At 56.4% G+C, this 115343-nt stretch carries 105 protein-coding genes and 1 tRNA gene (1 of these 106 running past the window's edge); 35 read left to right on the top strand and 71 right to left on the bottom strand.

Features of this window, described 5'->3' with window-relative positions; genetic code table 11:
- Together rcsD and rcsB are read left to right on the top strand one after the other, a co-directional pair.
- Nucleotides 1-99, top strand: the end of a protein-coding gene (gene rcsD, locus JO226_RS10135) for a phosphotransferase RcsD (protein ID WP_293554112.1). It extends 2577 nt beyond the left edge of the window; only the last 99 of its 2676 coding nucleotides appear in the window; its start codon lies beyond the left edge, outside the window; the stop codon is at nt 97-99.
- Nucleotides 100-115: 16 nt separating this feature from the next.
- On the top strand, nt 116-766 hold the full coding sequence (gene rcsB / locus JO226_RS10130) for a response regulator transcription factor RcsB (RefSeq protein ID WP_013365505.1): 651 nt from the start codon (nt 116-118) through the stop codon (nt 764-766).
- Between the two features lie 51 nt (nt 767-817).
- Here the strand turns inward: rcsB and rcsC are convergent, their stop codons facing one another.
- Complete coding sequence (gene rcsC, locus JO226_RS10125; protein ID WP_293554107.1) at nt 818-3667, bottom strand: two-component system sensor histidine kinase RcsC; 2850 nt, start codon at nt 3665-3667, stop codon at nt 818-820.
- 160 nt (nt 3668-3827) lie between these two features.
- The gene (gene gyrA / locus JO226_RS10120; protein ID WP_293554105.1) at nt 3828-6464 is read right to left on the bottom strand and encodes a DNA topoisomerase (ATP-hydrolyzing) subunit A; all 2637 of its coding nucleotides are present in this window, start codon (nt 6462-6464) and stop codon (nt 3828-3830) included.
- A gap of 147 nt (nt 6465-6611) precedes the next feature.
- Here gyrA and ubiG point away from each other — a divergent pair, with 147 nt between their 5' ends.
- From ubiG to yfaE, 4 genes are all read left to right on the top strand, one after another.
- Complete coding sequence (ubiG, locus tag JO226_RS10115) at nt 6612-7337, top strand: bifunctional 2-polyprenyl-6-hydroxyphenol methylase/3-demethylubiquinol 3-O-methyltransferase UbiG (RefSeq protein ID WP_293554103.1); 726 nt, start codon at nt 6612-6614, stop codon at nt 7335-7337.
- Between the two features lie 345 nt (nt 7338-7682).
- On the top strand, nt 7683-9968 hold the full coding sequence (gene nrdA, locus JO226_RS10110; RefSeq protein ID WP_293554101.1) for a class 1a ribonucleoside-diphosphate reductase subunit alpha: 2286 nt from the start codon (nt 7683-7685) through the stop codon (nt 9966-9968).
- A 102-nt stretch (nt 9969-10070) separates the two neighbouring features.
- Entirely contained in the window at nt 10071-11201 is a 1131-nt protein-coding gene (gene nrdB, locus JO226_RS10105) for a class Ia ribonucleoside-diphosphate reductase subunit beta (protein WP_293554099.1), read from the top strand.
- Nucleotides 11201-11455 (top strand): class I ribonucleotide reductase maintenance protein YfaE, encoded by a 255-nt coding sequence (gene yfaE / locus JO226_RS10100; RefSeq protein WP_293554097.1) that lies wholly within the window; start codon nt 11201-11203, stop codon nt 11453-11455. The genes nrdB and yfaE overlap by 1 nt, the downstream gene beginning before the upstream one ends.
- Nucleotides 11456-11458: 3 nt before the next feature.
- Here yfaE and JO226_RS10095 read toward each other — a convergent pair whose 3' ends face one another.
- Entirely contained in the window at nt 11459-12649 is a 1191-nt protein-coding gene (locus tag JO226_RS10095; protein WP_293554096.1) for an MFS transporter, read from the bottom strand.
- 168 nt (nt 12650-12817) lie between these two features.
- On the opposite strand from JO226_RS10095, the gene JO226_RS10090 reads away from it, so the two are divergent.
- Nucleotides 12818-13696, top strand: a complete 879-nt coding sequence (locus JO226_RS10090; RefSeq protein WP_293554094.1) for a LysR family transcriptional regulator — start codon at nt 12818-12820, stop codon at nt 13694-13696.
- A 12-nt stretch (nt 13697-13708) separates the two neighbouring features.
- Here the strand turns inward: JO226_RS10090 and glpQ are convergent, their stop codons facing one another.
- Nucleotides 13709-14785: a glycerophosphodiester phosphodiesterase gene (gene glpQ, locus JO226_RS10085; RefSeq protein ID WP_293554092.1), complete on the bottom strand. Its 1077-nt coding sequence runs from the start codon at nt 14783-14785 to the stop codon at nt 13709-13711.
- Nucleotides 14782-16149: a glycerol-3-phosphate transporter gene (gene glpT / locus JO226_RS10080; protein WP_293554091.1), complete on the bottom strand. Its 1368-nt coding sequence runs from the start codon at nt 16147-16149 to the stop codon at nt 14782-14784. The genes glpQ and glpT overlap by 4 nt, the downstream gene beginning before the upstream one ends.
- A gap of 272 nt (nt 16150-16421) precedes the next feature.
- Between glpT and glpA the strand changes: the two genes are divergently transcribed.
- From glpA to glpC, 3 genes are read left to right on the top strand one after another with little or no spacing between them, the layout of a single operon-like run.
- Complete coding sequence (gene glpA / locus JO226_RS10075) at nt 16422-18050, top strand: anaerobic glycerol-3-phosphate dehydrogenase subunit A (RefSeq protein ID WP_293554089.1); 1629 nt, start codon at nt 16422-16424, stop codon at nt 18048-18050.
- Nucleotides 18040-19296 carry a glycerol-3-phosphate dehydrogenase subunit GlpB gene (glpB, locus tag JO226_RS10070; protein ID WP_293554087.1) on the top strand — a complete coding sequence of 419 codons (1257 nt, stop codon included), beginning with the start codon at nt 18040-18042 and terminating at the stop codon, nt 19294-19296. The genes glpA and glpB overlap by 11 nt, the downstream gene beginning before the upstream one ends.
- Nucleotides 19296-20492, top strand: a complete 1197-nt coding sequence (glpC, locus tag JO226_RS10065) for an anaerobic glycerol-3-phosphate dehydrogenase subunit GlpC (protein ID WP_293554086.1) — start codon at nt 19296-19298, stop codon at nt 20490-20492. The genes glpB and glpC overlap by 1 nt, the downstream gene beginning before the upstream one ends.
- Here glpC and JO226_RS10060 read toward each other — a convergent pair.
- The 4 genes from JO226_RS10060 to tctD form a co-directional block, all read right to left on the bottom strand.
- Nucleotides 20478-21677, bottom strand: coding sequence for a nicotinamide mononucleotide deamidase-related protein YfaY (locus JO226_RS10060; RefSeq protein ID WP_293554084.1), 1200 nt, complete (start codon nt 21675-21677; stop codon nt 20478-20480). The two genes, glpC and JO226_RS10060, sit on opposite strands and share 15 nt — an antisense overlap.
- 89 nt (nt 21678-21766) lie before the next feature.
- A complete protein-coding gene (locus tag JO226_RS10055; RefSeq protein ID WP_293554082.1) occupies nt 21767-22309 on the bottom strand; it encodes a YfaZ family outer membrane protein in 543 nt (180 codons plus the stop codon).
- Between the two features lie 223 nt (nt 22310-22532).
- Nucleotides 22533-23939, bottom strand: coding sequence for a sensor histidine kinase (locus JO226_RS10050; protein ID WP_293554080.1), 1407 nt, complete (start codon nt 23937-23939; stop codon nt 22533-22535).
- Nucleotides 23926-24600, bottom strand: a complete 675-nt coding sequence (tctD, locus tag JO226_RS10045) for a transcriptional regulator TctD (RefSeq protein ID WP_293554078.1) — start codon at nt 24598-24600, stop codon at nt 23926-23928. The genes JO226_RS10050 and tctD overlap by 14 nt, the downstream gene beginning before the upstream one ends.
- 153 nt (nt 24601-24753) lie before the next feature.
- Between tctD and JO226_RS10040 the strand changes: the two genes are divergently transcribed.
- Genes JO226_RS10040 through JO226_RS10030 form a run of 3 tightly spaced genes read left to right on the top strand, consistent with a single transcriptional unit; the run spans nt 24754 to nt 27706 of the window.
- Nucleotides 24754-25734 (top strand): tripartite tricarboxylate transporter substrate binding protein, encoded by a 981-nt coding sequence (locus JO226_RS10040; RefSeq protein ID WP_293554076.1) that lies wholly within the window; start codon nt 24754-24756, stop codon nt 25732-25734.
- 14 nt (nt 25735-25748) lie between these two features.
- The gene (locus JO226_RS10035) at nt 25749-26180 is read left to right on the top strand and encodes a tripartite tricarboxylate transporter TctB family protein (RefSeq protein ID WP_293554074.1); all 432 of its coding nucleotides are present in this window, start codon (nt 25749-25751) and stop codon (nt 26178-26180) included.
- An 11-nt stretch (nt 26181-26191) separates the two neighbouring features.
- Nucleotides 26192-27706: a tripartite tricarboxylate transporter permease gene (locus JO226_RS10030; protein WP_293554072.1), complete on the top strand. Its 1515-nt coding sequence runs from the start codon at nt 26192-26194 to the stop codon at nt 27704-27706.
- Here JO226_RS10030 and menE read toward each other — a convergent pair.
- From menE to JO226_RS09990, 8 genes are all read right to left on the bottom strand, one after another.
- Complete coding sequence (gene menE, locus JO226_RS10025) at nt 27703-29070, bottom strand: o-succinylbenzoate--CoA ligase (protein ID WP_293554070.1); 1368 nt, start codon at nt 29068-29070, stop codon at nt 27703-27705. The genes JO226_RS10030 and menE overlap by 4 nt on opposite strands.
- Nucleotides 29067-30044, bottom strand: a complete 978-nt coding sequence (gene menC / locus JO226_RS10020) for an o-succinylbenzoate synthase (RefSeq protein ID WP_293554068.1) — start codon at nt 30042-30044, stop codon at nt 29067-29069. Before menC ends, menE begins: the two co-directional genes overlap by 4 nt.
- Nucleotides 30044-30901, bottom strand: coding sequence for a 1,4-dihydroxy-2-naphthoyl-CoA synthase (gene menB, locus JO226_RS10015; RefSeq protein WP_293554066.1), 858 nt, complete (start codon nt 30899-30901; stop codon nt 30044-30046). The genes menC and menB overlap by 1 nt, the downstream gene beginning before the upstream one ends.
- 14 nt (nt 30902-30915) lie before the next feature.
- The gene (menH, locus tag JO226_RS10010; RefSeq protein WP_293554064.1) at nt 30916-31677 is read right to left on the bottom strand and encodes a 2-succinyl-6-hydroxy-2,4-cyclohexadiene-1-carboxylate synthase; all 762 of its coding nucleotides are present in this window, start codon (nt 31675-31677) and stop codon (nt 30916-30918) included.
- Nucleotides 31674-33344: a 2-succinyl-5-enolpyruvyl-6-hydroxy-3-cyclohexene-1-carboxylic-acid synthase gene (gene menD / locus JO226_RS10005; protein WP_293554062.1), complete on the bottom strand. Its 1671-nt coding sequence runs from the start codon at nt 33342-33344 to the stop codon at nt 31674-31676. Before menD ends, menH begins: the two co-directional genes overlap by 4 nt.
- Before the next feature lie 78 nt (nt 33345-33422).
- Nucleotides 33423-34715, bottom strand: a complete 1293-nt coding sequence (gene menF, locus JO226_RS10000; RefSeq protein WP_293554060.1) for an isochorismate synthase MenF — start codon at nt 34713-34715, stop codon at nt 33423-33425.
- 85 nt (nt 34716-34800) lie between these two features.
- The gene (elaB, locus tag JO226_RS09995) at nt 34801-35106 is read right to left on the bottom strand and encodes a stress response protein ElaB (protein ID WP_293554058.1); all 306 of its coding nucleotides are present in this window, start codon (nt 35104-35106) and stop codon (nt 34801-34803) included.
- Between the two features lie 48 nt (nt 35107-35154).
- Nucleotides 35155-35607, bottom strand: a complete 453-nt coding sequence (locus tag JO226_RS09990; protein WP_293554056.1) for a GNAT family N-acetyltransferase — start codon at nt 35605-35607, stop codon at nt 35155-35157.
- A 51-nt stretch (nt 35608-35658) separates the two neighbouring features.
- Here JO226_RS09990 and rnz point away from each other — a divergent pair, with 51 nt between their 5' ends.
- Nucleotides 35659-36579 (top strand): ribonuclease Z, encoded by a 921-nt coding sequence (rnz, locus tag JO226_RS09985; protein ID WP_293554054.1) that lies wholly within the window; start codon nt 35659-35661, stop codon nt 36577-36579.
- Between the two features lie 65 nt (nt 36580-36644).
- Nucleotides 36645-37652 carry a chemotaxis protein gene (locus JO226_RS09980; protein WP_293554052.1) on the top strand — a complete coding sequence of 336 codons (1008 nt, stop codon included), beginning with the start codon at nt 36645-36647 and terminating at the stop codon, nt 37650-37652.
- Nucleotides 37653-37699: 47 nt separating this feature from the next.
- On the opposite strand, the gene nuoN is transcribed toward JO226_RS09980, so the two are convergent.
- The 14 genes from nuoN to lrhA all read right to left on the bottom strand — a co-directional run bounded on the left by nuoN (nt 37700) and on the right by lrhA (nt 54232).
- Nucleotides 37700-39157: an NADH-quinone oxidoreductase subunit NuoN gene (gene nuoN / locus JO226_RS09975; protein ID WP_293554050.1), complete on the bottom strand. Its 1458-nt coding sequence runs from the start codon at nt 39155-39157 to the stop codon at nt 37700-37702.
- Between the two features lie 6 nt (nt 39158-39163).
- A complete protein-coding gene (gene nuoM / locus JO226_RS09970) occupies nt 39164-40693 on the bottom strand; it encodes an NADH-quinone oxidoreductase subunit M (RefSeq protein ID WP_293554048.1) in 1530 nt (509 codons plus the stop codon).
- Between the two features lie 105 nt (nt 40694-40798).
- Nucleotides 40799-42640 (bottom strand): NADH-quinone oxidoreductase subunit L, encoded by a 1842-nt coding sequence (nuoL, locus tag JO226_RS09965; RefSeq protein WP_293554046.1) that lies wholly within the window; start codon nt 42638-42640, stop codon nt 40799-40801.
- Nucleotides 42637-42939, bottom strand: a complete 303-nt coding sequence (gene nuoK, locus JO226_RS09960) for an NADH-quinone oxidoreductase subunit NuoK (RefSeq protein ID WP_006820943.1) — start codon at nt 42937-42939, stop codon at nt 42637-42639. The genes nuoL and nuoK overlap by 4 nt, the downstream gene beginning before the upstream one ends.
- Nucleotides 42936-43490 carry an NADH-quinone oxidoreductase subunit J gene (nuoJ, locus tag JO226_RS09955; protein WP_293554038.1) on the bottom strand — a complete coding sequence of 185 codons (555 nt, stop codon included), beginning with the start codon at nt 43488-43490 and terminating at the stop codon, nt 42936-42938. Before nuoJ ends, nuoK begins: the two co-directional genes overlap by 4 nt.
- Nucleotides 43491-43501: 11 nt before the next feature.
- Entirely contained in the window at nt 43502-44044 is a 543-nt protein-coding gene (gene nuoI, locus JO226_RS09950) for an NADH-quinone oxidoreductase subunit NuoI (protein WP_293554036.1), read from the bottom strand.
- 14 nt (nt 44045-44058) lie between these two features.
- Nucleotides 44059-45036: an NADH-quinone oxidoreductase subunit NuoH gene (nuoH, locus tag JO226_RS09945; RefSeq protein WP_293554034.1), complete on the bottom strand. Its 978-nt coding sequence runs from the start codon at nt 45034-45036 to the stop codon at nt 44059-44061.
- A complete protein-coding gene (gene nuoG / locus JO226_RS09940; protein WP_293554032.1) occupies nt 45033-47759 on the bottom strand; it encodes an NADH-quinone oxidoreductase subunit NuoG in 2727 nt (908 codons plus the stop codon). The genes nuoH and nuoG overlap by 4 nt, the downstream gene beginning before the upstream one ends.
- Before the next feature lie 30 nt (nt 47760-47789).
- Nucleotides 47790-49127, bottom strand: a complete 1338-nt coding sequence (gene nuoF / locus JO226_RS09935; RefSeq protein WP_293554030.1) for an NADH-quinone oxidoreductase subunit NuoF — start codon at nt 49125-49127, stop codon at nt 47790-47792.
- The gene (nuoE, locus tag JO226_RS09930) at nt 49124-49624 is read right to left on the bottom strand and encodes an NADH-quinone oxidoreductase subunit NuoE (protein WP_293554028.1); all 501 of its coding nucleotides are present in this window, start codon (nt 49622-49624) and stop codon (nt 49124-49126) included. The genes nuoF and nuoE overlap by 4 nt, the downstream gene beginning before the upstream one ends.
- A gap of 2 nt (nt 49625-49626) precedes the next feature.
- On the bottom strand, nt 49627-51435 hold the full coding sequence (gene nuoC / locus JO226_RS09925) for an NADH-quinone oxidoreductase subunit C/D (protein ID WP_293554026.1): 1809 nt from the start codon (nt 51433-51435) through the stop codon (nt 49627-49629).
- Nucleotides 51436-51523: 88 nt separating this feature from the next.
- The gene (nuoB, locus tag JO226_RS09920; protein WP_002913178.1) at nt 51524-52198 is read right to left on the bottom strand and encodes an NADH-quinone oxidoreductase subunit NuoB; all 675 of its coding nucleotides are present in this window, start codon (nt 52196-52198) and stop codon (nt 51524-51526) included.
- Between the two features lie 15 nt (nt 52199-52213).
- Nucleotides 52214-52660 (bottom strand): NADH-quinone oxidoreductase subunit NuoA, encoded by a 447-nt coding sequence (nuoA, locus tag JO226_RS09915; RefSeq protein ID WP_293561388.1) that lies wholly within the window; start codon nt 52658-52660, stop codon nt 52214-52216.
- A gap of 630 nt (nt 52661-53290) precedes the next feature.
- Nucleotides 53291-54232, bottom strand: a complete 942-nt coding sequence (gene lrhA / locus JO226_RS09910) for a transcriptional regulator LrhA (RefSeq protein WP_293548295.1) — start codon at nt 54230-54232, stop codon at nt 53291-53293.
- 940 nt (nt 54233-55172) lie between these two features.
- On the opposite strand from lrhA, the gene alaA reads away from it, so the two are divergent.
- Together alaA and yfbR are read left to right on the top strand one after the other, a co-directional pair.
- Nucleotides 55173-56387, top strand: coding sequence for an alanine transaminase AlaA (alaA, locus tag JO226_RS09905; RefSeq protein WP_293548293.1), 1215 nt, complete (start codon nt 55173-55175; stop codon nt 56385-56387).
- Nucleotides 56388-56481: 94 nt separating this feature from the next.
- Nucleotides 56482-57081: a 5'-deoxynucleotidase gene (yfbR, locus tag JO226_RS09900; RefSeq protein WP_293548291.1), complete on the top strand. Its 600-nt coding sequence runs from the start codon at nt 56482-56484 to the stop codon at nt 57079-57081.
- Nucleotides 57082-57123: 42 nt separating this feature from the next.
- Here the strand turns inward: yfbR and JO226_RS09895 are convergent, their stop codons facing one another.
- The 4 genes from JO226_RS09895 to yfbV all read right to left on the bottom strand — a co-directional run bounded on the left by JO226_RS09895 (nt 57124) and on the right by yfbV (nt 60730).
- Nucleotides 57124-58950: an SLC13 family permease gene (locus JO226_RS09895; protein ID WP_293548289.1), complete on the bottom strand. Its 1827-nt coding sequence runs from the start codon at nt 58948-58950 to the stop codon at nt 57124-57126.
- Between the two features lie 75 nt (nt 58951-59025).
- Complete coding sequence (locus tag JO226_RS09890; RefSeq protein ID WP_293548287.1) at nt 59026-59685, bottom strand: sugar phosphatase; 660 nt, start codon at nt 59683-59685, stop codon at nt 59026-59028.
- A 13-nt stretch (nt 59686-59698) separates the two neighbouring features.
- Entirely contained in the window at nt 59699-60193 is a 495-nt protein-coding gene (locus JO226_RS09885) for a YfbU family protein (RefSeq protein WP_293548285.1), read from the bottom strand.
- Between the two features lie 81 nt (nt 60194-60274).
- On the bottom strand, nt 60275-60730 hold the full coding sequence (gene yfbV, locus JO226_RS09880; RefSeq protein WP_293548283.1) for a terminus macrodomain insulation protein YfbV: 456 nt from the start codon (nt 60728-60730) through the stop codon (nt 60275-60277).
- Nucleotides 60731-61069: 339 nt separating this feature from the next.
- Here yfbV and ackA point away from each other — a divergent pair, with 339 nt between their 5' ends.
- Nucleotides 61070-62272, top strand: a complete 1203-nt coding sequence (gene ackA / locus JO226_RS09875; RefSeq protein ID WP_293548281.1) for an acetate kinase — start codon at nt 61070-61072, stop codon at nt 62270-62272.
- A 77-nt stretch (nt 62273-62349) separates the two neighbouring features.
- Nucleotides 62350-64491 (top strand): phosphate acetyltransferase, encoded by a 2142-nt coding sequence (gene pta, locus JO226_RS09870; protein ID WP_293548280.1) that lies wholly within the window; start codon nt 62350-62352, stop codon nt 64489-64491.
- A gap of 97 nt (nt 64492-64588) precedes the next feature.
- On the opposite strand, the gene yfcD is transcribed toward pta, so the two are convergent.
- From yfcD to yfcF, 3 genes are read right to left on the bottom strand one after another with little or no spacing between them, the layout of a single operon-like run.
- Entirely contained in the window at nt 64589-65134 is a 546-nt protein-coding gene (gene yfcD / locus JO226_RS09865; RefSeq protein WP_293548279.1) for an NUDIX hydrolase YfcD, read from the bottom strand.
- A 56-nt stretch (nt 65135-65190) separates the two neighbouring features.
- Nucleotides 65191-65742: a phosphodiesterase gene (gene yfcE / locus JO226_RS09860; RefSeq protein ID WP_293548277.1), complete on the bottom strand. Its 552-nt coding sequence runs from the start codon at nt 65740-65742 to the stop codon at nt 65191-65193.
- A 53-nt stretch (nt 65743-65795) separates the two neighbouring features.
- Nucleotides 65796-66440 carry a glutathione transferase gene (gene yfcF, locus JO226_RS09855; RefSeq protein ID WP_293548275.1) on the bottom strand — a complete coding sequence of 215 codons (645 nt, stop codon included), beginning with the start codon at nt 66438-66440 and terminating at the stop codon, nt 65796-65798.
- 147 nt (nt 66441-66587) lie between these two features.
- Here yfcF and yfcG point away from each other — a divergent pair, with 147 nt between their 5' ends.
- From yfcG to JO226_RS09840, 3 genes are read left to right on the top strand one after another with little or no spacing between them, the layout of a single operon-like run.
- A complete protein-coding gene (gene yfcG, locus JO226_RS09850; protein ID WP_293548273.1) occupies nt 66588-67214 on the top strand; it encodes a GSH-dependent disulfide bond oxidoreductase in 627 nt (208 codons plus the stop codon).
- A gap of 59 nt (nt 67215-67273) precedes the next feature.
- Nucleotides 67274-67636 (top strand): dihydroneopterin triphosphate 2'-epimerase, encoded by a 363-nt coding sequence (gene folX, locus JO226_RS09845; RefSeq protein WP_293561385.1) that lies wholly within the window; start codon nt 67274-67276, stop codon nt 67634-67636.
- A gap of 20 nt (nt 67637-67656) precedes the next feature.
- Complete coding sequence (locus JO226_RS09840; RefSeq protein WP_293548271.1) at nt 67657-68550, top strand: TIGR01777 family oxidoreductase; 894 nt, start codon at nt 67657-67659, stop codon at nt 68548-68550.
- Between the two features lie 56 nt (nt 68551-68606).
- Here JO226_RS09840 and hisP read toward each other — a convergent pair whose 3' ends face one another.
- The 15 genes from hisP to pdxB form a co-directional block, all read right to left on the bottom strand.
- Nucleotides 68607-69380 (bottom strand): histidine ABC transporter ATP-binding protein HisP, encoded by a 774-nt coding sequence (gene hisP / locus JO226_RS09835; RefSeq protein ID WP_293548269.1) that lies wholly within the window; start codon nt 69378-69380, stop codon nt 68607-68609.
- A gap of 7 nt (nt 69381-69387) precedes the next feature.
- Nucleotides 69388-70104: an ABC transporter permease gene (locus tag JO226_RS09830; protein WP_293548268.1), complete on the bottom strand. Its 717-nt coding sequence runs from the start codon at nt 70102-70104 to the stop codon at nt 69388-69390.
- Complete coding sequence (locus JO226_RS09825; RefSeq protein ID WP_293548267.1) at nt 70101-70787, bottom strand: histidine ABC transporter permease HisQ; 687 nt, start codon at nt 70785-70787, stop codon at nt 70101-70103. The genes JO226_RS09830 and JO226_RS09825 overlap by 4 nt, the downstream gene beginning before the upstream one ends.
- 67 nt (nt 70788-70854) lie before the next feature.
- Nucleotides 70855-71637: a histidine ABC transporter substrate-binding protein HisJ gene (gene hisJ / locus JO226_RS09820; RefSeq protein WP_293548265.1), complete on the bottom strand. Its 783-nt coding sequence runs from the start codon at nt 71635-71637 to the stop codon at nt 70855-70857.
- 257 nt (nt 71638-71894) lie between these two features.
- Nucleotides 71895-72677: a lysine/arginine/ornithine ABC transporter substrate-binding protein ArgT gene (gene argT, locus JO226_RS09815; protein WP_293548264.1), complete on the bottom strand. Its 783-nt coding sequence runs from the start codon at nt 72675-72677 to the stop codon at nt 71895-71897.
- Nucleotides 72678-72970: 293 nt separating this feature from the next.
- Nucleotides 72971-73543: a UbiX family flavin prenyltransferase gene (locus tag JO226_RS09810; RefSeq protein WP_293548263.1), complete on the bottom strand. Its 573-nt coding sequence runs from the start codon at nt 73541-73543 to the stop codon at nt 72971-72973.
- A gap of 101 nt (nt 73544-73644) precedes the next feature.
- Entirely contained in the window at nt 73645-75162 is a 1518-nt protein-coding gene (gene purF, locus JO226_RS09805; protein ID WP_293548261.1) for an amidophosphoribosyltransferase, read from the bottom strand.
- Nucleotides 75163-75195: 33 nt separating this feature from the next.
- Nucleotides 75196-75684 (bottom strand): colicin V production protein, encoded by a 489-nt coding sequence (gene cvpA / locus JO226_RS09800; protein ID WP_293548259.1) that lies wholly within the window; start codon nt 75682-75684, stop codon nt 75196-75198.
- A 199-nt stretch (nt 75685-75883) separates the two neighbouring features.
- Nucleotides 75884-76594: a cell division protein DedD gene (dedD, locus tag JO226_RS09795; protein WP_293548257.1), complete on the bottom strand. Its 711-nt coding sequence runs from the start codon at nt 76592-76594 to the stop codon at nt 75884-75886.
- Nucleotides 76584-77852, bottom strand: coding sequence for a bifunctional tetrahydrofolate synthase/dihydrofolate synthase (gene folC, locus JO226_RS09790; protein ID WP_293548255.1), 1269 nt, complete (start codon nt 77850-77852; stop codon nt 76584-76586). Before folC ends, dedD begins: the two co-directional genes overlap by 11 nt.
- 70 nt (nt 77853-77922) lie before the next feature.
- Nucleotides 77923-78837, bottom strand: a complete 915-nt coding sequence (accD, locus tag JO226_RS09785; protein ID WP_293548253.1) for an acetyl-CoA carboxylase, carboxyltransferase subunit beta — start codon at nt 78835-78837, stop codon at nt 77923-77925.
- Nucleotides 78838-79013: 176 nt separating this feature from the next.
- Nucleotides 79014-79682 (bottom strand): DedA family protein, encoded by a 669-nt coding sequence (locus JO226_RS09780; protein ID WP_293548251.1) that lies wholly within the window; start codon nt 79680-79682, stop codon nt 79014-79016.
- Nucleotides 79683-79711: 29 nt separating this feature from the next.
- The gene (gene truA / locus JO226_RS09775; protein WP_293548250.1) at nt 79712-80524 is read right to left on the bottom strand and encodes a tRNA pseudouridine(38-40) synthase TruA; all 813 of its coding nucleotides are present in this window, start codon (nt 80522-80524) and stop codon (nt 79712-79714) included.
- A complete protein-coding gene (locus tag JO226_RS09770) occupies nt 80524-81537 on the bottom strand; it encodes an aspartate-semialdehyde dehydrogenase (protein ID WP_293548248.1) in 1014 nt (337 codons plus the stop codon). The genes truA and JO226_RS09770 overlap by 1 nt, the downstream gene beginning before the upstream one ends.
- A 67-nt stretch (nt 81538-81604) precedes the next feature.
- Nucleotides 81605-82741, bottom strand: a complete 1137-nt coding sequence (pdxB, locus tag JO226_RS09765; RefSeq protein WP_293548246.1) for a 4-phosphoerythronate dehydrogenase PdxB — start codon at nt 82739-82741, stop codon at nt 81605-81607.
- A gap of 108 nt (nt 82742-82849) precedes the next feature.
- On the opposite strand from pdxB, the gene flk reads away from it, so the two are divergent.
- Nucleotides 82850-83854: a flagella biosynthesis regulator Flk gene (gene flk, locus JO226_RS09760; RefSeq protein WP_293548244.1), complete on the top strand. Its 1005-nt coding sequence runs from the start codon at nt 82850-82852 to the stop codon at nt 83852-83854.
- Between the two features lie 103 nt (nt 83855-83957).
- On the opposite strand, the gene fabB is transcribed toward flk, so the two are convergent.
- On the bottom strand, nt 83958-85172 hold the full coding sequence (gene fabB, locus JO226_RS09755) for a beta-ketoacyl-ACP synthase I (RefSeq protein ID WP_293548241.1): 1215 nt from the start codon (nt 85170-85172) through the stop codon (nt 83958-83960).
- Nucleotides 85173-85330: 158 nt separating this feature from the next.
- Here fabB and mnmC point away from each other — a divergent pair, with 158 nt between their 5' ends.
- A complete protein-coding gene (mnmC, locus tag JO226_RS09750) occupies nt 85331-87331 on the top strand; it encodes a bifunctional tRNA (5-methylaminomethyl-2-thiouridine)(34)-methyltransferase MnmD/FAD-dependent 5-carboxymethylaminomethyl-2-thiouridine(34) oxidoreductase MnmC (protein ID WP_293548238.1) in 2001 nt (666 codons plus the stop codon).
- Nucleotides 87332-87392: 61 nt separating this feature from the next.
- Here the strand turns inward: mnmC and JO226_RS09745 are convergent, their stop codons facing one another.
- Genes JO226_RS09745 through prmB form a run of 6 tightly spaced genes read right to left on the bottom strand, consistent with a single transcriptional unit; the run spans nt 87393 to nt 91906 of the window.
- A complete protein-coding gene (locus JO226_RS09745; RefSeq protein ID WP_293548236.1) occupies nt 87393-87671 on the bottom strand; it encodes a YfcL family protein in 279 nt (92 codons plus the stop codon).
- 9 nt (nt 87672-87680) lie between these two features.
- Nucleotides 87681-88229 (bottom strand): elongation factor P hydroxylase, encoded by a 549-nt coding sequence (locus JO226_RS09740; RefSeq protein ID WP_293548234.1) that lies wholly within the window; start codon nt 88227-88229, stop codon nt 87681-87683.
- Nucleotides 88229-89038 (bottom strand): sulfite exporter TauE/SafE family protein, encoded by an 810-nt coding sequence (locus JO226_RS09735; protein WP_293548231.1) that lies wholly within the window; start codon nt 89036-89038, stop codon nt 88229-88231. Before JO226_RS09735 ends, JO226_RS09740 begins: the two co-directional genes overlap by 1 nt.
- The gene (mepA, locus tag JO226_RS09730) at nt 89038-89862 is read right to left on the bottom strand and encodes a penicillin-insensitive murein endopeptidase (protein WP_293548229.1); all 825 of its coding nucleotides are present in this window, start codon (nt 89860-89862) and stop codon (nt 89038-89040) included. Before mepA ends, JO226_RS09735 begins: the two co-directional genes overlap by 1 nt.
- Before the next feature lie 2 nt (nt 89863-89864).
- Nucleotides 89865-90950, bottom strand: a complete 1086-nt coding sequence (aroC, locus tag JO226_RS09725) for a chorismate synthase (RefSeq protein ID WP_293548226.1) — start codon at nt 90948-90950, stop codon at nt 89865-89867.
- A gap of 23 nt (nt 90951-90973) precedes the next feature.
- Complete coding sequence (gene prmB / locus JO226_RS09720) at nt 90974-91906, bottom strand: 50S ribosomal protein L3 N(5)-glutamine methyltransferase (protein ID WP_293548224.1); 933 nt, start codon at nt 91904-91906, stop codon at nt 90974-90976.
- Nucleotides 91907-92071: 165 nt separating this feature from the next.
- Here prmB and smrB point away from each other — a divergent pair, with 165 nt between their 5' ends.
- Nucleotides 92072-92623 carry an endonuclease SmrB gene (gene smrB, locus JO226_RS09715; RefSeq protein ID WP_293548222.1) on the top strand — a complete coding sequence of 184 codons (552 nt, stop codon included), beginning with the start codon at nt 92072-92074 and terminating at the stop codon, nt 92621-92623.
- 32 nt (nt 92624-92655) lie between these two features.
- Here the strand turns inward: smrB and sixA are convergent, their stop codons facing one another.
- The 4 genes from sixA to JO226_RS09695 form a co-directional block, all read right to left on the bottom strand.
- The gene (sixA, locus tag JO226_RS09710; protein WP_293548219.1) at nt 92656-93141 is read right to left on the bottom strand and encodes a phosphohistidine phosphatase SixA; all 486 of its coding nucleotides are present in this window, start codon (nt 93139-93141) and stop codon (nt 92656-92658) included.
- A gap of 205 nt (nt 93142-93346) precedes the next feature.
- Nucleotides 93347-95494, bottom strand: coding sequence for a fatty acid oxidation complex subunit alpha FadJ (fadJ, locus tag JO226_RS09705; protein WP_293548217.1), 2148 nt, complete (start codon nt 95492-95494; stop codon nt 93347-93349).
- Nucleotides 95494-96804, bottom strand: a complete 1311-nt coding sequence (fadI, locus tag JO226_RS09700; protein WP_293548216.1) for an acetyl-CoA C-acyltransferase FadI — start codon at nt 96802-96804, stop codon at nt 95494-95496. The genes fadJ and fadI overlap by 1 nt, the downstream gene beginning before the upstream one ends.
- Nucleotides 96805-96960: 156 nt before the next feature.
- A complete protein-coding gene (locus tag JO226_RS09695) occupies nt 96961-97245 on the bottom strand; it encodes a YfcZ/YiiS family protein (protein WP_293548214.1) in 285 nt (94 codons plus the stop codon).
- Nucleotides 97246-97616: 371 nt separating this feature from the next.
- On the opposite strand from JO226_RS09695, the gene fadL reads away from it, so the two are divergent.
- On the top strand, nt 97617-98936 hold the full coding sequence (fadL, locus tag JO226_RS09690; RefSeq protein WP_293548211.1) for a long-chain fatty acid transporter FadL: 1320 nt from the start codon (nt 97617-97619) through the stop codon (nt 98934-98936).
- 62 nt (nt 98937-98998) lie between these two features.
- Here the strand turns inward: fadL and mlaA are convergent, their stop codons facing one another.
- Nucleotides 98999-99754 carry a phospholipid-binding lipoprotein MlaA gene (gene mlaA / locus JO226_RS09685; protein ID WP_293548208.1) on the bottom strand — a complete coding sequence of 252 codons (756 nt, stop codon included), beginning with the start codon at nt 99752-99754 and terminating at the stop codon, nt 98999-99001.
- Nucleotides 99755-99998: 244 nt separating this feature from the next.
- Here mlaA and JO226_RS09680 point away from each other — a divergent pair.
- Together JO226_RS09680 and JO226_RS09675 are read left to right on the top strand one after the other, a co-directional pair.
- A tRNA-Arg gene (locus JO226_RS09680) sits at nt 99999-100073 on the top strand.
- Nucleotides 100074-100413: 340 nt separating this feature from the next.
- Nucleotides 100414-101115, top strand: coding sequence for a LuxR family transcriptional regulator (locus JO226_RS09675; RefSeq protein ID WP_293548205.1), 702 nt, complete (start codon nt 100414-100416; stop codon nt 101113-101115).
- Between the two features lie 4 nt (nt 101116-101119).
- Here JO226_RS09675 and JO226_RS09670 read toward each other — a convergent pair whose 3' ends face one another.
- Nucleotides 101120-101755 carry an acyl-homoserine-lactone synthase gene (locus JO226_RS09670; RefSeq protein WP_293548202.1) on the bottom strand — a complete coding sequence of 212 codons (636 nt, stop codon included), beginning with the start codon at nt 101753-101755 and terminating at the stop codon, nt 101120-101122.
- A 482-nt stretch (nt 101756-102237) separates the two neighbouring features.
- Between JO226_RS09670 and JO226_RS09665 the strand changes: the two genes are divergently transcribed.
- Complete coding sequence (locus JO226_RS09665) at nt 102238-102714, top strand: WbuC family cupin fold metalloprotein (RefSeq protein ID WP_293548199.1); 477 nt, start codon at nt 102238-102240, stop codon at nt 102712-102714.
- Nucleotides 102715-102778: 64 nt separating this feature from the next.
- On the opposite strand, the gene JO226_RS09660 is transcribed toward JO226_RS09665, so the two are convergent.
- The gene (locus JO226_RS09660; RefSeq protein WP_293548196.1) at nt 102779-103021 is read right to left on the bottom strand and encodes a YfdY family protein; all 243 of its coding nucleotides are present in this window, start codon (nt 103019-103021) and stop codon (nt 102779-102781) included.
- A 503-nt stretch (nt 103022-103524) separates the two neighbouring features.
- On the opposite strand from JO226_RS09660, the gene ypdK reads away from it, so the two are divergent.
- Nucleotides 103525-103596 carry a membrane protein YpdK gene (gene ypdK, locus JO226_RS09655; RefSeq protein WP_010723117.1) on the top strand — a complete coding sequence of 24 codons (72 nt, stop codon included), beginning with the start codon at nt 103525-103527 and terminating at the stop codon, nt 103594-103596.
- Nucleotides 103597-103658: 62 nt separating this feature from the next.
- Here ypdK and alaC read toward each other — a convergent pair whose 3' ends face one another.
- Nucleotides 103659-104897: an alanine transaminase gene (gene alaC / locus JO226_RS09650; RefSeq protein ID WP_293548193.1), complete on the bottom strand. Its 1239-nt coding sequence runs from the start codon at nt 104895-104897 to the stop codon at nt 103659-103661.
- Nucleotides 104898-105287: 390 nt separating this feature from the next.
- On the opposite strand from alaC, the gene JO226_RS09645 reads away from it, so the two are divergent.
- Nucleotides 105288-106985: a sensor histidine kinase gene (locus JO226_RS09645; protein WP_293548191.1), complete on the top strand. Its 1698-nt coding sequence runs from the start codon at nt 105288-105290 to the stop codon at nt 106983-106985.
- A gap of 11 nt (nt 106986-106996) precedes the next feature.
- On the top strand, nt 106997-107728 hold the full coding sequence (locus JO226_RS09640; RefSeq protein WP_293548188.1) for a LytTR family DNA-binding domain-containing protein: 732 nt from the start codon (nt 106997-106999) through the stop codon (nt 107726-107728).
- A gap of 25 nt (nt 107729-107753) precedes the next feature.
- Here JO226_RS09640 and glk read toward each other — a convergent pair whose 3' ends face one another.
- The gene (gene glk, locus JO226_RS09635; RefSeq protein ID WP_293548185.1) at nt 107754-108719 is read right to left on the bottom strand and encodes a glucokinase; all 966 of its coding nucleotides are present in this window, start codon (nt 108717-108719) and stop codon (nt 107754-107756) included.
- Nucleotides 108720-108923: 204 nt separating this feature from the next.
- Here glk and JO226_RS09630 point away from each other — a divergent pair, with 204 nt between their 5' ends.
- Complete coding sequence (locus tag JO226_RS09630; RefSeq protein WP_293548182.1) at nt 108924-110156, top strand: ion channel protein; 1233 nt, start codon at nt 108924-108926, stop codon at nt 110154-110156.
- On the opposite strand, the gene JO226_RS09625 is transcribed toward JO226_RS09630, so the two are convergent.
- Nucleotides 110150-111811, bottom strand: coding sequence for a thiamine pyrophosphate-binding protein (locus JO226_RS09625; protein ID WP_293548179.1), 1662 nt, complete (start codon nt 111809-111811; stop codon nt 110150-110152). The two genes, JO226_RS09630 and JO226_RS09625, sit on opposite strands and share 7 nt — an antisense overlap.
- A gap of 232 nt (nt 111812-112043) precedes the next feature.
- On the opposite strand from JO226_RS09625, the gene ypeC reads away from it, so the two are divergent.
- A complete protein-coding gene (gene ypeC, locus JO226_RS09620; protein WP_293548177.1) occupies nt 112044-112370 on the top strand; it encodes a DUF2502 domain-containing protein YpeC in 327 nt (108 codons plus the stop codon).
- Nucleotides 112371-112428: 58 nt separating this feature from the next.
- Here ypeC and JO226_RS09615 read toward each other — a convergent pair whose 3' ends face one another.
- Nucleotides 112429-113667 (bottom strand): Nramp family divalent metal transporter, encoded by a 1239-nt coding sequence (locus tag JO226_RS09615; RefSeq protein ID WP_293548174.1) that lies wholly within the window; start codon nt 113665-113667, stop codon nt 112429-112431.
- Nucleotides 113668-114019: 352 nt separating this feature from the next.
- On the opposite strand from JO226_RS09615, the gene JO226_RS09610 reads away from it, so the two are divergent.
- Nucleotides 114020-115207 carry a NupC/NupG family nucleoside CNT transporter gene (locus JO226_RS09610; protein WP_293548171.1) on the top strand — a complete coding sequence of 396 codons (1188 nt, stop codon included), beginning with the start codon at nt 114020-114022 and terminating at the stop codon, nt 115205-115207.
- The last annotated feature ends 136 nt before the right edge of the window (nt 115208-115343 follow it).

Genomic DNA, 115343 nt, shown 5'->3' with positions numbered 1-115343 from the left:
TTATGTGAAACGCTGGAGCATCTGATACGCGAGCAAGATGCGCCAGGAATAGAAAAATATATCAGCGACATTGACGACTACGTCAAGAGCTTGCTGTAGCAAGGTAGCCTAATACATGAACAATATGAACGTTATTATTGCCGATGACCATCCGATTGTACTGTTCGGTATTCGCAAATCACTTGAGCAAATCGAGTGGGTGAATGTCGTCGGCGAATTTGAAGACTCCACTGCGCTTATCACTAATTTGCCAAAGCTGGATGCTCACGTCCTGATCACCGACCTCTCCATGCCAGGAGACAAATACGGCGACGGGATCACGCTTATCAAATACATCAAGCGCCATTTCCCGGGGCTTTCAATTATCGTTCTGACGATGAATAACAACCCGGCTATCCTGAGCGCGGTACTGGATCTCGATATTGAAGGGATCGTGCTCAAGCAAGGCGCGCCGACTGACCTGCCGAAAGCGCTCGCCGCGCTGCAAAAAGGCAAGAAATTTACTCCGGAAAGCGTCTCCCGCCTGCTGGAGAAAATCAGCGCCGGCGGCTATGGCGACAAACGCCTGTCACCCAAAGAGAGCGAAGTACTGCGACTGTTCGCCGAAGGTTTCCTGGTCACGGAGATAGCCAAAAAGCTCAACCGCAGCATCAAGACCATCAGCAGCCAGAAAAAATCCGCGATGATGAAGCTTGGCGTGGAAAACGACATCGCACTGCTGAACTACCTCTCCTCAGTCACGCTGTCGCCTTCCGATAAAGAGTAACGCGACGGCGTTATCCACATCAAAACCCCGCGGCTGACGCTGCGGGGTTTTTTATGCCCGCCCCTTACGGACTCTGGCCGCATACACTGTCAGCGTTTGCTTCAGCACATCGAGCGTCACCGGTTTCGACAGACAGCTGTCCATACCCGATTCGAGGCAACGCTGCTTCTCTTCCGCCAGCGCGTTCGCCGTCACGCCAACCACGGGAAGCGTTAAGCCCAGCTGGCGGATCCGCTGCGTCAGTCGGTAACCGTCCATATTGGGCATATTGACGTCGCTCAGCACGATGTCGATCGCGTTTTTACTCAGCACATTCAGCGCATCAACGCCGTCGTTCGCCGTTTTGCACTGATAGCCAAGCGATCCCAACTGATCGGCCAGCAGGCGGCGGTTAATCGGGTGATCGTCAACCACGAGGATCATCATGTCGTCATTCGCCGCTGCCGTGTTCTCCGGCGCTGGCAGCGCCGCGCTGGCGCTGTCGGCGTGCTCAGCCTCGATGCGGTATATCCGCGCCAGTAGCGGCGTGAGTTCATGCGGCGAGGCGACGCTTTGGATCCACTCCCCTGTGGCGCGCTCCAGCGGAATGCCGATATGGCGACGACAGAAAATAATCGCCGCCCGCCCGGCCCACGCCTGCGGCGGCTCATCATCCGTGATAAGAACGTCATCGGCCTGCGGCGTCTGCCCTTCGTACAGGCGCACCTTCACGCCATAGCGCGCCAGCAGCGACTCAATGAACCCGGCCAGTGAGGCATTGCGTACCGCCAACCAGCAGCATTTTCCACGCAGCCCGTCATAGGCTGACGCCACAGCCAGCTTCGCGCCATAGAGCGGAATACGGATTGTAAACTGGCTGCCCATCCCCGGCTCGGAGTCGACGGCAATATCGCCATCCATCATGTTGATAAGTTTCTCGCAAATCGCCAGCCCCAGTCCCGTCCCCTGGAAGTTGCGCTGCACGCCGGTTCCCACCTGGAAGAACGGGTCGAACAGGCGCACCACCTCTTTTGCCGGAATACCGACGCCGGTGTCACGCACGCTGATGCTGAGGTAATCGCTGTCCTGCTGCAGGTGCAGGATAATACAGCCCATGTCAGTAAATTTAATGGCGTTGCTGAGCAGGTTGGAAATCACCTGCTGCAGGCGCATCGGGTCGCCGACCATCAGCGGCGGGACGTCCGGGTCGATAAAGCAGTACAACCCGAGCTGTTTACGTACCACCAGCGGCAGGTAGTTCGCCGTTATATGGTTCATCACCTCGCGCGGAGAAAACTCACGTGGCTCAATTTTCAGCTGTTCGGACTCAATTTTCGAGAAATCGAGAATATCGCTGATGATCTTCAGCAGCAGGCTCGACGAGTTGCTCATGGCGGTTACGAGACGATCGACCCCTTTCGGCAGCTCTTTAGTATGCAGCAGGTCGAGGTTGCCGATGATGCCATACAGCGGCGTACGCAGCTCGTGGCTGACGGTCGCAAGGAACATCGATTTTGACTGGCTGGCCTGCTCTGCCGCCTGCGCCATCTCCTGTAGCGACTCTTCCATCTTCACGCGCGAGCTGACGTCCACCAGCACGCAAATCGCCACGTTTTCATTGCGGTAGCGGGAGTGGACAAAGCTTATCTGCAGGTTGGTATTGTTGCTGGTCAACACATCGACAAAGTTGACCTGCTGGCCGCAGATTATCTGCGTCAGCCGCTGGCGGTCTTCGTGCGTCAGCATGTTGAGGTAGTTGTGCGCCAGTTCGTTGCTCAGGATATTGGTGCCGTCCTGAGTTCGCAGAATACAGATCCCCACTGGCGCGGAAGCCACGATTTTGCGGTTAAACTGTTCATGTTCTTCCAGCCGCTGGGCATCGACCTCTGCGGGAATAAAAATGCGTCGTTCGTACATCCGCGCCATGGTAAACAGCGCAAGCCCGGTCAACACGTTCAGCAGCACCGCGTTGAGAATGAGCATGCGAATACTCTCCAGCACGATATCGACCGGTACCGAGTAGACGATGCTGAGCGATGACGGCGCAAGGTTCTTCTTCATCACCAGCTCGCGATAACCGCCGGTATAACCAAACCACTCGCGCTCCTGCATCCAGCGCGGCTCTATCTTCAGTTTGTTTTCTGGCCCCACCAGCGAAATCAGCGGCTGTCCGTTTTCATCCAGGATGGTCACGCTAACCGGTAAGCTGCCCGGCGTGAAGAAATTTTCCATGCGAATGGTCTGCTCAATCCCCAGCAGCGCCTGCAGACGATTGGCGAGATACACCGGCGTCAGGGCATAAAAATACCCCACACCCGGGCGCGGCCCCTGGCTTATCCAGAACAGATTGTTACCGCGCTCGTCATGCGGCGCATTGCGGTATTTCATGATCCGCTCATGCAGCGTTTTCAGCGCCTGATCCCGCTCCATAGGCATATCACGCAGGCCAAAGTTCGCCATACAGAGATTGTCGCTGCCGATGAAGAACACCCGGTTGAGATCGTAGGCGGCAGAAAAATTGTCACGCCAGTAGCGCATAAACCAGGCCAGCGATTCCAGCGAACTACGCCAGGTGGTGCTCAGGGTTCCACAGTCGGAATCAGGAAATAGCGGTTCAAAATCAGGTACTTCTGCGCTGTCCTTCGCCGTTCTGGAGGAGAGCACGCCGTTATCTGCGGTGAGGCGATTTTCCGCGATGTACTTCAGCTCCTTCATCACATCGGAAGTCCGCTGAATATAGCGCTGCGCCTGGTCGTAACTTAAGTTGAACTCCTGGTGAATCTCCGACTCTTTGCTGTGCAGCGCGTTCACGATGTAAAACACGGTGATAAAGGCGACCAACAGCCACAGTAATAGCGCCAGCGCCCGAAACAGGTAACGAGAGACTTTCAGGGTGGTACGGAAGGAGACAAGGTATTTCAACGTTCGGCCGTCTGCGAGCAAAAAAGATGAGCTTAAGGTAGCGGTAAAATGAAAACCCCGCAACGTTATCCCGGCCTTCCTGTCGTCTGAATTGTTGGGCTCCGATAACAAAAAGGGCCAGTATTCTGGCCCTTTCACATGACTTTCGCTTTACGCCGTATTACTCGTCGGCGTCATCCGCAACATCGTCGTCAGTGTCGGTTTCCGGCGCGATTTCATCGTCGCCTTCCGCCGCGCTGCCGTCGATGGCATCGAGCTCTTCATCATCAACCGGTTCAGCCACGCGCTGCAGACCCACCACGTGCTCATCTTCCGCAGTACGGATGAGGATCACGCCCTGGGTATTACGCCCTACTACGCTGATTTCCGACACGCGGGTACGCACCAGCGTACCGGCATCGGTGATCATCATGATCTGGTCGCAGTCGTCAACCTGCACCGCACCGACCACGGAGCCGTTGCGCTCGGTGACCTTGATGGAGATAACGCCCTGGGTGCCGCGAGACTTGGTCGGGTATTCGCCTTCCGCCGTACGCTTACCGTAACCATTCTGCGTCACGGTGAGGATTGCCCCTTCGCCGCGCGGAATAATCAGGGAAACGACGCTGTCTTCGCCCGCCAGTTTGATGCCGCGTACGCCAGTCGCCGTACGGCCCATGGCGCGCACAGCGTTCTCTTTAAAGCGCACCACTTTACCGGCGGCAGAGAACAGCATGACTTCATCAGTACCGGAGGTCAGATCCACGCCAATCAGCTCGTCGCCCTCGTTGAGGTTAACGGCGATGATACCGGCAGAACGTGGACGGCTGAACTCGGTCAGCGCCGTTTTCTTCACGGTGCCGCTGGCGGTCGCCATAAAGACGTTCACGCCCTCTTCGTACTCGCGTACCGGCAGAATCGCGGTGATACGCTCATCGGCTTCCAGCGGCAGCAGATTGACGATCGGACGTCCGCGCGCGCCACGGCTGGCTTCCGGCAGTTGGTACACCTTCATCCAGTACAGGCGACCGCGGCTGGAGAAGCAGAGGATCGTGTCATGGGTGTTAGCGACCAGCAGGCGGTCGATAAAGTCTTCTTCTTTGATACGTGCCGCCGATTTCCCTTTCCCGCCGCGACGCTGCGCTTCGTAATCGGTTAACGGCTGATACTTCACGTAGCCCTGATGAGACAGGGTCACAACAACGTCTTCCTGATTGATCAGGTCTTCGATGTTAATATCGGCGCTGTTGGCGGTGATTTCGGTACGACGCTCGTCGCCGAACTGCTCACGAATGAGCTCCAGCTCTTCGCGAATAACTTCCATCAGGCGATCGGCGCTGCCGAGAATGTGCAGCAACTCGGCAATCTGCTCCAGCAGCTCTTTGTACTCGTCGAGCAGTTTTTCATGCTCAAGGCCGGTCAGCTTCTGCAAACGCAGATCCAGAATCGCCTGCGCCTGCTGTTCGGTCAGGAAGTACTTGCCGTCGTGGATGCCGAACTGCGGCTCCAGCCACTCCGGACGCGCGGCGTCATCGCCAGCGCGCTCGAGCATTGCGGAGACGTTGCCGAGATCCCAGGGCTGCGCGATCAGCGCCGCTTTCGCTTCCGCCGGGGTCGGCGCGCGGCGAATCAGCTCGATGATAGGATCGATGTTGGCCAGCGCGATGGCCAGCGCTTCAAGGATGTGCGCACGGTCGCGCGCTTTACGCAGTTCGAAAATCGTACGACGCGTCACCACTTCACGGCGGTGGCGGACAAACGCTTCGAGGATCTCTTTGAGGTTCATGATCTTCGGCTGACCATGGTGCAGCGCAACCATGTTGATGCCGAAAGAAACCTGCAGCTGAGTCTGCGAATAGAGGTTATTAAGCACCACTTCGCCGACCGCATCGCGTTTGATTTCAATAACGATGCGCATACCGTCTTTATCAGACTCGTCGCGCAGCGCGCTGATGCCTTCAACGCGTTTGTCTTTCACCAGCTCGGCGATTTTCTCAATCAGGCGCGCTTTGTTCACCTGATACGGAATTTCGTGCACGATGATGGTTTCACGACCGGTTTTGGCGTCCGCTTCCACTTCCGCGCGAGCGCGAATGTACACTTTGCCGCGACCGGTGCGGTAGGCTTCTTCAATGCCGCGACGGCCGTTGATGATAGCCGCCGTCGGGAAGTCTGGCCCCGGGATATGCTCCATCAGCCCTTCAACGGTGATATTTTCATCGTCGATATAGGCCAGACAGCCGTTGATCACTTCCGTCAGGTTGTGCGGTGGAATGTTGGTCGCCATACCTACGGCGATACCGGACGAACCGTTCACTAACAGGTTCGGGATTTTGGTCGGCATAACGTCCGGAATTTTTTCCGTGCCGTCATAGTTATCGACGAAATCCACCGTCTCTTTTTCGAGATCGGCCATCAGCTCATGGGCAATCTTCGCCAGACGGATTTCCGTATAACGCATTGCCGCCGCAGAGTCGCCGTCAATAGAACCGAAGTTACCCTGACCATCGACCAGCATGTAGCGCAGCGAGAACGGCTGCGCCATACGGACGATGGTGTCATACACCGCGGAATCACCGTGGGGATGGTATTTACCGATGACGTCACCCACGACGCGGGCAGATTTTTTATAGGCTTTGTTCCAGTCATTGCCCAGTACGTTCATGGCGTAAAGTACGCGACGGTGTACCGGCTTCAGGCCATCTCGGACATCCGGCAGCGCACGGCCAACAATGACCGACATCGCATAATCCAGATAAGAGTTCTTCAGCTCTTCCTCAATGTTGACCGGTGTAATTTCTCTCGCAAGGTCGCTCATCTAACCGCTATCCCTCTACATTTTTCCCGGATTCAAAGGTCGCAAATTATAACACAGCCACAGGAATAGAGCTAAACCAATACGGTTTATTCGCGCCTGTCACCTGATATACTCGCAGGCCTGAACAAAAAAGGAGTAATAGCGTCCATGAATGCCGAAAAACCGCCGGTGGCAAACGTCGATCATGACGAAATCGCCAAATTTGAAGCCGTCGCCTCACGCTGGTGGGACCTGGAAGGTGAATTTAAACCGCTGCACCGCATCAACCCGCTGCGCCTGGGTTACATCGCCAGCCGCGCCGACGGTTTGTTTGGTAAAAAGGTGCTGGATGTTGGCTGCGGCGGCGGGATCCTTGCCGAAAGCATGGCGCGCGAAGGCGCGACCGTCACCGGGTTAGATATGGGGTTTGAACCGCTTCAGGTGGCGCGACTGCACGCACTGGAAACCGGTATTCCGGTCGACTATGTTCAGGAAACCGTGGAGGCCCACGCGGTGCAGAACCCGCATCAGTATGACGTGGTGACCTGTATGGAGATGCTTGAGCACGTACCGGACCCAGCGTCGGTAGTGAAAGCCTGTGCGCAACTGGTGAAACCCGGCGGCCACGTCTTTTTCTCGACGCTAAACCGCAACGGCAAAGCGTGGCTGATGGCGGTCGTCGGCGCGGAGTACATCCTGCGCATGGTGCCGAAAGGCACGCACGACGTGAAGAAGTTCATTAAGCCCGCCGAACTGCTGAGCTGGGTGGACCTCACCGTTTTGCGCGAGCAGCATATGACGGGCCTGCACTACAACCCCCTCACTGACCGCTTTACGCTGGGGCCGGGCGTTGATGTTAATTATATGTTGCATACCAGAGCCAAAAACGACTAACGTCATAGAATATTCTTATAAATATTGCGCAGCATTCTGCTGCGCATTTCCCCACTGCGTTGAAGAAATCAGCACTCGATCAAATTTTCATTTTTTTTCTTCGAATATTGACAATCCGTCCAGGCCTTATGGTACGTGGACTTAGCGTTTATTACGCTTCGGCAACCTCAATTTAACGTCAAAATCAACCCTTGTACTCAAAAGAATCCTTACTAGAATACTCACCATATAGCGTCTCACTTATCAAACAACCCCTACATATAGTATTTATCCACAGAGTTAGTCACAATGGTGTCCTGTGGATAAACGGGGGATATTTTTCTTTTCACGGACAGGTAAAAGCACATGAATCAGAGTCTGCTGGTGACAAAGCGTGATGGCCGGACAGAGCGCATCAATCTCGACAAAATTCATCGAGTGCTGGATTGGGCGGCTGAGGGGCTGAACAACGTTTCTATTTCTCAGGTTGAACTGCGTTCGCATATTCAGTTCTATGACGGCATCAAAACCGCCGACATCCATGAGACTATCATTAAAGCCGCTGCGGACCTGATTTCCCGCGATGCGCCAGACTATCAGTACCTGGCGGCGCGCCTGGCGATTTTCCACCTGCGTAAAAAAGCTTACGGCCAGTTTGAGCCGCCAGCGCTGTACAACCACGTGGTTAAAATGGTTGAACTCGGCAAGTACGATAATCATCTGCTGGAAGACTACACGGAAGAAGAGTTCAAGCAGATGGATGGCTTTATCGACCACTGGCGCGATATGAACTTCTCCTACGCGGCGGTTAAGCAGCTGGAAGGCAAATACCTGGTCCAGAACCGCGTCACCGGGGAAATCTACGAGAGCGCGCAGTTCCTCTATATTCTGGTCGCCGCGTGCCTGTTCTCCAACTACCCGCGCGAAACCCGTCTGGACTACGTGAAGCGTTTCTATGACGCGGTATCGACGTTCAAAATTTCGCTGCCGACGCCAATCATGTCCGGCGTGCGCACCCCAACCCGCCAGTTCAGCTCCTGCGTACTGATCGAGTGCGGCGACAGCCTGGATTCCATCAACGCCACCTCCAGCGCCATTGTGAAATACGTCTCTCAGCGTGCCGGTATCGGCATCAACGCGGGCCGTATTCGCGCGCTGGGCAGCCCGATTCGCGGCGGTGAAGCATTCCACACCGGCTGTATCCCGTTCTACAAGCACTTCCAGACTGCGGTGAAGTCCTGCTCCCAGGGCGGCGTACGCGGCGGCGCGGCGACGCTCTTCTACCCGATGTGGCATCTGGAAGTCGAAAGTCTGCTGGTGTTGAAAAACAACCGCGGCACCGACGCTAACCGCGTTCGTCACATGGACTACGGCGTACAGATCAACAAGCTGATGTACACCCGCCTGCTGAAAGGCGAAGACATCACCCTGTTCAGCCCGTCGGACGTCCCGGGGCTGTACGACGCCTTCTTCGCCGATCAGGACGAGTTCGAGCGTCTGTATACCAAATACGAACAAGACACCAGCATCCGTCAGCAGCGCATCAAGGCCGTCGACCTGTTCTCGCTGATGATGCAGGAGCGCGCCTCTACGGGCCGTATCTATATTCAGAACGTTGACCACTGCAACACCCACAGCCCGTTCGACCCGGCGGTGGCACCGGTGCGTCAGTCCAACCTGTGCCTGGAAATCGCGCTGCCGACCAGGCCGCTGGAAGATATTAACGACGAAAGCGGTGAAATTGCGCTGTGTACGCTGTCGGCGTTCAACCTCGGCGCTATCTCAAGCCTGGATGAGCTCGAAGAGCTGGCTGTGCTGGCGGTTCGCGCGCTGGATGCGCTGCTGGATTATCAGGACTACCCGATTCCGGCGGCAAAACGCGGCGCGATGGGGCGTCGTACTCTGGGTGTCGGCGTGATCAACTTCGCCTGTTACCTGGCGAAGCACGGTAAACGCTACTCCGACGGCAGCGCCAACAACCTGACGCACAAAACGTTTGAAGCCATTCAGTACTATCTGCTGAAGGCCTCTAACGAGCTGGCGAAAGAGCAAGGCGCGTGCCCGTGGTTTAACGAAACCACGTACGCCAAAGGCGTCATGCCGATCGATACCTATAAGAAAGATCTGGATGCGATTGTTAACGAGCCGCTGCACTACGACTGGGACGGGCTGCGTGAATCAATCAAGACGTACGGTCTGCGCAACTCCACGCTGTCCGCGCTGATGCCGTCCGAAACCTCGTCGCAGATCTCTAACGCCACGAACGGCATTGAGCCGCCACGCGGCCACGTCAGCATCAAGGCGTCGAAAGACGGTATTCTGCGCCAGGTGGTGCCGGATTATGAAAACCTGCAGAACGCCTATGAGTTGCTGTGGGAAATGCCGAGCAACGACGGCTACCTGCAGTTGGTCGGCATCATGCAGAAATTTATCGATCAGTCGATTTCTGCCAACACCAACTATGACCCGACACGCTTCCCGTCAGGAAAAGTGCCGATGCAGCAACTGCTGAAAGACCTGCTCAACGCCTATAAATTCGGCGTGAAGACGCTGTACTATCACAACACCCGTGATGGCGCAGAAGACGCGCAGGACGATCTGGCGCCGTCCATTCAGGACGACGGCTGCGAAAGCGGCGCATGTAAGATCTAAGTTATTTTTGCCGGGTGGCGCTACGCTTACCCGGCCTACGGTTTTGTAGGCCCGGCAAACGAAGTGCCGCCGGGCGATACAATCTCAACAGGACTCACTTCAATGGCATACACCACCTTTTCACAGACGAAAAATGACCAACTGCTTGAGCCGATGTTCTTCGGCCAGCCGGTCAACGTGGCGCGCTACGATCAGCAAAAATATGACATTTTCGAAAAGCTGATCGAGAAACAGCTTTCCTTCTTCTGGCGCCCGGAAGAAGTTGACGTTTCCCGCGACCGCATTGATTACCAGGCGCTGCCGGAGCATGAAAAACACATTTTCATCAGCAACCTGAAATATCAGACGCTGCTGGATTCCATTCAGGGTCGCAGCCCGAACGTCGCCCTGCTGCCGCTGATTTCGATTCCGGAGCTGGAAACCTGGGTGGAAACCTGGGCATTCTCTGAGACTATCCATTCTCGCTCCTACACCCATATCATCCGCAATATCGTTAACGATCCGGCGACCGTGTTCGACGACATCGTGACCAACGAGCAGATTCAGAAACGCGCGGAAGGTATCTCACAGTACTACGACACGCTGATCGAACTGACCAGCTACTGGCACCTGCTGGGTGAAGGTACGCATAACGTCAACGGTAAAACCATCACCGTGAACCTGCGCGAGCTGAAAAAGAAACTGTATCTGTGCCTGATGAGCGTTAACGCACTGGAAGCGATTCGCTTTTACGTCAGCTTCGCCTGTTCCTTCGCCTTCGCCGAACGTAAGCTGATGGAAGGCAATGCCAAAATTATTCGCCTGATCGCCCGCGATGAAGCGCTGCATCTCACCGGCACCCAGCACATGCTGAACCTGCTACGTTCAGGCTCTGATGACCCGGAGATGGCGGAAATCGCCGAAGAGTGCAAGCAAGAGTGCTATGACCTGTTCGTTCAGGCCGCGCAGCAGGAAAAAGAGTGGGCGGATTACCTGTTCCGCGACGGCTCGATGATCGGCCTGAACAAAGACATCCTGTGTCAGTATGTCGAGTACATCACCAACATCCGTATGCAGGCCGTCGGGCTCGATCTGCCGTTCCAGACACGCTCTAACCCGATCCCGTGGATCAACACCTGGCTTGTCTCCGACAACGTTCAGGTAGCGCCGCAGGAAGTGGAAGTCAGTTCTTACCTGGTCGGTCAGATCGACGCAGAAGTTGATGCTGACGATCTGAGCAACTTCCAACTCTGATGAGCCGTGTTACCCTTCGCCTCTCCGGCACGCAGGTGCTGTGCCGGGAAGAACACCCGTCGCTGCTGGCGGCGCTGGAGTCGCATAACGTTGAGGTTGAGTACCAGTGCCGGGAAGGCTACTGCGGCTCCTGCCGCTGCCGTCTGGTCGCTGGTCAGGTCGACTGGCTGAGCGAACCGCTGGCGTTTATCCAGCCAGGGGAGATCCTCCCCTGCTGCTGTCGGGCGAAAGGCGATATCGAAATTGAAATGTAATCGTTAGTGAATTTCATGCGCGGAAACCAACGTCGTGGCGCCGCGTTTTTTCATTTGCACGATGTATAACGCCCCGGCAAGCACAACCAGTACCGCGCCCAGCAGATAAATCGCCCGGTAACCGACCCCATCCACCATCAGGCCCATAATAAAAGCGCCAATCGCCAGTCCCGCATCCATTGCATTGAAAAACAGCGAATTCGCGACGCCAATCTTATGCGGCTCCACCGAACTGATAATCTGCGTCTGAAAAACGGGCGTCACCGAACCGTAGCCAATCCCAATCAGCGCCCCGGATAAAATCATCATCAGGCTCCCCTGAGCGTACCCCAGCACGACCAGCCCGAGGGTAAAGGCCAGCAGGCAAGGATACACCACATATCGGGGCCCTTTTTTATCACAGACGTTGCCCGTAAAAGTACGGCACACCATCAGACATACGGCATAACACAGCAAAAAATTGCTCGCCGCCGCCAGCAACCCCAATTCTCGCGCATACAGGGCTAAGAAGGCTGAAACGCCCGCATAGGAAAACGTCATAAAAAACGTCACTGTTGCAAACGGGAGCGCCGCACGATCGAACATCGCGGTGAAACCCAATGTTGGTTTTGAACCATCAGTATGGCGAATGATCGGCGGTACCTTCATTATCAATGCCAGCACAATGCCAAGGGCGGAAACGGCGGTACACAGCCAGAATGCCGGAATAAAGGCGCTATGCCGCGCCATATTCAACCCAATCCACGGCCCGACAACCATCGCCAGCCCCATTGCCAAAGAGAAAAAACTGATGCCCTCTCCACGTCGGGAGGCCGGTATCAACCGCGCGGAAATCGTCCCTTTTACCGTCGTTATCACCCCGAAGGTGATACCATGAAGCACTCGCACAAACAGCAATGCTTCAATGGAGTGGCATAAAGGATATAGCGCGGTCACGACCAAAAAGGCCAGAGAAGAAAGCATCAGAATCATTTTATTCGAATATTTCCCCACCCACTGCCCGGCAAAAGGGCGTACGACAATCGCGGCGATGAGGAAAAATGTGACCAGCAATCCCGCTTTATCGGCCGAAGCGTGTAAATTATCTGCAATGTAGATGGGTAACAGCGTGAGCAGGACGTAAAAGACAAAAAAGATAATGAAGCTGATTATCGTTATTGACCAAAAGTCCTTTGTCCATAATTTTTCTTTCATTGAAAGGTCACCTGTTCATACAGCGCGCAGGTTTATAAAATTCAAGAATGCATCATTCATATAAATAATTGCGGGCGCTATTTTGTGATTTTGTTCGTAAAAAAGAGTATCCTTCTCGCGAGCATTAGTAAAATTACTCATTTTAATATTATTGATTAGTGATTACTTATGACATTAACACAAATCAGCGTCCTGCTCGCCGTGGTCGATGCGGGCGGTTTTACACAAGCAGGCAAGCGGCGCTTTATGAGCCAGTCGGCCGTCAGCCAGGCCATTGCCACTCTGGAAGCGGAGTTAGGCGTTCCCCTTCTCCAGCGGGAACGCCGTAAAGAGGCCTGCCTGACACCTGCCGGGGAGCGAATTGCGGCCCGAATGCGCGCCATACTTCATGAGGTTAACGCCGTGAAAGAACTGGCCGAGCAGGAAAAACGCCAGCCGGTGCGCCAGTTGCGGGTCGGGAGCTTCCCCAGCGTCTGCGCCAGCATCCTGCCCTATGTGGTTCGCTATTTCGAAACCCATCATCCCCAGGTCAAAATTATTCCACACGAAGCCAACAGCGCGGAAATCATCGAAGACTTACGCTCGCAACAGCTGGATGCCGGTTTTGTGCATTTCCCGGTACCGGAGATGTACTCCTTCCCGGTTTATAAAGATAAGTTCACCGTTGTGGTCCCCGAGGAACATCCTTTTTCACAACGTGCGTCTGTTCAATTAGAGGATTTATTTGATGAGGCGTTAATTATCAGCAAAGGACGCTATGAGCTGAGCATTATGTCGTTATTTGAGGAGCAGAATATTACTCCGATAATAAAATATGAGTTCAACCATCCTGCAACCGCAATGAGCTTTATCCATCAGGGGCTGGGAATCGCGCTGCTGCCCGAATTAACCCTTAAAACGCTGGCCCAGCCGCTGCACTCCGTCGCCCTGGAGCCCGCGTTTTATCGACATATTTCGCTTATCGCCAGCGAGCCCCCGGTCGAAGGCAGCCCGCTGGCGCTGCTTGAAGAATGTCTGCGCCAACTGACCCAGACCGTGTTGCGCTAATCAGACAAACGATTAGCGGTGTTCACCCTCTTTTTGCAGAAATTGCACCGCTTTGTCCGGGAAGTCGGTAAACAGCCCGTCGACGCCAGCCTGGTTATACAGCACCTCGTAGAGCTGATCCACATTGCTGGCGTACTCCGGCAGCTTATCAGCGCGCACAGTATACGGATGCACCTGCATCTTGCTGGCGTGCGCTTCCTTAACCATGTTCGTCAGCGTGATGTGACCCGGCGTCGAGCCTTCAGCGATCAGCATATGGTAGTCCGGCCCCACGCCGTCGGCGTACTGGGCAATCTGCTTCATCGCGCCCGGTTTAAACATCCAGTCGTAGCTGTAGTTCACCCATGTTCCGTCAGGGCGTTTCTCCTGGGTTTCGTTCCAGTCGGTGTAAGCAATCAACTGCACCAGATTGAGGTTCATACCCATCTTCGGCTCAAGTTCATTTTTGATGCGCTTAAGCTCATTGACGTCAAAGCACTGCAAATAGACGTTATCCGTTTTGCCGGTGTAGCCGTATTTTTTCAGCACTTCCAGCGTCTTAGCGGCAATGTCTTTGCCTTCCTGATGGTGGAACCACGGCGCTTTAATCTCAGGATAGATACCGATATTTTTCCCTGTCGAGTGGTTCAGCCCCTGGACAAACTCAATCTCCTCTTCAAAGGTATGAATACGGAAATCGGATTTGCCCATCGGGAAGCGTCCGGGGAAGGTCTGCACCTTTTTGCCGTTTTCAATCTCAAAGCCCTCGGTAAACTTCAGCGAACGGATTTCGTCAAGCGTGAAGTCGATGGCGTAGAAACGCCCGTCCTTACGGGCACGGTTGGGAAAACGTTCGGCAACGTCGGTGACGCGGTCAAGATAGTGATCGTGCAGGACGACCAGTTGGTCATCCTTCGTCATCACCAGATCCTGCTCCAGATAGTCCGCGCCCTGGGCATAGGCCATGGCCTTCGCCGGTAGCGTATGCTCCGGCAGATAGCCGCTGGCACCGCGGTGCGCAATGACGATTTTATCGGTCGCCAGCGCCTGGCTTGCCAGGGCGCCTGCCAGCAGCAGGCCGGTGGCGATACGGGTCAATGTGCTCTTCATTTCTGCTCTCCTTCCTGACGTTTTGCCAGCACTTGTGCGTGGTGGCGTTTTTCGCCAAACATCACGACCACCAGCAGCAGTACCGCCAGAATGCTGCCGCCAATCATCACCATAAAGCCGCCGTCCCAGCCGAAGAAGTCGACGGTGTAGCCAACAATGGCGCTGGCTGCGACGGAACCGCCGAGGTAGCCGAACAGTCCGGTAAACCCGGCGGCAGTCCCTGCCGCTTTCTTCGGCGCCAGCTCAAGCGCATGCAGGCCAATCAGCATCACCGGTCCGTAGATAAGGAAGCCGATCACAATCATACAAATCATGTCGACCGTCGGGTTGCCCGGCGGGTTGAGCCAGTAAACGATGGTGGCGATGGTCACCAGGGTCATAAAGAAGACCCCGGTCGCGCCGCGGTTGCCCTTAAACACGCGGTCCGACATCCAGCCGCAAATCAGCGTGCCCGGAATACCGGCATACTCGTACAGAAAATAGGCCCAGGAGGATTTATCCAGCGCGAAGTGCTTCACCTCTTTAAGGTAGGTCGGTGACCAGTCGAGAATGCCGTAGCGCAGCAGATAAACGAAGACGTTCGCCACGGCGATGTACCACAACAGCTTGTTGGGCAGCACGTACTGCATGAAGATCTGTTTTGCCGTCAGCTCTTCTTCATGCTTCGCGTTGTAATCATCCGGGTAGTCGTTTTTGTACTCTTCAATCGGCGGCAGACCGCAAGATTGCGGGGTGTCGCGCATCAGCGCGAAAGCGAAAATCGCCACCACAATAGCGCCAAACGCTGGCATATACAGCGCCGCATGCCAGTCATTAAACCAGGCCATCCCGAGCAGGAACAGCAGCGGCGGGATACCGCCGCCGACGTTATGCGCGCAGTTCCACACCGACACGATGCCGCCACGTTCCTTCTGTGACCACCAGTGAACCATGGTACGTCCGCACGGCGGCCACCCCATCCCCTGGAACCAGCCGCAGAGGAACAGCAGCACAAACATCACCATGATGCTCGATGTCGCCCACGGAACGAACCCCATAAACAGCATCACTGCCGCCGCCATAATCAGGCCCGCTGGCAGGAAAATGCGCGGATTCGAGCGGTCAGATACCGAGCCCATGATGAATTTCGAAAAGCCGTAGGCGATAGAAATCCCGGATAGCGCGAAGCCTAAATCACCGCGGGAAAAACCCTGTTCAACGAGGTAAGGCATTGCTAGCGCAAAGTTTTTACGTACCAGATAGTAGGCCGCATAGCCAAAAAAGATCCCGAGGAAAATTTGCCAGCGCAAACGCTTATAGAGGGGGTCTATCTCTGCGTCCGGCAACCGCGTTTTATGGGGTGCAGGTTTAAAAATACTCAACATATTCAGCCTCCGTGGCCACAGGTATCAACAGTCGTCGCAACGACAACATTCACAAAACTTATGAGTTCTCATATTTAGGGCGGGATGGTAGGGAAATGGTTGTTCTCATACTGTGAAACATCGCACAGAATGTTACAGATTTATGACAAAGTGTTCCATAGTGCGCACGAAATCACGTTTCATTTTCCATTTATGCGCGAATATGCTCGAAATCAAACAATCCATGCGATTTATATGGCTAAATGGAAGAAAACGAAAATAGAGGGAATGTCATGACCTTCAGCCAGAAACAGGAAAGCGATGTCATTATTATCGGCGGCGGCGCAACAGGCGCGGGCATCGCCCGTGATTGCGCGCTGCGGGGGCTCAACGTCATTCTTGTTGAACGTGATGATATTGCCACCGGCGCGACCGGGCGCAACCACGGCCTGCTGCACAGCGGCGCGCGGTATGCCGTGACCGATGGCGAATCCGCCCGGGAATGCATCTCGGAAAACCAGATCCTCAAGCGCATCGCCCGCCACTGTATCGAACCCACCGACGGTCTTTTTATCACCCTGCCGGAAGACTGCATGACCTGGCAAAGCCAGTTCATTGACGCCTGCCGGAACGCGGGCATCAGCGCGGAACCGCTAACGGCGCAGGAGGCGCTGCGTCTTGAACCGTCCGTCAACCCAACGCTGCTTGGCGCAGTCAGGGTGCCGGACGGTACCGTTGACCCGTTTCGCCTGACGGCCGCCAACATGCTGGATGCCCGCGAACATGGCGCCACGATCCTCACCGGCTGCGAAGTCACCGGCCTTATCCGTCAGAATGACCGTATCATCGGCGTGACGGTTTTCGACAGCACGCACGGCGAATCGAAAGACCTCTATGCCCAGGTGGTGGTGAATGCGGGCGGTATCTGGGGCCAGCGCATCGCGGAATATGCCGATCTGCGCATCCGCATGTTCCCGGCAAAAGGATCGCTGCTGATTTTCGATCACCGCATCAACCGGCACGTTATCAACCGCTGCCGCAAACCGGCAGATGCCGACATTCTGGTGCCCGGCGACACCATCTCCCTCATCGGCACCACCTCTACTCATATTGATTATCGTGATATCGATGATAACCGGGTAACAGCGGCGGAAGTTGACACCCTGCTGCGCGAAGGAGAGAAGCTGTCGCCCATCATGGCGCAGACCCGAATTTTACGCGCCTACTGCGGCGTTCGCCCGCTGGTCGCCAGCGATGATGACCCCAGCGGGCGCAACGTCAGCCGTGGAATTGTGCTGCTTGATCACGCCGAACGCGACGGTCTGGAAGGCTTTATTACGATTACCGGCGGCAAGCTGATGACCTACCGCCTGATGGCGGAGTGGGCCACCGATGCGGTCTGCCGCAAACTTAACCATACCGCGGTCTGCTCGACAGCCGAGACGCCACTGCCGGGCTCACGGGAGCCAGCGGAAAAAACGCTGCATAAGGTTATCTCGTTACCGGCACCGCTGCGGGGGTCCGCAGTCTATCGCCACGGCGACAGAACACCCGCCTGGCTTGGCGATACCCGTCTGCACCGCAGTCTGGTTTGCGAATGTGAAGCCGTCACGGCAGGCGAGGTGCAGTATGCTGTAGAAAACCTGGCGGTGAAGAACCTGCTCGACCTGCGGCGCAGAACCCGCGTTGGTATGGGCACCTGCCAGGGGGAACTGTGCGCCTGTCGCGCCGCGGCCCTGCTCAACCGCTACCAGGTCACCACGCCAGCGCAGTCTCTGAATCAACTCTCGGAATTTCTTAACGAACGCTGGAAAGGCGTCCAGCCGATCGCGTGGGGAGATGCGCTGCGCGAAAGCGAATTTACCCGCTGGGTATGGCAGGGGTTATGCGGATTAGAAAAGGAGTATCCTCATGAACTTTGATACGGTCATCATCGGCGGCGGGCTTGCGGGCCTGATGTGCGGGCTGGCGTTACAACAACACGGACAGCGCTGCGCGATAATCAGCCGCGGGCAGAGCGCGCTGCACTTCTCTTCCGGCTCGCTGGACCTGCTAAGCCATCTGCCCGACGGCCGCCAGGTGAGCGATGTTATCCAGGGTCTGGCTGAGCTGCCCCGGCAGGCGCCGCTGCACCCTTATTCCCGGCTTGGGGCGGAACAGGTGCTGCGCTATGCCCGCGATGCGGAACAGCTGCTACGCCAGTGCGGCGCCGACATGAAAGGGGTCGTGGAGGCGCCGCATTCACGTCTGACGCCGCTGGGAACGCAGCGTCTGGCCTGGCTAAGCCCGCAGGAAGTGCCGATCGCCGAGCAACTGGCGCCACGCGTGGGCGTTATCGGCATCAGTGGATTCCCGGATTTTCAGCCTCATCTGGCGGCCGCCTCGCTCAACCAGAACGGCTGCGACGCACAAGCGGAAGATCTGGCCCTCCCGCAGCTCGACGTTCTGCGCGATAACCCGTCCGAATTTCGCGCCGTCACCATCGCCCGTTTCCTGGATGATGAGGCTCAGTGGCCCGCCCTGCTCGCCGCGCTTCGCCCTGTCGCTGAACGCTACGATATGCTGTTGCTTCCCGCCTGCTTCGGCCTGCAAAGCGACAGGCTCTGGCACTGGCTGAACGCGCAGCTCCCCTGCCCGCTCTTTTTGCTGCCGACCCTGCCGCCTTCGGTGCCGGGAATGCGTCTGCATAATCAGCTGCAACGGCAGTTTGTGAAAATGGGCGGCGCCTGGTTTGCGGGCGACGAGGTCGTGCAGGTCGACGAGGAGGAGGGCCATATCCGCGCCATCCGCACCCGCAACCACGGGGATATTCCGCTGCGCACGCGCTTTGCGGTGCTGGCCAGCGGCAGCTTCTTCAGCAACGGACTGGTTGCCAGCCGCGACGGTATTCAGGAGCCGGTGCTCGGCCTTGATGTGATGCAGTCCACCTCGCGCGACACCTGGTACAAGACCGACTTTTTCTCCCCTCAGCCCTGGCAACAGTTTGGGGTCATCACCGACGACACGCTGCGCGCCCAGAGGAAGGGGCAACGCTTCGATAACCTGTTCGCCATCGGCGCGGTACTCGGCGGCTATGACCCAATAACACAGGGATGCGGCGGCGGCGTCAGTGTCGTCACCGCCCTGCACGCTGCCCGTCAGATAGCCGAATGCGCAGGAGACCAGTGATGAGCGATACCCGTTTTGAAAGCTGCATCAAATGTACCGTATGCACCACCGCCTGCCCGGTGAGCCGGGTTAACCCGCGCTACCCCGGCCCCAAGCAAGCTGGTCCCGACGGCGAGCGTCTGCGTCTGAAAGACGGCGCGCTGTACGACGAGGCGCTGAAATACTGCATCAACTGCAAGCGCTGCGAGGTTGCCTGCCCGTCTGATGTGAAGATTGGCGATATCATCCAGCGCGCGCGAGCAAACTACAGTACCGCGACGCCCACCCTGCGCGACGCCATCCTCAGCCACACCGACCTGATGGGCACGTTGTCCACCCCCTTCGCGCCGGTAATCAACGCCACAACGGCGCTGAAGCCGGTGCGCCAGCTGCTGGATTTTGCGTTGAAAATCGACCACCGCCGCACGCTGCCGAAATACGGTTTTGGGACTTTCCGCCGCTGGTATCGCAGCGTGGCTGCGCAGCAGGCGCAGTTCCCGCAGCAGGTGGCGTTTTTCCACGGCTGCTATGTGAATTACAATAATCCGCAGTTGGGTAAAGACCTGATTCGCGTACTGAACGCAATGGGTATCGGCGTACAGTTGCTGGAAAAAGAGAAATGCTGCGGCGTACCGCTGATCGCCAACGGTTTTATCGACAAAGCCCGTAAGCAGGCGCAGAGCAACACCGCCGCGATCCGCACCGCTGTGGAGGAGAAAAAACTGCCGGTGATTGCCACATCGTCAACCTGCACCTTTACGTTGCGCGATGAATATCCGCATCTACTGGATGTCGATAACACCGGGCTGCGCGAAAATATTGAGCTTGTCACCCGCTGGTTATGGCGGCAGCTCGACGCCGGGCAAACGCTGCCGCTGCGCCGGATGCCGATGAAGGTGGTGTATCACACCCCCTGCCATATGGAAAAAATGGGCTGGGCGATTTACACGCTGGAGTTGCTGCGCAAAATCCCCGAGCTGGAGGTTATCGTACTGGATTCGCAGTGCTGCGGAATCGCAGGCACCTACGGCTTTAAATCCGAAAACTACCCCACCTCTCAGGCCATCGGCGCGCCGCTGTTCCGCCAGATTGAAGAAAGTGGCGCCGATATGGTGATTACCGACTGCGAAACCTGCAAGTGGCAGATTGAGATGTCCACAAGCCTTCGCTGTGAACATCCCATTACCCTGCTCTCCCGGGCGTTAGTCGAAGCGTAAGCTGTCGACGACGTTAATCCAGCCATGCTCGCTGGCGACCGGTTTACCGGCCAGCCAGCGGCGCAGAATATTCAGCGCCATCATTGCACAGACTTCCTGACGAACCTGGAGACTGTGGCGGGTGGCGTTGAACTTCACCCGCAGGGCGTAGGTGCCTTGCGGGGTGGACAACGCGACGTTCAGATGTTCGTCCTCAAGCCCGCTGACCGCCAGCGCCAGCCCGGCGAAATGCTTACCCCGCCGCTCGGCGGTCCAGTGGGCCGTCTGCGCCAGCGTCTCCTCCTGGGAAGGCACCACTTCGCTTGCCAGCAGCGGTGCGCCCGCCCGCGACAGCTGCAACGCAATCAGCCCGGCGGTAAACTGCTCGCTGAGCGTCAGGCCGAGCTTTCTCTCCTTGAGTGCGACCGCCAACTGCGCCGGTAATCCCTGAGTCCCCTCAAAAATCAGGCTTTCGCCCGCTACGCGCTGCACGTCCGGCCACAGGGTGCGCATCGCCTCGCCCTCAGACGCAGGACCGGTCAGCTTCAGCTCAATAATCGGCATTGAGGAGCGGTAGCCCATGGTCACGCCCGGCGGTAACGTCAGGTGATCCAGGCTCTGCGCCAGATCGCTTTCCGAACGTCCAAACGTGGTCAACCGCAGGCACAGCGGCGGCTCCGGCAGGGTAAAGCGCGCGCGCAGGCGCGGCAGAATCTGCTGCTCCACCATCACTTTGAACTCGGACGGCACGCCGGGGGTGAAAAATATCAGGCAGCGGTTGAGCTGTACGGCGAACCCGCAGGCGGTGCCCACCGGGTTATCGATAAACTCCGCGCTGGCGGGAATTTCGGCCTGTTTGCGATTGCTCGGCGCCATCACCCGTCCGCGTTCACTGAAGAAGCGCTCCATTTGCGCGAGCCACGGCTCATGCAGCACCAGCGCTTCCCCTTTCGCGGTCGCTGCCGCCAGCGCGCTGAGATCGTCGCTGGTTGGCCCCAGCCCGCCGTTAACGATAAGCACGTCGGCATGCTGGCTGCGCTCACGCAGAACAGCCACTAAATCATCAAGATTATCGCCGACGGTGTTGCGCCGGGATAACGGCAATCCCTGATTAAAAAAGAAATCGGCAAGCCACGCGGCATTGGTATCAATAATTTGCCCGTGCAGAACTTCATCGCCAGTGGACAGCATCTCCACGTTTATCATCGTTTTCTCCAGCCTAAGAGGACGATGTACTATAACGCATGTGGCGGGGTAAGAATAAGCTGGCGCGACAGGACGTCGCGCCGGGGGACTCAGAAGCTGGCGGAAACGCCGACGTACGGGCCGTCTGCGATTGTGTTATCACGGTTGCCATCTTTACCTGCCAGGTTCAGGTAACGATAACCGGCTTCGATGCTAATCGGGCGCATAATGGTCCAGCTACCGCCAGCATTCGCTTCTTCATAGCTCTCGATGCCGCTGGAGAGCGAATCCGGAGAGTAGTAGTACTCGCCGAACAGACGGAAGCTGTCGCCGATTTTCCACTGCAAACCGCCGCCCACCGCCGCCGCATAACCGCTGTCGCCGTTTTTCGGATCGGTGTAAACACCTTTACCGCCGACGGTGGCAATGAACGGACCCAGCGGGATGTTAAGGCCAAGACCCAGACCGGCGACATCGCCATCGTTGTCGCTGTGCGTCCAGTTACCGCTGAGCGCAAGACCCGTGCTCTCCGTGCCAAAACCGACACCCAGGTTGGTGTAATGCTCACCCGCCTGACCGCTGACGCTTATCGCGTTTGCCGCAGCCGATACCAACATCAGCCCGGACAAACCTATCAATACACTTTTTTTCATTTTTTAACGTTCCAGCAAACACAAATTAATAAAAGACCCAAAACGGCGAAATTGTACTGCCGTCTCTCGCGGAATCAATGCTCAATTGCGACATTCAGATACAGGATTGTAACCAGTTGCTACGCGGCAACGCCATGATTCATTGAATATTTACAGTCATGGATGTGGGTAATTGTTGTAATTTATCGGTTATATATTGCTGATATAAATAAATACCTGAATTTTACACAACCAGAAACCGGACGCTGACCCGTAAGCCGCCCAGATTCTGGCTGCGCGTCAGCTGCGGGTGGGTACGGTGCAGACGCGCAATATCATTGACCAGCGCGAGACCAATACCCGCGCCTGCGACATTGCCCGCATTGTCCAGCCGCTGGAAAGGCTGCAACGCCTGGCTCGTCAACGCCTCATCGATTCCCGGCCCACTGTCCTCCACCTCCAGCAACACAGCATCCCTCTCTCGCCGCAGGCTGACCGTCACCGTACCGTGGGACGGCGTATATTTCAGCGCGTTATCGAGCAAATTGGCGCACAGTTCGCTCAGCAGCAGGGCATCACCCGCCACCCACACGCTCGCCTGCTCCCCTTCATAACCCAGGTCAATATGTTTGCTTCTGGCCTGCGTCAGACGGGAGAAACAGCTCTGCTGGACGACATCGAGCAGGTCCACCGGCGTGAACTGGCGCTCCCCTTGCTCCTTACGCTTTACCGCAGAGAGCTGCAGCAAACGTTCAGTCAACTGGATAGTGTTATCGAGGGTGTGACTCATTGCCTCCAGACTCTCCCGCCATGCCTGCGGTTGAGCGCTGGTCAGCGCCACCGACGCCTGCGTTTTGAGGATCGCCAGCGGTGTTTTCAGCTGGTGCGAAGCATCGGCGCTAAAGCGCTCCTGACGCGAAATCAACTGCCGAAGACGGTCGATATAGCGGTTAAATGCCACAATCAGCAGCCGTGTTTCCGACCACGGCAGCAGTTCGGGGAGGGGCGTCAGCACGCCCGGCTCGCGGCGCACCATGATGCCGGAAAGCTGTCGCATCGGCCGCAGCACCCGTCGCAGAAGCCATGCCGCCAGCACGAGGGTAAACAGCACCAGAAAGCCCTGGGTAAACACCGACGACAGCAACAGCTGGCGCGCCAGGTAGCGTCGCGACTGCAGGGTTTCCGCGACATAAATTTCGGCCATGCCGCTAATACCGCCTTCGTTGATTGGCTGCAGCAGGCGCGCCACGCGGATGGCTTCGCCGCGAAACTGGGTATGGTAAAACCAGGCCAGCGCCGGATAGAGTTTGGTTGGTGAGGTGGAAGGCGGCATGGCGGGCAAATCATCATAACCGGAGATAACAGCGCCGGTCGGGTCGACCACTTTGTAGTACAGGCGATCGTTCATGTTGAGTTCAAAGCTGTCCAGCACCACCCACGGCACGTTGACCTCAAGCCTGCCTTCACGGACTTCAAAGCGTTCGGAAATCGTTCTGGCTGATGAGAGCAGCGTGCGATCGTAAGCCTGGGTCGCCGCCTGTAGCGCGCTGACATAACTGCTAAAGGATGACAATCCCCACAGCAGCATCAGCGGCAGCCCGAGGTAGAGCAGCAGTTGAGCGAACAACGACTGCGGTTTACGCCATTTCATCACTGCGTTCCAGCACGTAGCCTAGCCCACGCAGCGTGGTGATGCGTACGTTGCTGTCCTGTAGCTTTTTGCGTAAACGGTGGATATAAAGCTCGATACTTTCCGGACTCACGTCATCGTTGAGACTGAATACCTGTTCAAACAGCTGCTGGCGAGACACCGGGCGCAAACGCCGGTACATCAGCACCGTCAGGAGCGCATGCTCGCGCGGCGTAAGCGCCAGGTTTTTCCCCTGCAGTAAGAAATAGCCTTCATCGTGAAAGGCTAAGTCGCCCAGTTGTTGTGTCTCCTGCACCTGCCCTTCGGCGCGACGCAACAGCGCGCGAAGCCTGGCGTCGAGCTCTTCGAGTTCGAACGGTTTGGGTAAATAGTCATCAGCGCCCGCGTTCAGGCCGACCACCCGGTCGGCCACGGCGCTGCGGGCGGTCAACAACAGGACGGGCAGCGTCTGCCCGCGCCTGCGCAGGCGCTGCACCACTTCCAGGCCGTCGAGCCCCGGCATGCCGATATCCAGTACCGCCAGCGCATATTTTTCGCTTTGCAGCAGGTGATCCGCCGCTCGCCCGTCGCTGACGGCATCTACGGCAAAACCGCCCTGCACAAGGGCTTTTTCCAGCCAGTGAGCCAGCTCACGGTTATCTTCCGCTAATAAGAGACGCATATCACATCCTGTAAAGTTTCTGCCGCAGTGAAAGGGAATTGAAAGGTTATTGTTTTAACAATCACGCAACTGAACCGCTACATGGCGCTTCACAGAATCACAAAAAAACCGTTGAACCTGATAAACAACGTCATCGTGGCGTGAGGACTGATAATGAAAAAACCGCTCCTGCAAACATTCATCGCTAGCGCATTACTGATAAGCAACGTCTCCGCCTTCGCCACAGAGGCGCCGGGCCGTACCGAATGTATCGCCCCCGCAAAACCCGGCGGTGGTTTTGATCTCACCTGTAAGCTGATTCAGGTCAGCCTACAGGAAACCGGCGCTATCGAGAAACCGATGCGCGTGACCTATATGCCCGGCGGCGTAGGCGCGGTTGCTTATAACGCCATCGTCGCTCAGCGTCCGGCGGAAGCAGGCACCGTTGTGGCTTTCTCCGGCGGCTCGCTGCTGAACCTGTCGCAGGGTAAATTTGGCCGTTATGGCGTTGATGACGTGCGCTGGCTGGCAAGCGTGGGCACCGACTACGGCATGATTGCGGTACGCGCGGACTCGCCGTGGAAATCGCTGAAGGACCTGCTGACCGCCATGGAAAAAGATCCGAACAGCGTGGTGATTGGCGCAGGCGCCTCTATCGGCAGCCAGGACTGGATGAAAGCGGCCAAACTGGCGCAGCAGGCAAACGTCGATCCGCACAAGATGCGCTATGTCGCTTTCGAGGGCGGCGGAGAGCCGGTCACGGCGCTGATGGGTAATCACGTACAGGCGGTATCCGGCGACCTCAGCGAAATGGTGCCCTACCTACAGGGTGACAAAATCCGCGTCCTGGCGGTGTTTGCCGAAAACCGCCTGCCGGGCCAGTTAGCCAACGTGCCGACCGCCAAAGAACAGGGCTACGACCTGGTATGGCCGATTATTCGCGGCTTCTACGTCGGCCCGAAAGTCAGCGACGACGAGTACAACTGGTGGGTGGAGACTTTCCAGAAGCTCCAGCAGACCGACGAGTTCAAGAAACAGCGCGAGCTTCGCGGTCTGTTTGAATTCAACATGAACGGTAAGGCCCTTGATGAATACGTCAAGAAGCAGGTAACCGACTATCGCGAGCAGGCCAAAAGCTTCGGTCTGGCGAAGTGATTCCGGAGACCAACATGAGCGATCGCATTTTTGCCGGAATCTGGCTGTTGCTGTGCATTGGCGGCCTGATGGTCGCCTGGCAAATTCACAGCGAATACAGCTATGAACCCGTCGGCCCCCGCCCGTTTCCGGTGGGGATCCTGGGTCTGATGCTGTTTTGTTCCGTGGCGCTGCTGCTGCGTAAACCCGATGTGGTGCAGTGGCCGCATCGCCGCGTGCTGCAGCGTTTGCTGGTGATGGTTATCGTGCTGTTGATGTACGCCTGGGGATTCGAGTGGCTCGGCTTCCCGCTAGCGACCGCCATCCTCACCGCCATCATCGGCACGCTGTTTGGCGCCACGATCCCCGCCGCCGGTATGTCCGGCGCGGCCATGGGCATTTTGCTGTGGTACGCCTTCGATCGCCTGCTTGACGTCACCCTGCCTCTCGGCGCATGGCTGAACTAACGGAGATTCACATGGATACCTGGATTTATCTCTCGCAAGGGTTTGCCGTGGCGATGACCCCGGAAAACCTGGTTATTGCGCTGATTGGCTGCTTCGTCGGCACCATCGTTGGGCTGCTGCCGGGCCTCGGCCCGATCAACGGCGTGGCGATTTTACTGCCGCTGGCCTTTGCCCTGCACCTGCCAGCAGAATCCGCGCTGATCCTGCTGGCGACAGTGTATATCGGCTGCGAGTACGGCGGTCGTATCTCCTCCATCCTGTTAAACGTACCTGGCGATGCGGCGGCGATCATGACCGCCCTCGACGGTTACCCGATGGCGCAACAAGGGCGCGGCGGCGTGGCGCTGTCTATCTCCGCCGTCAGCTCTTTTTTCGGCTCAATGATCGCCATTTTCGGCATCATTCTCTTCGCGCCGATGCTGGCGCAATGGTCGCTGGCGTTTGGCCCGGCAGAGTATTTCGCCCTGATGGTGTTTGCCATTGCCTGCCTCGGCAGCATGATGGCGCAAAATCCGCTGAAGTCGTTTCTGGCGGCGTTGATCGGACTGGGCCTGGCGACGGTAGGCGTTGATGCCAACACCGGGGTATACCGTTTTACCTTCGACAGCGTCCATTTGTCCGACGGCGTACAGTTTATCGTGGTGGTGATTGGCCTGTTCTCAGTTTCCGAGATCCTGCTGATGCTGGAAAGCACCAGCAGCGGGCAAACGCTGGTGCGTAAAACCGGACGTATGCTGTTTAACGGCAAAGAAGCGGTGCAGTGCGCAGGCGCCACGCTGCGCTCCTCAGTGATCGGCTTTTTCGTCGGCGTTCTGCCGGGCGCGGGCGCGACCATCGCCAGCGCTATCACCTACATGACCGAGAAGAAGATCAGCGGCAACAGCGACAGCTTCGGGAAAGGGGATATTCGCGGCGTGGCGGCGCCGGAGGCGGCGAACAACGCCTCAGCCTGCGGCTCGTTTATCCCGATGCTGACCCTGGGCGTACCGGGCTCCGGCACCACGGCGGTGATGATGGGCGCGCTGACGCTGTACAACATCACGCCAGGCCCGGCGATGTTCACCGAACAGCCGGATATCGTCTGGGGGCTGATTGCGGCGTTGCTTATCGCCAACGTCATGCTGCTTATCATGAACATTCCGCTGATTGGCCTGTTCACCCGTATGCTGAGCATCCCGTTGTGGTTCCTGGTACCGGCGATTGCCGCGGTCTCCGCAGTGGGTGTTTATGCGGTACACAGCACCACCTTTGACCTGGTTCTGATGGTGGCGCTGGGCGTGTTAGGCTACATTTTACGCAAAATGCACTTCCCGATGTCGCCGCTGATCCTCGGCTTCGTGCTGGGAGAGATGCTGGAGCAAAACCTGCGCCGCGCCCTGTCCATCAGCAACGGCAGCATGAATATTCTGTGGGGAAGCGGTGTGGCGAAGACGCTGTTGGTCATGGCGATCGCGGTGATTGTCGTCCCGCCGGTCCTGCGACTCCTGCGCAAGCGCCAGCGTAAACCGACCGCTGAGGCGAGCTAACCGTTCAGGGTTTCATTCACCCATTGTGTCAGCGCCCGGCGGGAGATTTTAATCCCGCCGGTTTTTACAGCGGCAGGCAGCAGCAACCAGCGTACCGGCTGCTGAAAACGCGCCAGCTTATCGCTCGCCCAGCCGGGCAGAGATTCAATCTCCAGTCCCTCGCGTCCTTCGATCACCGCCACAGGGCGCTGACCGTACTCGCGGTCAGTCAACGGTACAATAAACACCTGCTCCACCAGCGGATGACGGGCAATCACCCGCTCCACTTCCTCCGGCTGGACACCTTCCCCGCCGCAGAAAAAGAGGTTATCCATTCGGCCAATCACCGTCAGCCGACCATGATGCAACTCACCGCGATCGCGCGTGGCGAACCAGCCCTGCGCATTCACCAACGGCGTCAGCGCGCCGTCGCGCCAGTAGCCTGAGGCCTGGCTTGCGGCACGCAGCCAGATTTCACCGTCCACGATACGCACTTCGCGTCCCGGCAGCGGATACCCGACGTCCGGTAGCCCATCGGTCTCTTTGGCGCACACAGTAGAAGCGAATTCGGTTAACCCATAGCCGCAAAAGGTGCGGATACCACGGGCATGCGACTGTTCGGCCAGTTCAACCGCAATCGCCGCGCCGCCCAACAGCACGCTTTTCAACGACAACGGCGCGTTGTCGTTAAGCAGACGCCAGAGTTGGGTCGGCACCAGCGAGGCATGCGTACAGCCCTGCAAGGCCTGCGCCAGCGGCTGACGCTCGCGCACGGTCATCCGTGCGCCTGCCAGCAGCCAGCGCCAGAGGATCCCCTGGCCGGAGACATGAAACAGCGGCAGCGACAGCAGCCAGTCATCTTCATCGCAATACGGTATCAGCGCCAGCACGCCCCTGGCGCTGGCCAGATGTGCGCCAGCGGTATGCACCGCCGCTTTCGGCAGACCACTGGAGCCGGAGGTGAAGGTCATGGTGGCGAGCCTGTCCGCCAGCCACGGCGCGGCAAACGCGCCCTCCGCTTCTGTAAGCGCCAGCGGCGCAAGCCCTGCAAAACCCGGCTCATCCGTCAGGTGCAGCACAAAGCGCAGCGATAACGACGGCAGCAGCGTGGACACCAGCTCGCACGGCAACTGAGGATTCACCGGCAATACCCGCGCCCCGCATTGCAGGAGCGCCAGCCACGCCAGCAGCGTTTGCGGATGGTTGTACGCCCGCAATAGCACCCCGTCGCCGACCTGAAGCCGTTGGCGCGCAAAACCAGCGGCAAGGCGGTCAATCTGCTGACAAAGCTGCTGCCAGTTCAGCCTCTGGTTGCCAAGCCGCAGCGCCTGCGCCTGCGGGCGCTCATCGCGCCAGCGCCGCCACGGCCAGTCGTCAAAAGTCATAGCAGCGGTTCCAGACCATCCAGCGCGATACAGGGTAATTCGCTGTGCGGCCAGCGGCGAACCAGTTGCGCCTGCATCAGGTTCAACGTATCGAGCCCCGGAATAGTCTCCGGCGTCAGCCACGCGGCAATCCGCGCCAGCTGGGTCAGACCGAGACTTGACTCTATCGAGGAGCTTATCACCGCCGTCAGCCCCAGCGCGTGCGCGGCGGCCACCTGCTCGCGCACTTTTTGCAGACTGCCGGTCAGCGTCGGTTTAATCACCACCGCGCTGACGCCCGGTTCAGCGGCAAAGGTGAAATCCGCCTCGCGCAGGCTTTCATCCCAGGCGATAGCGATGCCGGTTTCACGGGCAAAGACGCGGGAATCGTCCCGCGTGCGGCAGGGCTCCTCCAGAAACGCAATGCGTGCGCGGTAGTCCGGGTTGACGTATTTCGCGAACTGCTGCGCCTTCAGCGGCGTCCACGCGCGGTTAGCGTCAAGGCGCAGCTTCAGATCGGGGATCGCTTCCAGCAACAGGTTGACCACCATACCGTCGCGCACCGCCTCCCATAGTCCGACCTTCACCTTCGCCACTTTCTCCCCCGGCATTTGCTGGAGGACGGCAAACAGCTCGTCCGGATCGCCAGTGCACAGCGGCGCGGCGCGGTAATCGGCCGCATCGGGCAACTCACCGGTGAGTTCGGCCTGCGCGCAGCTTACGCCAAACGCGACTGACGGCAGCAGCGGCAGCGCGGCGTCATCACCGTCGCGCCAGCGCTGCGTCCAGGCCACGGCCTCGGCCTGCGCCTCTTCCAGGCTTTCGGCGCTAAACCCGGGCAAAGGGGAAATTTCCCCCCAGCCTTCGCGCTCGCCCTGACGCAAACAGAGCAATAAACCCTCGCGGGTTTTCAGGCGCCGCTCGCGCAGCACCACGCCCGCATCCATCGGGATCTGCCAACGGTAGATCCGGGCACTACGCTCAGGTGCTGACATTACGGGTTCCGTTTGAATTTGCTGAAATCAGGCTGACGCTTCTGGTTGAACGCATTGCGCCCTTCCTGCCCTTCTTCGGTCATATAGAACAGCATCGTGGCGTTACCCGCCAGCTCCTGCAACCCTGCCTGGCCATCACAGTCGGCGTTCAGCGCCGCTTTCAGGCAACGCAGCGCCATCGGGCTGTTTTGCAGCATTTCGCGACACCAGCGAACGGTTTCCTTTTCCAGCTCCGCCAGCGGAACAACCGTGTTCACCAGCCCCATGTCCAGCGCTTCCTGAGCGTTGTACTGACGGCACAGGAACCAGATTTCGCGCGCTTTTTTCTGCCCGACGATGCGCGCCATATAGGAAGCGCCCCAGCCGCCGTCGAAGGAGCCGACTTTCGGCCCGGTCTGGCCGAAGATGGCGTTTTCAGCGGCAATGGTCAGGTCGCACATCATGTGCAGCACATGACCGCCGCCGATGGAGTACCCGGCCACCATCGCCACCACCGGTTTCGGACAGGTGCGGATCTGACGCTGGAAATCGAGCACGTTGAGGTGATGCATGCCGGTGTCATCCTGGTAGCCGCCGTAGTCGCCGCGGACCTTCTGGTCGCCGCCGGAGCAAAACGCCTTCTCGCCTTCCCCGGTCAGCACAATAACGCCGATGTTGTCGTCATAGCGGGCATCGGCCAGCGCCTGAATCATCTCTTTTACCGTCAGAGGACGAAACGCATTACGCACCTGCGGGCGGTTAATGGTGATTTTCGCAATCCCGTCAGCCGACTTGTGATAGCGAATATCCTCAAAACCTTCGGAACAGTCCTGCCAGTCAACCGGCGCGTAGAGCATGTTTTCATCAGGATGGATCATAATGGGTCCTTTAATCAGAAATGCACAATCTGCGCCAGACGCTCCGCCACTTCCCCGGGGTTCTCCCGGTGCGCGTTGTGTCCGGCGTGTGAAATCAAATGGCACGACGCGCCCAGCGCCTGCGCAATAGCGCGAAACTTCGGGTCACGTTCGCCACAGAGGTACCAGAAAGCATAGTCGCGAGCCGCAAGCGACGCCCGCAGGTCCGGCTGAACCGCAAGCGAGGTGGCCAGCAGCATATCCGCCAGCCGCGGACCGTTGTTGCGCGCCCGCAGTTGCACCAGCGCCTGACGCTGCGCCTCGTCGAGCGACGCGAAAACCGGCTGACGATACCAGTCATCAAAAACATCTGACAGCGGTTCACCGGCAAAACGCTGCGCCCACTGTTCATCAGAGGACAGCCGCGCCCGCCGCTCAGCCTCATCCTGTAACCCGGGATGACCGCCCTCGACGACAATACCGTTGAGCCCTGGATGGGATTCGCAACAGGCGAAATACATCGCCACCCGGCCGCCGAGCGAGTAGCCCACCAGCCAGTAATTTCGAATGTTATAACGAAGGAGCGTGCTTTTCAGCTGCGCGCAGACCGTCGCAAAGCTGTGGGTCGCCACGTCGCCTGAGGCGCCGTGGCCGGGCAGGTTCACATACAGCCGCGAATAGTCGCCGAGGGTCTCTCCCACCGGCTGCCATTCGCGGTCATCGCCGGAAAAACCGTGCAGGAAGACCAGCCAGCAATCCGCGGTTCTCCCCGGTCGGGCAACGGCCTGTAGGGTCACAGGTGGCTTACCTGCGCCAGCAGGTGTTGCAGCATCTGCGCGCCGTCTGTGTCATTGACCACCAGCTCAATGATCGTCGCGGCAGGCTGCCGCCAGGCGTGGCTCATCACCTCGTCCAGTTGCGCCCAACTCTCCGGCCGGGCGTAGCGCAGACCAAACATCTGCGCGGCGTGGTCGAAATGCACGTCCTGCGGCATGGCGTAAAACCGCTCCCTTACGGCTTCCGGCGTTGGCAGCAGCGAGAAAATCTGCCCGCCGTTGTTGTTGACCACAATCAGCACAAACGGCGCGGACACCTGACGAAGCAACGCCAGCGCGTTGAGATCGTACAGCGCGGAGAGGTCGCCCACGATAGCCAGCGTCGCTTTTGCGCTGGCGCGTTGCACCCCGGCGGCGGTTGAAATCAGGCCGTCAATACCGCTCGCCCCGCGGTTGCTGTAGACCGGGTATCCGGCGGGCAACTGCCCCAGGGCGTCAATCAGGCGCACCACCAGGCTGTTGCCGACGAACAGTTGTCCCTGTTCGGGTAAATAGTCGCTGATGCGATGAGCCAGTTGCGCTTCGCCGAAGGTATCGCGCTGCGCGACGGCCATCTGCCAGGCCTGTTTGGACAGGCGCGGGATTTCCACGCACCAGGCCTGACGTTTTTCCGCTGGATGCAGTTCCAGCCAGCGTTCGATATCGCACACCAGGCGGCGACCGCGATGCTGCGCCGGATCCAGGCGCCCCAGCAGGTTATCCACCAGCCAGTACTCATCCGGTTCGCTGCCAGCCTGCCACTGCAGAAGACGCTTACCGGTCAGGCTGCTGCCAAATTGCACCACGATTTGCGCCTGCTCAAGCTCGGCGACCGCCCGGGGGTTGCCGAGCCACAGATCGGCGCACGGCAGCGGCTGCCCGGTTTGCGACAGCACGTCGCTAATCAGCGGCCAGCCGAGGGTATTCGCCCACTCAGCCACTTTTTTGCCTGCCGCCGCGCTCATCCGCCCGGCGACGATCGCGCCGCGCTTTTGCCGCCAAAAAAACCAGTCCCGCTGTTTTTCGCTCTCCAGATGCAGCGCTTCGCGCAGCCAGGGTTTATCGCTCTGCCACCAGTTGCCCAGCGCCTGCTGCCACGCAAGCCCGGTATCATCCATGTCGCCATACAGCGGTTCAGCGAACGGGCAGTTAATATGAACGCCCCCGGCATGCAACTGTCCCATGGCGTTATCAATGGACGACACCAGCCAGCGCGCCGGAATATCTTCGCTCGGGCGCGGCAATGACAGGGTGTGCGACGGATGCGAGGCGAACATGCCCGGCTGACGGATAGCCTGGTTTGCCCCGCAGTCAATAAGCTCCGGAGGCCGATCGGCGGTCAGCAGGATCAGCTTTTCCCCGGTGAGCCCAGCTTCAATCAGCGCGGGATAGAGATTCGCCACCGCCGTACCGGAAGTCACAATCACCGCCACCGGCTGTTTACTCACTTTCGCCAGCCCCAGGGCCAGGTGCCCCAGTCCGCGCTCATCGAAATGGGTGTGATGAATTAAGGCGCTGTGTTCTGCTGCCGCCAGCGTCAGCGGCGTCGAGCGCGACCCTGGCGCAATACAGACATGCTGCACGCCGTGACGGGTTAAAGCTTCAAGGATCACCGCCGCCCAGCGTCGGTTAAATGCGCTTACTGACATGAGATTGTCCGGTATCAATTTTGCGATATAGTATAAATAATCTCTGCTGACAGGTTATTGATATGAGTCGAGAATATTTTATTCGTCGAGCACCAATGACCGTAATCCCGCCGCTTTACTGTTGATTTCCTGCCACTCCTGCTCAGGATCCGAGCCGCGCACAATCCCGGCACCCGCGTAGAGACGCAGGGTATCGCCCGTCACTTTCGCCGAACGCAGCGCCACGCAGAACTCGCTGCGCTCGCGGCTGAGATAGCCTGCCGACCCGGCATACCACTCCCGAACAAACGGCTCATGATGCTCGATAAACTGGCGCGCGATATCGCGCGGCAGCCCGGCGACCGCCGCTGTAGGCTGCAGTTGCTGCAGGCAGCGCGCGTCGTCAGGCGACGTCAGCGTCGTCCAGATACAACGGCGCAGATGCTGTACTTTACGCAGACGCACCACCTGCGGCGGCAGCACTTCCAGAGACTGCACATCATCCTGCAGCCGCTGGCAGATATCCTCCACCACCAGCATATTTTCCCGCTGGTTTTTATCGTCATGCATCAGCCAGTTCGCCAGATGCTGCGCCTGGCGATCTTCAGGGTGGCTGGCAACCGTACCGGCCAACGCTTCAGTGCGCAGCAGATTTCCCCGCCGCCGCCATAGCCGCTCCGGCGAGGAGCCAAGAAAAGCCGTGTTCGCGTCAAACGCCATAAAGAAATGGTAGCAGTGCAGGTTTACCCGACGGCTGGCGGCCATAATGGCCCCGGCGCAAAGCGGTTGGCTAAAATGCAGATCCGTCGCCCGCGCCAGCACCACTTTATCCAGCTCGCCGGAGGCAATCGCGTTGGTCGCCTGGGTAATAAGACGGAACCAACCAGCGCGGTCAGGGTGGTGCCGCTCGCTTTTCAGCGACAGCGACAGAGCGGGCAGCGCGCGCATCGGCTGGAGCTGCGCCAGCAACTCCTGCGCCTGTTGGGCGTCCTGACGCAATGAAGTATCGCTTGAGAGCGTCAAGCGCAGCGAGGCTTTTCCGGCGCTGCGACGCCATTCGAGGCGGGGCAGAAACAGTGCACCCTGCTCCGGCGCAAAGGCATTCAGGCCCCAGACGCGTAAATCCGCCGCCGCAGGCTGCTGTAGAAAATGGTCCGCCTGCGGCAATGCGCTGAAATGGCGCACCGCGCCAAGGGCGGCGACCTCTTCATCGCCGTTGCGCTGCTGCCAGTAAAACTGCGGCCATATCGGTTGATGACAGAGCCACGCGAGGGGGTCAAAGGCGTCGTTTAACGCAAAGGGGATATCAACAAATCGCGTTCCGGGTGCATCAGGAAACTTATCAGACAGAAAACCCTGCAGGCTTTCCAGCGCAACGGAAATGGACAGCACGCGAACCTCCCCCAAATAAAAACCACATATTATAAAGGGTACTGCCGGGAAATAGCAGTACCTAAGATGAGGGAGCCGTATTTACTTAGCGTCGCGCCAGCAGCAAACCTATCACCAGCCCGACCGCCGCGCCTGCACCAATGCCCTGCCAGGGGCGTTCGCGCACATAATCGTCGGCGCGGTAAACTGCGCGCTTCACGCGATAGTAACTGGTATCCGATGCCTTGCTGAGGCGATCTCTTACGTCATCCAGCACGCTTTCCGCCCGCAGTTTCAGCTCAATGTATTTCTGATCAGCAGGATCGCCTGACGACGCCAGAATCTCTTCCAGCGTATCGCTCAACAGGGACAGGTCATCATCAATTCGGGAATCATAAGAATGATATGCCATAAGTTATCTCCTTGTTTGCCAGACTTAACTATAGCCAACCCTCGCCGGTTATGCCTCGCGGGCCATGCCGATATGAGGGATACCGTCTTCGTCATAAACCTCCGTGACCGGGGAAAAACCGAAGTGAGTATAGAACGCCTGAAGGTGTGCCTGCGCGCCAAGGTAGAGCGCCTTGTGAGGCCAGTGACGACGGCAGCTTGCCAGCGTCTGCTCCATCAACCGGTAACCTAACTGTTCACCGCGCGCCGACGCGCTGATGATCACCCGGCCTATGACCACAGGCTCAATGTCATTTTCGCTTTTCAGAATTCTCGCGTACGCCACCAGCTCGCCGTTGCGCCAGCCGAGAATATGGCGGTTTTCGCCGATAAGGTCGTCGCCATCCACATCCTGGTAGGGGCAGGTTTGCTCCACCACAAACACTTCACAGCGCAGCCTGAGCAGTGCGTAAAGCAGGGGAACCGTCAGTTCGCTATGATGCAGATCGTGCCACTCAATCATCCTGGACTCCGTTATACTAGGCTCTGTTTTAGGCCGTGAGGTAACTGCGTTATGGAATTGATTTTTCTCGGGACATCCGCCGGTGTGCCGACCCGTACCCGTAATATGACGTCGATATTGCTCAATTTGCAACAGCCGACGCACGCGGCCATGTGGCTATTCGACTGCGGGGAAGGCACCCAGCATCAGTTTCTGAAAACAGAACACCATCCGGGCAAACTCGATAAAATATTCATTACCCACCTGCACGGCGACCACCTGTTTGGCCTGCCGGGCCTGCTGTGCAGCCGCTCCATGCAGGGCAACCCGGCGGCGTTAACAGTCTATGGCCCTCAAGGCATCCGCGAGTTTGTGGAGATGGCGCTGCGCCTCAGCGGCTCCTGGACCGACTATCCGCTGACCATTGAAGAGGTTTCACCGGGGCTGCTGTTTGACGACGGGCGCTATCGGGTGCTGGCATATCCGCTGAACCATCCGGTCGAGTGCTACGGCTACCGCATCGAAGAACATGATAAGCCAGGCACCCTGAACGCCGCCGCCCTGATTGCCGACGGCATCAAACCCGGGCCGCTGTTCCAGCAGCTCAAACAGGGGCTGACCGTGACCCTGCCCGAGGGTCGCCTCATCGACGGCAGCCAGTATCTCGGCCCGGCGACGCCGGGGCTGAAGCTGGCTATTTTCGGCGATACCGCACCCTGCCCGCAGGCGTTTGAGCTAGCCTGCGGGGTGGATGTGATGGTGCATGAAACCACGCTTGAGGACGCGATGGCGGAGAAAGCCAACAGCCGCGGACACTCCTCGACGCGCCAGGCCGCCACGCTTGCCCGGGAAGCGGGCGCCAAACGGCTCATCATCACCCACGTCAGTTCACGCTACGACCACGACGGCTGTCGTCGGCTGCTCGCTGAGTGTCGCTCGGTGTTTACAGCCTGCGAACTGGCGGAAGATTTCAGCGTCTTCAGTCTGGCATAACGTTTTGCCCGCAGATGCCGATAACGCAAATTAAGGCTCGGCAACTTTCTCACTCTGAGGGCAAAATGGATAATTTCCAGAAAGACATTGATGACAGGGCTAACCTGACCCTGTCTAACCGCTTTGAACTGCTGCTGTTCCGTCTTGGCTCTTCAGCCGATGACAGCAAATCTGAACTGTTCGGCATCAACGTTTTCAAGCTGCGCGAAATCGTGCCGATGCCGGGCTACACCAAACCCGCCGGGATTAAACCGCCGGTCATGGGGATGGTGAATATTCGCGATCAAATTATCCCGGTTATCGACCTGCCCTCCGTGCTGGGTTGTAAAGCGGAAAACGGTCTGAGCATTCTGCTGATTACCGAATACGCCCGCAGCGTTCAGGCGTTCGCCGTCGAGTCGGTGGAAAATATCATCCGTCTCGACTGGACGCAGGTACATACCGCCGAGAAAGCCGTCAACGGCCAGTACATCACCAGCATCGCCTGTCTGGATAACGAGCAGGACAGTAACAATCTGGCGATGGTTATCGACGTTGAACAGATTCTGTATGACATCGTGCCTGCCGACCACGACCTGCACGCTACTCGTCTGAACGATACCCGCAAGCTGCAGATCAAACCCGGCGCCACCACCATTGTGGCGGAAGATTCCAAAGTCGCGCGCGCGATGCTGGAAAAAGGGTTGAAAGCGATGAACATTCCGGCGCAGATGCACGTCACCGGGCAACAGGCGTGGGAAAAAATCGAAAAACTGGCGAAGGAAGCGCAAACGGAGGGCATACCGGTGACCGATAAAATCGCGCTGGTACTGACCGACCTGGAGATGCCTGAAATGGACGGATTCACCCTGACCCGCAAGATCAAAACCGATCCGCGGCTGAAGAACATTCCGGTGGTGATCCACTCCTCGCTATCCGGTAACGCCAACGAAGACCATATCCGTAAAGTCAAAGCGGACGGCTACGTCGCAAAATTTGAGATAAACGAGCTGTCGTCGGTGATTCAGGAAGTGCTGGAACGCGCCGAACGTCGTGAAGAAGGCCCGCTGATTAGCCGCCTGCACTCCGCTTAAGTTTGCGCTGCTGATAAAAAAACCCGCCGAGGCGGGTTTTTTCGTTGTTACATCATCGGCATCGCCAGTTGGACGATACTGATAAGCGGCTGCGGGTAGATACCGAGGATCAGCACCAGCAGTGCGGAAATCAGTACCACAATACCGCCCGCGCTGTACTGCCAGTTGGTCGGCGCATCGCGGTTCAGCTGCTGCGGCGCGCTCAGATAGAGGCTCACCGCAACACGCAGGTAGTAGTAAAGGCCGATGGCCGAACCAATAACAACCGCGCCCACCAGCCACCACAGGTGCGCATTCACACCGACGGCCAGCACGTAGAACTTACCGATAAAGCCCAGCGTCATCGGGATACCCGCCAGCGACAGCATCATCACGGTCAACACCGCTGACAGAATCGGACGGTGCCAGAACAGGCCGCGATAGGAGAACAGCGAATCCGCATCCGGGCCGCGGTATGGGCTGGACATCAGGCTCACCACGCCGAACGCGCCGAGGCTGCTGAACAGATAACCGGCCAGGTAAACGCCAACGGCTTCCATCGAGACGTCGCCGCTGTGCAGCGCAATCAGCGCCACCATCAGGTAGCCAAGGTGCGAGATTGATGAATAACCGAGCAGACGTTTAATGTTGGTCTGGCTCAGCGCCATCAGGTTACCGAAGATGATGGAGACGAAGGCGATAATGCCCAGCACCACGCGCACCGATTCGCTGTTGCCCACCGGCGCGTACAGGAACAGACGCATCACCACGCCGAAGATGGCGATTTTGCTCGCCGTCGCCAGGAAAGTGGAAACCGGCGCAGGCGCGCCCTGGTAAACGTCCGGTGTCCACAGGTGGAACGGCACCAGAGAGAGTTTGAAGCCAAGACCGACGATCATCAGACCGAGACCCGCCAACAGCAGCGGCTCGTGCAGCATGTTGTCAGAAAGCAGCTTACCCAGCGCGACAAACGACAGGTTGCCGGAGTTCGCATAGACCAGCGCCATACCGAACAGCAGGAATGATGACGCTGCCGCGGACAGGATGGTGTACTTGATACTGGCTTCCAGAGAGCGTTTCTGACGAAAGGCATAGCCGATCAGACCAAACAGCGGCAGCGAAATCAGTTCAATCCCGAGGAACAGCGACGCCAGGTGGTTGGCATTCGCCAGCAGAATACCGCCAAGCGCGGCAATCAGCACCAGCAGATAAAACTCTTCTTTGTTGTCCTGATACCCCTCAAGCCATGGATAGGCAAAGGTACAGGTGGCAAGGCTCGCCAGCAGCACCAACCCGGTGTACAGCATCGCATAACCGTCGACGCGCATCATCGGCGTGACGTCCATGGCCCCCGCCTGGCCGACAAACCAGAGGGAGACGAGCGCGGCGTTCAGTCCGACGACCGCCAGCGTGGCATTGAGGAAGTGATTGCGTCGCCACGCAATGGAGAGCATCACAACCACCACCGTCAATCCGACGATCAGCAGCGGTAGCAGCGCGATCAGTTGTTGTGGAGTTATTGTCATGGCGAATTACGGCCTTGTAGTAGAAACGGAATTAACAAACCACTGCTGGATATTGCCCATCGCGGAATGCGAGGTATCCAGAATCGGCTGCGGATAGAAGCCCAGCAGCACCAGCAGTACGACCAGCAGCAGGATGATGAACAGCTCGCGCAGCGACATCCCCGGCATTTCTTGCATCGCAATCTCGCTTTTTGCTTTACCGAAGTAAGCGCGATGCAGCATCGCCAGCGAGTAGACGGAAGCGAATACCAGGCCGAACGAGGAGATAACCGTAATCACCGGCACCACTTTGAAGCTACCGAACAGGATCATGAATTCGCCGACGAAGTTACCGGTACCCGGCATCCCGAGCGTTGCCACCGCAAAGAACATGGACAGCGCAGGCAGCCATTTCATTTTGCCCCACAGACCGCCCATCATGCGCATGTCGCGGGTATGCAGGCGCTCGTACAGCTGGCCGCTCAGGATAAAGAGACCGGCCGCAGAGAGACCGTGGGCAATCATCTGGATCACCGCGCCCTGATAAGCCAGCTGGCTGCCGGTGTAAATCGCAATCAGCACAAAGCCCATGTGGGAAACGGAGGTATAGGCAATCAGACGCTTGATGTCGTATTGCGTGAACGCCATCCATGCGCCGTAGAAGATACCGATGACGCCAAACCACATAGCGATCGGTGCAAATTCCGCGGAAGCGTTCGGGAACAGCGGCAGCGCAAAACGCAGCAGACCGTAGGCCGCGGTTTTCAGCAAGATGCCCGCGAGGTCAACAGAACCTGCGGTCGGCGCCTGGGAGTGCGCATCCGGCAGCCAGCCGTGCAGCGGCACCACCGGCATTTTCACCGCGAAGGCGATGAAGAAGCCGAGCATCAGCAGATATTCCACGTTGTGGGACATCGGCGTTTTCAGCAGCTGTTCGTAGTTGAAGGTCCACACGCCGGTGGCGTTGTAGTGCACAAACACCAGCGCCAGAATGGCAATCAACATCACCAGACCACTCGCCTGGGTGTAGATGAAGAACTTGGTGGCCGCCGTGATACGCGTTTTACCGTCAGAGGCTTTATGGCCCCAGAGCGCGATCAGGAAGTACATCGGCACCAGCATCATCTCCCAGAAGAAGAAGAACAGGAACATGTCGATGGCAAGGAACACGCCGATAACGCCGCCCAGAATCCACATCAGGTTGAGGTGGAAGAAGCCCTGATATTTTTCGATTTCATTCCAGGAACAGAGCACCGCCAGCACGCCGAGCAGGCCGGTCAGCACCACCATCAGCAGCGACAGTCCGTCGATGGCCAGATGGATAGTGATGCCAAAGCGCGGGATCCACGGCAGGATGAACTCAGACTGCCACTGCGGAATGCCCGCAGACTGGGTCAGAGAATAACCGCCCTGCAGCCACAGTTGCAGACCAAGCGCGAGCGTCAATCCCATGGTGATAAGCGCAATCCAGCGCGGCACTTTTACGCCGAAGCGTTCAGTCTGCCAGCAGAGGAAACCGCCGATAAAGGGAATCAGTATTAGCCAGGGTAATAACATGGCAATTCATTTCCTTATTAAGCTATCCGGTAACGGCAAGCGTCAGCCAGAACAGGAAAACAGCACAACATTTCTCTACTGGGGAGGAAACTCCTCCCCAACGTATCAACGCAATACCATCAGCAGCGCCAGCACGACAACCGCACCGATGCTCATGGAGGCAACGTACCAGCGCAGGTATCCGTTCTCGCTAAACAGCAGACCTTTGCCTGCAAAGCGGGACAGAATCGCCGGAACGTTCATCAGCGCATTCAGCGGGTCGCGTTTAAGCAGCCAGGCCACGCCGAGGAACGGCTTAACGAACACATTGTCATACAACCAGTCGAAGCCCCAGGCATTGAACCACCAGGTGCCGAAGAGGCGACCCGGCGCGCTGTTAGCAATAGAGGTCACCAGCTGACGTTTACCCAGCCACAGCCATGCGGCAATCAGGATACCGGCAATGGCCACCACTCCGGAGGTGATCTCCAGCATCTGTACGTGGCTATGCGCAAGCTCCGTTGTTGCCGGCAGCACGCCCTGCAGCGGCGGCACGATCATCGCGCCCACGAAGGTGGACAGGATCAGCAGCACGATCAGCGGCAGGTGATGAGTAATCCCCTTCCCTGCATGCGCGTGGATCTGCTCTTTACCGTGGAAAACGATAAAGATCATGCGGAAGGTATAGAGCGAGGTCATAAAGGCCCCGGCCAGACCGGCAATCATCAGGTTGAGGTGGCCGTTAGCCATCGCGCCCGCCAGAATCTCGTCTTTACTGAAGAAGCCCGCGGTAATCAGCGGCAGTGCAGACAGCGCGGCGCCGCCCACCAGGAAGCAGACGTAAACCAGCGGAATCGACTTACGCAGACCGCCCATCTTGAAGATGTTCTGCTCGTGATGGCAGGCGAGAATGACCGAACCGGATGCCAGGAACAGTAGCGCTTTGAAGAACGCATGGGTCATCAGGTGGAAAATCGCCGCATCCCACGCCTGAACGCCAAGCGCCAGGAACATGTAGCCAATCTGGCTCATGGTGGAATAGGCCAGTACGCGTTTGATATCGGTCTGCACCAGCGCCGCGAAACCTGCCAGCAACAGTGTGACCGCACCTACGATACCCACCAGATGCAGAATTTCCGGCGTCATCAGGAACAGGCCATGGGTACGGGCGATCAGATACACGCCCGCGGTCACCATGGTTGCCGCGTGGATCAGCGCAGAAACCGGCGTTGGACCCGCCATCGCGTCCGCAAGCCAGGTCTGCAACGGCAGCTGCGCCGATTTACCGACCGCACCGCCCAGCAGCAGCAGCGTCGCCCATTGCAGCATGGTGCTGCCATTCGCGAAGTGCGCAGGCGCCAGTTCAACCATTTCGCGGAAGTTCAGGGTGCCAAGTTCGTTGTAGAGAATGAACAGGGCAAGCGCGAGGAAGACGTCACCCACGCGGGTCACGATAAACGCTTTCATCGCCGCAGTGCCGTTCTTCGGATCGGTATAGTAGAAGCCGATCAGCAGGTAGGAGCACAGACCCACGCCTTCCCAGCCGAGATACATCAGCAGCAGGTTGTCGGACAGCACCAGTACCACCATGCTCGCGATGAACAGGTTGGTGTAGGCGAAGAAACGGGAGTACCCCTCTTCACCGCGCATGTACCAGGAGGCGAACATGTGGATCAGGAAGCCCACGCCGGTGACCACACAGAGCATGGTCAGCGACAGGCCGTCGAGCACCAGATTTACGCCGATGTTGAAATCACCGACCGACATCCAGGTCCACAGCGGTTGGCTGACCGCCTGTTTGCCGTTGGCGAAGAAATCAACGCCGACAAACGCCGTCACCAGCGCCGCCAGGCCGACAGACCCCACGCCGACGGTGGCGGAAAGGTTTTCCGACCAGCGGCCGCGGGAGAACGCCAGCAGTACAAAGCCAATCAATGGCAGAATAATGGTTAAGGCAAGCATGTTCATCCACGCAACTCACTTACTGAATCGATGTTCAGGTTCTGGCGGCGACGATGGAGCTGCAACAACAGCGCCAGGCCAATACTCGCCTCGGCAGCCGCAAGGCTGATAGCGAGGATATACATCACCTGACCGTCGGTCTGGCCCCAGTAGCTACCGGCGACCACAAAGGCCAGCGCGGCGGCGTTGATCATGATTTCCAGACTAATCAGCATAAACAGCAGATTGCGGCGGATAACCAGTCCGGTTAAGCCCAGGACGAATAAGACAGCCGCGAGGATCAGTCCATGTGTTAAGGGGATCATGCGTGCTCCTCCGTTTTTCTTTTCGCGCTGTCGTTAGAACGGTTGCTCAGCACTTCGCCCTGGCGTTCTTCACGCCCAAGGTGGAAGGCAACGACCAGGCCCGCCAGCAGCAGCATGGAAGCCAGTTCCACCGCCAGAACGTACGGACCAAACAGTGCGATACCCACTGCTTTCGCGCCGACAGTGTTGCCGTCGATACCCTGATCGTTAAGACCAACGATGCCGTAGACGATAACCGCCAGCAGAACGACGGACAGGATGCCCGGGCCAATCCACACCTGCGGCTTCAGCCACTGGCGCTCCTGCTCGATTTCAGAGCCGCCCAGGTTCAGCATCATCACCACAAAGACGAACAGCACCATGATAGCCCCGGCGTAGACGATGATCTCCAGCGCACCGGCGAAGTACGCGCCAAGCGAGAAGAACACCCCGGCAATCGCCAGCAGGGAGATAATCAGGTACAGCAACGCATGCACCGGATTGGTGTGCGTGATGACCCGCAGGGTGGCCAGGATGGCGACGAGGCCACAGATATAAAAAGCGAATTCCATTGCCCCTCTCCTTACGGTAACAGGCTCTTGACGTCGATAGGCTTAGCTTCGTTTTCCGCTTCGCCCTTATCTTTGCCGTCGATTGCCATACCCGCCATCCGGTAGAAGTTATATTCCGGGTATTTGCCCGGACCGGAAATCAGCAGATCCTCTTTTTCGTACACCAGATCCTGACGCTTGTATTCGCCCAGCTCGAAGTCCGGGGTCAACTGAATCGCCGTGGTCGGGCACGCTTCTTCACACAGACCGCAGAAAATGCAGCGTGAGAAGTTAATGCGGAAGAACTCCGGATACCAGCGGCCATCTTTGGTCTCTGCTTTCTGCAAAGAGATACAGCCAACCGGACAGGCTACCGCACACAGGTTACAGGCAACGCAGCGCTCGGAACCGTCCGGATCGCGCGTCAGCACGATCCGGCCGCGGTAGCGCGGCGGCAGATATACCGGTTCTTCCGGGTACATCTGCGTTTCGCGTTTGGCAAACGCGTGCAGGCCGATCATCCAGATGCTGCGTACCTGGGTGCCGAAGCCTACCAATAATTGTTTTAAGGTCATGGTCTTTTAGCCCCTTATTGCGCCTGCCAGAGAATGACAGCCGCCGTTACCAGCAAGTTGATGAGCGTCAGCGGCAGGCATACTTTCCAGCCGAAGGACATTACCTGGTCATAACGCGGACGCGGTAATGAGGCGCGAATCAAAATGAACATCATCATGAAGAACGCGGTTTTCAGCGCGAACCAGATGAATGGCGGTAAGAACGGGCCGTGCCAGCCACCAAAGAACAGCGTCACGATGAGCGCCGATACGGTGACGATACCGATGTACTCACCCACGAAGAACAGACCGAATTTCATCCCGGAATATTCAATGTGGTAACCATCAGCCAGTTCCTGTTCCGCTTCCGGCTGGTCAAACGGGTGACGGTGGCATACCGCAACGCCCGCGATGGCGAAAGTAATGAAACCGAAGAACTGCGGGATGATGTTCCACAGGTGAGCCTGGTTGTTGACGATGTCGGTCATGTTAAATGAACCCGCCTGCGCCACAACGCCCATCAGAGAAAGACCAAGGAACACTTCGTAGCTGAGCGTCTGCGCAGACGCACGCATCGCACCCAGCAGCGAGTATTTGTTGTTGCTCGACCAACCGGCGAACAGCACCGCGTACACCGCGAGGCCTGCCATCATCAGGAAGAACAGGATCCCGATGTTGAGATCCGCCACCACCCAGCTTGGGCTGACCGGCACAATGGCAAAGGCCAGCAGCAGCGAGGTAAAGGCGATCATCGGCGCCAGCGTAAAGATCACGCGATCGGAGAAGCGCGGGATCCAGTCCTCTTTGAAGAACATCTTGATCATGTCCGCGACCAGCTGGAGTGAGCCACCCCAGCCTACGCGGTTCGGTCCGTAACGGTTCTGGAACAGACCGAGCAGACGACGTTCGCCGAAGCTCATGAACGCGCCGCAGGTGACCACCACCAGCAGAATGACAACCGCTTTCAGGATGCTTAACAGAATATCGATAAGATCCGGCGTCAACCAACTCATGCTTGTGCCTCCTGCAGATTGTCAAGACGAGCGCCCGCCAGAACCGGCGCAATGCCCGGTAAGCCCATCGGCAGACCCACCTGCCCTGCCGTCAGGCCGTCTGACAGGATAAGCGGCAGACTGATGGTCTGGCCGTCAAAGCTAAAGGCCAGCTTCGCGCCCGCGTTAACGCCAAGCTTTGCGGCGTCTGCCGGGTTAAGCTTGATGTACGGTTGCGGCATGCGGCTCTGGAACACCGGGGAGCGCTGAGACATCTCGTCGCTACCGAACAGATGGTAGTACGGCGCGATACGCCAGCTGCCGTCCTGCGCCCGGAAGCTCGCCGGAACGTGAGTGAAGTAATCCAGACCCGACGCTGACGCTTCAATCAGACGAACGCCCGGATCGCCATGACGCAGGCTACCGCCCACTTCAGACTGGAACTTGTTCCATGCCTGCGGGGAGTTCCAGCCTGGCGCCCATGCGAACGGAATCTCTGAACGCGGTGCCGACGGCTGGTTGTTCCCTTCCATGGAGAAAGCGAACATGGTGTCTTTATCCTGCGGCTGGCGCGGCTCATGTACGCTGATGTTAGCACGCATAGCGGTGCGGCCGCTGTAACGATGCGGTTCACGTGCCAGCTTCTGCCCACGAATACGGAACGACGCATCCGGCGCGGCATCTTTAATGCCCGACAGTTGCGGCAGTTTCGCCACGGCGGCATCGATCACATGGTCAAGCTGCGTCCAGTCCACCTCGCGGTTTTCGACGGTGCTTTGCAGCGAGTGCAGCCAGCGCCAGCTTTCCAGCATGACAGTCCTGGAGTCGTAGTAAGCCGGGTCGTAAACCTGGAAGAAACGCTGAGCGCGGCCTTCGTTGTTGATAACGGTCCCGTCGCTTTCCGCAAAGCTTGCCGCGGAGAGCACCAGATGGGCTTTTTCCATAATCGCGGTGCGCTGATGGTCGATAACCATCACCAGCGGCGCCTTCGAGAGCGCCGCATCAACGCGGGCTGCGGAGGCATGACGATGCAGGTCGTTTTCCAGCACGATAACGGCGTCAGCCGCGCCGGATTCGAGTTCATCGAGCGCCGCTTCCAGAGAACCGCCGCCGATCATACCCAGACCAACGCTGTTCACCGCACGGGCAATCATGGTCACACCAACGTCAGAACCGCGAGACTTCAGCGCTTTCGCCACGTTCGCCGCAGCCTGAAGCACGTCAACGCTACCGGCGTTGGTGCCGGAGATAATCAGCGGTTTCTTCGCGCCCGCCAGCGCCTGGACGATAACATCCACTTTGCCTTTCAGGTCGCGGCTTAAGTCCTCGACCGCTGGCGCGGTGGCGTCCAGGCCGTGGGCAATGGCCAAACCTAAGCGCGCCTGATCCTCCACCGGCGCGCAGTAGGTCCACGCAGCGACGTCGTCCAGACGGGTGTTATCGACGTTGGTCACGAACAGCGGATGCTTCGCGCGTTGGCCGATGTTGAGGATCGCCGCAATCTGCCAGTCCGCCACTTTTTGTGCCGCCGCCATTTCGCGCGCTTTGCCTTTCACCGCCTGGCGAACCGCCAGCGCAACGCGGGCACCGGTCTGTGTGATATCTTCACCCAGCACCAGTACCGCATCGTAAGATTCAATTTCACGCAGCGCCGGCGTGTGAATGCCGCCTTCGCGCAGCACTTTCAGCGCCAGCTGCAGACGTTCCTGCTCGCCTTTGGCGATGCCGGTATAGAAGTTTTCCGCCCCGACCAGCTCACGCAGCGCAAAGTTACTTTCAACACTGGCGCGAGGAGAGCCGATGCCGATCACTTTCTTCGACTGACGCAGAATATCTGCCGCACCCTGCATCGCCTGCTCGGCGTTCAGGGCGATCAGGTCATCGCCACGGCGCTGAATCGGCTGACGTGGACGGTCTTTCAGGTTCACATAGCCATAGCCGAAACGACCGCGGTCGCACAGAAAATAGTGGTTAACGGTACCGTTGTAACGGTTTTCGATACGACGCAGTTCGCCATAGCGTTCGCCCGGGCTGATGTTGCAGCCGATGGAGCACTGCTGGCAGATGCTCGGCGCAAACTGCATATCCCATTTACGGTTATAGCGTTCGGAGTGGGTCTTATCGGTGAAAACGCCCGTCGGGCAGATTTCCACCAGGTTGCCGGAAAATTCGCTCTCAAGCACCCCGTCTTCCGGACGACCGAAGTAGACGTTATCGTGCGCGCCGTAAACGCCGAGGTCAGTACCGTCAGCATAATCTTTGTAGTAACGCACACAGCGGTAGCAAGCGATGCAACGGTTCATTTCGTGAGAGATGAACGGCCCCAAATCCTGGTTGCGGTGAGTACGTTTGGTGAAACGATAGCGACGGAAACTGTGACCGGTCATCACGGTCATGTCCTGCAGGTGGCAGTTGCCGCCCTCTTCACAGACCGGACAGTCATGCGGATGGTTGGTCATCAACCACTCGACCACGCTTTCACGGAACTGCTTCGCTTCTTCGTCATCAATAGAGATAAATGTGCCGTCGGATGCCGGGGTCATACAGGACATCACCAGGCGGCCACGCGTGTCTTCCGCGTTTTGATATTGCTTCACCGCACACTGGCGGCAGGCGCCAACGCTTCCCAGCGCCGGATGCCAGCAAAAGTAAGGAATATCAAGGCCTAAGGAAAGACAAGCTTCTAGCAGGTTGTCCGCCCCGTTGACCTCATATTCTTTGCCGTCTACATGAATCGTAGCCATTAGCGTGCTTCCAAATTAAAAATCGTTAACTCACCAGCGCGTTTTAAGCAGGTTCGGTTGAATACCGTCAATCAAATGGGTATTGCTGAACTGCTGCTTAATGCCAGCCTCGAATTCTTCGCGGAAATATTTAATCGCGCTCTGCAGCGGTTCGACCGCACCTGGCGCATGCGCACAGAAGGTCTTGCCCGGGCCGAGGAAACGACACAGCTGCTCAAGCGTTTCGATATCCCCCGGCTGGCCTTCGCCATTCTCCAGCGCACGCAGGATCTTCACGCTCCACGGCAAACCGTCGCGGCATGGCGTACACCAGCCGCAGGATTCGCGGGCGAAGAACTCTTCCAGGTTGCGCACCAGCGATACCATGCCAATCTCGTGGTCGACGGCCATCGCCAGCGCCGTACCCAGACGGCTGCCTGCTTTACCAATGCTTTCGAATTCCATCGGCAGGTCGAGGTGCGCTTCGGTCAGGAAGTCGGTCCCCGCGCCGCCCGGCTGCCAGGCTTTGAATTTCAGACCATCACGCATGCCGCCCGCATAATCTTCGAGGATCTCGCGCGCGGTAGTACCAAACGGCAGCTCCCACAGACCCGGGTTCTTCACGCGCCCGGAGAAGCCCATCAGCTTGGTGCCGGTATCTTTACTTTTCGAGATGTTCTGGTACCACTCTACGCCGTTGGCGAGGATGGCCGGTACGTTGCACAGGGTCTCAACGTTGTTCACGCAGGTCGGTTTGCCCCACGCGCCGGAGCTTGCCGGGAACGGCGGCTTGGAGCGCGGGTTCGCGCGACGGCCTTCAAGGGAGTTAATCAGCGCGGTCTCTTCACCACAGATGTAACGCCCTGCCCCGGTGTGCACAAACAGCTCAAAGTCAAAACCGGTACCGAGGATGTTTTTCCCCAGAAGCCCGGCTTCCGTTGCTTCGGCGATAGCGCGACGCAGGTTTTGCGCCGCTTCAATGTATTCCCCGCGCAGGAAGATGTAGCCACGGTACGCCTTCAGGGCGAATGCGGAGATCAGCATACCTTCCACCAACAGGTGCGGCAGCTGTTCCATCAGCAGGCGGTCTTTATAGGTGCCCGGCTCCATTTCATCGGCGTTACACAGCAGGTAACGGATGTTCATGGATTCGTCTTTCGGCATCAGGCTCCACTTCAGACCGGTGGAAAAGCCCGCGCCGCCGCGCCCTTTCAGACCAGCGTCTTTTACCTGATTGACTATCTCATCCGGCGCCATGCCGCCAAGTGCTTTACGCGCACCGGCATAACCGTTTTTCGCCTGATACTCCTCCAGCCATACCGGCTGTTTGTCGTCACGAAGACGCCAGGTCAGCGGATGGGTTTCGGGAGTCAGAATAATGTTCTTCATTTATACTGCTCCAGCAGATCGGGGATCGCTTCCGGCGTCAGATGACTGTGAGTATCGTCATCAATCATCATGGTCGGCCCCTTGTCGCAGTTGCCAAGGCAACAGGTCGGCAACAGAGTGAAACGACCATCAAACGTGGTTTGACCCGGTTTGATGTCGAGTTTCTTCTCGATCGCGGCCTGAATGCCCTGATAGCCGGTGATATGACAAACCACGCTGTCGCAGTAGCGAATAATGTGGCGGCCCACCGGTTGGCGGAAAATCTGGCTGTAGAACGTGGCCACGCCTTCGACGTCGCTTGCCGGGATACCCAGCACATCGGCAATGGCGTAGATAGCGCCGTCCGGCACCCAACCGCGCTGCTTCTGTACAATCTTCAGCGCTTCGATGGACGCCGCACGCGGGTCTTCGTAGTGGTGCTTTTCGTGCTCGATGGCCTCACGCTCTGCCGCACTCAGCTCAAAAGCCTCGGTTTGTGGTTGTTGATTCTCGTGCATAATTAGCGGTCCACATCTGACATAACAAAATCGATACTACCCAGATAGACGATAAGGTCGGACACCAGGCTGCCGCGAATCGCCGCCGGGATCTGCTGCAGGTGCGCATAGCTCGGGGTACGAATACGGGTACGGTAGCTCATGGTGCTGCCGTCGCTGGTCAGGTAGTAACTGTTAATACCCTTGGTCGCTTCCACCATCTGGAAGGACTCCTGCGCCGGCATGACCGGGCCCCAGGAAACCTGCAGGAAGTGGGTGATCAGGGTTTCGATATGTTGCAGCGTGCGCTCTTTCGGCGGCGGCGTCGTCAGCGGGTGATCCGCTTTGAACGGACCTTCCGGCATGTTGTCGAGGCACTGCTGAAGAATGCGCAGGCTCTGGCGCAGCTCTTCCACTTTCAGCATCACGCGGGTGTAGCAGTCGGAGACGCCACCGCCGGTCGGGATTTCGAAGTCGAAGTTTTCATAGCCAGAGTAAGGACGCCATTTACGCACGTCGAAGCCGATACCGGTCGCGCGCAGGCCAGCACCGGTGGTGCCCCACTCCAGCGCTTCTTTCGCGGTGTAAGCGGCAACGCCCTGAGAACGGCCTTTCAGAATGGTGTTGCGCAGCGCGGCTTTCTCGTAGGAATCCAGACGCTTTGGCATCCACTCAAGGAATTCGCGCAACAGACGATCCCAGCCGCGAGGCAGGTCGTGCGCCACGCCGCCGATGCGGAACCAGGCCGGGTGCATACGGAAACCGGTAATCGCTTCCACCAGGTCATAAATTTTCTGACGGTCGGTGAAGGCGAAGAAGACCGGGGTCATCGCGCCGACGTCCTGAATAAACGTTGAGATGTACAGCAGGTGGCTGTTGATGCGGAACAGTTCGGAGAGCATCACGCGAATCACGTTAACGCGATCCGGGGTGGTAATACCCGCCAGCTTCTCAACGGCCAGCACGTACGGCATTTCGTTCACGCAACCGCCGAGGTATTCGATACGGTCGGTGTACGGAATATAGCTGTGCCAGGACTGACGCTCGCCCATCTTCTCAGCGCCACGGTGGTGGTAGCCGATATCCGGTACGCAATCGACAATCTCTTCGCCATCAAGCTGAAGAATGATGCGGAATGCCCCGTGCGCGGACGGGTGGTTCGGGCCGAGGTTGAGGAACATGAAGTCCTCGTTCTCGGAGCTACGCTTCATGCCCCACTGTTCCGGTTTGAAGGTCAGCGCCTCCATTTCCAGATCCTGTTTGGCTTTGGTCAGCTCAAACGGGTCGAATTCGGTAGCGCGCGCCGGGTAGTCTTTACGCAGCGGGTGCCCTTCCCAGGTGTCCGGCATCATGATGCGACGCAGGTTCGGGTGGCCTTCAATGTTGATACCGAACATTTCCCAGGTTTCACGCTCATACCAGTTGGCGTTCGGGAAAAGTTTGGTGACGGTCGGCACATTCAGATCGTTTTCTGACAGCGCTACCTTGAGCATAATATCGCGGTTGCGGTCTATTGAGATCAGATGGTAGAAAACGGAAAAATCCGCGGCGGGTAACCCGTCACGGTGTGTGCGCAGACGCTCGTCCATGCCGTGTAAATCAAACAGCATGACGTAAGGTTTTGGCAATTTCTTGAGGAAATCGACCACTTCCAGTAACTGTTCACGCTTAACCCAAACAACGGGTACCCCGGTACGGGTCGGCTGAACGGTAAAGGCATCCGGCCCAAAGCGGTTGCGCAGTTCGCCAATCACCGGATCGTCAAGATGATCACGGGTTTGCCATACTGGCAGGGCGTCATGCGCGGTTAAATCGGTCATATTGTTCACCATTGCAAAAGGTCCGTGGTGACTGCCGGGCGTGGCTCCGCGCTATTGATTTTGATATACGAAGGCTCAGTCCACTGCCCGCAGGCGCAAATTAAATCTCGTCAGGTGTCCGCAGATTCGTCACCGCAATACGTTCGCCGCGTTTACGCTCGCGTTCCGATTGCATGTTGGCGCGATACACGCCCTGATCGCCAACCACCCAGGAAAGCGGGCGACGCTCTTTGCCGATGGACTCCTGTAGCAGCATCAGCGCCTGCATGTAGGCCTCCGGACGCGGCGGGCAACCAGGAATGTAAACATCGACCGGGATAAACTTATCGACGCCCTGCACAACGGAATAAATGTCGTACATGCCGCCGGAGTTTGCACAAGCGCCCATGGAAATAACCCATTTCGGCTCCAGCATCTGGTCGTACAAACGCTGAATAACCGGCGCCATTTTGGTAAAGCAGGTACCGGCAACCACCATCAGGTCAGCCTGACGCGGGGATGCACGCAATACTTCCGCCCCAAAACGCGCAACGTCATGCACCGCAGTGAATGACGTCACCATTTCAACGTAGCAGCAGGAGAGACCGAAGTTGTAAGGCCAGATTGAGTTCTTACGGCCCCAGTTCACCATGTCGTGCAAAGCGTGTTCAAGTTTGCCCATGTACACGCTTTTGTTCACCTCCTGCTCCAGGGGGTCGGTTACGATCTCCTGTTTTTGCAGGGGGTAACGGTCGTTCTCACCGTTAGGATCTATGCGGGTGAGCGTATAATCCATCTTATTGCCTCGCTTTTACTGCGTATGACGATTAGTAATACTGTCGTTTTCCGGATTCACCAACTTGCGTTGAGAACGCGCAGGCGTCCAATCCAGTGCGCCGATGCGAACGAGATAAACCAGTCCCGCCAGTAACACTAAAATGAAAATTGCGGCTTCCACAAAGCCCACCCAGCCGCTCTCGCGGATAGAGGTGGACCATGCGTAGAGATAAAGGGCTTCCACGTCGAAGATGACGAAGAACATGGCGACCAAATAGAACTTCGCAGAAAGGCGTAAGCGAGCCGACCCTACCGAGTCGATACCGGACTCAAATGGGGTGTTTTTGCTACGCGCGCGTGCGCGACCGCCAAGGAACCAACCGCCGACCAGCATGAAACAGCAGAGGCCAATGGCAACAATGAGAAATATAGCGAATGCCCAGTGATGAGCGATGACTTCAGTGGATGTTGACATACGCAAAGCTTTACCAAAATAAGTAGCGTTAAAACCTCTGCTCTTGCTGACAGATGAACGCCACATGATTCATGGGGAGGAACAAAAAACCACAAAAAATGTGCCTTTATCAGGCTTAAACATCTAAATGATGCGGTTTTTTACTCCTTTCTATAACCTTTTGTCAACTTTAACAAAAGTTTCCTCACATTAATTTACATCGTCCACGCGTCATTAACATTAAATGCCCTTTACTTCGATAATGCCGATCGTAGCATCAGGTTTTTATCGTTGTTGAATCGTGTCCGTCTGAGGCGCAAGCAAGGATTACCCGTCTATTTTGACAGGATTTGTCCACGATTCCTCCCCCTAATGAGGAGTATTTTCTTGATCTGAGACACGCTTTTGTTAATTGCCACATGAAAACAGCAACAATACAGCCGTTTTTTTAACATTAGCAGGAAGTGACGAGGCTGGGCTGGAGAGCGGTAAAACAATAACGAGATGATATACAACAGCATGAAAAATAAAATGTAATTCTCACCAGCGAAATTAACGGATTAGAATTTATACAAAAAAAAGACCACTGGACGAAATTCACGTTCCGGTGGCCTTTTTTTGCACTTACATTTTGTTACCAGATAACCCTGTGAGCGGTCACTCAAAATCCCGTTCGGCGATCGCTGAACCATCTCCCCCTTCGGAGGTATAGGCGCGGTACTGGTACCAGGGATTGTTGTAGTTCTCCATCGACTGGAAAATGGCCTGCACCAGTTCATTGGGATTTTGCGCATTGTAACTGAGCAAATACTCGGTATCCGGCATCACCGGCAAGCCGTCCGCTTTGCCTAAAACACGCAGGTCCGGGCTCATCATTTCAACAGGCCGCGCGGTTACGCCTAGCCCCGCCTTCACCGCCGCACGTACCGCAGACAGCGTAGACGCGACATAGGCCAGTCGCCACGGAATACGCGCTGCATTCAGCGTATCGATAATCATATCGCGAAACGGACTTGGGTCATCGAGCAGCACCAGCGGTACCGCTTCCCCCGGCGGCAGCATGTAATCTGCCGCGCAGTACCACAACGTCGGCGATGTTCGCAGCGGCGTCGCGTCGAATTTTTCCAGGCGATGCGTGGTGAGAACAAGATCCACCTCGTTAGCCTGCAGCATTTCCGCCATAACCGCATGACGTTTCACCCGCACATCAAGCGCGAGCTTAGGGTAAACCGAGCTAATGCGGTTAAGCAAAAACGGTAGAATAGTGTCAGCCGACTCATCAGAAGAACCAATAGTCAGCATCCCTTGTAGGGAACTAAACATTAACGATGTGCATGCTTCATCATTAAAGCGCAGGATCTTTCGGGCGTAGCCCAGCAGCTGTATGCCATGCTCAGTGAGCAGTTTGTTACGGCCATGCCAGGCAAACAACTCCTTTCCCACTAATTGCTCCAGACGCTGCATTTGCTGACTTACCGCTGATTGGGTGCGACAAACAGCGGCGGCAGCCGCAGCAAAAGTATTAAGATCGGCGACCGCGACAAACGTTCTCAGCAGATCGAGGTCGAGATTCAGTATCGGACGATTTGCATTTATCATAATTTTTTCACTTACAGGCTGCTGTTGCCGCCTTGTGCCTGGTTGATGCTGTGCTCTAAATAATCAGGCAATTCCCTTTGAATCATATCCTCCAGCCCGGTAAGCCGGACGCTCGCCTGAAAGAGCGTTATTGCATTAAATTTGCCTGCAGTTCGTAGCGAACCGATCCCTTATCTATATTTATGCTTCCGTCTGCCTGCAATTTATTATTTTCAACTATTTTATGTGAGGTTATTCAAAAAAAACAATCACAAACTACGCATTGCCTTGAGAAGGCTCAACAATAAAGGTGAATTTTGCAAGTCATTCCCGAAAACAAAAATACAAGCAATAACACAAAGTTACATAGTATCTGAACAACAGAGACTTCAGTATCTGATGAGTATCGTCATCCAGCAACACCAGTATCCTAACCTAAAACCATTATATTTATAAGTGTTATATGAGTATAATCTTACACTCTTATCCCCTGTGAAATCAGAGTTCTTTAAATAATTAACAATTTAAAAAGACAATTTTTCAATTAATGAAAAAATATTAATTGTTTAAATATTCTTTCGTTAACAATCCTTAACAATACATTCACAGCCAAATAGTATTATTCCTAATACATCAACATGTATAACCGGATAATGTCCTGCCGTTTCTTTCGCTCGCTGTGCCTGGCACTCCCTGTCACCACCGCCATCACACCGTTTTCATCAGTATAAAAATCGGCACAACAGGACATCCAATAACATTTATAACCACCGTTGATGCCAATGCCAGGTTATTCACAAAATAAATATACCAATTATTAGTCTAACAGATCATGTCACTGACAGGCATTCTACAAAATCTTCTACTGTAAAGACTTCAAAATACCCGGGATGGGGAGTACATTGTTCCGTGCTGACTTCCACGGCAGGGAGTGGCAACAACAGTTAAAAGGTCGAGATTCATGTCCCCCATCGAAAAATCCAGCAAATTAGATAATGTCTGTTATGACATCCGTGGCCCGGTACTTAAAGAAGCTAAACGTCTTGAAGAAGAAGGCAATAAAGTACTAAAGCTGAACATTGGCAACCCGGCGCCCTTCGGTTTTGACGCCCCGGATGAAATCCTCGTTGACGTGATTCGCAACCTGCCGACCGCTCAGGGCTATTGCGACTCAAAAGGTCTCTATACCGCCCGCAAAGCCATCATGCAGCATTACCAGGCTCGTGATATGCGTGATGTGACGGTCGAAGATATCTATATTGGCAACGGCGTATCGGAGCTTATCGTACAGGCGATGCAGGCGCTGCTGAACAGCGGCGACGAGATGCTGGTGCCCGCACCGGACTACCCGCTGTGGACCGCGGCGGTATCGCTTTCCAGCGGTAAAGCCGTACATTATCTTTGCGATGAATCTTCCGACTGGTTCCCGGATCTCGACGACATTCGCGCCAAAATCACCCCGCGTACCCGCGGCATTGTGATCATTAACCCGAACAACCCCACTGGCGCGGTCTACTCCAAAGAGCTGCTGCTGGAGATCGTGGAAATTGCCCGTCAGCACAACCTGATAATCTTCGCCGACGAAATCTACGACAAGATCCTTTACGACGAAGCGCAGCACCATTCTATCGCCGCGCTGGCGCCTGACCTGCTGACCGTCACTTTCAACGGCCTGTCGAAAACCTACCGCGTTGCCGGGTTCCGCCAGGGCTGGATGGTGCTAAACGGGCCGAAAAAGCACGCCAAAGGGTATATCGAAGGGCTGGAAATGCTTGCCTCTATGCGCCTGTGTGCGAACGTTCCTGCGCAGCACGCTATCCAGACCGCGCTCGGCGGCTACCAGAGCATCAGCGAGTTTATCGTCCCCGGCGGACGCCTGTACGAACAGCGTAACCGCGCATGGGAATTGATTAACGAGATCCCTGGCGTGAGCTGCGTGAAGCCCAACGGGGCGCTCTACATGTTCCCGAAAATCGACGCGAAGCGCTTTAACATCCATGACGACCAGAAGATGGTGCTCGATTTCCTGCTGCAGGAAAAAGTACTACTGGTGCAAGGCACAGCGTTTAACTGGCCGTGGCCGGATCACGTGCGTATCGTCACCCTTCCGCGGATTGATGACCTCGAAATGTCTATTAGCCGCTTTGGCCGCTTCCTGAGCGGTTACCATCAGTAATACCTCATCGGGCTGCCTCAGGCAGCCCGATTTGCATCCTGACTCGCAAGCCCGCACAATAAACGTCCGTGCTGTAATAGACGAAAGGTATCCTATGAGTCAGAGCCATTTCTTTGCCCACCTCGCCCGTTTAAAGCTGATTAACCGCTGGCCCCTGATGCGCAACGTGCGTACCGAAAACGTCTCTGAGCACAGTCTACAGGTGGCCATGGTCGCCCATGCGCTCGCGGCGATTAAGAATCGTAAATTTCACGGACAGGTAAACCCGGAGCGTATCGCCCTGCTGGCGATGTACCACGATGCCTCAGAAGTGTTGACCGGCGATCTCCCGACACCGGTGAAGTATTTCAATTCTCAGATTGCGCAGGAGTACAAAGCCATCGAGAAAATCGCCCAGCAGAAACTCGTCGAGATGGTGCCGGAAGATTTACGCGATATCTTCGCCCCACTGATTGATGAGCATCACTACAGTGAAGAAGAGCATTCTCTGGTCAAACAAGCGGATGCGCTGTGCGCCTATCTTAAATGTCTGGAAGAGCTGTCTGCCGGGAATAATGAATTTCTGTTAGCCAAAACGCGGCTGGAAAAAACCCTTGAGTCTCGCCGCAGCGAAGAGATGGACTATTTCATGCAGGTGTTTGTGCCGAGTTTTCAGCTGTCTCTGGACGAGATAAGCCAGGATTCGCCGCTGTAGCCGTTTCGCCCGGCAGCGACAAACCTCTGCCGGGCGAAGCGGTTAAAACGGAAATAACAGCGGAATTAACACGACGCACACCAGCATGACCAGCAGGGTAAAAGGCACGCCGATTTTAATGAAATCGCTGAACCTGTATTTACCCGGTCCCAGCACCAGCGTGTTCACGGGTGATGACACCGGGGTCATAAAGGCGGCTGAAGCCGCCATCGCCACCATCATGGCGAAAGGATAAGGCGAAACGCCCATCGACTTCGCCGCCGCCAGCGCAATCGGCGCCATTAGCACCGCCGTGGCGGTATTCGAGATAAAAAGCCCGATCGCGGCACACATCACAAACAGGCAGATCAGCATCAGGTACGGTCCCTGCCCGCCGCCTACATCCATCAACCCTTTCACCACCAGATCGACGCCGCCGGTTTTTTGCAGCGCCAGCGCAAAAGGCATCATGCCGACAATCAGGATAATGCTCGGCCAGTGAATGGCTTTATAGGCGCTCTCCGCATTGATGCAGCGAAATTTGCCCATCAGCAGACAGGCGATCAGCGCGGCAATAGGGTTAGGGATTTCATCGGTCAGCATCAGGGCGACCATCAGCACCAGACAAAAAATCGCGTGCGGCGCCTGGCTGTGCGCGGGCGACGCCTCGTTGACCTCCACCGGCATATTGAGCACCACGAAGTCCCGTCCCTGCCGGGCAAGCTGGCCGATGAGTTTCCAGTTTCCCACGACCAGCAGGATATCCCCAAGCTCAATGGAATCGTCCACCACCGCGCCATCCAGCGCCTTGCCATTGCGTTTAAGCCCGACGACGTTCAGACCGAAACGGGTACGAAACCCCATTTCGCGCACGGTTTTTCCCACCAGCTCGGAATCCGGGATAAGCGAGACTTCCGCCATACCGACATCCAGCGCCTGATCGGCAAAATACTCGCCGCGCAACACCATCGGCTCGAGCATTTGCTCGCTACAAAACTCCCGAAGATCAACCTCGGCAGCGGACATGTCAATCAACAGGACATCGCGAGCGCGGAACTCAGAGACCCCGTTCACGTTAACAATAACCCGGCGAAAACGCCGCCAGCGCTCAACCCCAATGACGTTAGCGCCGTAGCGCTCGCGCAGCTTCAGGTCGTCAAGACGCTGACCAATCATCGGAGATCCCGGGCGAATAGCCAGACGGCGCGCCCGGCCTGTCAGGCGGTACTCTTTGATCAAATCGCGAAAGGAGCGCAGCTTATCGTGCTTGTGCCCGGGCTCATCGCCACGCAGCATAAAACGCATTGCCAGCATATAGACAATGCCCAGCAGTAAGACCACCAGGCCTATCGGGGTGACGCTAAAGAAGCTAAAACCGCGGAAACCCTCGCGGATAAGCTCACTGTTAATCACCAGGTTTGGCGGCGTCGCCACAAGCGTCATCATCCCGCTAATAAGCCCGGCAAAACTCAGCGGCATCATCAGACGCGACGGCGAGGTGTTCATGCGCAGGCAGACGCTCAGCACCACCGGGATGAAAATCGCCACCACCCCGGTCGAACTCATGAACGCCCCAAGCCCGGCCACCGTCAGCATCAGGTAGACCAGCATTTTGGTTTCGCTGTTGCCCGCCACCGTCACCAGCCAAGCGCCCATACTGGTCGCGACGCCGGTACGCACCAGGCCGTCGCCGATAATAAACAATGCGGCAATCAGGATAACGTTGGGATCGCTGAAACCGGAAAAGGCTTCGCTCAGGGTCAGCGTGCCGCTCAGGACAAATGCGACAATCACCAGCAGCGCCACCGCATCCATGCGCACTTTGCCGGTCGCAAAGAGGATAACCGCGACTGCCAGCAGACACAGCACCCAAATCAGTTCACCGTTCACAACATATCCTTGTCTGAAAAGAGAAGGGGAAGTGTCGCACAAAAAAGCCCCGACTACGCGGGGCTACATCATGACTCAGGCGTTCAATGACACATTCACCCAGCCATCGCACTGTTTGTTAATCGCCAGCGGCTCCAGCGATGACAGCACAATGTCGACGTCATTGAGACAAGGCGCATCGGCAGGGACGTTGACCGCGATAACGCGACATCCCGCCGCCAGCCCGGACAGCACGCCCGCGACGGCATCCTCCACCACCGCGCAGTCCTGTGGCGCAAGGCCCAGCTGTTCCGCCCCGAGAAGGTAGGCATCCGGCTCGGGCTTTCCGCGTTTAACCCGCTCCGCCGTCACGAATACCTTCGCGTCAGGCAAACCCGCCGCACGGTGGCGGGCATGGGCGACCGGCACCGATCCCGATGTGACAATCGCCCACGGAATACCGGCCTCATCGAGGTGGTTAAGTAACGCGACCGCGCCGGGCAGCGCGGTAATACCGTCAACATCGCTGGACTCAATACCTTCGAGAAGACGAAATTCGGCCTGGAGCTCCTCTTGCGAACACCCAGGGAGGAAGTGACGCAGTGAGGTTATCGCCTGCTTGCCGTGAATAAAATCCAGCACACGCTGATGATCAAGCCCATGGCGATCCGCCCAACGGCACCATGAACGCTCAACAACCGGGAGCGAATCGACCAACGTGCCATCAAGATCGAACAAAAAACCTTTGCACTGCACAGCGCGCCCTCCGTCAGGCATTGATAATCTGGTTAATTTCGTTATCGCTCAGATGATACTGACGCGGGCAGGCATGCCAGGCGCTCAGCATCCGCTGGTATTTCTCCCACATTGGGGTTTGCGCGTTGAAGCCGTGGGTACCGGCGTCGAAGTGGGCGTAACGCCCCTCTACGTTCACCATAAAGCGCACATAGCCGAGGTAGCGGGCTTCCGTTGCGACATCAAAGCCCAGGAACGTCACGCGACGCTCATCGATGCTGCTGCTGTTTTTCAGGTTGCCCCAGGAGACATGCAGAGCGTGATACATCTCCATGATGTCAATGATGGTGCGGCAGGTCTCTTCAGTCAGTTGACCAAACTCTCTGTCCAGCTCGCGCATCTGCAGGCCGTAGCCGCGCTCGACAATCGTCTGCAGGCGGCGATAACGCTCGGCGTTGTCCGGGTCCATCATGGTCATCATTTTGTACTGATTTGACAAAATCAGACGTTGAGCGTTAGTCATTTCCATTCTTCTACTCCTGTTGCGCTTTGCGGCATAAAAAAAGACACACACTGTGTGCCTTCTTTTATATGCGTTTTATGGGGTTAATTACAAATCATCAAGGAAAGTTTTATCGAGTTGTTTGAAGGCGCGCTTAAGCGTGTCAGCTAATGCCTGATAATCGGGCTTGCCTTCGACAGGCGCCAGCGCCTGGCCCGCTTCCTGCAGTTTGCCGCGCACCTCATAAAACCAATGTAAAACAGACGGCGGCAGCGGCGTTACCGAGCGTTTACCTAACCACCAGAGTCCCTGCATCGGCAGGCTCAGGGCGAAGAGCGCGGTAGCCACCGCCGGGCCGAGCTGTCCGCCGAGGGCGATTTGCCAGCACAGGGTAAATATCGCGACGGGCGGCATAAAGCGGATGGCGTGGCGAGTGGCGCGGATCACGCGGTTTTCCACAAACACAGGCGCAAGGCGTTTTTCCAGGGGCCACGTCTTTGCATAATGTTGCCCACGGCGAAACAAACTGAAAAAGTTTACCGGGCGATTCTCGGATGTCGACATGGCGTTACCTCAACTTCACATATAAAAAATCAAATAATTTTACAAAACAACAACTGGGCATGACATCGTTCAAAAGATTTTGGCAAAGGATGTGGCAATCAGGTATCCTGTGCCGGCCTGACCAGGGCATAGACCCTGATTCACGATTCGTCAAATTATCGCACATTCTGCCATCGGCTGAAAATTGCGCAAAATGGCATAGAATCAATAGATATTTCTTTCGTTATGCCTGAAAAAAGTATCAGGCATGATGTTAATCATAAATGTCAGCGTCATCATGCGCTACGCTCTGTGACTCACTGACGTTTTTTTAGCCACGTATCATAAATAGGTACTTCCATGTCGAGTAAGTTAGTACTGGTTCTGAACTGCGGTAGCTCCTCACTGAAATTCGCCATCATCGATGCGCTCAACGGTGATGAGTACCTTTCTGGTTTAGCCGAATGTTTCCATCTTCCTGAAGCACGTATTAAGTGGAAAATGGATGGCGGCAAACAAGAAGCGGCTTTAGGTGCAGGCGCCGCTCACAGTGAAGCGCTGAACTTTATCGTTAACACTATTCTGGCACAAAAACCAGAACTGTCTGCCCAGCTGACCGCAATTGGTCACCGAATCGTACACGGCGGCGAGAAGTACACCAGCTCTGTCATTATCGATGATTCCGTTATTCAGGGAATTAAAGATGCAGCCTCTTTCGCACCGCTGCATAACCCGGCTCACCTGATCGGTATCGCTGAAGCGCTGAAATCCTTCCCGAATCTGAAAAACAAAAACGTGGCGGTATTCGACACGGCGTTCCATCAGACCATGCCGGAAGAATCTTACCTGTATGCCCTGCCGTACAGCCTGTACAAAGAACACGGCATCCGTCGCTACGGCGCTCACGGCACCAGCCACTTCTACGTAACGCAGGAAGCCGCTAAAGTCCTGAACAAGCCGGTTGAAGAACTGAACATCATCACCTGCCACCTGGGCAACGGGGGTTCTGTTTCCGCTATCCGTAACGGCAAGTGTGTTGACACCTCTATGGGTCTGACCCCGCTGGAAGGCCTGGTCATGGGCACCCGTTCCGGTGACATCGACCCGGCTATCGTTTTCCACCTGCACGACACGCTGGGCATGAGCGTTGACGCGATTAACAAGCTGCTGACCAAAGAATCTGGTCTGCTGGGTCTGACCGAAGTCACCAGTGACTGCCGCTATGTTGAAGACAACTACACCAGCAAAGAAGATGCTAAACGTGCAATGGACGTTTACTGCCATCGTCTGGCGAAGTACATCGGCTCCTACACCGCGCTGATGGACGGTCGTCTGGATGCCGTCATCTTCACCGGCGGCATCGGTGAAAACGCGGCGATGGTTCGCGAACTGTCCCTGGGTAAACTGGGCGTTCTGGGCTTCGAAGTTGATCACGAACGTAACCTGGCTGCCCGTTTCGGCAAGTCCGGCTTCATCAACAAAGAAGGTACCCGTCCTGCGGTGGTTATCCCAACCAACGAAGAACTGGTCATCGCGCAAGACGCAGCTCGTCTGACTGCCTGATTCCACACCGCCAGCCAACGCTGGCGGTGCTGTTTTGTATCCCGCCCTGTGCGGCGGTAACCAAAAGAGGATAAACCGTGTCCCGTACTATTATGCTGATCCCTACCGGAACCAGCGTCGGTCTGACCAGCGTCAGCCTTGGCGTCATCCGTGCTATGGAACGCAAAGGCGTTCGTCTGAGCGTCTTCAAACCTATCGCCCAGCCGCGTGCTGGCGGCGATGCACCAGACCAGACCACCACTATCGTGCGCAAAAACTCCAATCTTCAGACGGCTGAGCCGCTGAAGATGAGCCACGTAGAGTCTCTGCTCTCCAGCAATCAGAAAGACGTGCTGATGGAAGAGATCATCGCCAACTACCACTCCAGCACGACCGATGCTGAAGTCGTACTGGTAGAAGGTCTGGTGCCGACCCGTAAACACCAGTTTGCGCAGTCGCTGAACTTCGAAATCGCGAAAACGCTGAACGCGGAAATCGTGTTCGTGATGTCTCAGGGCACCGACACGCCGGAGCAGTTGAACGAGCGTATCGAACTGACCCGCAGCAGCTTCGGCGGCGCGAAAAACACCAACATCACCGGCGTTATCGTGAACAAGCTGAACGCCCCGGTTGATGAGCAGGGCCGTACCCGCCCTGACCTGTCCGAAATCTTCGATGACTCTTCCAAAGCAAAAGTCATCAAAGTCGATCCGGCTAAGCTGCAGGAATCCAGTCCGCTGCCGGTTCTGGGCGCGGTGCCGTGGAGCTTCGATCTGATTGCGACCCGTGCAATCGACATGGCTCGCCACCTGAATGCCACCGTGATCAACGAAGGCGACATCAACACCCGCCGCGTGAAATCTGTAACCTTCTGCGCACGCAGCATTCCGCACATGCTGGAGCACTTCCGCGCAGGCTCCCTGCTGGTGACTTCCGCTGACCGTCCTGACGTGCTGGTTGCCGCCTGTCTGGCCGCGATGAACGGCGTGGATATCGGCGCCATCCTGCTGACCGGCGGCTACGAAATGGATGAGCGCATCAACAAGCTGTGCGAACGTGCCTTCGCCACCGGCCTGCCGTTATTCATGGTTAACACCAACACCTGGCAGACCTCGCTGAGCCTGCAGAGCTTCAACCTGGAAGTCCCGGTTGACGACCACGAGCGTATCGAGAAAGTCCAGGAATACGTTGCTGGCTACATCAACGCAGACTGGATCGAATCCCTGACGGCGACCTCCGAGCGCAGCCGTCGTCTGTCTCCGCCAGCCTTCCGTTACCAGTTGACCGAGCTGGCGCGTAAAGCGGGCAAACGCGTCGTTCTGCCGGAAGGCGACGAGCCGCGTACCGTTAAAGCCGCTGCTATCTGTGCAGAGCGCGGCATCGCGACCTGCGTGCTGCTGGGCAACCCGGACGAAATCAATCGCGTCGCGGCGTCTCAGGGCGTTGAACTGGGTGCGGGTATCGAAATCGTTGACCCTGAAGTGGTACGCGAAAGCTACGTCGCCCGTCTGGTTGAGCTGCGTAAGAGCAAGGGTATGACCGAAGCCGTCGCCCGCGAACAGCTGGAAGACAACGTGGTTCTCGGTACCCTGATGCTGGAACAGGACGAAGTTGACGGTCTGGTTTCTGGCGCGGTGCATACCACAGCAAACACCATTCGTCCGCCGCTGCAGCTGATCAAAACGGCGCCGGGCAGCTCCTTGGTGTCTTCCGTGTTCTTCATGCTGCTGCCGGAACAGGTTTACGTTTACGGCGACTGCGCGATCAACCCGGACCCGACCGCAGAACAGCTGGCGGAAATCGCGATTCAGTCTGCCGACTCCGCGATTGCCTTCGGTATCGAGCCGCGCGTTGCGATGCTCTCCTACTCCACCGGCACCTCTGGCGCGGGTAGCGATGTAGAGAAAGTGCGTGAAGCGACTCGTCTGGCGCAGGAAAAACGTCCTGACCTGATGATCGACGGCCCGCTGCAGTATGATGCCGCAGTCATGGCTGACGTTGCGAAATCCAAAGCGCCGAACTCTCCGGTTGCCGGTCGCGCTACCGTGTTCATCTTCCCGGATCTGAACACCGGTAACACCACCTACAAAGCGGTACAGCGTTCTGCCGACCTGATCTCCATCGGGCCGATGCTGCAGGGGATGCGCAAGCCGGTGAACGACCTGTCCCGTGGCGCGCTGGTTGACGATATCGTCTACACCATCGCACTGACCGCGATCCAGTCTTCACAGCAGCAGTAATCCTTTCCCCGCCCGTTCGCGGGCGGTTTTAAGGCGAAAAAAATCCGGAAGCGGGAAACCGTTCCGGATTTTTTTATGCCCGCCGTTCAGCACGAAATTATTCGGCTTCTTCCTCAGCGTGCGTTTCATTGTTCGCATTGCGGGTCATCCACAGCGCCAGCGCTTTCAGGGAATCTGCGGTGAATTCATCGCAGCGCGCGGTAATTTCTTCCGGCGTTAACCAGCACACTTCACTGATCTCTTCTTCCTGCAACGCAAACGGGCCGTGAGAGACGCAGCTAAAAAGACCGCCCCACACGCGGCAGTGTTTATCTTCAAAATAAAACTGTCCATGATCGGCAAACGGCACACCGGCAATGCCCAATTCCTCTTCCGCTTCACGGCGAGCGGACTCAAGCATCTGCTCATCGGCCTGCACCACGCCGCCCGCAGTCGCGTCCAGCATGCCTGGCATAAAGTCTTTGGTTTCAGTGCGGCGTTGCACCAGAATTTTTCCCATGCCGTCGTGAACCACAATGTAGGTTGCACGATGGCGCAAGCACTGCGCGCGCATTTGTTCGCGGCTGGCCTGCGCAATCACCTCATTGTCTTCGTTGACGATATCCACCCATTCCGTGCTTGCCAAATGATTCTGCTCCACCATCAGAAAACCTTCTCTCTCATGCGCTCTTGCGGCGCGTTGTGCAGTTGACGGGTAAATTACGGGTTAATTGCCACCTCTGCAATAACCCGTTGATCATTGAGTGCTAAAACCTGCAATTTATCTCCGTCCAACATGCCGAAACTGGCGGGATATCCCCCTTTCGGGAGGCTGACGGAGCCGGGATTAAAATGGAAGATATCGCCCCGTTTTTCGGCAACCGGAATATGAGTATGACCATAAACCAGCACATCGCCAGTTGCCAGCGGCGGTAGGTTATCCGGGCTGAACAGATGCCCATGCGTCAGGAACAGCCGCTGATTTGGCGTCAAGACCTGCTGCCACGGCGCAGTAATAGGGAATTTCAGCAGCATCTGGTCCACTTCGCTATCGCAGTTGCCGCGCACGGCGATAATGCGTGCGGCCTGCGTATTAAGCCGTTCTGCGACCTCTGCGGGCGCATACCCGGGTGGCAAGGCATTACGCGGTCCGTGGTTTAACACATCGCCCAGCACCACCAGATAACGCGCGCCGCTTTCCGCAAACAGTGACAGTACGCATTCTGTGGCTGGCAGCGCGCCGTGAATATCCGATGTAAACATCAGTTTCATCAATCATTTCTCCACAAATAACCGCACTATCATAGCGGATTACGCGACTCTCTTCAGCCTGCGCGTGTCGCTGAAAGCGCCACAAAACGCTGTACTGAGGCACGTTGCCACTGGAATGCAGCGTAATCCGCCAGAACCTCCGGTACGTCGTCGCCGTGCAGCATCAGTCGGTTAATCATCAGCGCAAGATCGGCATCAGCAATACACCACTCGCCAAACAGATTCGGTTTGCCATGCGCCAGCAACGCCCCGGCGGTGCTAAATAGCTTTGCCGCGCTCGCCTGCGCCGTCGGGCTCAGCGGCGACAGCGTCAAGCCGCCAAAGATGACTGACGTCGGGCGCTCTTCGCGAATCGGCATCAGGTCGCTTCTCAGCCAGGCCTGAATCTGCCGGGCGCGGGCGCGTTTTTCGAGGTCGTGCGGGTAGAGACGCTCCCACTGCGGCGGCGCAAAGCGCTCATCGAGATACTCCGTAATCGCTGATGATTCGCTGAGTTCGAACGCATCCACCTCCAGCAACGGCACGCGACGCGTCTGCACGTAGCCTTTCCAGCTATCCTGCAGATGGTCGCCACGGTCGAGATCAACGGTTTTCACACTAAAGTGCAGGCCTTTTTCCTGCAAAGCGACGTAGACGGACATCACATATGGCGAATAAAACTGAGAATCTGACCACAGCGTAATCACAGGACGGCTCATAGTTTCCTCAACGGCTAACGGGTGAATACTTCAACATATCGCGTCTTTTCCAGGCTGTCACTTGATGAAAACTCACAGAGTGGTCTTCGCCGCCTATACTCGAAAAGCGGTGCCCACAACAATAATCACCTGAGTTCGGGAGTTAAGATGATTGATCTCTATTATGCTCCTACCCCAAACGGCCACAAAGTCACGCTGTTCCTTGAAGAAGCGCAGCTGGCTTACCGGCTGATACGTGTCAATATCAGTAAGGGCGACCAGTTCCGCCCGGAGTTCCTGTCGATTTCACCGAATAATAAAATCCCGGCCATCGTCGACCACGTTCCTGTGGACGGCGGCGCGCCGCTGGCCCTGTTTGAATCAGGGGAAATATTGCTGTATCTGGCGGAAAAATCAGGAAAACTGCTCAGCGGAGAGTTGCGAGAACGCCACGTCACCCTGCAGTGGTTGTTCTGGCAGGTGGGCGGACTGGGGCCTATGCTTGGGCAAAACCATCATTTCAATCATTTTGCGCCTCAACCAGTGCCGTACGCCATCGAGCGTTATCAGGTTGAGACTCTGCGGTTATACAACGTGCTGAATAAGCGGCTCGAGGTCTCCCCCTGGCTTGGCGGCGAACACTACAGCATTGCGGATATCGCCTGCTGGCCGTGGATCAACGCCCACCAACGCCAGCGTATTGACCTCGACAATTTCCCGGCAGTGAAGAACTGGTTTGAGCGCATCAGTCAGCGCCCGGCAACGGTTCTGGCGATGCAGAAGGCGCAAGCTTAATCCCGCCCTTTTCATGTATTATGGCTGGGATAACAATAAGGAGGAAACCTGCAATGTCTATGTCCCAGCCAGATGCCATCATCCGCATTAAAAATCTGCGTCTGCGTACCTTTATCGGCATCAAAGAAGAGGAAATCGCCAACCGGCAGGACGTCACTATCAATGTCGCCATCCACTATCCCGCCGAAAAAGCGCGTAACAGCGAAGATATCAACGATGCGTTGAACTACCGCACCATCACCAAAGCCATCATTCAACATATTGAGAATAACCGCTTCTCTTTGCTGGAAAAATTAACTCAGGATGTGCTCAACATCGCATGCGAACATCACTGGGTCACTTATGCTGAAGTAGAGATCGATAAACTTCACGCGCTGCGGTATGCCGACTCCGTGTCGATGACCATGAGCTGGCGACGCTAAAGCGCAACCCGGGAGGTTGCATGAAAATCCTGATTACCGGCGGTACGGGGCTGATTGGCCGTCATCTGATCCCGCGTCTGCTTGAACTCGGCCACCAGATTATCGTGGCGACCCGTAGTCCGGAAAGAGCACGCCAGCGGCTCGATGCGCGCGTCGAATTGTGGAAAGGGCTCGATGCCTGCCAGAATCTCGACGGTATTGATGCTGTCATTAACCTCGCCGGGGAATCCATTGCCGACAAACGCTGGACGGCCCAGCAAAAGCAGCGTCTGTGCGACAGCCGCTGGCAGATAACCCAGAAACTGGTTGATTTACTCAGAGCGGGCAGTACGCCCCCATCGGTCTTAATTTCGGGCTCTGCGGCGGGTTATTACGGCGATCTCGGCGAAGTGGTCGTCACCGAAGATGAGCCGCCGCACAACGAATTTACCCACAAGCTTTGCGCCCGCTGGGAGCAAATCGCCCTGCAGGCGCAAAGCGACACGACCCGCGTCTGTCTGCTACGTACCGGCGTGGTGCTGGCGCCAAGAGGCGGTATTCTGTCGAAAATGATGCCTGCGTTTAAGCTCGGGCTCGGCGGGCCGATTGGCAGCGGGCGTCAGTATCTGGCGTGGATCCATATCGATGATATGGTAAACGGCATTCTCTGGCTGCTCGATAACCCCCTCCGTGGACCGTTTAATATGGTGTCACCCTACCCGGTTCGGAACGAACAGTTTGCTCACGCACTCGGGCATGCCCTGAATCGCCCGGCGATTTTCCGCACACCCGCTGCGGCAATACGGCTGTTGATGGGCGAATCTTCAGCGCTGGTGCTGGGCGGGCAGCGGGCGCTGCCAAAACGCCTTGAAGAGAGCGGTTTCGCATTTCGCTGGTATGACTTAGAAGAAGCGCTGGCGAACGTGGTGAAATGATGCCGTCAGCAGCATGCTAAAAACCCGGTAACGCGCGTTACCGGGTTTTAGACGGGTTACTTCAGCGAACCTTTGAGGAACTGCTGCAGGCGTGGGCTTTTTGGGTTGCCGAACAGTTCATCCGGATGCCCCTCTTCTTCGATAAGCCCCTGGTGCAGGAAAATCACGTGCGATGACACGTGGCGGGCAAAGCCCATCTCGTGCGTGACCACCACCATGGTTTTCCCCTCCTCCGCCAGCTTTTGCATGATACGCAGCACTTCGCCGACCAGTTCAGGGTCAAGCGCCGAGGTCGGCTCATCGAACAGCAACACTTCCGGTTCCATTGCCAGCGCGCGGGCGATGGACACACGCTGCTGCTGGCCGCCGGAAAGATGCACCGGGTATTTAATCTGCTGGCGCTCATCAATACCCACTTTTGCCAGATATTTCACTGCGCGCTCGCGGGCTTCCTGCTTGCTCAGACCCAGCACCTGAATCGGGGCTTCCATGACGTTCTCCAGCACCGTCATATGGCTCCACAGGTTGAAGTGCTGGAACACCATTGTCAGGCGGGTGCGCAGCAGGCGAAGCTGGTTTTTGTCCGCCACCTTCAGTTGCCCGTCTTTATCACGCACCAGCGAGATATTCTGACCGCTGACCACAATGTTGCCTGCGCTCGGTTTCTCGAGGAAGTTAATGCACCGCAGGAAGGTACTCTTCCCCGACCCCGATGAGCCAATGATACTGATCACATCACCGGCATTAGCCTTCAGTGACACCCCTTTCAGCACTTCATGTTCGCCGTAGCGTTTGTGCAGATCGATTACGTTTAATTTATTGTCAGGCATGATGTTCTCAGTGTGTCGAAGAGGGTTTCACATGTTGCAGCCAGCGTTTTTCCGCCTTGCGGAACAGGCTAATCAGCACATAAGAGATAATCAGATACAGCACCGCGGCGATACCGAATGCCGTAAAGGGCTGATAGGTCGCCGAGTTAATATCGCGGGCTATCTTCAGCAAATCCGGCACCGTGGCCGTAAACGCCAGCGCCGTGGAGTGCAGCATCAGGATAACCTCGTTGCTGTAGGCCGGCAGCGCAATACGCAGCGCGGAAGGCAGAATAATGCAGCGATAGAGCTTCACGCTGGAGAAGCCGTATGCGCGAGCGGCCTCTACCTCTCCGGCAGGAACGGCGCGGATCGCACCGGCAAAAATCTCAGTGGTATACGCGCAGGTGTTGAGGGTCAACGCCAGCACCGTACAGTTCAGCCCGCTGCGGAAAAACGCGTTCAGCAGTTCAGTGCCTTTCACGATTTCCAGCGTATACATCCCCGAGTAAAACACCAGCAGTTGAACGTACAGCGGCGTGCCGCGGAAGATATAGGTAAACAGCCAGATAGGGAACTGGATGTATTTGTTGCTGGAGACGCGGCCAATCGCCAGGAACAGCGCCAGGATACCGCCCATCACCACGGAGGAGATAAGCAGCCACAGGGTAATGGCCACGCCGGTAAAGCGATAGCCGTCGGTCCACAGCAGGGACTTCCAGTATTCCTGAATAATATCGATCACAGGTCGGCCCTCTTCACACCCACGGAGTAGCGACGCTCAAGCAGCAGCAGAACACCGTTCGAAACCGTTGTGAATACCAGATAAATTACGCCGCAGACGATGGCGAAGTAAAACGGCTCCCAGGTACTCTTACCGGCAAGCTGCGTCGCCTTAACCACGTCCTCCAGTCCCAGCAAAGAGACCAGCGCCGTCGCTTTGAGGATAACCTGCCAGTTGTTGCCGATCCCCGGCAGCGCGAAACGCATCATCGCCGGAAACAGAATACGTCGAAAGGTTTGACGGCTGGTAAAACCGAAGGCGGTCGCGGCTTCAATGTGCCCTTTCGGCACCGCCAGAAACGCGCCGCGGAAGGTCTCGGTAAAATACGCGCCATAGATAAAACCCAGCGTAATAATACCGGCAATCATCGGGTCAATGTCGAACTGCGCCATCCCCATAGCGTCAGTCACGGTGTTCAGCGCAATCTGCAGCCCGTAAAAAATCAGCAGCATCAGCACCAGATCCGGTACACCGCGAATCAGCGTGGTATACCCTTCAAAAATCAGCGCCAGCACGCGATTGCCCGAAAGCTTCGCCGCCGCACCCGCCAGGCCTATCAGCACCGCCAACACCACCGAGCTGATAGCCAGCTCAAGTGTGACAAGGGCTCCCTGGAAAATAACTTGTGAAAACCCGTACAGCATTCAGCCTGTCCTGTCTGTCCAGTACCGCCGTCTCTGGAAACGTCAGAAACGGCGGCTAATGCAGTGATTACTCACCGTATACGTTGAAATCGAAGTACTTCTTCGCCAACTTCTCGTAAGTGCCATCTGCACGCATTTGTGCAAAGGCTTTATTCAGCGCTTCGCGCAGCTCGTTATCCTCTTTACGCAGGCCCATACCGGTGCCAACGCCAAACAGTTTTTCGTCCTTAATCGACGGACCGCCGAACTGGTAATCTTTACCGATTGGCTGCTTGAGGAAACCTTCGCTGGCCGCGACTTCGTCCTGGAATGCCGCATCGATACGGCCTGCCGTCAGGTCAGAGTAGATATTGTCCTGGCCCTGATAGGAGACGATTTCAATGCCTTTCGGCGCCCAGTGTTCGTTACCGTAAGTTTCCTGCGTGGTGCCCTGCAGAACGCCGACGCGCTTGCCCTTCAGCGTGCTGAGTTCAGGCGTTACCGGGCTGCCTTTTTTCACGACCAGACGAGAATCGGCTGCATAGAGCTTGTCGGTAAAGGCGATCTCCTGCTGGCGCTTTTCGGTAATCGACAGCGAGGACATAATGACGTCGATCTTCTTCGCTTTTAACGATGGGATCAGCGCATCCAGTGGGTTCTCGACGAAGGTACATTGCGTATTAATACGCTTACACAGCTCTTTCGCCAGATCGATGTCAAAACCCACCAGTTCACCCTGCGCGTTTTTCGATTCGAAGGGCGCATAAGTCGGATCGGTACCGATACGAATTTTTTGCGGAATTGCTGCGAAAGCGCAAGAAACACTGGAAAGTGCCAGCGCAAGAGAGAGCGTCAACGCCAGTTTTTTCATAACTATCCTCAACAGACTGTCATTTTTACGGGTTTAACAGAAATATCTGAAACAGTTATCGTGCCACCTTTTAGGCGATTAAGGCAAAACTTTCCACCCTTCACGCAGCACTTTTTTGCATTATAAATGCTTAACTATGCACACCCTCACCAAAATGGTGCGTTTTTTGCACCATAAAAGAGCAGGCGAAGGTTAATACACACCTGTATAGATCACTGTTTTGCCCGAAAGGCCCGGCAAGCCGGGCCTGTAGCGTCTTACTCGCCGTAGACGTTGAAGTCGAAGTATTTCTTCGCCATCTTGTCGTAAGTACCGTCTTTGCGCAGGTCAGCCAGCGCTTTATCAAATGCCGCTTTCAGCTCGACATCGTCCTTACGCAGACCCACGCCGGTGCCATCGCCAAAGAATTTCTTGTCTTTAACGGATGGACCCGCAAACGCATACTCTTTACCGGCTGGCTGTTTCAGGAAGCCTTCGCTGGCGGCGACTTCATCCTGGAATGCCGCATCAAGACGACCGGCGGCCAGGTCGGAATAGATCAGATCCTGGTTCTGGTAGGCAACAACATCCACGCCTTTGGTACGCCAGTTTTCATTGGCATACGCTTCCTGAGTGGAGCCCTGCAGTACCCCGACATGCTTGCCTTTCAGGGAGTCAATGGTCGGGACAATCGGGGAGCCCTTAGTCGCTATCAGACGTGAATCCGCCGCATACAACTTGTCAGAGAACGCTATCTCCTGCTGGCGCTTCTCGGTAATTGAGAGGGAGGAAATAATGGCATCGATTTTCTTTGCCTTCAGCGACGGGATCAGGGAGTCGAAATCACTGCCTACCCAGGTACACTTAATCTGCATGCGTTTGCACATCTCGTTACCCAGGTCGATATCGAACCCGACAAAATCGCCTTTTGCATCTTTCGATGAAAATGGCGCATAGGTCGCATCAGTTCCGATGCGAACGTTCTGCGGCAGCGCCGCAAAAGCGCTGGAAGCGCTGCTGATCCCAAGCAATAAAGAGAGAGCCAGAACTGTCTTCTTCATACATTACCCTTAAGTCTCATGATGCCGTTGCGTGTGTTATGTTGTTTATCGTGTTGTGTGTTGCAATCCACATATGCACGTTTCATGCCATTCTGGACTATCGGTTTAAAATAATCGCTAGCGTGTTAATAAAACGTTGCAAATATATCTCAAGAATGAAAGATAACAGCTATGGCAAATAAACCGCAGCGCTAAACAGCGAAAAAAGGGATTAAATGTTGAGGATTTGATCGGGGTTACAAAATCGCCCAATTCCAGGGCGAAGCGGCAAATCATGCACTATATTAGTGCAGCTAATGTGCGCCCTGCCAGCGGGTAAAGAGGTCCTCGGGGAGAGTTATGTCAAACTGGTCCAGCACCCGATTAACCGTCTGATTAATAAGGTCATCAATCGTCTGCGGTCGATGATAAAACGCCGGCACCGGCGGCATGATCATCGCTCCGATTTCCGCCGCCTGGGTCATCAACCGCAGATGGCCAAGATGCAACGGCGTCTCGCGCACGCACAGCACCAACGGGCGGCGCTCTTTCAATACCACATCCGCCGCGCGGGTCAGCAGACCGTCGGTATAGCTGTTCACAATGCCGGACAGCGTCTTCATCGAACACGGTAAAATCACCATGCCTGCCGTTTTAAATGACCCGGAAGAGATACTGGCGGCGATATCGCGAGCGTCATGCACCACGTCGGCCAGCGTCTGCACGTCGCGCAGAGAAAAATCGGTTTCCAGCGTTAGCGTCTGTCGGGCGGCCTGACTCATCACCAGATGGCTTTCCACCTCGGGAATATCGCGCAATATCTGCAGTAAACGCACGCCGTAAATTGCGCCGCTTGCGCCCGATATGCCAACAATGAGTCGTTTCATGATGTAGCCCCGCCATTCACCTGGAGCAGACTGTGACGCATTTGGCGGGCCGTTGCAAGAAGCAGTCCCCCGATTCTGACGAAACGGGGGAGCGGAGGAGATTACCCTTCGTTATGCATCTCTAAGTTTTCCACTTCGTTCTGACGCTGCACCGCTTTGGCATCGTCATTACGCAGGGAATCCAGATAGTCGAGATACTGCTGATCGACATCTTTCGTCACGTACACGCCGTTAAACACCGAGCATTCAAACTGCTGGATATCCGGGTTTTCAGCACGCACAGCGTCGATCAGATCGTCAAGGTTCTGGAAGATAAGGCCATCAGCGCCGATAATCTGGCGGATCTCATCAACTTCACGGCCATGGGCGATCAGTTCGTTAGCGGTCGGCATATCGATGCCGTACACATTCGGAAAGCGAATTTCCGGTGCAGCGGAAGCCAGATACACCTTCTTCGCCCCGGCTTCACGCGCCATCTCAATGATCTGCTCCGACGTGGTGCCGCGGACGATGGAATCATCCACCAGCAGCACGTTCTTGCCACGGAACTCAGCGCGGTTAGCATTAAGCTTGCGGCGTACGGACTTACGACGCAGCTGCTGGCCCGGCATGATAAAGGTGCGACCCACGTAGCGGTTCTTCACAAATCCCTGGCGGTACGGTTTGCCCAGGATGCGCGCAATTTCCAGCGCGATATCGCAGGAGGTTTCCGGAATCGGGATGACCACGTCGATATCCAGATCTTCCCACTCGCGGGCAATTTTCTCGCCGAGTTTGGTGCCCATGTTAACGCGCGCGCTGTAGACGGAAATTTTATCGATAAAAGAGTCCGGACGCGCAAAATAGACATACTCGAACAGGCACGGGTTGCTGACCGGGTTATCCGCGCACTGACGGGTAAAGAGCTGACCTTTTTCGGTAATGTAGATAGCTTCGCCCGGCGCGACGTCGCGCAGGAACTCGAAGCCCAGGGTATCCAGCGCCACGCTTTCCGACGCCACCATATATTCGGTACGGCCATCGCCAATATCGCGCTTACCCAGCACCAGCGGACGAATGCCGTTCGGATCGCGGAAGGCCACCATACCGTGTCCGATAATCATCGCCACACAAGCGTAAGCCCCGCGAATCTGGCGGTTAGTCGCCGCAATTGCAGCAAAAATGTTGTCGGCTTCAAGCGGATAGTGACGGAAGTTATCCAGCTCGCTGGCAAATACGTTGAGCAGGATTTCAGAATCAGACGTGGTGTTGATGTGACGACGTTTCTCTTCAAACAGCTTTTTACGCAGCTCATGGGCATTGGTCAGGTTGCCGTTGTGCGCAAGGGTAATGCCATAAGGAGAGTTGACGTAAAAAGGCTGCGCCTCAGACGCGCTGGAGCTGCCTGCCGTCGGGTAACGAACATGACCAATCCCCATATTACCCTGCAGACGCTGCATGTGGCGGGCTTCAAATACATCGCTCACCAGGCCGTTCGCTTTACGCAAACGGAAGCCGTTGTTTGCATCAATCGTGATGATGCCAGCGGCATCCTGACCACGGTGCTGCAGCACCGTTAACGCGTCATAAATCGACTGGTTGACCGGCATAACACCGGCGATACCGACAATACCGCACATACGTCTTTTCCTCGTTAAGCAACGACCCAAAGCTTATACTTTGGGCAAGAAACTTGACGAGCTTTGAAGGTATTCAAAAAACCATCTGATAACCGGTGAAAAATAGGGAATAAACTGCGACTGCTGCCAGTCTGCGCTCTTTGCCATACCGGTAAAGGTGTCGAGGAAGAACAGAATAGCGGCGATAATCAGCACCCCACGCAATGCGCCGAAGCAGATCCCCAATACCCTGTCAGTACCCGACAAACCGGTCCTCTCCACCAGCTGACCTATCACGTAGTTGATGATAGCGCCAACGATGAGCGTCGCGATAAACAGCGCCGCAATAGCAATCCCGTTTCGAACCCGTTCGTCTTCAAAGCCCGTAAACCAGACAGACAGATCAGTATAGTAATGGCTTGCCACGTAAAAAGCACAGCCCCACGTCACTAACGATAATGCTTCACGAACAAAGCCGCGGATAAGGCTCACCAAGCAAGAAAAGCCCAGTACCGCAATGATGGCGTAATCAATCCAGACCATATGTGTCCCACGATGTTACGCCCTGTCGTCCGGTTCGGGGCGCATTCTAACAGAAAAAGAAAACGTTTGCGTAGGGATTTCCGTGCCCTACAAAATAAAAAAAGCGCTGAAAAAATGTTCAGCGCCAGGTGCCATAACGGCTTTTTTCCCTCGCGCAGGCCCTCTCCTCTTGCGGAAGAGCGGCCAGCCAAAGGACGGATTAGTTCGGCGTATATCCCATCACGACGCCGCTCAGCCCCGACAACTGCTGCAGTTCGCCCAGTGAACCTTTCAGCTTGTCTTTCGACGCGTCAGGCCCCACCAGGATACGGGTAATTTTACCCTGTGTCGGTGTAGAAGGCGACGTATAAACCTTAAAGCCTGCGCCGCGTAATTTCCCTACGATTTCATTGACTTTGTCGGCATTCTTCAGCGCGCCAAGCTGCACGATATAGGCCTTGCCGACCGGCGCGGGCATGTTGTCCGCAACCGGTTTCTGCGGCGCAGGCGCCGACTCCGTCGCCACGGCCAGCTGCTCGCTGGCAACATCACGCGTCGGTTTCGGCGGCTGTGGCTGTGGCTTTTGCGCCACCGGTTTGGGCTTCGGCGGAATCACCGGCGCTGGCGTTTCGTCGATATCGCTACCGCCGCTGTTAACCGCCATTCGCGATGCGTCCAGCGAAGGCGCAGCGGCATCCCCGGCCCGCACCTCTTCCGCCGCCCCTTCCGGCGGCTGCGACGGTAACGCCTGTGTTGCGGCAGGCAGCATATCCGGCTCATCCCGGTCGCCAGGCTTCGGCACCAGCGGGATCGCCGCAAACTCATCCTGATAATGCTTTTTCTGCCCGTCAAGCAGCCCGGGGAGCACAATCACCCCGAGCGCCACCAGCGCAATGGTTCCGACTAAACGATTCTGAAACTTACTCGCCACCGGTTCTCCCCGCGTCCATCTCTTCCATTACATGGGCTACCGTGTGGAAAGAACCACACACCAGCACCGTATCTTCCGGGCGCGCATCGGCCATTGCCGTATGCCACGCCTGCGTTACAGTGGCATAGACTTCGCCATCACGCAAATGTTCCACCAGCTGTTCCGCCGTCGCGCCTCGCGGCCCCTCAAGCGGCGCACAGTACCACTTATCGACAACATCCGTCAGACACGCAAGCGTACCCGCAATATCTTTATCATGAAGCATACCAATCACCGCCAGCGTGCGCCCGGTCTTTGGCAACGTTTTGAGACGTCCGGCGAGGTATGCCGCGGCGTGCGGGTTGTGCGCCACATCGAGGATAAGCCGCGGCGCCATACTGACGACCTGAAAACGCCCCGGTAATATCGCGCTGGCGATACCGTCGTGAATCGCCTGCTCACTGACCGAAAGCCCGCTGGCGCGCAATGCGGCAAGCGCGGTCGCGGCGTTAGGCTGCGGCACCTGCGGCAGCGGTAAACCGCCCAGTACGCCCTGCTTATCGCTAAACCGCCAGCTGTCGTTCGCCACCTCAAAAGCCCAGTCGGCGCCGCGGCGCCGCAGTAGCGCCCCTTTTTCCACCGCGACGTCGGCAATGGTCTGCGGCATCTCCGGCTCCCCGACCACGGCCGGTTTGCCCGCACGGAAAATCCCCGCCTTCTCGCGGCCAATGCTTTCACGGTCCGGCCCCAGCCAGTCGATATGATCCAGCGCAATACTGGTCACCACCGCAACATCAGCATCCACGATGTTCGTCGCGTCCAGGCGGCCGCCAAGCCCCACTTCGAGGATAACCACATCCAGTTGAGCGGCTTTAAACAGCCACAGCGCGGACAAGGTGCCGAACTCAAAATAGGTCAGCGATGTCTCGCCCCTTGCCGCTTCAATGGCGGCAAATGAAGCCGTATGCGCCGATTCCGGCAATTCTTCGCCCTGAATCCGCACCCGCTCGGTGTAGCGCACCAGGTGCGGCGAACTGTAGACGCCCACCTTATAGCCTGCGGCCATCAGGACGGATTCCAGCGTGCGGCAGGTCGTGCCTTTACCGTTGGTTCCCGCGACGGTGAAGACGAATGGCGCCGGTTTCTGCACGGCCATCCGCGCCGCCACATCGCTCACGCGCACTAACCCGAGATCGATCGTTTTTGTATGCAGATGTTCAAGATAAGAAAGCCACGTGGCCAGGGGCGACGTGGCGAGAGGAATTTGGTCTTTTTCCATGATGCCCGCGATTGTTAACGGTTAAGAAAAGCAAAAAGGGCAGCGCCTGGTGGCCCTGCCCTTTGCATTATCAGGCCTCTGGTTCCTGATCCGGTGCCGGCGACACCACCACGCCTTCGCGCGGTGTATCGGGATTCGGCGCCGGGAGATTCATCAGCTTCGCCAGGATGCTGGCAAGCTTAAAGCGCATTTCCGGACGGCGAACAATCATGTCGATCGCGCCTTTTTCGATCAGGAATTCGCTACGCTGAAAGCCCGGTGGCAGCTTTTCACGTACAGTCTGCTCAATAACGCGAGGGCCTGCAAAGCCGATCAGCGCTTTCGGTTCGGCAATGTTGAGATCGCCAAGCATCGCAAAGCTTGCGGACACGCCGCCCATGGTCGGGTCAGTCAGTACGGAGATGTATGGCAGACCACGTTCCTGCATTTTCGCCAGCGCTGCAGAGGTTTTCGCCATCTGCATCAGCGACATCAGCGCTTCCTGCATGCGCGCGCCGCCGGAGGCGGAGAAACACACCAGCGGGCAGTTATTTTCCAGCGCCTGTTCGACGGCACGGACAAAACGCGCGCCGACCACAGAGCCCATTGAGCCGCCCATAAAGGAGAACTCAAACGCCGCCGCGACAACAGGCATGCCGAACAGCGTACCTTTCATTACGACCAGCGCGTCTTTCTCGCCGGTCTCTTTCTGCGCAGAGGCCAGACGGTCTTTGTATTTCTTAGAGTCACGAAACTTCAGCACGTCTTTCGGCTCAAGTTCGCTACCCAGTTCCACCAGCGTTCCTTCGTCCAGCAGGCTATGCAGGCGATTGCGCGCTGTCATACGCATGTGGTGATCGCACTTCGGGCAAACCTCCAGGTTGCGCTCCAGCTCTGCACGGTACAGAACCTGACCGCAGCTGTCGCACTTGGTCCATACCCCTTCCGGGATACTCGCCTTGCGGGTGGGGGTTATATTGCTTTTAATTCGTTCAATCCAGCTCATTGATAACCTTTCTGCCTGAACCTGGTCGATGCCAGTTTTGCCATAAGCGGCAAATAATGCCATTTTTACCGCTTACAGACCATGAAATGTTGCACATTAAAACATAAGAGCCAGAAACATGGGACAAAAAAGTGGTCGAACCCCTCTTCGTCCCCTGCTTTACCACGCTCGTGGCGTTATTTGACCTGTCTCGCCTGCTTTGCCGCGGCGCGCTTGTGGCGGATGATTTCAATCACCCCCGGCAGAATCGACAGAACAATGATCGCGACAATCAGCAGTTTCAGGTTTTCCTGCACGATAGGCAGATCGCCGAACAGGTAGCCTGCATAGGTGAACAGCAACACCCACAGCAGCGCGCCCACCACGTTATAGGCGGCAAAGTGACGGTAGGACATGTGCCCCATACCGGCCACAAACGGCGCAAACGTACGGACGATCGGCACAAAACGCGCCAGAATAATGGTTTTCCCGCCGTGCTTTTCATAAAACGCGTGGGTTTTGTCGAGATAACTGCGGCGGAAGATCTTCGAATTCGGGTTGCTAAAAAGCTTCTCGCCGAACACTCGGCCAATGGTGTAGTTCACCGCATCGCCGATAATCGCCGCTACCACCATCAGCGCCACCATCAGGTGTACGTTCAAGTCGTTCGTCGGCAGCGCGGAGAGCGCACCGGCGACAAACAGCAGCGAATCGCCAGGCAGGAACGGCGTCACCACCAGGCCCGTTTCACAAAACAGGATCAAAAACAGAATGGCATAAACCCAGACACCATAGTTGGCGACCAGTTCGGCCAGGTGAACATCGATATGCAGAATGAAATCAATTAAAAAGCGAATCAAATCCATAGTTGTCTAACCTTTAATGACTGCATTATTTAGTCCGCCAGAAACAGCGGCCCCATAGGCGATTTTGGAAGGTCGAAACGTTCCGGGTAATCCACCGAAACGAGATACAGCCCTTCCGCTTTTGCCGTGGCCGCCGCAAGCGTCCTGTCCTTAGCGGCCAACAGCTCTGCAATCCAGCTCTCCGGCTGGTTTCCGGCGCCTACTTCCATCAGGCTGCCTACGATATTCCGCACCATATGATGTACAAACGCGTTGGCTTTGATATCCACCACCACATATGCACCGTAACGTTCAACGTTAATGTGCATAACGTTTCTCCACGGCGTGCGCGACTGGCACTGTACCGCCCGAAACGACGTAAAATCATTCTCCCCCAGCAAACACTGCGCGGCACGCTGCATCCGCGCGACATCCAGCGGCTGGTGGTAATGCGTAACGCCCTGGCTTAACACCGCCGGGCGCAGGCGATGATTATAGATGACATAGCGATAACGACGCGCCGTCGCGCTGAAACGCGCGTGGAAATCGTCGGCGACATATTTCACCCAACGCACCGCAATGTCACCAGGCAAATTCGCATTTACGCCCAGCGTCCACGCGGCGTCTTTACGCTCCGCGCGGGTTTCAAAATGGACAACCTGTCCGGTGCCATGCACGCCAGCATCAGTACGTCCGGCGCAAAATACGGTCACCGGCTCGTTAGCGACCTGCGAGAGCGCTTTTTCCAGCTTCTCCTGAACGCTGCGCACTTCGTTTTGTCGCTGCCAGCCGTAATACTTGCTACCGTCATATTCAATACCGAGCGCGATTTTATACACCGGCAGCTGTTCCACTTCAGACATCAGTACAGGTACTCCTGCACCAGCTTCTCAGCAATCTTCACCGCCATCAGCGCGCCGCCGAAACGTACGTTATCGGCAACCGACCAGAACTGAATCTGCTCCGGCATGCCGTAGTCGTTACGCACGCAGCCCACCGACAAATGCGCGCTGCCGGAAGCATCGCCTACCTGGGTTGGAAATTCGTTTTCTTCCGACAGGACGATATCTTCGCCACGGGCAAAGGCATCACGCGCTTCTTCCGCCGCCAGCGGGCGCATCGCCTCGAAGCTCACCATCTGGGCATGGCCGTAAAAGACCGGCGCGCGGACGCAGTGCGCGGAAATCATGACGCCTTCGTCCTGTAGGATCTTGCGGACCTCGTCGACAATACGGCGCTCTTCGCGCACGCTGCCTTCGTTGTCCGGCAGCAGCGGCAGGATGTTGAACGCCAGTTGCTGACCAAAGAAGTCATCTTCGTCGATAGGGATCCCGTTGAGCAGCTTCGCGCTCTGACCGGCCAGCGCATCGACCGCTTTTTTGCCCTGCGCCGACGCCGACAGCAGGTTGGTGACCGCAATACGCGACAGTCCGCCCTCATCAATCAACGGTTTCAGCGCAGCCAGCAGTTGGCTGGTCAGGCTGCCCGGTACGGCAATGATGTTACGGTTTCGGTAGTCGGCCAGTACGAACGGATTCACTTCCGGCACCACCAGCGGCACGTCCGGCTCGAGCGCAAACAGTCCGCTAAGATCGATAATCAGGCAGCCTGCGTTAACCGCCTCCTCGGCGTAGGTCGCAGAAGCCTCTGCTCCGGCGGCAAAAAAAGCCAGTTGCGCCTGAGTCCAGTCAAACGCGGCGGCATCCTGAACCCTGACGGATTTACCGCCAAAACGCAGATGCTCGCCAGCGCTGTCAGATCGCGCCAGCGCATAGATTTCCCCCACCGGGAACTGGCGCTCAGCAAGTGTTTCGAGCAGGGCTTCGCCGACGGCGCCCGTGGCGCCCAGAATGGCAATATTCCAGCCTTCAGACATGGTGGTTTACTCCAGAAATATAATGACCGCCCCGCCAGAATATTGACGGGGGAGTCTTAAGAAGACATTAACGGACAGGATGGTGAACTGCATTAAATCCCAATTTATGCAAAAGTTCGGCTGCCGCTTTATCGTCACACATGACGTACAGCGACGACCATTCACGTCGTTCGAGATAATTTTTACGCAATTTGTCGAATTCACCCGGAATTCCCGCTACTTTTCGCAGCGGCGCATCATCGCGGCGCACATCATACACTAAATGTACCAGCCTTTTCAGCGTCGACTCATCGAGCGCGCCGTGAAGCGTAATGCGGCCAAATTCCGGTGCAGGAAGCAGCGAGTCGAGCGCCACCTGCTGCGGGTGCCCGATAAACTGGCTATAGGCTTCAAAGACCTGCGTTGTCCCGCGCGCTTTCCCTTCCAGCGTGTAGCCCGCGATGTGCGCCGTACCAATATCCACCCGGGCGAGCAGCGCGGTATTGAGATCCGGCTCCGGCTCCCACACGTCCAGCACCACGCTGAGCGGCTGACCCGCCTGCAAACGCGCCAGCAGCGCGGCGTTATCCACCACCGGGCCGCGACAGGCGTTAATTAAAATCGTCCCCGGCTTCAGGCGACGGAGCAATGCGTCATCCGCCAGATGCAGCGTCCTGTAAGGCCCATCTTTAAAAAGCGGCGTATGGAACGTCAGGATATCCGCTTCCTGCACCAGCTCATCCAGCGAACGGAAATCCTCATTGTCGCCCTTATCGGCGCGCGGCGGGTCGCACAGCAGCGTGCGGATCCCCAGCGCCTCAAGGCGTTTTTGCAAACGCCCGCCGACGTTGCCCACGCCGACGATGCCCACGGTGCGATCCGCCAGGGAAAACCCATCGCGCTCCGCCAGCATCAACAACGCGGAAAACACATACTCTACAACCGCAATAGCGTTACAGCCCGGCGCAGCCGAAAAACCGACTCCCGCCTGTGTAAGCCAGGCATCGTCCACATGATCGGTGCCTGCCGTTGCCGTACCGACAAATTTGACCGGTTTTCCGGCGAGCAGCGCTTCATTTACTTTCGTCACCGAACGCACCATTAACGCGTCCGCATCATCCAGCTCATGCTGCGGAATTGGGCGACCGGCAACGGCCTTTACCTCACCCAGGCGGCTGAACAGCTCGCGGGCGTAAGGCATATTTTCATCAACGAGGATTTTCACGGTACAGTACCTGTGTGAGACGAGAGTTAGCCGGGGAAGTGTGCCATAATCTTGCCGCCAGGAACACAGACAACCTGGATGACACCGCCAGGACACACAGGATCTCTCATGACGCACCCCATCTCTGGTATGCCCGCGCGCCCGCCTGCGGGAGGTACTCCCCCCTCCGCCATTGGCGAGCAGCCCCTCTCCTCCCAGCAGCGTACGGTGCTTGAACGGCTAATAACCCGGTTGATCGCCCTCACTTCACAGCAGAATGCAGAGGTATGGGCCGGTGTTAAGCATGATTTGGGTCTCAAGGGAGATGCTCAGCTACTGTCGCGTCACTTTCCGGCGGCGGAGCAGAACCTTAACCATCGCCTGGAAAGCGCCCAACAAAACCTGGGCGTACGTCAGACGCTATCCCAACTGACGGAGCTTCTGAACCTTGGCAATAACCGTCAGGCGGTCAGCGACTTTATCCGCCAGCAGTATGGACAAACGGCACTCAGCCAACTCACGCCAGATCAGTTGCGTAATGTGCTGCAACTACTGCAAAACAATCAGCTGAACATTCCGCAGCCTCAGCAGCGCCCGGGAACCGCACGTCCCCTGCTGCCTGCGGAGCACAACACGCTCAATCAACTGGTCAATAAGGTGTCGGCCGCCACCGGGGAATCCAGCAAGATTATCTGGCAGTCGATGCTTGAGCTTTCTGGGGTAAAAACCGGCGAACTGATTCCGGCGAAGCACTTCAACGCGCTGATGACCTGGCTGCAGGCGCGCCAGACGCTCAGCACGCAGAGCGCCCCGACGCTCAATAGCGTGCAGGCCGCACTCAAACAGCCGATGGAGCCCCACGAGTGGCAGTTCATTCGCGACTATGCGCAGCAAAACTGGCAGGTCACGCCGCAGGCTATTCTGACCAGCGCGCAGGTGCAGGAACTGCTCAATCAACTCTTTCTCAAACGCGTCGAGCAGCGCTCACTGGACACGCTGGAAATTCGTAATATTCAGCCGATCTACAGCCCGTTTGCACCGCTGATTGACAACGTGAAAGCGCTGTCAGCGCGCCCGGGCCTGATGCTGATTGCTATCGTCGTGGTGTTAGTGCTTATCTGGCTGGTTATCTAAGCGCGGCGTTGTTGTCGCGTGCGGATTCATAACAGGAAAATCAAACCGGAAACAAAAAAAGAAGGGAGCCATTCGGCTCCCTGGAGTGTCAGTCGTTTTACGCTTAAAGCTTGCGCATCACCAGCGTGGCGTTGGTGCCGCCGAAACCGAAGCTGTTGGACATGACGGTCGTCAGCGCCGCGTCAGTCGGTTTGGTTACGATATTCAGACCCTGAGCCTGTTCATCCAGCTCTTCAACGTTGATGCTCGGGGCGATAAAGCCGTGTTCCAGCATCAGCAGAGAGTAGATGGCTTCCTGTACGCCAGCGGCGCCCAGAGAGTGTCCGGTCATTGCTTTGGTCGCAGAGATTGCCGGGCTGTTGTCGCCGAAGACTTCACGGATAGCGCCGAGCTCTTTGACGTCGCCTACCGGAGTAGACGTGCCGTGGGAGTTCAGGTAGTCGATCGGCGTATCAACGCCGTGCATCGCCATCTGCATGCAGCGCACTGCGCCTTCGCCTGACGGAGCCACCATGTCTGCGCCATCGGAGGTTGCGCCGTAGCCGACGATTTCAGCATAGATGTGGGCGCCGCGCGCCAGAGCATGCTCCAGCTCTTCAACCACAACCATACCGCCGCCGCCTGCGATAACGAAACCGTCACGGTTCGCATCATAGGTACGGGACGCTTTTTCCGGGGTCTCGTTGTACTTGGTGGACAGCGCGCCCATCGCGTCGAACTCGCAGGCCATTTCCCAGCACAGCTCTTCGCCGCCGCCAGCAAACACGATGTCCTGTTTGCCCAGTTGAATCTGCTCTACCGCGTTACCGATGCAGTGTGCGGAAGTCGCACAGGCGGAACTGATGGAGTAGTTTACGCCGTGGATTTTAAACGGCGTAGCGAGGCAGGCGGAAACGCCGGACGCCATCGCTTTGGTCACAACATAAGGGCCTACGGCTTTCAGACCGCGCGGGCTGCGCATGGCGTCTGCGCCAAAGACCTGGAATTTCGGGGAGCCGCCGCCGGAACCTGCAATCAGGCCAACGCGCGGGTTATTTTGATAAACCTCTTCAGAGAGGCCAGCATCAGCAATCGCCTGCTCCATAGACAGGAAAGCATAAATGGATGCGTCGCTCATAAAGCGCACAACTTTGCGGTCGATGAGGCCAGTGGTATCCAGTTTTACGTTGCCCCAGACGTGGCTACGCATGCCGGAATCCTTGAGCTCCTGAGAGAAAGTGATCCCTGAGCGTCCTTCACGCAGAGATGCCAGGACTTCCTGCTGGTTGTTACCGATGCTGGAAACAATGCCCAGGCCAGTAATCACTGCACGTTTCATTCAATACCTCTGTAAGTCGCACTATTTAACGTTTCGTGTCGCACGATAGCGTACACTTGTACGCCGAACAAGTCCGATCAGACAATTAATGCATAAATTTGCGCCGCCTCGCACACATCGTTAAGATCGTCCGATGCCTTGCTATGCGAGTAACTTACGTGAAACAAATCGCCATACGCCCCGCCAACCTCGAATTTAACAATGAGGGTACACCTGTTTCCCGAGATTTTGACGACGTCTACTTTTCTAATGATAACGGACTGGAAGAAACTCGGTACGTTTTTCTTGGCGGAAATCAGCTTCCCGACCGCTTTGACAAGCACCCTCGTCCACATTTTGTCGTCGCCGAAAGCGGCTTCGGCACCGGGCTTAACTTTCTGACGCTCTGGCAGGCGTTTGCGGCGTTTCGCACCTCGCATCCTGACGCGACGCTGCGAAGATTGCATTTCGTCAGTTTTGAAAAATTCCCGCTGCGGGCGGACGATTTACGCCTCGCCCACCAGCACTGGCCTGAGCTGGCGCCCTGGGCAGAGCAGCTACAGGCGCAGTGGCCCCTGGCGCTGCCCGGCTGCCATCGTCTGTTGCTCGACGATGGACAGGTCACGCTGGATCTGTGGTTCGGCGATATCAATACCCTTGTTGACACCCTCGACGATACCTTCAACCAGAAAGTAGACGCCTGGTTTCTGGATGGCTTCGCCCCCGCCAAAAACCCCGATATGTGGACGCCGGGGCTGTTTAACGCGATGGTGCGGCTGGCCCGCCCTGGCGGTACGCTGGCGACGTTTACCTCCGCCGGATTTGTACGCCGTGGGCTGCAGGAAGCCGGGTTTGCAATGCGCAAAAGCAAAGGCTTTGGCCGCAAGCGTGAAATGCTGACCGGCGAAATGCCGGAAGGCGTGGACAGCGCGCCGCGCACGCCGTGGTTTTCCCGTCGCGGCAGCACGGCCCGCGAGGTCGCGGTCATCGGCGGCGGGGTAGCCAGCGCGCTGCTCTCCCTCGCGCTGCTGCGCCGGGGCTGGCAGGTGACGCTGTACTGTGAGGACGCGCAGCCCGCCCAGGGCGCGTCGGGCAACCGTCAGGGCGCGCTCTACCCTCTGCTCAGCGCCCACGACCCGGCGCTGGCGCAGTTTTTCCCGGCGGCATTCACCTTTGCCCGCCGTTTGTACGATGCGCTGCCAGTGCGCTTCGACCACGACTGGTGCGGCGTCACCCAGTTAGGTTTCGATGACAAAAGCCAGCAAAAAATAGCCCAGATGCTCTCTCTGGGGCTGCCACCCGCCATCGCCCATGCGGTGAGCGCCGATGACATCGCCAGGCTGTGCGGTGTGGAAACCAACTGCGACGGCATCAGCTATCCGCTCGGCGGCTGGCTCTGCCCGGCCGAACTGACCGCCTCGGCAATTGAGCTTGCCTGCACGCGCGGGCTGACCGTGCGCTGGCGTTCGCGCGTCGAACAGCTCACCCCTCTCACCTCCGGCTGGCAGGTGCAACTGAGCCACGGCGAAATCTGCCCGCATGCCGCCGTCGTGTTGGCCAACGGGCACCGCATTAATCAGTTCAGCCAGACGCAGCAACTGCCGGTTTATGCGGTTGGCGGCCAGGTCAGCCATATCCCGACAACGCCGTCATTGGCGACACTGCGTCAGGTGCTGTGCTACGACGGTTATCTGACGCCGCAGAACCCCAACAACCACCAGCACTGTATCGGCGCCAGCTACCATCGCGGGCAGACGGATATCGCCTTTAGCGAAACGGATCAACAGCATAACCGCCAGCGGCTGATCGACTGCTTCCCGCAGGCGCAGTGGGCCCGGGAAGTGAACGTCAGCGATAACGACGCACGATGCGGCGTGCGTTGTGCCACCCGCGACCATCTGCCGATGCTGGGCGGCGTACCGGATTATCACGAAACGCTGGCGCGCTATGCGCATCTGGCGGACAACCCGCAGGATGCCGGGGAGGCGCCGGTTTATGAGGGTCTCTTTATGCTGGGCGCATTAGGGTCCCGCGGTCTGTGCTCCGCGCCGCTGGCGGCTGAGATTCTGGCCTCGCAGATGAGCGAAGAGCCGTTGCCGCTGGATGCGCAAACGCTGGCGGCGCTGAGCCCTAATCGACTCTGGGTACGAAAGCTGTTGAAAGGTAAAGCGGTGAAGTGACAAGATATGTGCGGTTTTTTTGCCCTCTTTCCCTAAGAGAGAGGGCAAACAGCGTCAGCGGTTACTTGACTTTCGCCTGCTGAAACAGGGAATCCCACATTTCCAGCACCAGAGACTGGTCGCGCGGCGACAGTTCACCGGCGTGGATCGCTTTTTCCAGGCTCTGGGTGACTTTTGCATAAACAGCCTCCGGCGAGTGATCGTCGCCCGCTTCAAGCTCGGCGACCGCCAGCGTCAGATGGCCGCGCAGGTAGCCGCTGGCAAACAGCTCATCGTCGCTGGCGTGCTCAACCATGTCATCAATTAACGCCAGAATGCGCGATTCAAATTCTGCGATCATCTTCTTTCCTCAATTTAGATCTTCCGGCCAGGGGAAGTGTTCCGCCGTCATCGCCGGCGTTTGATAATAATGTTGTAATGCCTGAATAAAACGCGCCGGACGCGCCGGAATGCCGTCATCCAGATACGCCATTACCTGTGCGTGAACCCGGCGCTGAAACACGATACGGTCAGGTTCGAAGTCCCCTTCCAGGTTGTCGCAGCTGACGTTAAACGGGAACCCCGCCGCCACGCAAAACAGCCAGTCGAAGGCCTGCGGTTTGACTTCCACGTCCTCAAACTGACACTGGGTCATCGCATCGCGCCCATCCGGACAGTACCAGTAGCCAAAGTCCACCTGCTTGCGCCGCTCGGCACCGGCGATACACCAGTGCGAAATTTCGTGCAGCGCGCTGGCGTAAAAGCCATGGGCAAAAACAATGCGGTTATACGGCGCATCGTCATCAGCAGGAAGATAAATCGGTTCGTCGTCGCCCTTAATCAGACGGGTATTAAAATCGTCGGCAAAGCAGCCATCGAAAATGTCGATCAGTTGCTGATAGTGGTGTTGCTGTTGCATTAGTTAAGTCCCAGCCACTGAAGGATTTCCGCACCGTGGCTGTCATAAAGTAGTTTAGTGCTCATCACCGCTGAGACGACGACAATCATCGGGCGAATCAGCGTTTGCCCTTTGCTCAGCACCAGACGGGAGCCCATCCGCGCGCCAAGAAACTGACCTGCCATCATCACAAAGCCGGTCGCCCAGATAACCTTTCCGCCAAGAATGAACAGCAGCAGGCCGCCCAGGTTCGAGGTCGCGTTCAGTACCTTGGCATGCGCCGTGGATTTCGCCAGGTTATACCCCGCCAGCGTCACAAACGCCAGCGCATAGAACGACCCGGCGCCTGGGCCGAAGAAGCCGTCATAAAACCCCACGCAGCCCCCGGCCACCAGCGCAAACGGCAGACCGTATAAGCGGCGCTGCCTGTCGTTTTCGCCAAGTTTTGGCATCAGCAGGAAATAAAGGCCGATACCAATCACCAGCAGCGGCAGGATTTGGCGCAGAATGTCGGATTGCACATGCTGAACCAGCAGCGCCCCGCTCGTCGAGCCGAGAAAGGTCATCAGGATGTTGAGCTTCTGGTCGCCAAGATTCACCACCTTGCGGCGGATAAAATAGAGCGAGGAGGAAACCGACCCGCCGCAGGCCTGCAGCTTGTTGGTCGCCAGCGCCTGAGCAGGCGACATGCCCGCCGCCATCAGCGCGGGGATGGTCAACAGACCGCCGCCCCCGGCGATAGAATCAATAAACCCCGCCAGCAGGGCGATAAAAAACAGCACCACCAGTAAAAATGGCGATACCATAAAGATGTCGACAAAGCTGTCCATTAGAGTGCGTGCTCATCCAGTAGCGCCTGGCAGGAAGGCGGCAGCGGCGGAGGCGTCTTCTTCTCAGGTTTTGTTGAGCCCGGCTTAGGCGGTTCGAACCAGCTTTGCAGCTCGGCGCCGCACCCGTCGCCAGGCGGTGGTGGAGCCTGTTCTTCGCATTCCAGGCTGCCCGCAGGGCAACGCAGGCGCACATGCATATGCGCACGATGCTGGAACCAGGGCCGTACTTTATGCAGCCAGTCGCGATCCGTACCGGCATCCAGGCACAGCTGCTGTTTGATAGCCGGGTTGACGAAAATACGCGTAACGTCGTCATCCTTTGCGGCGAGCTTAATCAGGCTGGTTATCTGCGGCGACCACAATGACGGCACCACGCGTTTGCCGTCGGCCGCGACCAGATCCAGCGCCTGCGGCTTCAGCAGCTGCGCGGAGGTCCAGCGCGCCTTCGGCAACTGCAGGAAAATATCCACATCCAGGCCCGTCTGATGGCTGGCGTGACCGCCGTTGAAACGTCCGCCCGCCGGCATTCCCATATCGCCAATCAGCAGCGTGCCAAGCCCGCGATTGTGCACCTGGCCGCTCAGCCGCTGGATAAACGCAATCAAGTCCGGATGACCAAAATAGCGACGCTGATCGGTACGCATCACCTGATAATCATCGGACTGGAGCGGCAGCGCATGCGCCCCTACGATACAGCCGTTGGAGAAAGCGCCAATCGACTGGGTCTCCCCGGCGATCGGCTGAGAGATTTTTTGCCACGGCGTCGCCGCGAGACTGGCGCTGCTGGCAAGCAGAGCCAGCAGCGCGATGGCTGTTTTTTTCATATTTACCAGCGTGGAATAGAGGTCACCACATCCGCATTCTGCGCGCGCTGACGCAGCAAGTGGTCCATCAACACAATCGCCAGCATCGCTTCGGCGATGGGCACCGCGCGAATACCGACACACGGATCGTGGCGGCCTTTCGTTATCATTTCAACTTCTTCGCCGAAGCGGTTGATCGTCCGTCCCGGCACGGTGATGCTTGACGTCGGCTTCAGCGCCATATGGGCGACAATCTGTTGCCCGCTGCTGATGCCGCCCAGGATTCCGCCTGCGTGGTTGCTCTGGAAACCTGCCTGGGTAATTTCATCGCGGTTTTCGCTGCCGCGCAGGCTGACAACGCCAAACCCGTCGCCGATCTCCACGCCTTTTACCGCATTGATGCTCATTAAGGCATGCGCAATATCGGCGTCCAGACGGTCAAAAACCGGCTCGCCAAGCCCCGGCGGCACGCCGTCGGCCACCACGGTCACTTTCGCGCCGATGGAGTCGCCCTCTTTTTTCAGGCCGCGCATCAGCGCATCCAGCGCGTCGATTTTTTCCGGGTCCGGGCAGAAGAATGGGTTCTGCTCGACCGCCGACCAGTCTTTAATCGCCAGCGGGATATCGCCCATCTGCGTCAGGCAACCGCGGATAACCACACCGAATTTACTCTCAAGGTATTTCTTGGCGATGGCTCCTGCCGCAACGCGCATTGCGGTTTCACGCGCCGAGGAACGCCCGCCGCCGCGGTAGTCGCGCAGGCCATACTTTTGCTCGTAGGTATAATCAGCGTGCCCCGGGCGGAAAACGTCTTTAATCGCGCTATAGTCCTGGGAGCGCTGATCGGTATTCTCAATCAGCAGGCCAATGCTGGTGCCCGTCGTAACGCCGTCAAAGACGCCGGAAAGGATCTTCACCTGATCGGGCTCACGGCGCTGGGTGGTATAACGTGAGGTCCCTGGACGGCGACGGTCAAGATCGTGCTGTAAATCGGCTTCTGTCAGTGGAATGCCCGGCGGTACGCCGTCGACGATGCAGCCAAGCGCGACGCCGTGCGATTCGCCGAAGGTCGTTACGCGAAAGAGTTGCCCAATTGTATTTCCTGCCATCACAGCTCCGATCGAAAGTGTTATTAGTCTTTGTAAATACTGAAGTGTTCGCAGGCAGCCAGCAGCTGCGCTTTCGTGAGCATAAAGACGCCATCACCGCCGTTATCAAACTCAAGCCAGGTGAATGGGACATCAGGATACTGCTCCATCAGATGTACCATGCTGTTACCCACTTCACAAATCAGAATACCGTCGTCGGAAAGGTAGTCCGGCGCGCAGGCAAGAATGCGGCGGGTCAGCTTCAGACCATCGGTGCCGGAGGCCAGCCCCAGCTCAGGCTCATGACAATACTCGCCCGGCAGGTCGGCCATGTCTTCGGCATCAACGTACGGCGGATTGGTCACGATCAGGTCGTACTGCACCTGCGGCAGATCGCGGAACAGATCGGAGCGAATCGGCGTCACATTATGAATGAGGCCATGGTCTTCAATATTCTGCTCTGCCACCGCCAGCGCGTCCGCAGAGATATCAACGCCGTCAACTTCCGCTTCCGGGAAAGCATAAGCGCAGGCAATCGCAATGCATCCGCTGCCGGTGCACATATCAAGAATATGCTGCGGCTGGCGGTTGATAAGCCCGGCGAAGCGGTTATTGATAAGCTCGCCAATCGGCGAACGCGGCACCAGCACGCGCTCGTCCACGTAAAACTCGTGGCCGCAGAACCAGGCTTTATTGGTCAGGTATGCCACCGGAATACGCTCATTCACGCGACGAATGACACGCTCGACAATCCGGTGCTTTTCGCTGGAGGTGAGACGGGCGATACGCATGTCCTCAGGAATATCCAGCGGCAGATAAAGAGAAGGCAGAACCAGTTGAACAGCCTCGTCCCACGGGTTATCCGTACCGTGGCCGTACCAGATGCCCGCCGCGCTGAAGCGGCTGACCGCCCAACGCAACATGTCCTGAATGGTATGCAGTTCATTGACTGCTTCATCAACAAAAATTTTATCCACACTCGCCTCCAGGGCATGTCTCGCTCGAATTCGGCGGCTAGTGTGCCATGATGTCCGCGATAAATCAGCATTCTTGCATCACCAGAGAGGGGAAAAATGCGTTTTCCCTGCCCGCAACGCCGGTGAGTCGGGTAAACTGTCGCAAAGCGATACAGAGAAGATAAGATGAAGAAGAAAAACCCGCTCAGCGAGGAGGATCAGGCGCTGTTCCGCCAGCTGATGACCGGCACCCGCCAAATCAAACAGGATACAATCGTCCACCGGCCAACACGCAAAAAAACCCATGAAGTGCCGGTAAAACGTCTGATTCAGGAGCAAGCCGATAATAGCCACTATTTTTCTGATGAATTCCAGCCGCTGCTGAATACGGAAGGCGCGATAAAGTATGTCCGCGACGGCGTCAGCCATTTTGAGCTCAAAAAGCTGCGTCGGGGCGATTATTCGCCGGAACTGTTTCTCGATTTGCATGGTTTAACCCAGATGCAGGCAAAGCAGGAACTCGGCGCACTGATTGCCGCCTGCCGACGGGAACACGTCTTTTGTACCTGCGTGATGCACGGGCACGGCAAACATATTCTCAAGCAGCAGACGCCGCTATGGCTGGCTCAGCATCCGCACGTAATGGCGTTTCATCAGGCGCCGAAAGAGTACGGCGGCGATGCGGCGCTACTGGTGCTGATTGAAGTCGAAGAGTGGCAACCGCCTGAGTTGCCTTAAAAAAATGGCGGGCGCTGTGCCCGCCTTTTGGCTCAGATGGCTTTCGCCATCTTCAGATTGCAGGGACTCATCTGCCAGTTGAACACCCCTTGCCCGCTGGCATCCAGGGTGACATTGGCAATCGCAGACGTTGAGAACATCGGCGGGGTTTCGCCAGGGCACAGCTCTGACACCAGGTAGCCGACCAGCGGCAGGTGAGAAACCACCAGCACCGACGCGATACCTTCGTTGGTCAGCGCCTGCAGATACGCGCTGACCAGCCCCACATCGCCACAAGGCGTAAGCTCCGGCAGGACATCGATCTCTTTGGGCAGGTTCATACACTCCCCTACCACATCCAGCGTCTGTTCCGCCCGCAGAAAAGGGCTGACCAGTACACGTTCAATATCCACTTTTTGACCTTTCAGCCAGGTAGCCATCTGTCGGGACTCATCGCAACCACAGGTGGTTAATGGACGAACCGAGTCGCTAGCTGCTTCGAGGGCAGCGTCGCCGTGACGCATGATAAAAACTTGCATATTGCACCGCTTTTGTTAACCAGAAGCACCAGAGTAAACCGACCACAAAACAAGGTCGTTTACCCGGCGGTCGGGCATTGTGCCTTATCCATCCACTGAATGAAACGCTGTTTTTTACCTTACTGGCGTAAGTATAGTCAATCTTTGTTTACAAATTAACCACTCAGCAGCATCATCGTTTGTATGGATTTACCTTTCTTTGACCCTAATTTAACGCCTCAGTTTCGTCCTTCGGCCAAAAGGAGAGACGCTGTTCAGCCATGTTGACGACGCCCTCGCACGGCGTGAAGCGTGCGCCATATTGGGCCGCCAGACGTTGCAATGTCGCCGCCACACTTCCCGCCCCAAGGGTATCCATATAGCGGAACGGGCCTCCGAGGAATGGCGGGAAACCAATGCCGAATACGGCGCCGATGTCGCCATCGCGCGCGCTGCGCACGACCTGTTCATCGAAACAGCGCACCGCTTCGTTGAGCATCATCATCACGCAACGCTCAGCAATCTGCTGGTCGGTTAGCGAAGACTTTTGCCCACTGCCGATCAGGCTATAAATGGCCGGATCGGGTTGTTTTTTGCTTTTACGCCCTTTTGCGTCGTAAAGATAGAAACCGCGACCATTTTTTCTCCCTTTGCGATCGTCGTTCAAAATTGCGCTAATGAGATTTGCAGGCGCACTGAAACGCTCTCCATAAGCGTTTTCCAGCACTGGGATAATTTTAGTCCCGGTGTCGATGCCGACCTCATCCAAAAGTTGGATTGGTCCCACCGGAAAACCAAACTTCACCAGCGCATTATCGATTTGTTCAATGCTGGCGCCTTCCGTCAGAATGCGCATGGCCTCATTAATATAGGGGGCCAGAATGCGGTTAACGTAGAATCCGGCTTTGTCCGCCACGACAATCGGCGTTTTGCCCATCTGTTTGGCAAGCCTGACGACCGTTGCGACCGTAGTATCTGACGTCCCTGCATGCGGAATAACCTCCACCAACGGCATTTTCTCAACCGGGCTGAAGAAATGCAGGCCGATGACCTGCTCCGCACGCGCGGCATGAGCGGCGATATCGCCAATCGGCAACGACGAGGTGTTGGAGGCAAAAATCGTGTGCGGCGCGAACTGCCGTTCAACATCAGCCACCATCTGCTGCTTGAGGGTTAAATCTTCAAACACCGCTTCGATGACCACATCACGATGCGAAAAGCCGCGATAGTCCGTGGTGCCGGAAATCAGCGCCATCTGGCTGTCCCGTTCCCCGGCTTTGATATGGCGACGGCGCACCTTCGCATCCAGCAACTCCCAGCTGTATTTCAGCGCATGGTTGATGCCCTGGCTGTTAATGTCCTTGATGCGTACCGGAAGCTTCGCTTTACTGGCGAGCACAAACGCAATCCCTCCGCCCATTAAGCCGCCGCCCAGCACGGCCGCTGAGCGCAGCGGTAGCGCCTCGGCCAAAGCGCCGGGGTCCTTCTTCACGTCAGTACTGGCAAAAAAGATGCCGCGCAGAGCCTGCGACTGCGACGTCATCGCCAGCTCGCCGAACGCGCGCGCTTCGGCTTCATATCCGCTGCTGATGCCGTGGCTTAATCCGATCTCAATCACCTGCAGGATCCTCCCCGTTGCCGGGTAGTTGCCCTGCGTTTTTTGCTCCGTCTTTTTGCCTACCAGCTTAAACAGCACGTTGCGCGCCAGCGGCCCGGCAAGGAGACGCTCGCGCACCGGCAGCCGACGGCTGGCAGGACGTTCCATTTTCGCCATCTCCACGGCGGCTTCCAGCAAAATGCTGTGCGGTACCACCTCATCCACCAGTCCGGCTTTCAGCGCCTGGCGGGCGCGAAGCTGCTTGCCCGTCAGGATCATCTCCAGCGCCGTACTGACCCCGACCAGACGCGGCAAGCGCTGCGTACCGCCGGAACCCGGCAACAAGCCAAGCTGAACCTCCGGCAGACCGAGCACCGTTTTCGCATCATCGGTACAAATACGCCCATGGCAGGCCAGCGCCAGCTCAAGACCGCCGCCAAGGCACGCGCCGTGAATGGCGGCAATCACCGGAACCGACAGCGCATGGATTTCCGCCATGATCTGCTGCCCCTGCCGCGCCAGCGCTTCGGCTTCCTGCGCCGTACGACAGCTGCCAATCATGTTGATATCCGCGCCCGCGATAAAGTTATCCGGCTTCGCCGAGATAAGCACCACGCCGCGCAGCGATCGGTTGTCGCGGACTTTTTTCAGGATATCCCTCACCTGCAAGCCAAACTCCGCTTTGAGGGTATTCATCTTCTCGCCCGGCACATCAATGGCTATCACCGCAACGTTGTCAGGCCGCTCGGTGAGCGTAAATGCAGACATCATCTCCATTATTCAGCCTCCAGTACCATTGCCGCGCCAAGCCCACCTGCTGCACAGGCGGTAACCAGACCAAAACCGCCGCCGCGGCGGCGTAACTCGTTTAAGGTTTGCGTGATCATCCGCGCGCCGGTCGCCGCAAACGGATGACCGTAGGCGATGGAGCCCCCCAGCACGTTGAACTGACGCTCATCCACCTCGCCGGTTGCCTGCGAACGCCCCAATACCTCGCGGGCGAAGCGAGCGCTTGCCAGCAGTTGCAGGTTCGCCAGCGTTTGCGCTGCAAAGGCTTCGTGCATATCAAACAGGGTTAAATCCGCCAGGGTAATTCCCGCCCGTTCCAGCGCCAGCGGCGTTGACCATGCCGGGCCCAACAGCATGTCCTGCCAGACATCGATGGCGGTGAAGGCATAGCTGCGCAGGTAGCCGAGCGGCGCGAGTCTCAGCTCTTTAGCGCGGGACTCGGTCATCAGGATCACGGCGGCAGCACCATCGGTCAACGGCGTACTGTTAGCCGCCGTCACGCTGCCATGTTTGCGATCGAACGCCGGGCGCAGTTTGGCGTAATCAGCCAGCGTTGAGGTACCGCGAATATTGTTGTCCTGCCCGAAAGGTTCACGAAACGGCGCGGCATACGCGGTCATGACTTCATCAGTCAGTTTGCCTTCGGCCCAGGCCTGCGCCGCCAGTTGGTGTGAACGGTGCGCCAGCGCGTCCTGCTGTTCACGGCTGATGCCCCATGTTTTCGCCATCTGTTCTGCGGTATCGCCCATGCGCAAACCGGTGGAGTATTCCGCCACTGCGGGCGGTACCGGCATCAGGTCGCGTAAGCGCAGGCGAGAAAAAAGTTTGAGGCGCTGCCCCAGAGTGCGGGCCTTATTGACATCCACCAGCGTGCGCGCCAGCGTCTTACTGACGCCAATCGGCAACACGGAGGAAGAGTCGGCGCCGCCGGCAATACCGGCGCGGATGGTGCCGGCCATCAGGCTTTCGGCAACGTTCGCCACGGCCTGGAAACTGGTCGCGCAGGCGCGACTGACGCTATAGGCATCGGTATGAACATTCATTCCCGTACCCAGCACAATTTCGCGCGCAATATTGGGCGCTTCCGGCATTTGCACCACCTGGCCAAACACCAGTTGTTCGATAGCCTCAGGGGGAACTTCACTACGCGCCATCATCTCTGCAACGACCATTTTCCCGAGATCCACTGCCGGAACGCCGTGGAATGCCGTCGCCTGGCGTGCAAATGGCGTACGTAATCCGCTGACAATAGCAATGCGATCACCCTGACGGGTAACGAGCGGTGATGCCTGACTCATATTACTCCCCTGTTAAACATAAAATAAGTGGTCTGACCTGATAACAGTCTTAACTAATTTTTTACATTTAGCCAATCAGAGAAACGAAAAAGTGGGAGCTGAAACACAGGGAGGAGAAAAAGAAAACGCCCCGTGATGGGGCGTTTCAGGCAGGTATTAACGCAGACCGAGCTGGAAAATCAGCGTTTCTGCTTCGCAGCAGAAAACAAAGTCGATATCCAGCTGTACGCCGCCATCAACCTCTTTAAATGTTGGGGTGATTTGGCATGGTTCAGACTCGACGCCGCGAGCCTTCGCGCTCAGCGCGTCGAGAGTCGCTTCTGCATCCGCGCGGTTAGCGAAAACGCGGCTGTAGGACGCGGTACAATCGGTGTTGTCCATGATGGTGCCAACATCCATACAGCAGCAAACCGGGGTTTCATCAGCACTGCATTTACTCATCGTAGATTTCCTCTGTATATGCACCCAGGGTGCCAGACAATTAATATCCTTATTTTACGCCCCACCGTGGCCTGTCTCCAGTCGTTAATGCAGTGAACCGTGGTAAGTGACCAAAATCACAATTAAAAATGATCTAAAACAAAAATCACCCGAATGGGTGATTCATCCTGGCCGCATTTTTGCCAGCTGGATCGCGTTTCTACGATCACATTTGAAAAAACTTATAAACAAACTTGCAACATTACAGCTGGTCAGACCTATACTCTCGGCACTGGTCTGATTTCTCTGATGCTACACAGACCCTACACTTCGCGCTTCTGTTACGGCATGTAACAAATTTTGAATAAAAATAACTCAATGAGGTTATGGTCATGAGCCAGAAAACCCGCTTTACAAAGTCTGCTCTCGCAGTCGCAGTGGCACTCGTTTCCACCCACGCCTGGTCCGCAGGATTTCAATTAAACGAATTTTCTTCCTCTGGCTTAGGCCGCGCATACTCTGGTGAAGGCGCGATCGCAGACGATGCGGGCAACGCCAGCCGTAACCCAGCGCTGATTATGATGTACGACCGCCCGACGTTCTCCGCTGGTGCGGTTTATATCGACCCTGACGTCAATATCTCTGGTAAATCGCCGTCCGGTCAGAGCCTGGATGCGAACAATATTGCACCGTCAGCATGGGTACCAAACTTACACTTTGTTTCACCTGTAAACGATCAATTTGGTTGGGGCGCGTCTGTTACCTCTAACTACGGTCTGGCAACCGAGTATAGCGATAACTACGCCGCGGGTAGCGTTGGCGGGAAAACCGACCTGACCACGGCGAACTTTAACCTTAGCGGCGCCTATCGTCTGAACAGCAACTGGAGCTTCGGTCTTGGGTTCGATGCGGTGTATGCAAAAGCGAAAATCGAACGCTATGCCGGTGACCTCGGGATGATTGTCGCAGGTTCCGGCGCTCTGCCGCCTCGCCTGGCGGGTGCAGTCGCGCAGATTCCTGCCGATACGCAGATAGCCCGTCTGAACGGCAACGCGTGGGGCTTCGGCTGGAACGCAGGTATCCTGTATGAACTGGATAAGAATAACCGTTACGGCTTCACCTACCGTTCTGAAGTGAAAGTTGATTTTGACGGTAACTACAAGAGCGACCTGCCGTCCGCTTACAATCAGATCCTTGGTAACTTCGGTCTGCCAATGGGGACAAGTGGTCGTACCACTGGCGGCTCTCTGACGCTGAATCTCCCGGAAATGTGGGAACTCTCAGGTTATAACCGTGTTGCACCGCAGTGGGCTGTTCACTATAGCATGACCTACACCAGCTGGAGTCAGTTCCAGGAGCTGAAGGCCACCCACGGTAGCGAAACGCTGTTCTACAAAGATGAGAGCTTCAGAGACGCAATGCGTCTTGCGATCGGTACGACCTATTACTATGACGACAACTGGACCTTCCGTACCGGTATTGCGTTTGATGATAGCCCGGTTCCGGCGCAGACGCGTTCCATTTCTATCCCGGATCAGGACCGTTTCTGGCTGAGCGCAGGCGCCACTTATGCGTTCAACAAAGATGCTTCTGTTGACGTTGGCGCCTCCTACATGCACGGTCAGGACGTCACCATCAATGAAGGCCCGTATACGTTCCGTTCTGAAGGTAAAGCCTGGCTGTTCGGCACCAACTTCAACTACCGCTTCTGATAACACAGACGCAATAAAAAAGGTGAGCAATGTGGCTCACCTTTTTCTTTTCTCACACCGGGTTACTGCGAGTCGATGTCCTTCAGATCACCCTCAATCGCTTTCGCATTCGGGTTTTCTTCCGGCTTCAGCTTGCCGCCATTAGCGATAAAGTCATGCTGCTGGAAGTAGGCTTCACGCACCATAACGTACGGATCGGCAGACTGACGCAGCAGGCCATCGGAATCCAGCAGTTGCGCACGGGTTTCGATACCTTCGACGGCCCATTTGCCTATTGACATCGGCCATGTGAGCCACGACAGCGCCGGATACAAATCATCCACCAAATCGCCGCCTTCATCACGCAGCGTAAAGCTGCCATAGAACGGTAATTGCAGATACGGACCATAGCCTACGCCGTAACGGCCAAGCGTGCTGCCAAAACGGTGCGGCTGGACCCGCTGCAGCTTCTGATTCGCCATTCCCGCGACGTCAATAAAGCCGCCCATCCCCAGAAGGGTGTTCAGGAAGAAACGGGTAAAGTGCACCATCCCCTGATACGGATCGCCCTGCAGGAACATGTTGACCATGATTGCAGGTTCTTCAAGGTTGCTGGTGAAGTTACCGATTCCATTTCGGGCGGGTTGTGGTACATAATCACGCCAGACCACGGCAACCGGACGAATGACATAAGGATCCAACACATCAAAGTTGAAGCTGTACATCGTACGGTTGAAGCCTTCAAACGGATCCGAGCGCCCTTGTGGTTGTTCACCCGAACTGGCACATCCCACCAGCAATGTCGCGCCTAGAGCCAACGCTGACAGGCGAAAGTTCATAAAAGTCTCCCTGTAAACATAACAATGCATCTACTCCTGATTTTATACATATTTTGACATAGCAACATCGCTATTCATGACATTCCCTGAAAAATAGGAGTAGCGCCGCCGTCAGGGATGAAAAAGGGCAGACAGAATTTGGCCCTCAAGTGAATAAATACCGAACATTGTGGCGACACTTTAAGCAGTCAGTGGGCTATACGCTTAACGCACAAGTAAAAAAAGGCTATACTCCTGCCGCTTCGTCCCCTTAGTTAAATGGATATAACGAGCCCCTCCTAAGGGCTAGTTGCAGGTTCGATTCCTGCAGGGGACGCCATGCGCACCTCTCCCGACGTCTACCTGAATCAATAAATCCCCTTATAATCAGTGACAAAGCTCCCGTGCCGACAATTTCATGTCATCAGACATCTACCCATTTCAACGTAAATCAACACGTGGATGGGGGCCTTATCACGTTCAATGAAAATTGAGGTTCCAAATGCCCCTTAATGCACGTCAGGTAGATACTGCCAGGTCAGGAGAAAAGCGCCGGGCTTTTTTATCCAAGGGAAGCCCCCCGCTTCAGACGTTTCTCATACCACACAATGCTGTCGTTCCATGCCAGCAGCAATGTGAAATTCACGGTATACTACTCCTCCAAACTCATCCCGGAGGCGGTGATTGACGTGACTGATACGTATTATAATGACAACGGAATCAATGAGATCATTCAGAGTGACCTGAATAATCTCATTGCAGGTTATACGAATACCACTTACGCTTATGCAATTATGAACAAGAAAGATCCGTCCCAGATGCGGATTATCAATAATAACCCTGCATGGTTTACTCTCTATCTGGAAAGAAAATACCAGTTGATTGATCCGGTCATTATCCGGGCGCTTAGTAGTGTGGAGGATTTCTTCTGGGATAACAAAGTTCTCATTGCATCCGGACATAATCTCACCCGTATTTTTAGCGAGAGTTCCGGGCACAATATATTTCAGGGGCACACGTTCCCCCTGCATGACTATCTGAATAATCTGGTAGTGCTTTCCATTATTAGCCAGGAAGACTCAGGTATTGATATGACTGCCAGTCGCCCTCATTTCATGTATTTCCTCACCCAGTTACATCAGAAAACACTCAGTCTTTACAGTAAAATTCATCAGAAGAAAAATGTAATTTTATCACCGCGCGAAAGGCAAATCCTGAAATGGATCAGCGCAGGAAAAACTTATGCTGAAGTGTCCGTTATCCTGGCGATTACGGAACGGACAGTAAAGTTTCACATGAGCAATGCCATGAAAAAGCTGGGGGTCAATAACGCCAGACATGCCGTCAGACTCATCATGGAGCTCCGCTTACTCGACAACTGAGTATCTACCTGTCCTGTAACGACCGGAACATTTCACGAAGCCATCTTTCCGAGCGATCTTTAATGATGATATCCTCAGCAATGCTTTCACTGGCAGGCATAAAAATATAGTAGATTGTCTCCCCTTTCTCAGACAATCCTTTCTTGATGACCTCCACTTTCCAGTTTGCATGACGAAATATCGCAAACATGCCACGACTGGCAACGGCATACATGCCCCGATACTGTTTTTTCATGCAGTACACGATCATTGCCAGAAACAGCGCCTTACTGGTGGATCGACTTCGCAGGTTTCCGGCATCACGTCTTTCTTTGTCAAGAAACAGGCGGCTTATCTCACAGCAGGGAATATCATCCGGAAGTGTGATTCCATCAAAATACTCACAAAAAATTTCACTAATCATGGTGGGCTGCATTATATCAATGAAGCGGGCGCCACAGAGCAACCGACCATCATGTACTCCTAGCAGGTAAGTTGCGTTTTCGTTGTCAAACCGATCTTTTTCCATGCCATCTGCACATTCAACTTTCCAGCCAAGCCTCTCACGGAAGGTCTTTTTCCGCAATGAATAGAGCTCTGTTGAAAAAGCGGAAGGAAGATCATTGTAATGATGTAATGAAAACTCAACAAAAGCATCCATTCTGCCACTCCTGAATCAAAACGTGTTGAAACCTTACCCCTGTCTTTTAGGACAGCTTTTTTTTATGCTTAACCTTCTTTAGACTTAAAAATATCCTGACCAGCAACCTCAGCAGGGCATACTGGCCAGGGGTCAAAGACCATTGCAACACCAGGGATAAATCCACTAGTAATTATCTGATATTCCCTGCGCCGGATACAATATATACCACACGGTTCAGTCATAAAATCCATTAAAGCGCGGGAAGTATCAAATAATCGCATTTTCTTTCTTGCCGAATCATTTCTTGTCAGCCATATTTGCAGGTTGCTTTATACTGTCATCCATTCCAATAATCGGGTTCTTCCGCGGGAGGGAGATTATACGAACCTCCCGGCAATTTCCCCCGACTTTTTACGCTGTACCCGGTACAATACCGCCACCGGCTTTTCTGTCATTACACAATGCAATGTGGTCATCAGACCTCACATCAGGCGGCTTACATGAAACAAATCACTATCAGTGACCTGCAACAACAGAGCGAAGCGGCAGCCAACGCGCCCCGCTTACGCGCACACCGTAATTTTCACCCGGAGTTAAGCGACCCTGTACAGCGCCTGGCGATTGCGATGGAGCCTGGCACGTATATTCGTCCCCACCGCCATCCGCACACGTTCGAACTGCTGATCCCGCTCAGCGGGCGCTTTGTGGTGCTCAATTTTGATGATAATGGCAACGTGACCCGCCGCGTCGTGCTGGGCGAAGAGTGCAAGGCGCTGGAGATGGAGGCCGGAACCTGGCATGCCGTGCTGTCGTTAGACCACGGCGGGGTGATTTTCGAAGTTAAACACGGCGGATACCAGCCGGTCACCGAACAAGATTCCGCCCCGTGGGCGCCTGCAGAAGGCGAAGCCGGAACGGCTGAACTGATGGCATGGTATGCCAAAGCGCAGGTAGGCGACGGTGGTTTTACTCGCTAAGACATGCCAACGCGTTGATGATAAAAAGTGCCAGCAAGCAATGCTGGCACTTTCATTTTCCGCCTTAGCGCCTGCCGTCCCCGAACATGAAACGGATAATTAAGCCGCATGCCGGGGCCAGGAAGAGAAACAGACCCGTGACCATTTCCGCGCCGCCGGTCAGCCACGTGGTGAAATAATAGATAAAGGCGACAAGGACGCTCATGCCGATAAAAGAAGTGACCGCTGACGCCACGCCCAGTACCTGACCGGTATAACCGCTTACGGAGAGAATACTGATCGAGAGAAAAACCCACAGGTAAATCATGGCCTTTACTCCTGTTTGCTGTAAGATTTCTCGTAAGCTCTTACGCGCCTTGCTGTTTATATTTTAAGACAATTCCTGGCTCTCAACCATTTTTCGACGTCGCTTCGCTCACCGCCCGTCCCCTGCTGCTGACACGCTTTTCTCTCTTTCTCTCCCTCTTTTAAAGCTGAAATTAACCTTAGTTTCAATAAGGTAATTGTATGAAGTTATCCCTGGTAAACGGCGTTAGCTATACGTTAATTTATTACCCTCTGAAATTAATGTGTCGTCGAATCACGACAGTTGTAAGTAACTAAAAATTAATAAAAAAATCCCACTTGCCACCCCATTTTTTTAAGCGTACATTAGCGCCGTCTGGAGCACAGAACGCGCAGAATTCTGGGGTGATGCCAGCGTTGATAAAGGGTGATTTTCTGAGTCAAAACGCCAGGGTGTCAGCCCGTCATACTCGGTCAGAGCAAAGTTCATTAGAGCGTATTGATAGATACGTGGAGTGGTGAGACGTGAAATATTTCTTTATGGGCATCTCGTTTATGGTCATCGTCTGGGCCGGTACTTTCGCCCTGATGATCTAATCCTGAGCATGCGGTAAAAAAAACAGGAGCCATTCGGCTCCTGTTTGCATTTAAGTTCGGCGCTATTCAGCGCTATCCACCGTGGACTTATGCAGGACAGGCAGCAGGCCGTCGGCACGGAACATCGCCTTGATGCCGCGTATCGCTTGGCGAATACGGTCACGGTTTTCGATCAGCGCAAAACGCACATGCGTGTCGCCGTAGTCGCCAAAACCAATCCCCGGTGAAACGCAAACTTTTGCATCCTGCAACAGCTTTTTCGCAAACTCCAGCGAGCCCATCGCCGCATACGGTTCAGGGATCTTCGCCCAGACGTACATGGACGCCTTCGGCATGTCGACCATCCATCCCGCTTCATGCAGCCCTTTGACCAGCACGTCGCGTCGACGTTTGTACTGCGCGGCAATATCGTGCACGCACTGCTGGTCACCTTCCAGTGCTGCAATAGCCGCCACCTGCAACGGCGTAAAGGTACCGTAGTCATGGTAGCTCTTAATCCGCGCCAGCGCGTTAACCAGCACCGGGTTACCGACCATGAAGCCAATACGCCAACCGGCCATATTGTAGCTTTTGGAGAGCGTGAAGAACTCGACCGCCACATCCCGCGCGCCGGGCACCTGCATAATAGAAGGCGCTTTCCAGCCGTCATACACAATATCGGCATAGGCGAGATCGTGAACCACCAGCACATCGTAGCGTTTTGCCAGCGCCACCACCTTCTCAAAGAAATCCAGCTCGACGCACTGCGCGGTGGGGTTCGACGGAAAACCTAAGATCATCATCTTGGGTTTGGGGTAGCTTTCGCGGATCGCACGCTCCAGCTCGTTGAAAAAATCAACGCCTTCGACCAGCGGCACGGAGCGCACCTGCGCACCGGCAATCACGGCGCCGTAAATATGGATGGGATAGCTTGGGTTCGGCACCAGTACGGTATCGCCATGATCGAGCGTTGCCAGCATCAGGTGCGCCAGCCCCTCTTTCGAGCCAATCGTGACAATAGCTTCGGTTTCCGGATCGATATCGACCTCATAGCGATCTTTATACCAGCGGGAAATCGCGCGACGCAGGCGCGGGATCCCACGTGATGTCGAATAACCGTGTGTATCAGGACGCTGGGCGACGGTGCAGAGTTTTTCCACGATATGCGGCGGCGTCGCGCCATCAGGGTTACCCATACTGAAATCAATGATGTCTTCGCCGCGCCGACGCGCAGCCATCTTGAGTTCGGCCGTGATGTTAAAAACATAGGGAGGGAGGCGATCGATACGGGTAAAACGGCGTTCAGAGCTGAAGTCAGCCATAGGTTCCTCGACATTACGTTAGCGCCCGGACCGTCCGAGCGACGCGACCACATCGTGTGGTATGTCCAGAAAATAACCTGAAAAATTTCCTGCTGTCGAGAGGTAATCTGAAAAATTTTTCACTACCTAAAAAAGGGGAAGAGCGGAAAACGTACTGCGCTGATAAACAACCTGTTATTGGCGCCAACAAATCAATTACGCAACATGATGATATCTTTTATCTTACGTTAAATACCGGACTCATCGCATGACCCACTCTGCCACGGACACACGCAGTTCAATCCCCTTTTAAAAACAGGGTTTATCCCTATTCCGTTGACGACGGGTTCACTGGTGATCTGGCGCAAGGTTTTTTATCATAGCCTTTTCTGCGATACCCACGGCGCCTCTATGCACGAAACCTTTGACATGCTGCTGGCAGTGTTCGATCGGGCTGCCCTGATGCTGATCTGTCTGTTCTTTCTGATCCGTATCCGGTTGTTCCGCGAGCTGCTGCACAAAACAGCCCATACACCGAAAGAACTGCTGGCGGTGACCGCCATTTTTTCGATGTTCGCCCTCTTCAGTACCTGGTCCGGCGTTCCCGTCGAAGGCTCTCTGGTCAACGTGCGCATTATCGCCGTGATGTCCGGCGGCATTCTTTTCGGCCCCTGGGTGGGCATCATTACCGGCATTATCGCCGGGGTGCACCGTTATCTGATTGATATCGGCGGCGTCACCGCGATTCCCTGCTTCATTACCAGCATCATCGCCGGGGCGCTCTCCGGCTGGATCAATCGCAAAATCCCCAAACCGCGGCACTGGCGCGTGGGGATACTCGCCGGGATGCTGTGCGAAACACTGACCATGATCCTCGTGGTTATCTGGGCGCCTACCGCTGAGCTGGGCCTTGATATCGTGTCAAAGATAGGGATTCCAATGATCCTCGGCAGCGTCTGTATCGGCTTTATTGTCCTGCTGGTGCAAAGCGTGGAGGGTGAAAAAGAGGCCAGCGCCGCGCGGCAGGCGAAGCTTGCACTGGATATCGCCAATAAAACGTTACCGCTGTTTCGCCACGTCAACGCCGAGTCGCTACGTCAGGTCTGCGATATTATCCGTCGCGATATCCACGCTGACGCGGTCGCCATTACCAATATTGACCACGTACTCGCCTATGTCGGGGTTGGGGAACATAACTACCGCGACAATGACGATATCATCAGCCCCACCACGCGTCTGGCCATTGACAGCGGAAACATCATTATAAAAAACAATGATGAAGCGCACCGGACGCCGGAAATTCACTCTATGTTAGTGATCCCGCTGTGGGAAAAAGGCATCGTCACTGGCACGCTGAAAATCTACTACTGCCATTCGTACCAGATAACCTCCTCGCTGCAGGAGATGGCGATTGGCCTGTCGCAAATAATCTCCACTCAGCTTGAGGTATCCCGCGCGGAACAGTTACGTGAAATGGCAAATAAGGCAGAGCTGCGGGCGCTGCAAAGTAAAATTAATCCCCATTTTTTGTTTAACGCCCTGAACGCCATTTCGTCGTCGATTCGCCTGAATCCGGATACCGCCCGTCAGCTGATTTTTAACCTGTCGCGTTATCTGCGCTATAACATTGAATTAAAAGATGACGAGCAGATTGACATCCGCAAGGAGCTGTACCAAATCAAGGATTACATCACCATCGAACAGGCCCGGTTCGGCGATAAACTGACCGTTATCTACGATATTGACGACGAGGTGAACTGCATGATCCCAAGTCTGCTTATCCAGCCGCTGGTGGAAAATGCCATTGTGCACGGTATTCAGCCCTGCAAAGGCAAAGGCGTGGTGACCATCAGCATCACGGAGAGCGGTAACCGGGTGCGCATCAGCGTGCGCGATACCGGCAACGGTATCGACCCCAATGTTATCGCCCGCGTGGAGGCTGACGAAATGCCCGGCAACAAAATTGGTTTACTCAACGTACACCACCGGGTGAAGCTGCTGTATGGCGAAGGCTTGCATATTCGCCGACTGGAGCCGGGCACAGAAATTGCGTTTTACGTTCCTAACCAGCGCACGCCAGCCGCCGCCCCGGCCACCCTGCTGTCATAACCGGAGTTATTATGAAAGTCATCATTGTCGAAGACGAGGTTCTGGCCCAGCAGGAGCTGACGTGGCTGATTAAAGCCCATAGTCAGATGGAGATCGTGGGGACGTTTGAAGACGGTCTGGACGTGCTGAAGTTTCTCCAGCACAACAAAGTCGACGCCATCTTCCTCGATATCAATATCCCGTCGCTGGATGGTGTGCTGCTCGCGCAAAACATCAGCCAGTTCGCCCATAAGCCGTTTATTGTGTTTATTACCGCCTGGAAGGAACACGCCGTGGAGGCCTTCGAACTGGAGGCGTTCGACTATATTCTCAAGCCTTACCAGGAATCGCGGATTATCAGCATGCTGCAAAAGCTCGAAGCCGCATGGCAGCAGCAGTCAGGCAGTGTCAGCCCGGGAAGCCCGGCGCGGGAAAGCGATACCATCAACCTCATCAAAGATGAGCGGATTATCGTGACCAGCATCAACGATATTTATTATGCGGAAGCGCATGAAAAGATGACCTTTGTGTATACAAAGCGCGAGTCGTACGTGATGCCGATGAATATCACTGAATTCTGCAGCAAACTGCCCGCCTCGCACTTTTTTCGCTGTCACCGCTCCTACTGCGTGAACCTGAACAAAATTCGCGAAATCGAGCCCTGGTTCAACAACACCTACATTCTGCGCCTGCGCGACCTCGATTTTCAGGTACCGGTGAGCCGCAGCAAGGTTAAAGAGTTCCGCCAGCTCATGCACCTGTAAACAGGGTGCCGTCGGCGCCCTGTTATCAGAGGATTTGACCCAGCGTCTGGCGCAGATGCGCGCCGGAGCCGAGCAGTCCCGGGTTATCGTGGACTATCAAAAACACCGGAATATCCTGCACGTAAGCCTTAAAGCGGCCTTTATCTTCAAACCCGCCGCGAAAACCTGAGGATTTAAAGAATTCGAGGAAGCGCGGAACGATCCCGCCCGCGATATAGACGCCGCCGAAGGTGCCGAGCGTCAGCGCCAGATTGCCGCCAAAACGCCCCATGATCACGCAGAACAGCGATAATGCGCGACGGCAGTCGGTGCAGCTGTCGGCCAGCGCGCGCTCGGTCACGTCTTTCGGCTGCAGATTTTCCGGCAAACGCCCGTCGGCTTTAACAATCGCGCGATAAAGATTAACCAGACCCGGCCCAGAGAGCACGCGTTCGGCGGAGACGTGCCCCAGCTCAGCGCGCAACACTTCCAGGATAATGCCCTCTTCTTCACTGTTCGGCGCGAAATCGACGTGACCGCCCTCGCCCGGCAGGCTGACCCAACGCTTATCTACGTGCACCAGGTGGGCAACGCCCAACCCCGTGCCCGCACCGTAAACGGCAACGGGTTTCCCCTCAACCGGCCCCGCGCCGCCAAACTGAATCAGATGCTCTTTTTGCAGCATCGGTATCGCCATGGAGACCGCGGTAAAATCGTTGATTATCTCAAGATGCGCAAAACCGAGGTTTTTCTTCATTTCGGCGATGGAAAACGCCCACGTATGGTTGGTCATCGCCACCCAGTCGCCAGTGATCGGGCAGGCAATGGCGATACAGCCGTCGTCGACCTCCACGTTCCGTTCTTTGAGGTAAACCTGAACGACGGCTTCGAGGCTCGGGTAATCAAGACCAGAATAGGTTTTTGCCTGTGAAATCTCGCCTGTCGCGACATCACATAACGCCAGACGCGCATTTGTGCCGCCGACGTCACCTACTAAAGCAAATTTTGTCATTCTGTTACGGCTCCGCTAAAGTCAGAATAAATCTTTGGCACACTGTAAATTCATGGCGCGATAACAACAATGAGCAATACACCAGAGCCCCTGATTTATCGATCCCGCTCACACATTAACTTTATCGTTTCAGCACCATTTGCACTGACGGTTTAGTCTGTTCCGGGCAAAGTGTTGCGCGCTCATCGTTAGAAGGAAATGAACATGCTCCACCCACGAGCCAGAACCATGCTGCTGCTCTCCGTTCCCGCACTGATTATCGGTGTGGTCTCCAGCCTCATCCTGGTGGTGGTGATGGAAATCGCCGCGATACTGCAAAACATTCTCTGGACGACGCTTCCTGCAAGCATCGGTCTGCCGTTTGACTCCGGCGCCTGGATCATTTTTATGCTGACCGCAACCGGTATCGCCGTAGGGTTAGTGATCCGCTTTAGCCCTGGACATGCGGGACCGGACCCTGCAACTGAACCCCTGATTGGCACGCCAATGCCCTCCTCGGCGTTACCGGGCCTTATTATCGCCCTGATCCTCGGCCTGGCAGGCGGCGTCAGCCTGGGCCCTGAGCACCCGATTATGTCAGTTAATATCGCGCTGGCGGTCGCCCTCGGCGCCCGCCTCTTTCCTCGCGTCGGCGCTCTCGATTGGACTATCCTCGCCGCCTCCGGCACCATCGGCGCGCTGTTTGGCACCCCGGTTGCCGCAGCGCTGATTTTCTCGCAGACGTTAACCAGCAACAACGATGTGCCGATGTGGGATCGGCTTTTCGCCCCAATGATTTCCGCGGCAGCAGGCGCGCTCACCACCAGCCTGTTCTTCCATCCTCAGTTTTCGCTGCCCATTGCCCACTACCAGCAGATGCGGCTGGTCGATATCCTGAGCGGCGCGGTCGTTGCCGCGATTGCCATTGCCCTCGGGATGGTTGCCGTCTGGTGCCTGCCGCGTCTGCACGCGCTGATGCACCGGCTGAAGCATCCGGTCCTTATTCTCGGTCTTGGCGGATTTATTCTGGGGGTCATCGGCGCACTGGGCGGACACATCACGCTGTTTAAGGGGCTTGATGAAATGCACCAGTTGGCGTTCAGTCAGACCCTGACCACGACGGATTTGCTGTTTATCGCTCTGATGAAACTCACGGCGCTTGTTGTCGCGGCGGCCAGCGGTTTTCGCGGCGGGCGAATTTTCCCGGCCGTCTTCGTGGCGGTGGCGTTGGGGCTGATGCTGCATGCGCATGTCAATGCGGTTCCGGCGGCGATTACCGTTTCCTGCGCCATTTTAGGCATGGTGCTGGTCGTGACCCGCGACGGTTGGCTGAGCCTGTTTATGGCTGCGGTCGTCGTGCCGGACTCAACGCTGCTGCCCCTGCTGTGTATCGTGATGTTGCCCGCCTGGCTCCTGCTGGCGGGCAAACCGATGATGATGGCAAAACCGCATCAGTGAATCTTGTTGCGGGCTTCCAGCGCCTGCGTGACGGCATGCAGTAATGCCGGAACTTCCTGCTTCGGCAGTACCACTTCCACCAGCGTCAGGCGCTGTCGCGATGCGGCGAGCGCCAGAACATCCCTGAGCTGTACCGTCTCCGCCACCCGCCAGGTCTGCGCCTGACACTCCAGGCTCAGGGCCTGCGGCAGCTGTGTCCAGTTCCACAATGCAATGTCGTTATAGCGCTGCTCGGGGCCATGAATCGCACGCTCAACGGTATACCCTTCGTTATTGAGTAACAGGATCAGCGGCCGCTGTTCATCCCGCAGCATCGATCCCAGCTCCTGAATGGTCAACTGCGCAGCGCCGTCGCCGATAATCAGCACGACGCGACGTTCTGGCGCTGCGGTCTGCGCGCCAAAAGCAGCCGGAAGCGTAAAGCCTATCGACCCCCATAGCGGCTGAACAATCAGCATCGCTTCTGACGGTAACTTCAACGCCGCAGCGCCAAAGGCGGCAGTGCCCTGATCGGCCAACAGAATATCACCGGGCCGCAAAAAGGTCTGAAGCGTTTGCCAGAAACGTTGTTGCGTCAATGCGCCGTCAATGTCGTCGTCAGGCTCTGCGCTGTAGGTAGTGAAACGCGTCCAGCCGACGGACAGCTCAGCACAAAGCTGCTTCAACGCACTGGCCGCCTGGCGTATCGGCAGGCCGCTAAACCAGCGCGCGCCGACCCGGGTGGAGAAGGGTTGCAGTTCGATGGTTTTCTCCACCGGCAGTTGCTGGGTAAAACCAGCGGTAATGGTATCGGTGAAACGGGTTCCGACGCATAACGTCACATCCGCCCCCTCAATCGCCTCCCGCGTTTCCGGGGCGCTCGCCGCGCCGCTGTAGGTGCCGGCAAACCCTGGCTGCTGTTCATCGAATAACCCTTTGCCCATCAGCATCGTCGCGTGCGCCAGCGGCTGCGTCGCTACCCACTCCCGCATCATGGGCTGTAATCCATAACGCTGGGCGAGGAAATCCGCGAGCAGCGACACACGACGACAGCCGATGAGCATCTCCCGCGCCGCCTGCAGGAATTCCGTCATGGCGTTGTCATCTGCCGCCATTTCCCCCAGGGATAGCGCGCTGACCGGCGCCGTCGCGGGCGCTTTTGCCACATCAGCAGGCAACAGCAGATACGCCGGACGACGATGCAACAGCATTTCACGCAGCACCCGGTCTATCTCCTGACAGGCATTGCTGGCGGTCAGCTTTGCCCGGGCGACGGTCACTTGTTCGCTCATCAGATAAAAATGGCTAAAATCGCCATCGCCCAGGGTATGGTGAACCAGCTCGCCGCGCTGTTGGCTCCGCGTTCCCGGCGCGCCGACGATGTGCAGCACTGGCACAAACTCCGCATAACTCCCCGCGACGCCGTTTAGCGCGCTCAGCTCACCCACGCCGTAGGTCGTCAACAGGGCGCCAGCCCCCTGCGTTCTGGCGTAGCCGTCTGCGGCGTAAGCGGCATTAAGTTCATTGGCGCAACCAACCCAGCAAACCCTGGGGTGCTCAATGACGTGATCGAGGAACTGCAGGTTGTAGTCGCCCGGTACACCAAAAAGATGGTTGATACCGCAGTTTGTCAGACGATCCAGCAGATAATCTGCAATGGTATAGGTCGGTTGCATAGCCATCATCCCCTTGCTGCGTTGTTTCTCTGAGTATTGGAGAACGCTGACAGCTGTCCAGAACGGTCAAAAAAATCACACTGGAAAGAAAACTATACATCTTTATTTCTTAGCAAAAAGTGCTATTTACCGTACTTTAGGAGTTGCTCCAATGATGAAGGACTTTACCGCCTCGTAAGATGCCGCTAACAGGCCATTTACGGCCACGATCGTATGTAGCAAGGAGACAACAATGTTCAGGTCACTGATTCTGGCCGCGGTATTAGTCGCTTCAGCCCCGTTGGTGGCAAATGCTGGCGAAATCACCCTGCTGCCATCTATAAAATTACAAATTGGCGATCGTGATAATTACGGTAACTACTGGGACGGTGATCATTGGCGCGACCGCGATTACTGGCATCGCAACTATGAGTGGCGCAGAGACCGCTGGTGGCGACATGACAATGGCAGGCACCGCGGCTGGGATAACCGTAAAGCCTATGAACGCGGCTACCGCGCCGGTTGGGAGGATCGTGACGATCGTCGCGGTTGGGGCCACGGACACGGTCATCACCACTGACCAATGTAAAAAAAGCAGCCAGGGGCTGCTTTTTTTCTCTTCCGGTGTTGCGCGGGTTTTACATACCGAACAACGTGCCGACCACCAGCCAACCGTTCAGCGCCACCACCAGCACCACGATAGTCCAGCCTGCGCGTTTCACCCACGTAGAGTTAACCAGTTCGCCCATCAGGGATGCATCGCTGGTAAAGCGCAGCAGCGGTACCAGCGCCAGGGCGATACCAAAGCTCAGCAGCACCTGGCTCATCACCAGAATCCGGGTTGGGTCGAGCCCCATCAGGATAACAATAAACGACGGCAGCATGGTGATAGTCCGGCGAAACCACAGCGGAATGTGGAAACGGATAAAGCCCTGCATCACCACCTGCCCTGCCAGCGTCCCCACCACCGTTGAGGACAGCCCGGCGGCAACGAGGCTTAAACCGAAGATAGTCGCCGCCGCATGGTTCAACAGCGGCTCCAGCGTCAGATAAGCCTGATCGAGGTCGGCAACGCCGGTATGGCCGTTGAAGTGGAATGCCGCCGCTGCGGTCGCCATCATCGCCAGGTTGACAAACCCGGCAATGGTCATGGCGATAGCGACATCCCAGCGCGTCGCGTTGTAGCGCTCTTTGCGCGTACCTTCATGCAGATGCTGCGTGAGCGATGAGTGCAGATAGATGACGTGCGGCATAATGGTCGCCCCGAGCACCCCGGCGGCCAGGAAAACGGCTTCGGATGTCGGCAGCGAAGGTAAAATCATCCCTTTTGCCAGCGGCGCCAGCGCGGGTTGCGAGAAAATCAGCTCGACGATATAGGCCGCCGCAACGAACAGCAGCAGGCCGCCGATAACTTTTTCCAGCGGTTTTTGCCCGCGGCGTTGCAGCATCAGGATCAGGAAAGTGGCAACCCCGGTGAGCACCGCCCCCTGCAGCAGAGAAACGCCGAGAATAAGCTTAAAGCCGATCGCCGCGCCGACAAATTCCGCGAGATCGGTCGCCATCGCGATAATTTCCGCTTGTATCCAGTAGAACCACACCAGCGGGCGCGGGTAATGGTCACGAATTTGTTCCGCAAGGTTTTTACCGGTAGCGATACCCAGCTTGGCGGACAGTACCTGGATTAGCATCGCCATCAGGTTTGCCCATACGACAACCCATAACAACTGATAGCCGTAGCTGGCGCCGGCCTGAATGTTGGTGGCAAAGTTGCCTGGATCGATGTAACCGATAGCAGCAATGAATGCAGGTCCCATTAATGCGAGCCTCATCTTGCGCGCTGCGCGACCGCTGCTACTCTCAACGCGACTGTTTGCCATTTTCTGCCTCGGAAATATAGCCTTTGCTATGTTTCATACTACCAAAGTGAGAATGATTATCAAGTTCATTTAAGGGAGGTGATAATGATTTCTCTGCCAGGCAGGAACGATAGCGGGCCTGAATGTCAGCCATGTTGTCAGGATTGAGTCAGTGCGTACTATCCTTTCATCAGGCTAGTACAATAACGCAACTTTAGATACCTTTACATAACATAACAGTTTTGTATGCTTGATCACCTTTTTTGAGATTGCTCACAGCTTCTTACTATAGTGCGGCGAAGATCTCGTTTTCTTTTACCCTGTTGCATAGAATGTGCAAGGAAATTTAACCTGCCTCATATTTGGAGCAAATATGGACCGCGTTTTGCACTTTGTCCTCGCGCTTGTCGTGGTGGCCATTCTGGCGTTACTGGTCAGCCATGACCGTAAAAAAATTCGTATTCGTTATGTCGTTCAACTGCTTGTTATTGAAGTCTTGCTGGCGTGGTTCTTCCTGAACTCAGATATCGGTCTGGGCTTCGTAAAAGGCTTCTCCGAGATGTTCGAGAAACTGCTCGGTTTCGCTAACGAAGGGACAAACTTCGTCTTCGGTAAAATGAATGATGAAGGCCTGGCGTTCTTCTTCCTGAAGGTCCTGTGCCCAATCGTCTTTATTTCCGCGCTGATCGGCATCCTGCAGCACATCCGCGTTCTGCCTGTTATTATTCGCGCGATCGGTACCGTGCTGTCCAAAGTCAACGGCATGGGCAAACTGGAATCGTTCAACGCCGTCAGCTCCCTGATTCTGGGCCAGTCTGAAAACTTCATCGCTTATAAAGATATTCTCGGCAAGATGTCGCGCAACCGCATGTACACCATGGCGGCAACCGCAATGTCCACCGTTTCCATGTCTATCGTGGGCGCGTACATGACCATGCTGCAGCCGAAATACGTCGTTGCGGCGCTGGTGCTTAACATGTTCAGCACCTTTATTGTGCTGTCTATCATCAACCCGTACCGCGTTGAGCAGAGCGAAGAAAACCTGCAGATGTCCAATCTGCATGAAGGTCAGAGCTTCTTTGAGATGCTGGGTGAGTACATCCTCGCGGGCTTTAAAGTGGCGATTATCGTTGCCGCAATGCTGATCGGCTTCATCGCGCTGATCTCCGGTCTGAACGCGCTGTTCGCTGCCGTACTGGGCATCTCCTTCCAGGGCATCCTCGGCTATATCTTCTACCCGGTTGCATGGGTGATGGGCGTTCCGGCAAGCGAAGCGCTGCAGGTCGGCAGCATCATGGCGACCAAACTGGTCTCTAACGAATTCGTCGCCATGATGGATCTGCAGAAAATCGCCAGCACGCTCTCTCCGCGCGCGGAAGGCATCCTCTCTATCTTCCTGGTGTCCTTCGCTAACTTCTCTTCCATCGGCATCATCGCCGGTGCGATTAAAGGCCTGAACGAAGAACAAGGCAACGTGGTCTCCCGTTTCGGTCTGAAACTGGTCTACGGTTCCACCCTGGTGAGCGTACTCTCTGCGTCTATCGCCGCACTGGTACTGTAATCAGCCGCATGAACAAAAGCCGGGCTCTGAAATGAGCCCGGCTTTTTTATTTCTGCAATTCCGTCAGCGGCCTGGGTTTGCCTATCAAATACCCCTGCAGATAATCCACCCCAAGCTGATACAGCAACGCTCGCTG

The sequence above is a fragment of the Pluralibacter sp. genome, from assembly GCF_019237635.1.
Lineage (GTDB): Bacteria > Pseudomonadota > Gammaproteobacteria > Enterobacterales > Enterobacteriaceae > Enterobacter_B.
This window is presented reverse-complemented; position numbering and strand designations above follow the sequence as displayed.

Excerpts from the sequence above, each read along its gene's own strand:
- folC (WP_293548255.1), bottom strand. The coding sequence starts at position 77,852 with ATGGAAAAAGACCAAATTCCTCTCGCCACGTCGCCCCTGGCCACGTGG.
- JO226_RS09645 (WP_293548191.1), top strand. The coding sequence starts at position 105,288 with ATGCACGAAACCTTTGACATGCTGCTGGCAGTGTTCGATCGGGCTGCC.
- yfcF (WP_293548275.1), bottom strand. The coding sequence starts at position 66,440 with ATGAGCCGTCCTGTGATTACGCTGTGGTCAGATTCTCAGTTTTATTCG.
- rcsB (WP_013365505.1), top strand. The coding sequence starts at position 116 with ATGAACAATATGAACGTTATTATTGCCGATGACCATCCGATTGTACTG.
- accD (WP_293548253.1), bottom strand. The coding sequence starts at position 78,837 with ATGAGCTGGATTGAACGAATTAAAAGCAATATAACCCCCACCCGCAAG.
- glpA (WP_293554089.1), top strand. The coding sequence starts at position 16,422 with ATGACCTTCAGCCAGAAACAGGAAAGCGATGTCATTATTATCGGCGGC.
- JO226_RS10035 (WP_293554074.1), top strand. The coding sequence starts at position 25,749 with ATGAGCGATCGCATTTTTGCCGGAATCTGGCTGTTGCTGTGCATTGGC.
- ackA (WP_293548281.1), top strand. The coding sequence starts at position 61,070 with ATGTCGAGTAAGTTAGTACTGGTTCTGAACTGCGGTAGCTCCTCACTG.
- cvpA (WP_293548259.1), bottom strand. The coding sequence starts at position 75,684 with ATGGTCTGGATTGATTACGCCATCATTGCGGTACTGGGCTTTTCTTGC.
- yfcE (WP_293548277.1), bottom strand. The coding sequence starts at position 65,742 with ATGAAACTGATGTTTACATCGGATATTCACGGCGCGCTGCCAGCCACA.
- JO226_RS09825 (WP_293548267.1), bottom strand. The coding sequence starts at position 70,787 with ATGCTGTACGGGTTTTCACAAGTTATTTTCCAGGGAGCCCTTGTCACA.
- gyrA (WP_293554105.1), bottom strand. The coding sequence starts at position 6,464 with ATGAGCGACCTTGCGAGAGAAATTACACCGGTCAACATTGAGGAAGAG.
- mepA (WP_293548229.1), bottom strand. The coding sequence starts at position 89,862 with ATGAAAAAAACAGCCATCGCGCTGCTGGCTCTGCTTGCCAGCAGCGCC.
- aroC (WP_293548226.1), bottom strand. The coding sequence starts at position 90,950 with ATGGCAGGAAATACAATTGGGCAACTCTTTCGCGTAACGACCTTCGGC.
- nuoM (WP_293554048.1), bottom strand. The coding sequence starts at position 40,693 with ATGTTATTACCCTGGCTAATACTGATTCCCTTTATCGGCGGTTTCCTC.
- nuoJ (WP_293554038.1), bottom strand. The coding sequence starts at position 43,490 with ATGGAATTCGCTTTTTATATCTGTGGCCTCGTCGCCATCCTGGCCACC.
- rnz (WP_293554054.1), top strand. The coding sequence starts at position 35,659 with ATGGAATTGATTTTTCTCGGGACATCCGCCGGTGTGCCGACCCGTACC.
- JO226_RS09670 (WP_293548202.1), bottom strand. The coding sequence starts at position 101,755 with ATGGATGCTTTTGTTGAGTTTTCATTACATCATTACAATGATCTTCCT.
- JO226_RS09610 (WP_293548171.1), top strand. The coding sequence starts at position 114,020 with ATGGACCGCGTTTTGCACTTTGTCCTCGCGCTTGTCGTGGTGGCCATT.
- JO226_RS09625 (WP_293548179.1), bottom strand. The coding sequence starts at position 111,811 with ATGCAACCGACCTATACCATTGCAGATTATCTGCTGGATCGTCTGACA.
- yfbV (WP_293548283.1), bottom strand. The coding sequence starts at position 60,730 with ATGTCGACATCCGAGAATCGCCCGGTAAACTTTTTCAGTTTGTTTCGC.
- smrB (WP_293548222.1), top strand. The coding sequence starts at position 92,072 with ATGAAGAAGAAAAACCCGCTCAGCGAGGAGGATCAGGCGCTGTTCCGC.
- ypeC (WP_293548177.1), top strand. The coding sequence starts at position 112,044 with ATGTTCAGGTCACTGATTCTGGCCGCGGTATTAGTCGCTTCAGCCCCG.
- JO226_RS09695 (WP_293548214.1), bottom strand. The coding sequence starts at position 97,245 with ATGAGTAAATGCAGTGCTGATGAAACCCCGGTTTGCTGCTGTATGGAT.
- nuoF (WP_293554030.1), bottom strand. The coding sequence starts at position 49,127 with ATGAAGAACATTATTCTGACTCCCGAAACCCATCCGCTGACCTGGCGT.
- JO226_RS10095 (WP_293554096.1), bottom strand. The coding sequence starts at position 12,649 with ATGAAAGAAAAATTATGGACAAAGGACTTTTGGTCAATAACGATAATC.
- sixA (WP_293548219.1), bottom strand. The coding sequence starts at position 93,141 with ATGCAAGTTTTTATCATGCGTCACGGCGACGCTGCCCTCGAAGCAGCT.
- glk (WP_293548185.1), bottom strand. The coding sequence starts at position 108,719 with ATGACAAAATTTGCTTTAGTAGGTGACGTCGGCGGCACAAATGCGCGT.
- truA (WP_293548250.1), bottom strand. The coding sequence starts at position 80,524 with ATGTCTGAAGTGGAACAGCTGCCGGTGTATAAAATCGCGCTCGGTATT.
- fadJ (WP_293548217.1), bottom strand. The coding sequence starts at position 95,494 with ATGGAGATGATGTCTGCATTTACGCTCACCGAGCGGCCTGACAACGTT.
- glpT (WP_293554091.1), bottom strand. The coding sequence starts at position 16,149 with ATGTTGAGTATTTTTAAACCTGCACCCCATAAAACGCGGTTGCCGGAC.
- JO226_RS09630 (WP_293548182.1), top strand. The coding sequence starts at position 108,924 with ATGCTCCACCCACGAGCCAGAACCATGCTGCTGCTCTCCGTTCCCGCA.
- nuoK (WP_006820943.1), bottom strand. The coding sequence starts at position 42,939 with ATGATCCCCTTAACACATGGACTGATCCTCGCGGCTGTCTTATTCGTC.
- tctD (WP_293554078.1), bottom strand. The coding sequence starts at position 24,600 with ATGCGTCTCTTATTAGCGGAAGATAACCGTGAGCTGGCTCACTGGCTG.
- ubiG (WP_293554103.1), top strand. The coding sequence starts at position 6,612 with ATGAATGCCGAAAAACCGCCGGTGGCAAACGTCGATCATGACGAAATC.
- JO226_RS09740 (WP_293548234.1), bottom strand. The coding sequence starts at position 88,229 with ATGCAACAGCAACACCACTATCAGCAACTGATCGACATTTTCGATGGC.
- JO226_RS09885 (WP_293548285.1), bottom strand. The coding sequence starts at position 60,193 with ATGGAAATGACTAACGCTCAACGTCTGATTTTGTCAAATCAGTACAAA.
- yfbR (WP_293548291.1), top strand. The coding sequence starts at position 56,482 with ATGAGTCAGAGCCATTTCTTTGCCCACCTCGCCCGTTTAAAGCTGATT.
- JO226_RS10055 (WP_293554082.1), bottom strand. The coding sequence starts at position 22,309 with ATGAAAAAAAGTGTATTGATAGGTTTGTCCGGGCTGATGTTGGTATCG.
- JO226_RS09990 (WP_293554056.1), bottom strand. The coding sequence starts at position 35,607 with ATGATTGAGTGGCACGATCTGCATCATAGCGAACTGACGGTTCCCCTG.
- JO226_RS10040 (WP_293554076.1), top strand. The coding sequence starts at position 24,754 with ATGAAAAAACCGCTCCTGCAAACATTCATCGCTAGCGCATTACTGATA.
- nuoH (WP_293554034.1), bottom strand. The coding sequence starts at position 45,036 with ATGAGTTGGTTGACGCCGGATCTTATCGATATTCTGTTAAGCATCCTG.
- purF (WP_293548261.1), bottom strand. The coding sequence starts at position 75,162 with ATGTGCGGTATTGTCGGTATCGCCGGTGTTATGCCGGTCAACCAGTCG.
- fadI (WP_293548216.1), bottom strand. The coding sequence starts at position 96,804 with ATGAGTCAGGCATCACCGCTCGTTACCCGTCAGGGTGATCGCATTGCT.
- JO226_RS10050 (WP_293554080.1), bottom strand. The coding sequence starts at position 23,939 with ATGAAATGGCGTAAACCGCAGTCGTTGTTCGCTCAACTGCTGCTCTAC.
- menE (WP_293554070.1), bottom strand. The coding sequence starts at position 29,070 with ATGACTTTTGACGACTGGCCGTGGCGGCGCTGGCGCGATGAGCGCCCG.
- JO226_RS09780 (WP_293548251.1), bottom strand. The coding sequence starts at position 79,682 with ATGGATTTGATTCGCTTTTTAATTGATTTCATTCTGCATATCGATGTT.
- nrdA (WP_293554101.1), top strand. The coding sequence starts at position 7,683 with ATGAATCAGAGTCTGCTGGTGACAAAGCGTGATGGCCGGACAGAGCGC.
- glpB (WP_293554087.1), top strand. The coding sequence starts at position 18,040 with ATGAACTTTGATACGGTCATCATCGGCGGCGGGCTTGCGGGCCTGATG.
- JO226_RS09640 (WP_293548188.1), top strand. The coding sequence starts at position 106,997 with ATGAAAGTCATCATTGTCGAAGACGAGGTTCTGGCCCAGCAGGAGCTG.
- yfcG (WP_293548273.1), top strand. The coding sequence starts at position 66,588 with ATGATTGATCTCTATTATGCTCCTACCCCAAACGGCCACAAAGTCACG.
- lrhA (WP_293548295.1), bottom strand. The coding sequence starts at position 54,232 with ATGATAAATGCAAATCGTCCGATACTGAATCTCGACCTCGATCTGCTG.
- menB (WP_293554066.1), bottom strand. The coding sequence starts at position 30,901 with ATGATCCATCCTGATGAAAACATGCTCTACGCGCCGGTTGACTGGCAG.
- nuoC (WP_293554026.1), bottom strand. The coding sequence starts at position 51,435 with ATGGTGAACAATATGACCGATTTAACCGCGCATGACGCCCTGCCAGTA.
- yfcD (WP_293548279.1), bottom strand. The coding sequence starts at position 65,134 with ATGGTGGAGCAGAATCATTTGGCAAGCACGGAATGGGTGGATATCGTC.
- hisJ (WP_293548265.1), bottom strand. The coding sequence starts at position 71,637 with ATGAAAAAACTGGCGTTGACGCTCTCTCTTGCGCTGGCACTTTCCAGT.
- JO226_RS09745 (WP_293548236.1), bottom strand. The coding sequence starts at position 87,671 with ATGATCGCAGAATTTGAATCGCGCATTCTGGCGTTAATTGATGACATG.
- JO226_RS09840 (WP_293548271.1), top strand. The coding sequence starts at position 67,657 with ATGAAAATCCTGATTACCGGCGGTACGGGGCTGATTGGCCGTCATCTG.
- yfaE (WP_293554097.1), top strand. The coding sequence starts at position 11,201 with ATGAGCCGTGTTACCCTTCGCCTCTCCGGCACGCAGGTGCTGTGCCGG.
- folX (WP_293561385.1), top strand. The coding sequence starts at position 67,274 with ATGTCCCAGCCAGATGCCATCATCCGCATTAAAAATCTGCGTCTGCGT.
- alaA (WP_293548293.1), top strand. The coding sequence starts at position 55,173 with ATGTCCCCCATCGAAAAATCCAGCAAATTAGATAATGTCTGTTATGAC.
- JO226_RS09770 (WP_293548248.1), bottom strand. The coding sequence starts at position 81,537 with ATGTCTGAAGGCTGGAATATTGCCATTCTGGGCGCCACGGGCGCCGTC.
- nuoB (WP_002913178.1), bottom strand. The coding sequence starts at position 52,198 with ATGGATTATACGCTCACCCGCATAGATCCTAACGGTGAGAACGACCGT.
- JO226_RS10060 (WP_293554084.1), bottom strand. The coding sequence starts at position 21,677 with ATGATAAACGTGGAGATGCTGTCCACTGGCGATGAAGTTCTGCACGGG.
- JO226_RS10090 (WP_293554094.1), top strand. The coding sequence starts at position 12,818 with ATGACATTAACACAAATCAGCGTCCTGCTCGCCGTGGTCGATGCGGGC.
- flk (WP_293548244.1), top strand. The coding sequence starts at position 82,850 with ATGACGCACCCCATCTCTGGTATGCCCGCGCGCCCGCCTGCGGGAGGT.
- JO226_RS09615 (WP_293548174.1), bottom strand. The coding sequence starts at position 113,667 with ATGGCAAACAGTCGCGTTGAGAGTAGCAGCGGTCGCGCAGCGCGCAAG.
- nuoL (WP_293554046.1), bottom strand. The coding sequence starts at position 42,640 with ATGAACATGCTTGCCTTAACCATTATTCTGCCATTGATTGGCTTTGTA.
- JO226_RS09665 (WP_293548199.1), top strand. The coding sequence starts at position 102,238 with ATGAAACAAATCACTATCAGTGACCTGCAACAACAGAGCGAAGCGGCA.
- menD (WP_293554062.1), bottom strand. The coding sequence starts at position 33,344 with ATGTCAGTAAGCGCATTTAACCGACGCTGGGCGGCGGTGATCCTTGAA.
- fadL (WP_293548211.1), top strand. The coding sequence starts at position 97,617 with ATGAGCCAGAAAACCCGCTTTACAAAGTCTGCTCTCGCAGTCGCAGTG.
- fabB (WP_293548241.1), bottom strand. The coding sequence starts at position 85,172 with ATGAAACGTGCAGTGATTACTGGCCTGGGCATTGTTTCCAGCATCGGT.
- nuoN (WP_293554050.1), bottom strand. The coding sequence starts at position 39,157 with ATGACAATAACTCCACAACAACTGATCGCGCTGCTACCGCTGCTGATC.
- menC (WP_293554068.1), bottom strand. The coding sequence starts at position 30,044 with ATGTCAGCACCTGAGCGTAGTGCCCGGATCTACCGTTGGCAGATCCCG.
- JO226_RS09980 (WP_293554052.1), top strand. The coding sequence starts at position 36,645 with ATGGATAATTTCCAGAAAGACATTGATGACAGGGCTAACCTGACCCTG.
- hisP (WP_293548269.1), bottom strand. The coding sequence starts at position 69,380 with ATGCCTGACAATAAATTAAACGTAATCGATCTGCACAAACGCTACGGC.
- nuoI (WP_293554036.1), bottom strand. The coding sequence starts at position 44,044 with ATGACCTTAAAACAATTATTGGTAGGCTTCGGCACCCAGGTACGCAGC.
- nrdB (WP_293554099.1), top strand. The coding sequence starts at position 10,071 with ATGGCATACACCACCTTTTCACAGACGAAAAATGACCAACTGCTTGAG.
- elaB (WP_293554058.1), bottom strand. The coding sequence starts at position 35,106 with ATGGCATATCATTCTTATGATTCCCGAATTGATGATGACCTGTCCCTG.
- JO226_RS09735 (WP_293548231.1), bottom strand. The coding sequence starts at position 89,038 with ATGGACAGCTTTGTCGACATCTTTATGGTATCGCCATTTTTACTGGTG.
- mlaA (WP_293548208.1), bottom strand. The coding sequence starts at position 99,754 with ATGAACTTTCGCCTGTCAGCGTTGGCTCTAGGCGCGACATTGCTGGTG.
- nuoG (WP_293554032.1), bottom strand. The coding sequence starts at position 47,759 with ATGGCTACGATTCATGTAGACGGCAAAGAATATGAGGTCAACGGGGCG.
- glpQ (WP_293554092.1), bottom strand. The coding sequence starts at position 14,785 with ATGAAGAGCACATTGACCCGTATCGCCACCGGCCTGCTGCTGGCAGGC.
- glpC (WP_293554086.1), top strand. The coding sequence starts at position 19,296 with ATGAGCGATACCCGTTTTGAAAGCTGCATCAAATGTACCGTATGCACC.
- JO226_RS09810 (WP_293548263.1), bottom strand. The coding sequence starts at position 73,543 with ATGAAACGACTCATTGTTGGCATATCGGGCGCAAGCGGCGCAATTTAC.
- alaC (WP_293548193.1), bottom strand. The coding sequence starts at position 104,897 with ATGGCTGACTTCAGCTCTGAACGCCGTTTTACCCGTATCGATCGCCTC.
- argT (WP_293548264.1), bottom strand. The coding sequence starts at position 72,677 with ATGAAGAAGACAGTTCTGGCTCTCTCTTTATTGCTTGGGATCAGCAGC.
- JO226_RS10030 (WP_293554072.1), top strand. The coding sequence starts at position 26,192 with ATGGATACCTGGATTTATCTCTCGCAAGGGTTTGCCGTGGCGATGACC.
- nuoE (WP_293554028.1), bottom strand. The coding sequence starts at position 49,624 with ATGCACGAGAATCAACAACCACAAACCGAGGCTTTTGAGCTGAGTGCG.
- JO226_RS09660 (WP_293548196.1), bottom strand. The coding sequence starts at position 103,021 with ATGATTTACCTGTGGGTTTTTCTCTCGATCAGTATTCTCTCCGTAAGC.